At 70.9% G+C, this 114,768-nt stretch carries 96 protein-coding genes and 3 pseudogenes; 37 read left to right on the top strand and 62 right to left on the bottom strand.

Annotated features, from left to right (window positions below; genetic code table 11):
• Positions 1-86: 86 nt before the first annotated feature.
• From ACFWM2_RS16405 to ACFWM2_RS16390, 4 genes are all read right to left on the bottom strand, one after another.
• Entirely contained in the window at positions 87-410 is a 324-nt protein-coding gene (locus tag ACFWM2_RS16405; RefSeq protein ID WP_383279246.1) for a hypothetical protein, read from the bottom strand.
• Positions 407-775: a WhiB family transcriptional regulator gene (locus tag ACFWM2_RS16400; RefSeq protein WP_383279243.1), complete on the bottom strand. Its 369-nt coding sequence runs from the start codon at positions 773-775 to the stop codon at positions 407-409. Before ACFWM2_RS16400 ends, ACFWM2_RS16405 begins: the two co-directional genes overlap by 4 nt.
• A 173-nt stretch (positions 776-948) precedes the next feature.
• Positions 949-1,269, bottom strand: a complete 321-nt coding sequence (locus ACFWM2_RS16395; RefSeq protein WP_383279240.1) for a hypothetical protein — start codon at positions 1,267-1,269, stop codon at positions 949-951.
• A 163-nt stretch (positions 1,270-1,432) separates the two neighbouring features.
• The gene (locus ACFWM2_RS16390) at positions 1,433-3,736 is read right to left on the bottom strand and encodes an ATP-dependent DNA helicase UvrD2 (RefSeq protein ID WP_383279237.1); all 2,304 of its coding nucleotides are present in this window, start codon (positions 3,734-3,736) and stop codon (positions 1,433-1,435) included.
• 126 nt (positions 3,737-3,862) lie between these two features.
• Here ACFWM2_RS16390 and ACFWM2_RS16385 point away from each other — a divergent pair, with 126 nt between their 5' ends.
• Together ACFWM2_RS16385 and ACFWM2_RS16380 are read left to right on the top strand one after the other, a co-directional pair.
• The gene (locus ACFWM2_RS16385; protein WP_383279234.1) at positions 3,863-4,120 is read left to right on the top strand and encodes a mycoredoxin; all 258 of its coding nucleotides are present in this window, start codon (positions 3,863-3,865) and stop codon (positions 4,118-4,120) included.
• A 40-nt stretch (positions 4,121-4,160) separates the two neighbouring features.
• Positions 4,161-5,030, top strand: coding sequence for a phosphotransferase (locus tag ACFWM2_RS16380; RefSeq protein WP_383279790.1), 870 nt, complete (start codon positions 4,161-4,163; stop codon positions 5,028-5,030).
• Between the two features lie 158 nt (positions 5,031-5,188).
• On the opposite strand, the gene nudC is transcribed toward ACFWM2_RS16380, so the two are convergent.
• The 5 genes from nudC to ACFWM2_RS16355 all read right to left on the bottom strand — a co-directional run bounded on the left by nudC (position 5,189) and on the right by ACFWM2_RS16355 (position 15,577).
• Positions 5,189-6,139, bottom strand: a complete 951-nt coding sequence (gene nudC / locus ACFWM2_RS16375; protein WP_383279231.1) for an NAD(+) diphosphatase — start codon at positions 6,137-6,139, stop codon at positions 5,189-5,191.
• 107 nt (positions 6,140-6,246) lie between these two features.
• Entirely contained in the window at positions 6,247-7,659 is a 1,413-nt protein-coding gene (locus ACFWM2_RS16370; RefSeq protein ID WP_383279228.1) for a dipeptidase, read from the bottom strand.
• Positions 7,660-7,669: 10 nt separating this feature from the next.
• On the bottom strand, positions 7,670-11,191 hold the full coding sequence (locus ACFWM2_RS16365) for a UvrD-helicase domain-containing protein (protein ID WP_383279225.1): 3,522 nt from the start codon (positions 11,189-11,191) through the stop codon (positions 7,670-7,672).
• 124 nt (positions 11,192-11,315) lie between these two features.
• Entirely contained in the window at positions 11,316-14,882 is a 3,567-nt protein-coding gene (locus ACFWM2_RS16360) for an ATP-dependent helicase (protein WP_383279222.1), read from the bottom strand.
• Between the two features lie 329 nt (positions 14,883-15,211).
• Positions 15,212-15,577, bottom strand: coding sequence for an MGMT family protein (locus tag ACFWM2_RS16355; RefSeq protein ID WP_383279219.1), 366 nt, complete (start codon positions 15,575-15,577; stop codon positions 15,212-15,214).
• A 186-nt stretch (positions 15,578-15,763) separates the two neighbouring features.
• On the opposite strand from ACFWM2_RS16355, the gene ACFWM2_RS16350 reads away from it, so the two are divergent.
• From ACFWM2_RS16350 to ACFWM2_RS16340, 3 genes are all read left to right on the top strand, one after another.
• Positions 15,764-18,520 carry a lysylphosphatidylglycerol synthase domain-containing protein gene (locus ACFWM2_RS16350; protein ID WP_383279217.1) on the top strand — a complete coding sequence of 919 codons (2,757 nt, stop codon included), beginning with the start codon at positions 15,764-15,766 and terminating at the stop codon, positions 18,518-18,520.
• 98 nt (positions 18,521-18,618) lie between these two features.
• Positions 18,619-20,163: an alpha/beta hydrolase gene (locus tag ACFWM2_RS16345; RefSeq protein WP_383279214.1), complete on the top strand. Its 1,545-nt coding sequence runs from the start codon at positions 18,619-18,621 to the stop codon at positions 20,161-20,163.
• 114 nt (positions 20,164-20,277) lie between these two features.
• Positions 20,278-21,834, top strand: coding sequence for an alpha/beta hydrolase (locus tag ACFWM2_RS16340; RefSeq protein ID WP_383279211.1), 1,557 nt, complete (start codon positions 20,278-20,280; stop codon positions 21,832-21,834).
• A 191-nt stretch (positions 21,835-22,025) separates the two neighbouring features.
• Here the strand turns inward: ACFWM2_RS16340 and moeZ are convergent, their stop codons facing one another.
• The 12 genes from moeZ to ACFWM2_RS16280 all read right to left on the bottom strand — a co-directional run bounded on the left by moeZ (position 22,026) and on the right by ACFWM2_RS16280 (position 37,278).
• Positions 22,026-23,204 carry an adenylyltransferase/sulfurtransferase MoeZ gene (moeZ, locus tag ACFWM2_RS16335; RefSeq protein ID WP_383279208.1) on the bottom strand — a complete coding sequence of 393 codons (1,179 nt, stop codon included), beginning with the start codon at positions 23,202-23,204 and terminating at the stop codon, positions 22,026-22,028.
• 63 nt (positions 23,205-23,267) lie between these two features.
• Complete coding sequence (locus ACFWM2_RS16330; RefSeq protein ID WP_383279205.1) at positions 23,268-24,017, bottom strand: spherulation-specific family 4 protein; 750 nt, start codon at positions 24,015-24,017, stop codon at positions 23,268-23,270.
• A complete protein-coding gene (locus ACFWM2_RS16325) occupies positions 24,005-24,967 on the bottom strand; it encodes an NAD-dependent epimerase/dehydratase family protein (protein ID WP_383279203.1) in 963 nt (320 codons plus the stop codon). Before ACFWM2_RS16325 ends, ACFWM2_RS16330 begins: the two co-directional genes overlap by 13 nt.
• A gap of 322 nt (positions 24,968-25,289) precedes the next feature.
• A complete protein-coding gene (locus ACFWM2_RS16320; RefSeq protein WP_383279200.1) occupies positions 25,290-26,708 on the bottom strand; it encodes a hypothetical protein in 1,419 nt (472 codons plus the stop codon).
• The gene (locus ACFWM2_RS16315) at positions 26,708-28,519 is read right to left on the bottom strand and encodes a DUF3492 domain-containing protein (RefSeq protein ID WP_383279197.1); all 1,812 of its coding nucleotides are present in this window, start codon (positions 28,517-28,519) and stop codon (positions 26,708-26,710) included. Before ACFWM2_RS16315 ends, ACFWM2_RS16320 begins: the two co-directional genes overlap by 1 nt.
• A 233-nt stretch (positions 28,520-28,752) precedes the next feature.
• On the bottom strand, positions 28,753-30,552 hold the full coding sequence (locus ACFWM2_RS16310; protein ID WP_383279194.1) for a dipeptide ABC transporter ATP-binding protein: 1,800 nt from the start codon (positions 30,550-30,552) through the stop codon (positions 28,753-28,755).
• Positions 30,549-31,547, bottom strand: coding sequence for an ABC transporter permease (locus ACFWM2_RS16305; RefSeq protein ID WP_383279192.1), 999 nt, complete (start codon positions 31,545-31,547; stop codon positions 30,549-30,551). Before ACFWM2_RS16305 ends, ACFWM2_RS16310 begins: the two co-directional genes overlap by 4 nt.
• A complete protein-coding gene (locus ACFWM2_RS16300; protein ID WP_383279189.1) occupies positions 31,544-32,797 on the bottom strand; it encodes an ABC transporter permease in 1,254 nt (417 codons plus the stop codon). Before ACFWM2_RS16300 ends, ACFWM2_RS16305 begins: the two co-directional genes overlap by 4 nt.
• A gap of 4 nt (positions 32,798-32,801) precedes the next feature.
• Positions 32,802-34,523 carry an ABC transporter substrate-binding protein gene (locus ACFWM2_RS16295; RefSeq protein WP_383279186.1) on the bottom strand — a complete coding sequence of 574 codons (1,722 nt, stop codon included), beginning with the start codon at positions 34,521-34,523 and terminating at the stop codon, positions 32,802-32,804.
• 171 nt (positions 34,524-34,694) lie between these two features.
• Positions 34,695-34,787, bottom strand: a complete 93-nt coding sequence (locus ACFWM2_RS16290) for an Ms4533A family Cys-rich leader peptide (protein ID WP_383279183.1) — start codon at positions 34,785-34,787, stop codon at positions 34,695-34,697.
• A gap of 56 nt (positions 34,788-34,843) precedes the next feature.
• Positions 34,844-36,130 carry a DUF3152 domain-containing protein gene (locus ACFWM2_RS16285; RefSeq protein WP_383279180.1) on the bottom strand — a complete coding sequence of 429 codons (1,287 nt, stop codon included), beginning with the start codon at positions 36,128-36,130 and terminating at the stop codon, positions 34,844-34,846.
• 113 nt (positions 36,131-36,243) lie between these two features.
• The gene (locus ACFWM2_RS16280; RefSeq protein ID WP_383279177.1) at positions 36,244-37,278 is read right to left on the bottom strand and encodes an alpha/beta fold hydrolase; all 1,035 of its coding nucleotides are present in this window, start codon (positions 37,276-37,278) and stop codon (positions 36,244-36,246) included.
• A 184-nt stretch (positions 37,279-37,462) separates the two neighbouring features.
• Between ACFWM2_RS16280 and ACFWM2_RS16275 the strand changes: the two genes are divergently transcribed.
• The 4 genes from ACFWM2_RS16275 to ACFWM2_RS16260 all read left to right on the top strand — a co-directional run bounded on the left by ACFWM2_RS16275 (position 37,463) and on the right by ACFWM2_RS16260 (position 39,385).
• On the top strand, positions 37,463-37,678 hold the full coding sequence (locus ACFWM2_RS16275; protein ID WP_383279174.1) for a hypothetical protein: 216 nt from the start codon (positions 37,463-37,465) through the stop codon (positions 37,676-37,678).
• A 210-nt stretch (positions 37,679-37,888) separates the two neighbouring features.
• On the top strand, positions 37,889-38,530 hold the full coding sequence (locus tag ACFWM2_RS16270) for a TetR/AcrR family transcriptional regulator (protein WP_383279171.1): 642 nt from the start codon (positions 37,889-37,891) through the stop codon (positions 38,528-38,530).
• Positions 38,531-38,720: 190 nt separating this feature from the next.
• A complete protein-coding gene (locus ACFWM2_RS16265) occupies positions 38,721-38,948 on the top strand; it encodes a DUF3107 domain-containing protein (protein ID WP_121405835.1) in 228 nt (75 codons plus the stop codon).
• Positions 38,949-39,115: 167 nt separating this feature from the next.
• On the top strand, positions 39,116-39,385 hold the full coding sequence (locus ACFWM2_RS16260; RefSeq protein ID WP_383279168.1) for a hypothetical protein: 270 nt from the start codon (positions 39,116-39,118) through the stop codon (positions 39,383-39,385).
• Positions 39,386-39,436: 51 nt separating this feature from the next.
• Here the strand turns inward: ACFWM2_RS16260 and ACFWM2_RS16255 are convergent, their stop codons facing one another.
• Entirely contained in the window at positions 39,437-40,186 is a 750-nt protein-coding gene (locus ACFWM2_RS16255) for a ferritin-like fold-containing protein (RefSeq protein ID WP_383279165.1), read from the bottom strand.
• 468 nt (positions 40,187-40,654) lie between these two features.
• Between ACFWM2_RS16255 and ACFWM2_RS16250 the strand changes: the two genes are divergently transcribed.
• Together ACFWM2_RS16250 and ACFWM2_RS16245 are read left to right on the top strand one after the other, a co-directional pair.
• Positions 40,655-42,883, top strand: coding sequence for a DEAD/DEAH box helicase (locus ACFWM2_RS16250; RefSeq protein WP_383279162.1), 2,229 nt, complete (start codon positions 40,655-40,657; stop codon positions 42,881-42,883).
• An 847-nt stretch (positions 42,884-43,730) separates the two neighbouring features.
• A complete protein-coding gene (locus ACFWM2_RS16245; protein ID WP_383279159.1) occupies positions 43,731-44,636 on the top strand; it encodes an alpha/beta fold hydrolase in 906 nt (301 codons plus the stop codon).
• Positions 44,637-44,721: 85 nt separating this feature from the next.
• Here ACFWM2_RS16245 and ACFWM2_RS16240 read toward each other — a convergent pair whose 3' ends face one another.
• Positions 44,722-45,618: an NYN domain-containing protein gene (locus ACFWM2_RS16240; RefSeq protein WP_383279156.1), complete on the bottom strand. Its 897-nt coding sequence runs from the start codon at positions 45,616-45,618 to the stop codon at positions 44,722-44,724.
• 224 nt (positions 45,619-45,842) lie between these two features.
• On the opposite strand from ACFWM2_RS16240, the gene ACFWM2_RS16235 reads away from it, so the two are divergent.
• On the top strand, positions 45,843-45,995 hold the full coding sequence (locus ACFWM2_RS16235) for a hypothetical protein (protein WP_121405831.1): 153 nt from the start codon (positions 45,843-45,845) through the stop codon (positions 45,993-45,995).
• 84 nt (positions 45,996-46,079) lie between these two features.
• Here the strand turns inward: ACFWM2_RS16235 and ACFWM2_RS16230 are convergent, their stop codons facing one another.
• The 4 genes from ACFWM2_RS16230 to ACFWM2_RS16215 form a co-directional block, all read right to left on the bottom strand.
• Positions 46,080-46,685 (bottom strand): MarC family protein, encoded by a 606-nt coding sequence (locus ACFWM2_RS16230; RefSeq protein ID WP_383279152.1) that lies wholly within the window; start codon positions 46,683-46,685, stop codon positions 46,080-46,082.
• A 256-nt stretch (positions 46,686-46,941) separates the two neighbouring features.
• The gene (locus tag ACFWM2_RS16225; protein ID WP_383279150.1) at positions 46,942-47,808 is read right to left on the bottom strand and encodes a PHP domain-containing protein; all 867 of its coding nucleotides are present in this window, start codon (positions 47,806-47,808) and stop codon (positions 46,942-46,944) included.
• A gap of 378 nt (positions 47,809-48,186) precedes the next feature.
• Complete coding sequence (locus ACFWM2_RS16220) at positions 48,187-48,828, bottom strand: DUF6758 family protein (protein ID WP_383279147.1); 642 nt, start codon at positions 48,826-48,828, stop codon at positions 48,187-48,189.
• Positions 48,829-49,313: 485 nt separating this feature from the next.
• Positions 49,314-49,898, bottom strand: a complete 585-nt coding sequence (locus ACFWM2_RS16215) for a suppressor of fused domain protein (RefSeq protein ID WP_383279144.1) — start codon at positions 49,896-49,898, stop codon at positions 49,314-49,316.
• A gap of 528 nt (positions 49,899-50,426) precedes the next feature.
• On the opposite strand from ACFWM2_RS16215, the gene ACFWM2_RS16210 reads away from it, so the two are divergent.
• Positions 50,427-51,539: a magnesium and cobalt transport protein CorA gene (locus ACFWM2_RS16210; protein ID WP_383279141.1), complete on the top strand. Its 1,113-nt coding sequence runs from the start codon at positions 50,427-50,429 to the stop codon at positions 51,537-51,539.
• Between the two features lie 44 nt (positions 51,540-51,583).
• Positions 51,584-52,129: a hypothetical protein gene (locus tag ACFWM2_RS16205; protein WP_383279138.1), complete on the top strand. Its 546-nt coding sequence runs from the start codon at positions 51,584-51,586 to the stop codon at positions 52,127-52,129.
• A 24-nt stretch (positions 52,130-52,153) separates the two neighbouring features.
• Here the strand turns inward: ACFWM2_RS16205 and ACFWM2_RS16200 are convergent, their stop codons facing one another.
• Entirely contained in the window at positions 52,154-52,861 is a 708-nt protein-coding gene (locus ACFWM2_RS16200) for a hypothetical protein (RefSeq protein WP_383279787.1), read from the bottom strand.
• Positions 52,862-53,124: 263 nt separating this feature from the next.
• Between ACFWM2_RS16200 and ACFWM2_RS16195 the strand changes: the two genes are divergently transcribed.
• From ACFWM2_RS16195 to ACFWM2_RS16185, 3 genes and pseudogenes are all read left to right on the top strand, one after another.
• Positions 53,125-54,438 carry a magnesium transporter MgtE N-terminal domain-containing protein gene (locus tag ACFWM2_RS16195; protein ID WP_383279135.1) on the top strand — a complete coding sequence of 438 codons (1,314 nt, stop codon included), beginning with the start codon at positions 53,125-53,127 and terminating at the stop codon, positions 54,436-54,438.
• A pseudogene (locus tag ACFWM2_RS16190) lies at positions 54,428-55,023 on the top strand (DUF1003 domain-containing protein). The gene ACFWM2_RS16195 and the pseudogene ACFWM2_RS16190 overlap by 11 nt, the downstream one beginning before the upstream one ends.
• Positions 55,024-55,067: 44 nt before the next feature.
• Positions 55,068-56,201 (top strand): Mrp/NBP35 family ATP-binding protein, encoded by a 1,134-nt coding sequence (locus tag ACFWM2_RS16185; RefSeq protein ID WP_383279132.1) that lies wholly within the window; start codon positions 55,068-55,070, stop codon positions 56,199-56,201.
• A gap of 64 nt (positions 56,202-56,265) precedes the next feature.
• Here the strand turns inward: ACFWM2_RS16185 and ACFWM2_RS16180 are convergent, their stop codons facing one another.
• The 5 genes from ACFWM2_RS16180 to sigE all read right to left on the bottom strand — a co-directional run bounded on the left by ACFWM2_RS16180 (position 56,266) and on the right by sigE (position 62,021).
• Positions 56,266-56,922 carry a hypothetical protein gene (locus ACFWM2_RS16180; RefSeq protein WP_383279129.1) on the bottom strand — a complete coding sequence of 219 codons (657 nt, stop codon included), beginning with the start codon at positions 56,920-56,922 and terminating at the stop codon, positions 56,266-56,268.
• A 291-nt stretch (positions 56,923-57,213) separates the two neighbouring features.
• Positions 57,214-57,654: a sec-independent translocase gene (locus ACFWM2_RS16175; protein WP_383279126.1), complete on the bottom strand. Its 441-nt coding sequence runs from the start codon at positions 57,652-57,654 to the stop codon at positions 57,214-57,216.
• A 166-nt stretch (positions 57,655-57,820) separates the two neighbouring features.
• The gene (locus ACFWM2_RS16170) at positions 57,821-59,434 is read right to left on the bottom strand and encodes a trypsin-like peptidase domain-containing protein (RefSeq protein WP_383279123.1); all 1,614 of its coding nucleotides are present in this window, start codon (positions 59,432-59,434) and stop codon (positions 57,821-57,823) included.
• 899 nt (positions 59,435-60,333) lie between these two features.
• Positions 60,334-61,323 (bottom strand): zf-HC2 domain-containing protein, encoded by a 990-nt coding sequence (locus tag ACFWM2_RS16165; RefSeq protein WP_383279120.1) that lies wholly within the window; start codon positions 61,321-61,323, stop codon positions 60,334-60,336.
• Positions 61,320-62,021 carry an RNA polymerase sigma factor SigE gene (gene sigE / locus ACFWM2_RS16160; protein ID WP_383279784.1) on the bottom strand — a complete coding sequence of 234 codons (702 nt, stop codon included), beginning with the start codon at positions 62,019-62,021 and terminating at the stop codon, positions 61,320-61,322. The genes ACFWM2_RS16165 and sigE overlap by 4 nt, the downstream gene beginning before the upstream one ends.
• A 214-nt stretch (positions 62,022-62,235) precedes the next feature.
• Between sigE and ACFWM2_RS16155 the strand changes: the two genes are divergently transcribed.
• A complete protein-coding gene (locus tag ACFWM2_RS16155; protein WP_383279782.1) occupies positions 62,236-62,934 on the top strand; it encodes an O-methyltransferase in 699 nt (232 codons plus the stop codon).
• Positions 62,935-63,079: 145 nt separating this feature from the next.
• Here ACFWM2_RS16155 and ACFWM2_RS16150 read toward each other — a convergent pair whose 3' ends face one another.
• Complete coding sequence (locus ACFWM2_RS16150) at positions 63,080-63,247, bottom strand: DUF3117 domain-containing protein (protein ID WP_069086806.1); 168 nt, start codon at positions 63,245-63,247, stop codon at positions 63,080-63,082.
• Between the two features lie 361 nt (positions 63,248-63,608).
• Between ACFWM2_RS16150 and ACFWM2_RS16145 the strand changes: the two genes are divergently transcribed.
• Positions 63,609-64,415, top strand: a complete 807-nt coding sequence (locus ACFWM2_RS16145; RefSeq protein ID WP_383279117.1) for an enoyl-CoA hydratase/isomerase family protein — start codon at positions 63,609-63,611, stop codon at positions 64,413-64,415.
• A gap of 21 nt (positions 64,416-64,436) precedes the next feature.
• Here ACFWM2_RS16145 and ACFWM2_RS16140 read toward each other — a convergent pair whose 3' ends face one another.
• Both ACFWM2_RS16140 and ACFWM2_RS16135 read right to left on the bottom strand, forming a co-directional pair.
• Positions 64,437-65,015: a DNA-3-methyladenine glycosylase I gene (locus tag ACFWM2_RS16140; RefSeq protein ID WP_383279114.1), complete on the bottom strand. Its 579-nt coding sequence runs from the start codon at positions 65,013-65,015 to the stop codon at positions 64,437-64,439.
• On the bottom strand, positions 65,012-65,362 hold the full coding sequence (locus tag ACFWM2_RS16135; protein WP_383279111.1) for a DivIVA domain-containing protein: 351 nt from the start codon (positions 65,360-65,362) through the stop codon (positions 65,012-65,014). Before ACFWM2_RS16135 ends, ACFWM2_RS16140 begins: the two co-directional genes overlap by 4 nt.
• A gap of 148 nt (positions 65,363-65,510) precedes the next feature.
• Here ACFWM2_RS16135 and folP point away from each other — a divergent pair, with 148 nt between their 5' ends.
• On the top strand, positions 65,511-66,371 hold the full coding sequence (gene folP, locus ACFWM2_RS16130) for a dihydropteroate synthase (protein WP_383279108.1): 861 nt from the start codon (positions 65,511-65,513) through the stop codon (positions 66,369-66,371).
• Between the two features lie 147 nt (positions 66,372-66,518).
• On the opposite strand, the gene ACFWM2_RS16125 is transcribed toward folP, so the two are convergent.
• Together ACFWM2_RS16125 and dapE are read right to left on the bottom strand one after the other, a co-directional pair.
• Complete coding sequence (locus tag ACFWM2_RS16125; protein WP_383279105.1) at positions 66,519-67,277, bottom strand: TIGR00730 family Rossman fold protein; 759 nt, start codon at positions 67,275-67,277, stop codon at positions 66,519-66,521.
• A 110-nt stretch (positions 67,278-67,387) separates the two neighbouring features.
• Positions 67,388-68,467 (bottom strand): succinyl-diaminopimelate desuccinylase, encoded by a 1,080-nt coding sequence (dapE, locus tag ACFWM2_RS16120; protein ID WP_383279102.1) that lies wholly within the window; start codon positions 68,465-68,467, stop codon positions 67,388-67,390.
• A gap of 85 nt (positions 68,468-68,552) precedes the next feature.
• Between dapE and ACFWM2_RS16115 the strand changes: the two genes are divergently transcribed.
• Positions 68,553-69,524 (top strand): heavy metal transporter, encoded by a 972-nt coding sequence (locus tag ACFWM2_RS16115; RefSeq protein WP_383279099.1) that lies wholly within the window; start codon positions 68,553-68,555, stop codon positions 69,522-69,524.
• Positions 69,525-69,910: 386 nt separating this feature from the next.
• Positions 69,911-70,369, top strand: coding sequence for an ATP-binding protein (locus ACFWM2_RS16110; protein WP_383279096.1), 459 nt, complete (start codon positions 69,911-69,913; stop codon positions 70,367-70,369).
• Between the two features lie 90 nt (positions 70,370-70,459).
• Here ACFWM2_RS16110 and ACFWM2_RS16105 read toward each other — a convergent pair whose 3' ends face one another.
• Positions 70,460-71,554 (bottom strand): bifunctional succinyldiaminopimelate transaminase/glutamate-prephenate aminotransferase, encoded by a 1,095-nt coding sequence (locus ACFWM2_RS16105; RefSeq protein ID WP_383279094.1) that lies wholly within the window; start codon positions 71,552-71,554, stop codon positions 70,460-70,462.
• Positions 71,555-71,755: 201 nt separating this feature from the next.
• On the bottom strand, positions 71,756-72,076 hold the full coding sequence (fdxA, locus tag ACFWM2_RS16100; RefSeq protein ID WP_018089397.1) for a ferredoxin: 321 nt from the start codon (positions 72,074-72,076) through the stop codon (positions 71,756-71,758).
• 140 nt (positions 72,077-72,216) lie between these two features.
• On the opposite strand from fdxA, the pseudogene ACFWM2_RS16095 reads away from it, so the two are divergent.
• A pseudogene (locus ACFWM2_RS16095) lies at positions 72,217-73,218 on the top strand (GNAT family N-acetyltransferase); the annotation flags it as partial.
• Positions 73,219-73,658: 440 nt separating this feature from the next.
• Positions 73,659-74,510 (top strand): tetratricopeptide repeat protein, encoded by an 852-nt coding sequence (locus ACFWM2_RS16090; RefSeq protein WP_383279090.1) that lies wholly within the window; start codon positions 73,659-73,661, stop codon positions 74,508-74,510.
• 82 nt (positions 74,511-74,592) lie between these two features.
• Here the strand turns inward: ACFWM2_RS16090 and ACFWM2_RS16085 are convergent, their stop codons facing one another.
• From ACFWM2_RS16085 to ACFWM2_RS16040, 10 genes are all read right to left on the bottom strand, one after another.
• Complete coding sequence (locus ACFWM2_RS16085; protein WP_383279087.1) at positions 74,593-75,207, bottom strand: response regulator; 615 nt, start codon at positions 75,205-75,207, stop codon at positions 74,593-74,595.
• Positions 75,204-76,433 (bottom strand): sensor histidine kinase, encoded by a 1,230-nt coding sequence (locus ACFWM2_RS16080; protein ID WP_383279084.1) that lies wholly within the window; start codon positions 76,431-76,433, stop codon positions 75,204-75,206. The genes ACFWM2_RS16085 and ACFWM2_RS16080 overlap by 4 nt, the downstream gene beginning before the upstream one ends.
• 5 nt (positions 76,434-76,438) lie before the next feature.
• Positions 76,439-77,179 (bottom strand): ABC transporter permease, encoded by a 741-nt coding sequence (locus ACFWM2_RS16075; RefSeq protein ID WP_383279081.1) that lies wholly within the window; start codon positions 77,177-77,179, stop codon positions 76,439-76,441.
• Entirely contained in the window at positions 77,176-78,141 is a 966-nt protein-coding gene (locus ACFWM2_RS16070) for an ABC transporter ATP-binding protein (RefSeq protein WP_383279078.1), read from the bottom strand. Before ACFWM2_RS16070 ends, ACFWM2_RS16075 begins: the two co-directional genes overlap by 4 nt.
• Positions 78,142-78,490: 349 nt before the next feature.
• Positions 78,491-79,111 carry a DUF2867 domain-containing protein gene (locus ACFWM2_RS16065; protein WP_383279075.1) on the bottom strand — a complete coding sequence of 207 codons (621 nt, stop codon included), beginning with the start codon at positions 79,109-79,111 and terminating at the stop codon, positions 78,491-78,493.
• A 454-nt stretch (positions 79,112-79,565) separates the two neighbouring features.
• Positions 79,566-81,800, bottom strand: a complete 2,235-nt coding sequence (locus tag ACFWM2_RS16060) for a hypothetical protein (protein WP_383279072.1) — start codon at positions 81,798-81,800, stop codon at positions 79,566-79,568.
• A gap of 160 nt (positions 81,801-81,960) precedes the next feature.
• On the bottom strand, positions 81,961-82,380 hold the full coding sequence (locus tag ACFWM2_RS16055) for a DUF6113 family protein (protein WP_383279069.1): 420 nt from the start codon (positions 82,378-82,380) through the stop codon (positions 81,961-81,963).
• Positions 82,377-83,315, bottom strand: coding sequence for an N-acetyl-1-D-myo-inositol-2-amino-2-deoxy-alpha-D-glucopyranoside deacetylase (mshB, locus tag ACFWM2_RS16050; RefSeq protein ID WP_383279066.1), 939 nt, complete (start codon positions 83,313-83,315; stop codon positions 82,377-82,379). The genes ACFWM2_RS16055 and mshB overlap by 4 nt, the downstream gene beginning before the upstream one ends.
• Positions 83,316-83,566: 251 nt before the next feature.
• On the bottom strand, positions 83,567-84,178 hold the full coding sequence (locus ACFWM2_RS16045) for a Uma2 family endonuclease (protein ID WP_383279063.1): 612 nt from the start codon (positions 84,176-84,178) through the stop codon (positions 83,567-83,569).
• 52 nt (positions 84,179-84,230) lie between these two features.
• Positions 84,231-85,148, bottom strand: coding sequence for a helix-turn-helix domain-containing protein (locus tag ACFWM2_RS16040; protein ID WP_383279060.1), 918 nt, complete (start codon positions 85,146-85,148; stop codon positions 84,231-84,233).
• A gap of 432 nt (positions 85,149-85,580) precedes the next feature.
• Here ACFWM2_RS16040 and ACFWM2_RS16035 point away from each other — a divergent pair, with 432 nt between their 5' ends.
• Entirely contained in the window at positions 85,581-86,315 is a 735-nt protein-coding gene (locus ACFWM2_RS16035) for a DUF5753 domain-containing protein (RefSeq protein WP_383279779.1), read from the top strand.
• Positions 86,312-86,521: a DUF397 domain-containing protein gene (locus tag ACFWM2_RS16030; RefSeq protein WP_383279057.1), complete on the top strand. Its 210-nt coding sequence runs from the start codon at positions 86,312-86,314 to the stop codon at positions 86,519-86,521. The genes ACFWM2_RS16035 and ACFWM2_RS16030 overlap by 4 nt, the downstream gene beginning before the upstream one ends.
• 97 nt (positions 86,522-86,618) lie before the next feature.
• On the opposite strand, the gene ACFWM2_RS16025 is transcribed toward ACFWM2_RS16030, so the two are convergent.
• Positions 86,619-86,813 carry a hypothetical protein gene (locus tag ACFWM2_RS16025; RefSeq protein ID WP_383279055.1) on the bottom strand — a complete coding sequence of 65 codons (195 nt, stop codon included), beginning with the start codon at positions 86,811-86,813 and terminating at the stop codon, positions 86,619-86,621.
• 176 nt (positions 86,814-86,989) lie between these two features.
• Here ACFWM2_RS16025 and ACFWM2_RS16020 point away from each other — a divergent pair, with 176 nt between their 5' ends.
• Positions 86,990-89,125, top strand: a complete 2,136-nt coding sequence (locus tag ACFWM2_RS16020) for a prolyl oligopeptidase family serine peptidase (RefSeq protein ID WP_383279052.1) — start codon at positions 86,990-86,992, stop codon at positions 89,123-89,125.
• A 149-nt stretch (positions 89,126-89,274) separates the two neighbouring features.
• Here ACFWM2_RS16020 and ACFWM2_RS16015 read toward each other — a convergent pair whose 3' ends face one another.
• From ACFWM2_RS16015 to ACFWM2_RS15995, 5 genes are read right to left on the bottom strand one after another with little or no spacing between them, the layout of a single operon-like run.
• Positions 89,275-90,501, bottom strand: a complete 1,227-nt coding sequence (locus ACFWM2_RS16015; protein ID WP_383279049.1) for an ABC transporter ATP-binding protein — start codon at positions 90,499-90,501, stop codon at positions 89,275-89,277.
• Positions 90,494-91,468 carry an ABC transporter ATP-binding protein gene (locus ACFWM2_RS16010; protein WP_383279046.1) on the bottom strand — a complete coding sequence of 325 codons (975 nt, stop codon included), beginning with the start codon at positions 91,466-91,468 and terminating at the stop codon, positions 90,494-90,496. Before ACFWM2_RS16010 ends, ACFWM2_RS16015 begins: the two co-directional genes overlap by 8 nt.
• Before the next feature lie 5 nt (positions 91,469-91,473).
• The gene (locus ACFWM2_RS16005) at positions 91,474-92,454 is read right to left on the bottom strand and encodes an ABC transporter permease (RefSeq protein ID WP_383279043.1); all 981 of its coding nucleotides are present in this window, start codon (positions 92,452-92,454) and stop codon (positions 91,474-91,476) included.
• Positions 92,447-93,370, bottom strand: coding sequence for an ABC transporter permease (locus tag ACFWM2_RS16000; protein ID WP_383279040.1), 924 nt, complete (start codon positions 93,368-93,370; stop codon positions 92,447-92,449). Before ACFWM2_RS16000 ends, ACFWM2_RS16005 begins: the two co-directional genes overlap by 8 nt.
• 53 nt (positions 93,371-93,423) lie before the next feature.
• Positions 93,424-95,055 (bottom strand): ABC transporter substrate-binding protein, encoded by a 1,632-nt coding sequence (locus ACFWM2_RS15995; protein ID WP_383279038.1) that lies wholly within the window; start codon positions 95,053-95,055, stop codon positions 93,424-93,426.
• A gap of 500 nt (positions 95,056-95,555) precedes the next feature.
• Here ACFWM2_RS15995 and ACFWM2_RS15990 point away from each other — a divergent pair, with 500 nt between their 5' ends.
• From ACFWM2_RS15990 to ACFWM2_RS15970, 5 genes are all read left to right on the top strand, one after another.
• A complete protein-coding gene (locus ACFWM2_RS15990; RefSeq protein ID WP_383279035.1) occupies positions 95,556-96,584 on the top strand; it encodes an ABC transporter permease in 1,029 nt (342 codons plus the stop codon).
• Positions 96,585-96,667: 83 nt separating this feature from the next.
• Positions 96,668-98,452 (top strand): ABC transporter substrate-binding protein, encoded by a 1,785-nt coding sequence (locus ACFWM2_RS15985; RefSeq protein ID WP_383279032.1) that lies wholly within the window; start codon positions 96,668-96,670, stop codon positions 98,450-98,452.
• Between the two features lie 151 nt (positions 98,453-98,603).
• Complete coding sequence (locus tag ACFWM2_RS15980) at positions 98,604-99,584, top strand: ABC transporter permease (protein ID WP_383279029.1); 981 nt, start codon at positions 98,604-98,606, stop codon at positions 99,582-99,584.
• A gap of 10 nt (positions 99,585-99,594) precedes the next feature.
• Positions 99,595-100,620 (top strand): ABC transporter ATP-binding protein, encoded by a 1,026-nt coding sequence (locus ACFWM2_RS15975; protein ID WP_383279026.1) that lies wholly within the window; start codon positions 99,595-99,597, stop codon positions 100,618-100,620.
• 26 nt (positions 100,621-100,646) lie between these two features.
• Entirely contained in the window at positions 100,647-101,693 is a 1,047-nt protein-coding gene (locus ACFWM2_RS15970) for an ABC transporter ATP-binding protein (protein ID WP_383279024.1), read from the top strand.
• A 144-nt stretch (positions 101,694-101,837) separates the two neighbouring features.
• Here ACFWM2_RS15970 and ACFWM2_RS15965 read toward each other — a convergent pair whose 3' ends face one another.
• Positions 101,838-102,230 carry a VOC family protein gene (locus tag ACFWM2_RS15965; protein ID WP_383279022.1) on the bottom strand — a complete coding sequence of 131 codons (393 nt, stop codon included), beginning with the start codon at positions 102,228-102,230 and terminating at the stop codon, positions 101,838-101,840.
• Entirely contained in the window at positions 102,223-102,726 is a 504-nt protein-coding gene (locus ACFWM2_RS15960) for a DinB family protein (protein WP_383279019.1), read from the bottom strand. Before ACFWM2_RS15960 ends, ACFWM2_RS15965 begins: the two co-directional genes overlap by 8 nt.
• A 104-nt stretch (positions 102,727-102,830) precedes the next feature.
• On the opposite strand from ACFWM2_RS15960, the gene ACFWM2_RS15955 reads away from it, so the two are divergent.
• Positions 102,831-103,871 (top strand): amidohydrolase family protein, encoded by a 1,041-nt coding sequence (locus ACFWM2_RS15955; RefSeq protein ID WP_383279016.1) that lies wholly within the window; start codon positions 102,831-102,833, stop codon positions 103,869-103,871.
• 91 nt (positions 103,872-103,962) lie between these two features.
• Here the strand turns inward: ACFWM2_RS15955 and ACFWM2_RS15950 are convergent, their stop codons facing one another.
• The 4 genes and pseudogenes from ACFWM2_RS15950 to ACFWM2_RS15935 form a co-directional block, all read right to left on the bottom strand.
• Positions 103,963-105,015 (bottom strand): ABC transporter ATP-binding protein, encoded by a 1,053-nt coding sequence (locus ACFWM2_RS15950; RefSeq protein ID WP_383279776.1) that lies wholly within the window; start codon positions 105,013-105,015, stop codon positions 103,963-103,965.
• Positions 105,016-105,107: 92 nt separating this feature from the next.
• Positions 105,108-105,487 (bottom strand): annotated as a pseudogene (locus tag ACFWM2_RS15945) (oligopeptide/dipeptide ABC transporter ATP-binding protein); the annotation flags it as partial.
• A gap of 579 nt (positions 105,488-106,066) precedes the next feature.
• Positions 106,067-107,974, bottom strand: a complete 1,908-nt coding sequence (gene typA / locus ACFWM2_RS15940) for a translational GTPase TypA (protein ID WP_383279013.1) — start codon at positions 107,972-107,974, stop codon at positions 106,067-106,069.
• 160 nt (positions 107,975-108,134) lie between these two features.
• Positions 108,135-110,375 carry an ABC transporter family substrate-binding protein gene (locus ACFWM2_RS15935; protein WP_383279010.1) on the bottom strand — a complete coding sequence of 747 codons (2,241 nt, stop codon included), beginning with the start codon at positions 110,373-110,375 and terminating at the stop codon, positions 108,135-108,137.
• A 436-nt stretch (positions 110,376-110,811) separates the two neighbouring features.
• Here ACFWM2_RS15935 and ACFWM2_RS15930 point away from each other — a divergent pair, with 436 nt between their 5' ends.
• Genes ACFWM2_RS15930 through ACFWM2_RS15915 form a run of 4 tightly spaced genes read left to right on the top strand, consistent with a single transcriptional unit; the run spans position 110,812 to position 114,670 of the window.
• A complete protein-coding gene (locus ACFWM2_RS15930; protein ID WP_383279007.1) occupies positions 110,812-111,099 on the top strand; it encodes a hypothetical protein in 288 nt (95 codons plus the stop codon).
• Positions 111,100-111,117: 18 nt separating this feature from the next.
• The gene (locus ACFWM2_RS15925; RefSeq protein ID WP_383279004.1) at positions 111,118-111,939 is read left to right on the top strand and encodes a hypothetical protein; all 822 of its coding nucleotides are present in this window, start codon (positions 111,118-111,120) and stop codon (positions 111,937-111,939) included.
• Between the two features lie 20 nt (positions 111,940-111,959).
• Positions 111,960-113,903 carry a fumarate reductase/succinate dehydrogenase flavoprotein subunit gene (locus ACFWM2_RS15920; RefSeq protein ID WP_383279001.1) on the top strand — a complete coding sequence of 648 codons (1,944 nt, stop codon included), beginning with the start codon at positions 111,960-111,962 and terminating at the stop codon, positions 113,901-113,903.
• Positions 113,900-114,670: a succinate dehydrogenase/fumarate reductase iron-sulfur subunit gene (locus ACFWM2_RS15915; protein WP_383278998.1), complete on the top strand. Its 771-nt coding sequence runs from the start codon at positions 113,900-113,902 to the stop codon at positions 114,668-114,670. The genes ACFWM2_RS15920 and ACFWM2_RS15915 overlap by 4 nt, the downstream gene beginning before the upstream one ends.
• Positions 114,671-114,768 lie beyond the last annotated feature (98 nt).

Genomic DNA, 114,768 nt, shown 5'->3' with positions numbered 1-114,768 from the left:
GGCGGGCACAACGCACCGCGGGGGCCGGTCCGTTCGGACCGGCCCCCGCTCTGAAGGTGTCGCCTACTGCTTCCGAATGCCTCGGATCACTGCATGACAGCCATGGCCAGCGCCCGGCGAGCACGCATCGAGGCGCGCTCGGCACGGCGCTGCATCCGCCGGGCGGTCACCAGGCGCAAGGCCCGGCGTTCCCGCTCGGCCTCGTGCAGCCGGTCGTGCATATGCGCACGAGCCAGGGCTTCTGGGATGAGTTGCATCTCTCGGGTCCTGTTCTGACGCGAGTCGATCGCGCCGGTGGTGGTGAAGTCTGGGATTGCGGAGCCTGCGGGCTCGTTGATGGACGGCTTCATCGGGGCCTGCTTCTTGGGGTCGTTCGTCAGGGGGCGGTCGATCGTTCCTGCTGTGTTCATGCCGTGACCGGGTTCTTGCGCGGGCGGCCACGCGGCCGCTTGCGAGCCACGACGACACCCTGGACGAACAGCTCGCCACCCCAGACGCCCCAGGGCTCACGCCGCTCCTTGGCGCCGGCGAGGCAGGCCTCCATCAGCGGGCAGGTACGGCAGAGCGACTTGGCGTACTCGACGTCGGCCGGCGACTCGGCGAAGAAGACCTCCGGGTCGTACGAGCGGCAGGGGACGGGTACGCCGAGGCTCTCGATGGCGTCGTCGAGCGCGGTGAGCGCAGTGAGCGGGATCAAGGTGGAGTCCTTCGTGGGGCTGGGCGGGGGGATCGTCTCGGAAGGCGGTACGGACGGGGCGTGCGCTTCGAGTTGCACGGGGTGTTTTCCTCGTCTGGTCGTGCCGGCCGGTTGGCCGGTTGGCGGCTGGTACCGGGTTCTTTTCTTGTCCCGAGGCCCCTTCGCTCTGCTGTCCCCGGTCGGGGACAAACAGAAGGGCCGCGGATCCCGGGTGGGGTTCCGCGGCCCTGAAGGCGCCGGCCTGATCGAAATCAGGCTGGATCACTCCAGGGTTCAGGCCCACGGAAGGCCCACATCGTGTGGTGCTGCGTCGACTGCTTCAGGGCTCCGGCACTGGCTGCCGCAAAGGCATAGGTCCGTGCCTGTGCCGTTACTGCTTCCAGTGCCTGGATCGGTCGCTCATTGCGCTCACGGATGGGAAGACCCGCGAGAGACACGGGGGACGCCGGACGGACGGCGGAGATGCCGGACAGACCGGTGCCCAGGTTCGAGACGCTGAGCGCGCACGTGGAGACGACCGAGCGATCGGTCATTTTCACGATGCTGTTGAAGCTGGTGGTGATGCTGATCACTGGAATCGCCTCCTCTCGGCGTCTATGGGGACCGGGGTGAACCGGTCCGACGGTTGTTAAGTACAGCACGGAACCAGGGCCTCGGAGAAGGCCGCTGCTTCCGTGTTAAGAACCTATGGGGATTGCTGGGGCATGCGCAAACTATTTTTTCGACGAGTTTGAATCAGTCACCTTCGTCGTCTCCTCCAAGCTCCCGGCCTGCGCAGATGGCCAGAACATCGGCCCCGAAGCGGTTGAGTTTGCGTACTCCGACGCCCGGGATCCGCGCCAGCTCGCGCTCGTCGTCCGGCACGGTCTCCGCGATCGCCATCAGCGTCTTGTCGGTGAAGACGCAGAAGGCCGGCTGCCCGCTGCGCTCCGCCTGGACCGCTCGCCACTCCCGCAACCGCTCATAGAGACCCTCGTCCATGTCGGAAGGACAGGCCTCGCAGCGCATCAGTTTCATCTCACCGGCCTCGGTGAGCGTGCGGCCGCAGACCCGGCAGCGGGCCGGTGTCCGGCTGACGCGCCGCACCGCACTGCCACCCCGGCTTCCGACGCCACGCTCGATCCCTCCGGCACCGCCGGCCCCTCCCGCGGCGCCGCGGCCCGCGGTGGCGACCGAGCCGGGGCGCAGGCCGTCGAGGAAACGGCTGGGACGGCGGTTGGCACGGCCACCGGGCGAACGGGACAGCGCCCAGGAGACGGAAAGGTGCTCTCTGGCCCGGGTGACACCGACGTAGAGGAGGCGGCGCTCCTCCTCGATCTGCTCGTCGGTCTTTGCGTAGGTGATCGGCATCATTCCCTCGGCGACACCCACCAGGAAGACGACGTCCCACTCGAGACCCTTGGCCGAGTGCAGGGACGCGAGGGTGACGCCCTGGACCGTCGGGGCGTGCTGCGAGCCGGCACGCTCGTCGAGCTCCGCCACCAGATCGCTCAGGGTGGCACCGGGCTTCGCCGCGGCGAAGTCCTGCGCGAGGTTGACCAGCGCGGCCAGCGACTCCCAGCGCTCTCTGACGGCCCCGGAACCGGCGGGGGGTTGGTTGGTCCAGCCCTCTCCCGACAGCACCGCGCGGACCTGGGAGGGCAGGTCGATGACGTCGTCCAGCAGGGAGTCATTGCCTCCGAAGCGGGCCGCGCCGCGCAGGGCGACCCCGGCCTTGCGCACCTCCGGGCGGTCGAAGAACCGCTCGGCGCCGCGCAGCTGGTAGGGCACTCCGGCGTCGGCCAGGGCCTGTTCGTAGATCTCGGACTGGGAATTCGTCCGAAAGAGGATGGCGATCTCGGCCGCCGGAACTCCTGAGGCGATGAGGTCACGGATACGGCGGGCCGCGCCCTCGGCCTCGACGGGCTCGTCCGTGTATTCGGTGTAGACGGGCTCTGGGCCGGGGTCGCGCTGGGAGATCAGCTCCAGGCGGTGGTCGGCGGCACGGCCCCGGGCCTGGGCGAGCAGGCCGTTCGCGAGATGGACCACCTGCGGCGAGGAGCGGTAGTCGCGGACGAGCTTGACGACCGTGGCCCCGGGGTGGCGGGTGCGGAAGTCGAGCAGGTGGTCGGGGGTTGCACCGGTGAACGAGTAGATCGTCTGGCTGGCGTCGCCGACGACGCAGAGGCTGTCGCGCTCACCGAGCCACAGCTCCAGGAGGCGCTGCTGGAGCGGGCTGACGTCCTGGTACTCGTCGACCACGAAGTGCTGGTACTGGGAGCGGACCTGCTCGGCGATGTCGTGCCGGTCCTGGAGGATGGCGACGGTCAGCAGCAGGACGTCCTCGAAGTCGATGACCGCGCGGTCGCGCTTGAGGTCCTCGTACGTCGAGTAGAGCTGGGCGATCTCGGCCGGATCGCGGGGGACCTCGCGGCCGGCCTTGGCGGCCGCGGCCGCGTAGTCGCCGGGGACGGTCTGGGTGACCTTGGACCACTCGATCTCGGCGGTCACGTCCCGCAGCTCGCCGCGGTCGAGGCGGATGCGGCAGGCGGCCGCCGCGTCCGCAACGAGCTGGATCTTGCGGTCGACCAGCCGGGGCAGGCTCCCGCCGACCGCTTTCGGCCAGAAGTACTGGAGCTGGCGCAGCGCGGCCGAGTGGAAGGTGCGGGCCTGGACGCCTGCGGTACCCAGCTGGCGGAGGCGGCCGCGCATCTCCCCCGCCGCGCGGTTGGTGAAGGTGACGGCCAGCACGGTGGAGGGCTGGAGAATCCCGGAACGCACCCCGTAGGCGATGCGGTGAGTGATCGCTCGCGTCTTGCCCGTGCCGGCCCCGGCCAGCACGCACACCGGGCCGTGCAGGGCGGTCGCCACCTCGCGCTGCTCGGGGTCGAGCCCTTCGAGCACCGCGTCGGCCGAGTCCGGTACCTGCGGGAAGAGGGTGGAGTGCGTTGCTGCTGTCACACCGCCATGCTGCCAGGTCGGCGGAGACGGGTGAGCCGGTTGTCCACAGGGAGCCCCCTGCAGTCGTACTAATGCGGCAGGCGCGCCGTCGGAGCCCACCGGGAAACGGCGGGCGCCGGGAGCTCGCACCGAGCTCAGGGCGGCCGCGTACGGGAATGGCCGCCCGCTCGCGTACGTTCCCCTCACAGCGAGAACGCACCCCAGCGGCGAAGGAGCACAAAAGACATGCCGGGCACCGTGACGATGTACAGCACCACGTGGTGTGGCTACTGCCGTCGGCTGAAGGGCCAGATGGACCGCGAGGGCATCACCTACAACGAGATCAACATCGAGCACGACCCGGAGTCCGCGGCGTTCGTCGAGAAGGCGAATGGCGGAAACCAGACGGTTCCGACCGTTCAGGTGGTTTCCTCCGACGGTGGTGCTGAGGTCGTGATGACGAACCCGAGCCTTGCCCAGGTGAAGCAGGCGCTCGGCGTCTGACTCACATGACGCACACGACCCCCGACCGGCTTGGCGCCGGATCGGGGGTTTTGTATGCCCAGGCTGTACGAGGCGGCCTGGCGGTAGCGTGATCGACATGACGACCGAGGACGAGGCGGACCGTGAGGCGCTGGTCGGAGGCATGGCGAACGTGGGCGCGGTCTTCCGCCGGGGTGCGTTGGTGGAACGCCCGGCACCGCACAACGCACACGCCCTCCATGCCCACCTCCTCGCGCTGAAGGAGCACGGCTTCGACGCGGCTCCGACTCCTGTGAGTCTGACTGCTGACGGTCGTGAGCAACTGACCTTCATTCCTGGCGACGTGGCTCTGCCACCGTTCCCGCCCTGGGTGCTGACGACAACCGCTCTCGAATCGGTGGGGATCCTGCTGCGCCGCCTGCATGAGGCCGGCGCGACCATCGCGGTCGACACAGACGTCGAGTGGCCCCAGGACCTCGCCGATCCGGAGGGAGGAACGATGTTGTGCCACAACGACGTGTGCCCGGAAAACGTCGTCTTCCGCGACGGTCGTGCCGCCGCCTTGATTGATTTCGACCTGGCGGCTCCGGGACGTCCTCTCTGGGACGTGGCCATGGCCGCCCGCTACTGGGTTCCCATGCTTGATCCGGTATCCGCAGCTGCCCCGTATCCCACCGGATTGGATGCGCCTGCACGGCTGCGGATCCTCGCCGACGGCTACGGCCTCTCGGCGGGAGAGCGCGCCGAATTGCCCGGCGTGATCGAACAGGCCACGGAGATCTGCCGGGCTTTCGTCACCCGCCGCGTGGCTGACGGTGATCCTGTCTACCTCCAAGCGCTGGCCGAGCGTGGCGGATGGGAACGCTGGGACCGCATGCAGGCCTGGCTGACCGACCACCGTGAGACGTTCACGGTCGCGCTGCTGGACTGACGTGCTCGGGCGCTGACCCCCCTCACACCTGCTGAGGACTACCGCGACCACACTGACGCCGGACGCCAAATGTGCGACCTTCCCGTGCTGGAAAGTCCGGCATCTTGACCTTGAAGTGGGGCTGACCTCGGTAGTCCGAGGCCAGCCCCACTTCAGCGTCACAGGGCCGCGCCTCCCGGCCTCGGCAGGGGCTTGCCGTACCAGAGCTCGATCAGGCGGGCCGCGATCGAGATGCCGAACGGGGGCAGCACCTCTCCGGACTCGAAGGCGGTTCGCAGGTCCTCGCGGGAGAACCAGCGTGCTTCCTGGATCTCCTCGCCGTCGACGTTGATCTCCGACGAGGTGGCGCGGGCCATGAAGCCGAGCATCAGGCTGGAGGGGAAGGGCCAGGGCTGGCTGGCGACGTACTCCACCTCTCCGACCGTGACACCCGCCTCCTCGAAGACCTCCCGGCGCACCGACTGCTCGATGGACTCGCCCGGCTCGACGAAGCCGGCGAGCGTGGAGAAGCGGCCTTCGGGCCAGTGCACCTGGCGGCCGAGCAGGATGCGGTCGTGGTCGTCCGTGACCGCCATGATCACTGCCGGGTCGGTGCGCGGGTAGTGCTCGGCTCCGCAGGCCGGGCAGCGGCGGATGTGGCCGGCGGCCGCGATGACCGTGCGCTCCCCGCAGCGCGAGCAGAAGCGGTGCAGTCGCTGCCAGTTCTCCAGGGCGACCGCGTGCACCATCAGGCCCGCGTCGCGCGGCGACAGGAGCAGGCCCGCCTCGCGCAGCCCGGCCGCGCGCGCGGACTGGTCGATACGGCCGGGCAGCGCGTCCTTCTGGAGCGCGAAGTAGCTGACGCCGTCGTCGTCGGTGCCCAGGAAATAGCGGTGGGCTTCGGTGAGGGGGGCCTCGAAGGACGGGGTCATGAGCAGTTCGGTGGTGCCGTCCGCCGTCTCGTCGATGAGGACCTGGCCGCCGGAGACCACGAAGACACGGGTCGAGGGGTGACTCCACGCCGCCGCGAGCCAGGCCTCGTCGAGCCGGTGGTGAGCGGCCCGGTCGATGCCACTCGGGGCGGTGAGCGAGATGGGACGGTCGGCGGTGTGGTCGGTCCAGGTGGTCACGGGTGCTTCCAACTCCCCCGGTGGAACGGTTATTTCGACTGACGGTTCAGCGGGATGTACGGCGGGACGGGTGCGGAGGTCGTTCTTCAGTGCGTGACCGGCCTTCTTCAGTGTGCCTCGCCCCAGGTATCGGCCAGGTCGCCCCACAGGTAGGCGGTAGTCTCGACGCCTTTCAGGAGGAGATCGAGTTCGACCTTCTCGTTCGGGGCGTGCCAGCCGTCCGAGGGGACGGAGATGCCCAGGAACAGCACGGGTGCGCCGAGCACTTCCTGAAGGTCCGCGGCGGGTCCTGAGCCGCCCTCGCGCGTGAAGCGGATCGGCTGCTCGAAGGCACGGCCCATGGCCCGTACGACGGACTGCAGGGCCGGGTGGTCCAGCGGGGTCAGACACGGGCGCGTGGCCGCGCCGAAGGTGATCTCGCAACGGATTCCGGCGGGCAACTGGTCCGCCGCCCAGGCGCGCACCGCCTTCTCGATGTGATCCGGGTCCTGGCCCGCGACCAGCCGGAAGGAGAGCTTGACCAGGGCCGAGGACGGGATGATCGTCTTGCTGCCCGGGCCTTGATAGCCGCCGCCGATGCCGTTGACCTCCGCGGTCGGGCGGGCCCAGATGCGCTCCAGGGTGGTGTGCCCGGCCTCCCCGAACGCCGCGGACGACTTGGCCGTGCGCAGCCACTGCTCCTCGTCGAAGGGCAGCTCCGCGAAGAGCTCGCGCTCACGGTCGGTGAGCTCGGTGATGCCTTCGTAGAAGCCGGGCACCGCCACGCGCGCGTGCTCGTCGTGCAGCGCGGCGACCAGGCGGGCGGCCGCGGTGGCGGGGTTCGGCACCGCGCCGCCGAAGGAGCCCGAGTGGATGTCCTGGGCGGGTCCGCGCAGCTCGATCTCGCACTCGGCGAGACCCCGCATGCCCGTGCACACCGTCGGGGTGTCCTCGGACCACATGCCCGTGTCGGAGACGATCACCGCGTCCGCGGCGAGCCGGTCCGCGTGCTCCTCGACGAGGGCGCGAAAGTGCGGCGAGCCGGACTCCTCCTCACCCTCGATGAGCAGCTTCAGGTTGACCGCCGGGGCGGTGCGCCCGGTGGCGGCGAGGTGGGCGCGCACGCCGAGTGTGTGAAAGAACACCTGGCCCTTGTCGTCTGCCGCCCCGCGCGCGTGGAGGCGGTTCCCCTGAATCACGGGCTCGAAGGGCTCGGAGTCCCAGCCGTCCTCGAGCGCGGCCGGCTGCACGTCGTGATGGCCGTAGACCAGGACGGTGGGTGCCTGCGGGTCGCCCGAGGGCCACTCGGCGAAGACAGCGGGGGCTCCCGGGGTCGCCCAGACCTCGCTGGTCGGGAAGCCGGTCTCCTTGAGCTTGGCGGCCAGCCAGTCGGCGCTGCGCCGTACGTCCGCGGCATGCACGGGCTGGGCCGACACCGAGGGGATTCTCAGCCATTCCACGAGGTCGTCGAGGAAGGCGGCGCGGTGCGTGCCGATGTACGTGCGGACGGTGCTGACAGCGCTGTCAACGGGCTTGCTCATGGTCACGAGCCTAACGGCCCGCACCGACATGCTCGTCCGGCGGTTCCTCCGCGGACTCCTCCGGCGGCTCTTCCAGAAGCAGTCGCTCCAGCGCGGCCCGGTCGGGAAGGCCGGCGGGACGGACGACCTCGCCGCTGCGCACGTACAGGAACGCGGCCTTGACGGACTCCAGGGGCACGCCCTGCTGCTCGGCCCAGGCGAGCCGGTAGACCGCGAGCTGAAGGGGGTCCGCGGTGCGCGTGCGACTCGTCTTCCAGTCGACGATCTCGTACGTCGTGCCGTCGCCGTCGGCCTCCCGGTAGACGGCGTCGATACGGCCGCGTACGACGCGGCCCGCGATGGCGAGCTGGAAGGGGGTCTCCACGCGGTACGGCGTCCGCTGCGCGTACGGGGACCGCTCGAAGGCGTCCTTGAGGGCCTCCAGGTCGCGCTCGTCGGCGATCTCCGCGTCGCTGCCCGGCAGCTCCTCCGGTTCCAGCATGGGCAGCCGCAGCTCCTCGAAGCGGGATTCGACCCAGGCGTGGAAACGGGTGCCGCGGCGGGCCGCCGGCTGGGGCGGGCGGGGCATGGGGCGGGCCAGCTCCTGCGCGAAGCCGTCCGGGTCGGCGGCCAGGCGCATCAGCTGCGACGCGGTGAGCGACGGCGGCAGAGGTACGTCCGTGACGCTCGCGCGGGCACGCAGGAGCTCGCCGGTGAGGGCGTCCAGGTCGCGGTCCCAGGAGGCGATGGTGCGGGCCTCCTCCGGGGTGAGGGGGGCGCGTCCGGTGTCGTGCTCGTCGGGGTGCGGGCGGGCGTCCGGGCCCGGTGCCTGGTGCGGGACCTTCGGGCGTTCCGCCGTCCAGGCTTCCCAGTCCGAGGAGTCCTCTTCGGGGGGCTCGGCGAAGTCGGCGGGCTCGGCGAGGTCGGGGGGCTCGGCCAAGTCACCTTCCCCGTAAGAGGCTTCGTCGTCCTCGGGCGGAGGCGGCCAGTCCGGATCCTCGTGCGAGGACGGGTCGTGCAGCGCCCCGGGGTGGGCGTCCTCGTGGGACGCGACCCGCTCCAGGTAGGTCAGCACGGTCTCCGCGGCCGCGCGGCGCCTGGCCAGGGCCGTGTCGTCCAGCGGCAGCGGCCACGCGTGGTCGGCCGACGCCTCGTGCAGGGCCGGGTTCTCCTCGTCCTCCGCGGGTTCGTCGGCCCAGACCTCGATCTCGCCGTGCCCGGACGCGGAGTGCTCGTACAGGGCGTGCAGGAAGTCGGAGGGCCCTCGCGGTCGCTTCTGGGACGGGCCCCACCAGTGACCTGAGCCGAGCAGCAGGGAGCGGGGCCGGGTGAAGGTGACATAGCCGAGGCGGAGTTCCTCGGTGTGCTGGTGGTCCTTCATGGCCTCGTGGAAGGCCTTCATGCTCCTGGCGTCCCAGGCGGCGATGTCGGGCAGGGTGTCGGCGTCACCGCGCAGCTCGTGCGGCAGGACCTTGCCCTGTGCGGTCCACTTCTCACGGCCCTGAGTGCTGGGGAAGGTCCCGGTGACCAGTCCGGGAACCGCGACGACATCCCACTCCAGGCCCTTGGACTTGTGTGCGGTCAGCACCTTCACGGTGTTCTCGCCGCCCGGCAGCGCGTTGTCGAGGCCCTTCTCGTACTGTGCCGCCGTCCGCAGGAAGCCGAGGAAGGCGAGCAGCGTCGCCTCGCCGTCGCCCGCCGCGAAGGACGCGGCGACGTCAAGGAAGTTGGACAGCGTTTCGCGGCGGCGGGCGGCGAGCGCATGCGGGGACGCCGAGAGCTCGACCTCCAGACCGGTGACGGCGAGCACGCGGTGCAGGACGTCCATCAGGGGGTCGGCCAGCGAGCGGCGCAGGTCGCGCAGTTCGGCGGCGAGCCGCGCGAAGCGCACCCGAGCGTCGGGTGAGAACGGCAGGCCGTCGTCCGCCGCCTCGGCGCCGAGCGGCGTCTCCAGGAACGTGTCGAGAGCGTCCGCGAGCGATATCACCTCGGCCGGGTCGACCCCCTCGACGGCCGCGGCGAGCCGGCGGTCCGGGTCGTCGTCGGCCCCCACGCGCGCGTGGGACACGAGAAGGCGCGCCCGCCTGCCCAGGAGCGCCAGGTCGCGGGGGCCGATCCGCCAGCGCGGACCGGTGAGCAGACGGACGAGGGAGGCATTGGCCCCGGGGTCCTGGAGCACCTCGCAGACGGCGACCAGATCGGCCACTTCGGGGAGGTGCAGCAGTCCGGACAGGCCGACCACCTCGACCGGGATGTCACGGGCGACGAGCGCGCCCTGGATCTCCGCGAAATCGGTCGCCGTGCGGCAGAGCACAGCGATCTCGCCGGGTGCCTTTCCGGTGCGCACGAGGTGGGCGATCGAGTCGGCGAGCCAGTCCATCTCCTCGGCGTGGGTGCGCAGCAGCGCGCAGCGGACCATGCCGTCCCGCTCGGCTCCGGGAGCCGGCCGCAGCGCCTCCACGCCCGCGTGAAGGGCGCGCAGGGGCTCCGCCAGACCGTTGGCGAGGTCGAGGAGGCGGCCGCCGCTACGGCGGTTCTCGCTGAGCGACTGGCGCGTCGCGAGGCGGCCGTCGGCATGCCCGAAGTGCTCGGGGAAGTCGTCGAGGTTGGCGACGGACGCGCCGCGCCATCCGTAGATCGCCTGGCAGGGGTCACCGACGGCGGTCACCGGATGTCCTGTGCCGGCGCCGAACAGCCCGGCGAGCAGGACCCGTTGCGCCACCGAGGTGTCCTGGTACTCGTCGAGCAGGACCACCCGGAACTCGTCCCGCAGGATGGCACCGACCTCCGGGCGCGTGCGGGCCAGGGTCGCCGAGAGGGCGATCTGGTCGCCGAAGTCGAGCAGGTCGCGCTCGCGCTTGGCCGCGCGGTAGCGGCCCACCAGTTCGGCGAGCTCGCGCCGTGCGGCGGCCGCGTCGGGGACCTTGCGGAGGTCGGCGTTGGTGAGCTTGGCGCCCTCCAGGGACCGCAGCAGCTCGCCGTCGTACGCCTGGAGCTCCTCGGGCCGGACCAGGTGCTCGGCGAGCTCGGAGTCGAGCGTGAGGAGGTCGCTGACCAGGTCCGGGAAGGAGCGGGTCAGTGCGGGGTACGGGCCCGGCGCCTCCCGCAGCACGCGCGCGGCGAGCTGGTAGCGGGTGGCGTCGGCGAGCAGACGCGCCGTGGGTTCGAGCCCTATGCGCAGGCCGTGGTCGGTGAGCAGGCGGCCGGCGAAGGCGTGGTAGGTGGAGATCACCGGCTCGCCCGGCGGGTTGTCCGGGTCGATCACGTCGGGGTCGGTGACGCCCGCCTTGATCAGCGCCCTGCGGACCCGCTCGGCGAGTTCTCCGGCGGCCTTGTTGGTGAACGTCAGGCCCAGCACCTGCTCGGGGGCGACCTGTCCGGTGCCGACGAGCCACACCACACGTGCGGCCATCACCGTCGTCTTACCCGATCCGGCTCCGGCCACGATCACCTGCGGCGCGGGCGGTGCGGTGATGCAGGCCGTCTGCTCCGGGGTGAACGGAATGCCGAGGAGCTCCTTGAGCTGCTCGGGGTCGGTGATACGGGCGGGCACGTCAGAGAGGCTAGCGGCGCCCACTGACAGCGGTGACCGCTTCGGCTGTCGCGAGGGAAGAAGCGCTGGTCAGCACACGTGGTGCGGTACGTCACTCAGGCAGCGTCACCCTGGGGCCCGCCGGTCAGTCGATGACCTGCCTGCCCTCGGGCCGCGCGCTGCACGACGCCCGGAACGCGCAGTGCGTGCAGTGCTGTCCCGTCGTCGGCGTGAACCGTTCGTCGAGGACCTTGCCCGCGGCGGTGGCGAGGAGGTCGCCGACCCACTCCCCGGAGAGGGGCTCCTGGGCCTGCACCTTGGGCAGGGTCTCTCCGCCGTTCTTCTGGGCGGCGCCCTGGCGCAGCTGGACGAGCTCCGCGCCGCCGGGTTCGGGGCGTACGCCGTCGAAGGCATCGTCGACGGCACCCTCGGCGACGGCCAGCTGGTAGACGGCGAGCTGGGGGTGACGGGCCACGTCGGCGGCGCTCGGTGCCTGTTTGCCGGTCTTGAAGTCGACCACGTAGGCACGGCCTTCGGCGTCCGTCTCGACGCGGTCCATGGAGCCGCGGATGCGTACTTCGTAGGAGCCCGCTTCGAGGGTCACGTCGAAATCGTGCTCGCTGGCGACCGGGGTGCGGCCGGTGCGGTCCATGACGTGCCACTTGAGGAAGCGTTCGAGCGCCACGCGCGCGTGCTCCTTCTCCTGGGCCGACTTCCAGGGCGCGTCGAAGGCGAGTGCGTTCCACACGGAGTCGAGCCGCTCCATGAGGACGGCGAGGTCGGCGGGGGTGTGCCCGGAGGCGACCTCGTCGGCGAGGACGTGCACGACGTTGCCGAAGCCCTGGGCGGCCGTCGCGGGTGCGTCGGCCTTCACCTCGCGGCCCAGGAACCACTGGAGGGCGCAGGTGTTGGCGAGTTGGTCGAGGGCGCTTCCGGAGAGCACGAGCGGCTGGTCGCGGTTGCGCAGCGGGATCTTGCTCTCGGTCGGCTCGTACATGCCCCACCAGCGGTAGGGGTGCGCCGACGGCACCAAGGGGCGGCCGTCCTCGTCGCCGAGCGCGGCGAGCCGGGCGAGGCGACGGGCCGCGGCCTCCCTGAGGGTGTCCGAGACGCGCGGGTCGACGGTGGTCGCGCGCAGTTCGGCGACCAGGGCGGCGACGGACAGGGGGCGGCGCGGGCGGCCCGTCACGTCCTTGGGCTCGACACCGAGTTCGGTGAGGAAGCGGGAGGGCTGGTCGCCGTCGTCCGCGGGGGCCTTCACCGCGGTGACGACGAGGCGTTCACGCGCGCGCGTGGCGGCCACGTAGAACAAACGGCGCTCTTCGGAGAGGAGCGCTCCGGGCGTGAGGGGTTCGGCCAGACCGTCGCCTCCGATGCGGTCGGCCTCCAGCAGGGAGCCGCGCCGGCGCAGGTCCGGCCACAGTCCCTCCTGGACGCCCGCGACGACCACGAGCCGCCACTCCAGGCCCTTGGAGCGGTGCGCGGTCATCAGGCGTACCGCGTCCGGCCGTACGGCCCGGCCGGTGAGCGTGTCGGCGGCGATGTCCTGGGCGTCGACCTCCTCCAGGAAGTTGAGGGCGCCGCGACCGCCGGTGCGCTCCTCGGCGCGGGCCGCGGTCGCGAACAGCGCGCACACGGCGTCGAGGTCCCGGTCGGCGTTGCGTCCGGCCGCGCCACCGCGCCGGGCGGCCCGCTCCAGACGCCGCGGCCACGGCGTGCCCTCCCACAGGTCCCAGAGCGCCTCCTCGGCCGTCCCGCCGCCCGCGAGGCGCTCCCGCGCCTTGCGCAGCAGCGCACCGAGACGCTGGGCGCCGCGGGCGTACGCCGGGTCGTGCGCGACCAGCCGCTCCGGTTCGGCCAGCGCCCGCGCCAGGAGTTCGTCCGAGGGCGGCGGTACGAGGTTGCCGGCGGCGCGCTCCTCCTCGCGCAGGGCGCGGCCGAGCCTGCGCAGGTCGGCGGCGTCCATGCCGGCGAGGGGGGACGCGAGCAGGGTGAGCGCGGTCTCCGTGTCGAGCCAGCAGGCATCCCGCGCGGGGGGCGCGTCCGTGGCCGTGTCCGCCGCGGGGGCCTCGCCGTCCGGCGCGAAGTCGGACGCCTCGGGGTCTGCGCCGGGCTCCGCCCCTTCGGACGCCTGTACGTCGGACTCCGCCCCGGACACGTCCGCACGAGACACGTCCGCATCAGGCACGCCCGCGTTGGACACGGCTGCCTCCGGTGCCGTCCTGGACGCGCCGGCCTCAGCCGAAACCGAGGCCTCCGCCGCCTCGGAAGCGGCCGTTTCCGACGCGGCTCCGGACGCCTCCGGCCCCGCGGACCCCGCCTCCGCCGTCGCCACCGCCCGCAGCGCCGTCAACAGGGGCGTCACCGCCGGTTCGTGCCGCAGCGGCAGATCATCGCCGTCGATGTCCAGGGGGACCCCCGCCGCCGTCAGGGCGCGGCGGACGGACGGGATGGTGCGGGCGCCGGCGCGGACGAGAACGGCCATGTCGCCCCAGGGGACACCGTCCTCCAGATGGGCCCGACGGAGGATGTCCGCGACGTTGTCCAGCTCCGTGCCCGGCGTCGGGTACGTGTAGACCTCGACGCGCCCGCCGTCCCGTACCGGCGCGAGCCCGCGATGGGCGCGGACCTTCTCCGCGGGGAGACGGGTCAGGGGCATGCGCGCGGTGAGCAGGCGCGTGGCGGTCAGCAGGGCGGCCCCCGAGCGGCGTGACGTCCCCAGGACCTCGACCGGCGCCGAACGGCCGTCCACGCGCGGGAAGGCGTACGGGAAGTCCAGGATTCCGTTCACGTCGGCGCCCCGGAAGGCGTAGATCGACTGGTCGGGGTCGCCGAAGGCCACCAGGGTCCGGCCCCCGCCCGCGAGGGCGTGCAGCAGCCGTACCTGCGCGGGATCGGTGTCCTGGTACTCGTCCACGTAGACGGCGTCGTACTGGACGGCGAGCTGTTCGGCGACGCCCGGACGCCGGGCCAGCAGCACCGCGCGGTGGACGAGTTCCGCGTAGTCGAGCACTCCTTGCATGTCGAGAACGTCCAGGTACTCGGCGAGGAAGGCGGCCGCCGCACGCCAGTCCGGGCGGCCGATGCGGGAGGCGAAGGCGTCCAGCGCGTCGGGGCCCAGACCCAGTTCACGGCTGCGGGCCAGCACCGCGCGGACCTCGTCCGCGAAGCCGCGCGTGGTCAGGCAGGCCCGCAGTTCGTCAGGCCAGCGCACATGCGCGAGGCCGAGCCGCTCCAGGTCGGGCTGGCCCCCGAGCAGCTCACGCACCGCCACGTCCTGCTCGGGACCGGACAGCAGCCGCAGCGGCTCCACGAACAGGTTGCTGTCCTGGTGGGCGCGGACCAGGGCGTAGCAGAACGAGTGGAAGGTGGTCGCCTGCGGGGCACGCGCGGCCCCTATGCGCAGTGCCATGCGGTCACGCAGCTCGACGGCCGCCTTACGGCTGAACGTCAGCACCAGGATCCGCCGGGGGTCCCCTCCGCGGGCGATCCGGGCCGCCACGGACTCGACGAGCGTGGTCGTCTTGCCGGTGCCGGGACCTGCGAGAACGAGCAGCGGGCCGCCCTTGTGGTCAACCACCGAGCGCTGCGCAGCGTCCAGACGAGGGGGGTCCGACCGCGCGGGCGGGGTACGCACCAGTCGGTAAGCGCCACGGGTTCCCTGTCGCACGGAGGGGTGCGACAGGTGCCTGATGGAGGAAGAGGAGCTCACGTGGTTCGCCGGTCCTGGTGGTTGTACGGGATGACACTGCCGGCGCGGAGCGCCGTCGCTGAGGGGCGGTGGTCGGGTGACGGGTGGGCGGACCACCGCGTGCGGAGGGTGGTGGCCACGAGGTGAGGGAGACGCGCGTCGTCGACGCCACGCCGCTGGGCACCGTGGGAGACGGTACGCCCGTGCGCATCACGGAAGGAGGGCTTCCCCTTCTTCCCTCGGGCCACATGCGTCCCTCGCAGCTCGAACGTACGGCATGCCACGGGTGTGCCCGGTTTCCCCCGTACGGGCCACCGGTTCCCCTTTCACCCGCCCGATGCCGGAAGCTGTCAGGTGTGACCCTCCGTGCGCTCGCCCCCGTCCCATCGCGCCCGTCTCATGTCGACGCGCGGCAGATGGCCTTCGGAGGCCCTGCTCGCCTCCTTGAGGGGCGTGCCCTCCGCGCGATAGTGGTTCATGGCCCGCAGTTCGTGACCGGGGAGCAGGACGCCGTCCGCGCGTACGACACGCCACCACGGAACCGCTCCTCCGTAGAGGGCCATCACGCGGCCCACCTGCCGGGGCCCGCCCTCCTCCAGCCACTCGGCGACGTCCCCGTACGTCATGACGCGCCCCGGCGGGATCAGCTCGGCGACCTCAAGGACCCGCTCCGCGTACTCCGGCAGGGCGTCCGCCGGAAGGCTCTCCTCGCTCATCCGACCCATCCTGCCCCACCCCACCGACACTGTGACGCGGCGGCGACGGTGCGTATCCCACGCCCGGCACCAGCCCTTCGCAGAGGCTGTCCGGCCCCCGTATTGCACCCTCATGCCCCCGTGTGTCGGTCGGGCATGCCACCATCGTGCGGGCGGTGACTGGTGATACGAGATCAAGAAGAGACGATGAAACAGCAGGGTGTGCACCCCGAAGACGCGGAGGGCACCTCTGAGGCGTCGTCGCGCCCGGACACCGCCGACGCGGACGACAACGCGGACAAGGGCTCTCCGAACAGCACGGATCAGCGCATGAGCGGACAGGACGGGGACTGCGCCGAGGAGGCGCACAACGACGAGGTCGAGGGCGACGAACCGCTGCTCCCCGCGCGCGTGCACCGTCCCTCGGACCTGATGCGGCTACTGGTCGGCGTCCTCGCGATCGCGGTGCTGCTCGCCATCGCCGCGTTCGCGCACGGCACCACGTCGGGACTCGAACAGGACATCAACAAGGGCACCGGCCAGGCCCCCGATCTGCTGATCAAGATCGCGGGTCTGGCGTCGAGCATCGCGATCCTCCTGGTGCCGGTCGCCTTCGCCATCGAGCGGCTGATCAAGCGGGACGGTCTGCGCATCGCCGACGGCGTGCTCGCCGCGGTCCTCGCGCACGGTGTGACACTCGCCACCGACCTGTGGGTCGCCAAGGCCGCCCCGAGCTCCATCCAGGAAGCGCTCACCCAGCCCTCACCCGGCGACATCCACGCCCTCACCGACCCGGTGCACGGCTATCTCGCGCCCGTCATCGCGTACATGACCGCGGTCGGCATGTCGCGTCGCCCGCGATGGCGCGCGGTGCTGTGGGTGGTGCTGCTCCTCGACGCCTTCTCGATGCTGGTCACCGGCTACACGACACCGTTCTCGATCATCCTGACCGTGCTGATCGGCTGGACGGTCGCCTACGGGACGCTGTACGCCGTCGGCTCCCCCAATGTGCGCCCGACCGGGCGGACGCTGATGGCGGGTCTGCGGCACGTCGGCTTCCGCCCGGTGACCGCGGCCCGCGACGAGGCACCTGACACCACGGAGAACGGCGACCGAGGCCGGCGCTACTTCGTCACCCTGGAGGACGGCCCGCCTCTCGACGTCACCGTCGTCGACCGGGAACAGCAGGCACAGGGGTTCTTCTACCGGGTCTGGCGCCGGCTGACCCTGCGCGGCATCACCACCCGCCGCAGCCTCCAGTCGCTGCGCCAAGCCCTGGAGCAGGAGGCGCTGCTCGCCTACGCGGCCATCGCCGCCGGCGCCAACGCGCCGAAGCTGATCGCGACCTCCGAGCTCGGCCCCGACGCCGTCATGCTCGTCTACGAGCACACAGGCGGCCACACCCTCGACTCACTGCCCGACGACCTGATCACCGACGATCTCCTCAGGGACACCTGGCACCAGGTGCAGGCGCTCCAGTCGCGGCGCATCGCGCATCGCAGGCTCGCCGGCGACGCGATCCTGGTGGATCGTTCCGGCATGGTGATCCTCACTGATCTGCGCGGTGGTGAGATCGCGGCCGGTGACCTGGTGCTGCGTATGGACATCGCCCAGCTGGTCACCAGCCTCGGACTGCGGGTCGGCGCCGAACGAGCGGTCGCCTCGGCCGTCGGCGTGCTGGGCCCCGACGCGGTGGCCGACTGTCTGCCGTTGCTGCAGCCCATCGCGCTGACGCGCTCCACGCGCGCGACGCTGCGGCGACTGGCCCGGGAGCGCGCCCAGCGCGAACGGGACGCGGTCCTGGAGGCCTCCCGGCAGGACAAGCTCGCCCGCGCCGAGGAAGCCCACGCGGACGCCGAGCCCGTACCGGAGAAGTCCGCCAAGAAGGCCGTACGCGCTGAACAGCGGGCCGAGAAGCGTGCCATCGACGATGCCGTGGAGGAAGCCCGGGAGGAGGATCTGCTCACCCAGATCCGTCACCAGGTGCTGCTCATCAGACCCCAGGCGCCGGTCGAGCCGGCCCGGCTGGAGCGGGTCCGGCCGCGCACGCTGATCAGTTTCATCGCCGGCGCCATCGGCGCGTACTTCCTGCTGACGCAGCTCACCCACATCGAGTTCGCGACTGTCTTCGACAGCGCCGAGTGGGGCTGGGTCGCCGCGGCCGTGCTGTTCTCGGCCCTGAGCTACTTCGCGGCGGCGATGAGCCTGCTCGGCTTCGTGCCCGAGCGGGTGCCGTTCCTCAGGGCCGTGGCCGCACAGGTGGCAGGGTCGTTCGTGAAGATCGTGGCGCCCGCCGCCGTCGGCGGTGTCGCCCTCAACACCCGCTTCCTGCAGCGCGCGGGGGTCCGTCCTGGGCTGGCCGTGGCCAGTGTCGGCGCCTCGCAGCTGTTCGGACTCGGCTGCCACATCCTGATGCTGCTGTCGTTCGGCTACTTGACCGGCACCGAGAAAACGCCGTCCCTGTCGCCGTCCCGCACGGTCATCGCGGGTCTGCTGACGGTCGCGGTGCTGGTCCTCGTGGTGACGTCCGTGCCCTTCCTGCGCAAATTCGTCGTCACGCGCGTGAGGTCACTGTTCGCGGGTGTCGTGCCGCGCATGCTCGACGTGCTGCAGCGGCCGCAGAAGCTGATCACCGGCATCGGCGGCATGCTGCTCCTCACCGCCTGCTTCGTGATGTGCCTGGACGCGTCGATCCGGGCCTTCGGCCACGAGGAGACGACCACCCTCAGCCTCGCCAGCGTCGCCGTCGTCTTCCTCGCCGGCAACGCGCTCGGCTCGGCGGCGCCGACCCCCGGCGGTGTGGGCGCCGTCGAGGCCACGCTCACGGTCGGCCTGATCGCCGTCGGCCTCCCCAAGGAGGTCGCGGCACCCGCGGTGCTGCTGTACCGCCTTCTGACGCTGTGGCTGCCGGTGCTTCCGGGGTGGCTGTTCTTCAACCACCTGACGCGCAAGGGCGCGCTCTAGAGGCCGCGAGAGGCCCGCCGGGCAGCAACCGGCAGGCGCCCTCACCCGCACGGCCCGTGCCCCGAGCGTCCCGTCCGGTGCGACCCCAGGATGGGATCATGCCGAACCAGCCCCGACTCCGCGTCACTGTCCTCACCGCCGCCGTACTGCTGTCCTCGTTGATGACCGGCTGCAGCGACGACTCGAAGGGCGACGAGGATCTGACGGCCCAGAAGCTGAGCTGGAAGGACTGTCCTGCACCGTCCGAGGCCGAGGGCGGCGGCAATGCACCCTCACCGCTGCCGGGTGGCGCCGAGTGGCAGTGCGCGACCATGAAGGCCCCGCTCGACTGGGCGAAGCCCAAGGGCGACACGATCGGCATCGCGCTGGTCCGGGCGAAGACCAGCGGCGACCAGAGCCGGCGCATCGGCTCCCTCGTCTTCAACTTCGGCGGTCCCGGAGGCTCCGGCGTCACCACACTTCCGGCCTTCGGTGACGACTACGCGAAGCTGCGTACGCGCTACGACCTGGTGAGCTTCGACCCGCGCGGAGTCGGCCGCAGCGCCGGCGTGAAGTGCGAGGACGACCAGCAGCTCGACGAGTACTTCCAGCAGGACGCGACGCCCGACAACGCGACCGAGCGGAGCGCGCTCCTCGACAACACCAAGCAGTTCAACACGGCCTGCGAGAAGAACTCGGGGAAGACCCTTCCGCATGTACGGACCACCGACGCGGCCCGCGACATGGATCTGATGCGGCAGGTGCTGGGCGACACCAAGCTGCACTACTTCGGCATCTCGTACGGCACCGAACTGGGCGGTGTGTACGCGCACTTGTACCCCAAGAACGTGGGCCGGGCCGTCTTCGACGGCGTCGTCGACCCGACACAGACGTCGGAACAGGGCTCCCTCGGGCAGGCGAAGGGCTTCCAGCTCGCGCTCGACAACTTCGCCGAGGACTGCACCTCGAAGGTGGACGACTGCCCGGTCGGCGACACCGCACAGGACGTCAAGGACCGTATCGCCAAGCTGCTCGCCGACCTCGACAGCAAGCCGATCCCCGGCGTCTTCCCACGTCAGTTGACCCAGACCGCCGCGACCAGCGGCATCGCGCAAGCCTTGTATTCCAAGGACTTCTGGCAGTACCTCACCCAGGGCCTCGAGCAGGCGTACGACGGTGACGGCAAGGTGCTGATGCTGCTGTCCGACTCGATGAACGGACGCAATGAGGACGGCCAGTACAGCAACATCACCGCGGCGAACGTCGCCATCAACTGCGCCGACGACAAACCCCGGTACACCGCGGACTACGTCGAGGGGAAGCTGCCCCAGTTCCGGGCCGCCTCACCGCTGTTCGGCGACTACTTGGCCTGGGGCATGGCCAGTTGCACCGACTGGGCGGTGGCCGGCGCCGCCGACCACCCCGATGTGAGCGCGCCGGGGTCGGCCCCGGTCCTGGTCGTCGGCAACACGGGCGACCCGGCCACACCGTACGAGGGCGCGAAGAAGATGGTCGACGCGCTGGGCAGCGGAGTCGGCGTCGAGCTGACGTACAAGGGCCAGGGGCACGGTGCCTACGACAGCGGGAACAAGTGCGTGCACAGCGCGGTGGACGGCTATCTGTTGGACGGAAAGGTGCCGCCCGCCGGGACCGTCTGCTCCTAGAAACTGCAGGTCAAAGCGTTATCCACAGGCCATCACGGTCGCGGCCGAGGGCGCCTACTATGGCGTGCAAGTGATCCGCGACTTCGGGCGGAGCACGGGCGAGGGGGGAAGCTCATGACACGTTTCGCACGATGGACGGCGGTGGCCGCCGCCGCGTTGCTGGTGGCCGGCTGCAGCGACAGCTCGTCAGGGGACGCCAAGGACAAGAAGAAGGACAGCGCCGCCCCGCCGTCCGCGACGTCTTCCTCGGACGCGCCGTCGGGGCTGCCCGCCTCGCTGACCTCCCAGAAACTCGACTGGAGCGGGTGCAAGGCCACCGCGGACTCCCCCGCGCCGGGCAGCGCCTGGCAGTGCGCGACTTTCAAGGTGCCGCTGGACTACGCGAAGCCGAAGGGCGAGACGATCGGCCTCGCGTTGATCCGGGCCAAGGCCACCGGCGGCCAGAGCAAGCGGATCGGCTCCCTCCTGTTCAACTTCGGCGGCCCCGGCGCCTCGGGCGTCTCCACGATGCCGTCGTATGCCGGCACGGCCGCCAAGCTCCACCAGCGCTACGACCTGGTGAGCTGGGATCCGCGCGGTGTCGGCGCCAGCGAAGGCGTGCGCTGTCGCGGCGACAAGGAGATGCAGGCCGCCGAGTCGGTGGACGCCACTCCGGACGACGCGAGTGAGGAGCAGGCGTACCTCAAGGACGCGACGGACTTCGGCAAGGGCTGCGAGAAGAACGCCGGCAAGCTGCTGTCGCACGTCTCGACGACCGACACCGCCCGCGACATGGATCTGATGCGCCAGGTCCTCGGCGACCAGAAGATGCACTACTTCGGCATCTCGTACGGCACGGAGTTGGGCGGTGTATACGCGCACCTGTTCCCGAAGAACGTGGGACGCGTGGTGCTGGACGCGGTCGTCGACCCCAGCGCCGACACCGTGGGTCACGCCAAGAACCAGACGAAGGGCTTCCAGCGCGCGCTGGACGACTACCTGAAGTCCACCGGCCAGGACCCGAAGCAGGGCTCTCAGAAGATCGTGGACCTGCTGAAGCGGATCGACGCGAAGCCGCTGCCCACGTCGACCGGCCGCAAGCTCACGCAGACGCTGGCCCTGACCGGCATCGTGCTGCCGCTCTACAGCGAGCAGGGCTGGCCCACCCTGACCAGCGCCCTGAAGACCGCGGAGAACGGGGACGGTTCGGAGCTGCTGACGCTCGCCGACGGCTACAACGAACGCGACGCCTCGGGGCACTACGGCACGACGACGCACGCACAACGGGTCATATCGTGCCTGGACGACAAGCAGCGGCTGACGCTCGAGGAGTCGAAAAAGCTGTTGCCGGAGTTCGAGAAGATCTCACCCGTCTTCGGCGACTTCATGGGCTGGGACACGGCGGGCTGGTGCCACGACTGGCCGGTGCCCGGTCAGCACGACACCCCGGAGGTCAGTGCGCCCGGATCGCAGCCCATCCTGCTGGTCGGCAATACCGGCGACCCGGCGACGCCGTACGAGGGTGCCCGCAAGATGGCCGACGAACTGGGCAAGGGTGTCGGTGTGGAGCTCACCTGGAAGGGCGAGGGCCACGGGGCTTACGGCAGTGGCAGCGCCTGCGTCGACTCCACGGTGAACAGCTACCTGTTGGACGCGAGGGTGCCGAAGGACGGGAAGGTCTGCGCCTCCTAACCACCGCCGCCTGCACCTGGGCGAGTGCGCCCGCGGGTGCACCTGCGGGCACGACTGCGGCTGCGGCTGCGGGCACGACTGCGAGTACGGCTCAGGCTGCGGGCGACCGCGGGCTCACGCCCGGACTGGCCAGGGCAACGGAAAGGGGCCCGGCACCCACGGTGCCAAGCCCCTCCGGAGAAAGCGGTCGCCTAGTAGACCGGCTTGTCCGGCTCGATCTGGTTGACCCAGCCGATCACGCCGCCGCCGACGTGCACGGCGTCGGAGAAGCCCGCCGACTTCAGCACGGCGAGGACTTCCGCACTGCGGACACCCGTCTTGCAGTGCAGGACGATCTTCTTGTCCTGCGGAAGGGTCTCCAGGGCGGTGCCCATCAGGAACTCGTTCTTCGGGATCAGCTTGGCGCCGGGGATCGAGACGATCTCGTACTCGTTGATCTCGCGGACGTCGATGATCTCGATGTTCTCGCCGTCGTCGATCCACTCCTTGAGCTGCTTGGGAGTGATCGTCGAGCCGGCCGCCGCCTCCTGGGCCTCCTCGGACACGACGCCGCAGAAGGCCTCGTAGTCGATGAGCTCGGTGACGGTGGGGTTCTCGCCGCAGACGGCGCAGTCCGGGTCCTTGCGGACCTTGACCTGGCGGTACTGCATCTCCAGGGCGTCGTAGATCATCAGGCGGCCGACGAGCGGCTCGCCGACGCCGGTGAGGACCTTGATCGCCTCGGTGACCTGAATGGAGCCGATGGACGCGCACAGCACGCCCAGCACACCGCCCTCGGCGCAGGAGGGGACCATGCCGGGGGGCGGGGGCTCCGGGTAGAGGCAGCGGTAGCAGGGGCCGTGCTCGGACCAGAAGACCGAGGCCTGGCCGTCGAAGCGGTAGATCGAACCCCACACGTACGGCTTGTTGAGCAGTACGCACGCGTCGTTGACCAGGTAGCGGGTCGCGAAGTTGTCCGTGCCGTCGACGATCAGGTCGTACTGGCTGAAGATGTCCAGCACGTTCTCGGCTTCGAGCCGCTCTTCGTGGAGGATCACGTTCACGTACGGGTTGATGCCCAGCACCGAGTCACGCGCCGACGCGGCCTTGGAACGGCCGATGTCCGCCTGGCTGTGGATGATCTGGCGCTGCAGGTTCGACTCGTCGACCTCGTCGAACTCCACGATGCCGAGCGTGCCCACGCCCGCGGCGGCCAGGTACATCAACGCCGGCGATCCGAGACCGCCGGCGCCCACACAGAGCACCTTGGCGTTCTTCAGCCGCTTCTGCCCGTCCATGCCCACGTCGGGGATGATCAGGTGGCGGGAGTACCTGCGGACCTCGTCTACGGTGAGCTCAGAAGCGGGCTCGACCAGGGGTGGCAGCGACACGGGGACTCCGTTGGTCGGTCAATCACTACAATTGTTCTCGCTGTAACAGTGCCACGCCCTTCTTCATTCCGAGACACCCGTTCCGATCCGCGAGACGATCTCGTCCCAGTAGCCGGGCATGGTCTCCCAGGGGTCGGCCCGTCCACCGTGGTCCGTGCGGTCGGTGAAGTAGATCGTCGAGGCCCCCTGCCAGCGCGCGATGCGCAGCGCTTCTTCGAGATGGCCGCGGGGCACCCCGTGGACGAAGTGGCAGAACCGCTCGGGCGGGTAGTCGGCGGTCCACTCGGCCACCTGGGACCAGCGGTAGTCGCTCCAGGGGCCGGAGTAGGTCACCAACTGGTCGGCGTTCTCGGCATATCCCGGATACGGGTGGGCGCCGTGGCCGAGCACGATGTGGGCGTCGTCGCGCAGCGCGCGCAGAGTGGTGACCGTGCGGCGGACCTCGCCGAGCGCGGCGCGTTCGGTCGGGCAGCGGTCCAGGAAGAAGCCGTCCACCCGATACCAGTCGAGATACCGGTGCGCGTCGGACACCAGCTCGCCGAAGGTGCGGGTGCCATGGGCGACGTCCAGGTTCCCGAGCACGCGGACTCCCGCGTTGCGCAGCCGTCCGGCCGCCTCCAGACAGTGCGGGTCGGGTCGCATGCCGGGCCCATGGGCCACATTCAGGACGACCCAGTGCAACGGGGTGCCGGGTCGGGTGAGTTCGCCCCACTCCAGCGGGGCCACAAGGGGGTGTGCGTATCCGGGGATGCCGAAGCCGAGCCCTAAGTCCGTGCTAGCGGTGCCCGATGCGGTGCTGGTCAGATACGACATGCTGCCTCCATCCAGATGTCGGCGAGGGATTCCTCCAGGTTGATCCGCGGTCGCCAGCCGAGCCGGTCGCGTGCGGTGCGCACGTCGGCCTGCTGCCAGCTGCCGCAGCCGTCCGGGTAGGGGTACGCGGCAGCGGGGCCCGCGGGGTCAGGCTCGCTGCGGGGGTGGCCGATGGTCGCCCTGAGCGGGCCGGGCGGTCCGTCGAGCTCGTGCAGCGCGCCGCCGTAGCCGGCCACGCGGGCGAGGACGGCGGCGGCGTCACGGAGGCGGACGGCGCGGCCGGATCCGATGTTGATGACGCCCTGGGCCGCGGAGAGCGAGGCGGCGTGGACGGCGCGGGCGACGTCGCGGACGTCGATGAAGTCGCGCTGGACGCCGAGGCCGCCGAGCTTGAGTTCGCCGTCGCCGGACTGCATGGCGCGGCGCATGGCCTCGGCGAGGCGGCCGAGCGGGGATCCGGCGGGGGTGCCGGGTCCGGCGGGGGAGAACACCCGGAGCACGACGGCGTCGAGGCCGGAGCCGAGGACGAGTTCGGTGGCGGCGAGTTTGCTGACGCCGTAGGGGCCGCCGGGGCGCGGTACGGCGTCCTCGGCCGTGGAGGAGCCGGGCTGGCTCGGTCCGTACTCGGCTCCGCAGCCGATCTGCACGAGCCGCGCTCCGCAGCCGCTGCGGCGAAGGGCTTCGCAGACGGTGGCGACGGCGACGGTGTTGTGCCGGGTCAGTTCGCGGGCTCCGCCGCGGGTGGCGCCCGCGCAGTTGATGACGACCCCGGGGTGCACCGCGTCGAGGAAGCGGGTGAGCGCGCCGGGGCTGCCCGAGGCGAGGTCGAACCGCACGTCGGCGTCGTCGCCGCGGCCGAGCGCGGTGAGCTGCACGGCCGGGTCGGCGAGAAGCCTGTCGGCGACGAAGCGGCCGAGATATCCGTTGGCTCCGATCAGCAGGACCCTCATCGGGCGGCTCCCGGGGCGGCTTCTCCGGTTCGGGAGGTGATCATCTGGCGTTCTCCTTCAGGGGTGGTGCCGTGGATCGGGAGGAAGGCCCGCGGTGTCGGCCCCGCGGGAGAAGAGGGGGCTGCTCGGGACGGTTGCTGTGTCCCGGGCGGCCGGCACGGCTCACGACGGTCAAGGACGTCGAGGGCCGGGGTTCGGGCCGTGGCTCACGGCGGTGGGGAAGCCGGGGGCCGGTCGGTCGCGGCTCACGGCGGCGGGGGACGCCGGGGGCCGAGGTTCGGTCGCGGCTCACGGCGGCGGGGGCCGGAGTCCGGGTCGCGGTTCACGGCGTCGCTCCGGAGGGCGTCGCGTGGGCCGAGGCTCGGGTCAGAGTGCGGGTGGAGTGGATCAGGAGGACGAGAGCGGCCGGACCGCACACCACGGCCGGGACGGCCCCGGGGCCCCACGCGGCGACGAGGCTCTCGACGGGCGTGGTCAGGAACGAGCAGCCGGGAAGGCGGCCCGCGAAGACCGCGGCCAGGGCGCCGGCCTCGGCCACGCCCGCGGCGCCGAGGACGACGGCCGGAGCGTGGCCGAAGCCGTGCACGGTGAGCAGCCGGGCGAGCAGGAGCAGTGCGCCGAGGGACCCGGCGCCGGCGTACGCGGCCGGCTCGCCCAGCGCCGCGCCGCACAGGGCGAGCAGCGCGGCCATGGCACACAGGAACAGCCCGAACACCCCGAAGACCAGAGGCTGTACGGAGGCGGCGAACTCTTCGAGGCCGCGGCTCGCGGTCAGCCTGCGGCGGGCCCGTACGGCGAAGAGCCGGGCGCACCAGGCGGCCGGGGCGCAGGCCAGGGCGAGGGCCAGGACGGGCGCGGTGGCCGGCGGCCAGAAGCCGTCGGGTCCGCCGTCCAGACCGGCGCGCAGCAGTCCGTCGCCGAGGAGGGCGTAGGTGAGGAGCCAGCAGGTCCATGCGCGGGTGGAGGTCGTCGTGCGGTTCGGGGCGCTGAGGGGACCGCGTCGGAGCGCTGCCCGGAGACCGAGTGCCACGGCGAGGGCACCGGCCGCGGCCACCGCGAGGCGCGGCTGTCCGTCGGTCAGGCGCAGCCCGATCACGGCGACCGCGCACAGGGCACCCGGCAGCAGTGCGAGCACGGCCCAGCGGGCGGACGTTTGAGGCACACCGGCCTCCGGGGGCGGCGGCGTCGGATCGCCGTCGCGTGCCACCCGTGCGTACATCTCCTCGGCCAGGGAGAAGACGTCCCGGTGCCGGAAGCGCGCGGCGGTCCGGTCGGTGACGCCGTGCGCCTCCAGACCCGCGGCGATCTCCAGCGGGTCCACGGCTCGTTGGCACAGTTCGCGGTGCCGGTGCATCAGGGCTTTCACCGGGTCCGCGGCGCCGCGCCGGCCCGGGGACCTGCGTACGCCACCGGCGCGACTCGCCTCCGGACCGACCTGCCCGACCTCGCCGACCCGTCGGTTTCCACCGGCCCCGGCGGCTCCGCCGACCCCGCGCGCTCCGCTCACCGCGTCGCGAGCCACATCCGTACCGCCGATGCCCTCGCGGGCCACGCCCGCCGTGTCGTCGGCGCTCACCAAGCTCACGCCCTCCACGCCGGCACTCCCCGAGCCATCCCGTGACGCGTCCGTGCGTGCGTCCATCTCGCCCACCCCCGCCGCATGCCACTCCTCCGACCGTGTGTCCCAAGCGCCGGCGCTGTTCGGTCTGCCCGGCCGGTCCAGTTCCCCCAGCTCGCTCATCACGCGCCCTCTCCCGCCGGGATGCGCACCGTGGCGCGTACCGGCGCGCCCGCCGCCCAGCGCGGGCGGCCCGCGGCCATGAGGCGGGGCTCGGTCCAGCGACCGGGCACGTGGGCCTCGGCCGGCACACCGAAGGGCAAGGGCTCCCCTGCCTCGTCGACGACCACGCGCCGCACCGGGGAGTGCGAGACGATCTCCAAGTAAATGCCGCGAAATGCCGTGATGTTCTGCTCGACGGTGAAGAGTTCCAGGGCTCGCGCGCGGGCGGCGGCGCCGAGGCGCGCACGGCGCTCGGGGTCGCGCAGCAGGGCCACGCACGCCTCGGCGAGCGCCCGCGGATTGCGCGGCGGCACCACCAGCCCCGTACCGCCGATGACTTCGACGACCGCGCCGACATCCGTGGAGACGGTCGCGCGGCCGCAGAACATGGCCTCGACCAGGCTGATCGGAAAGCCCTCGACCACGCTGGACAGCACGACCACGGCACCCGCCGCATACGCCTCGGGCAGGCTCGGGACCTCCGGGCCGCCGATCTCCTCGAAGGACACCGGGTTGTCGCCGACCGCGTGCACACCCTCCGCCTCGTCGGGGAAGAGCTGTGCGGCAAGGGCCTTGCAGTGGCCGAGGTAGGCCGTGCCCTCGGCGCCCGCCGCCGCTCCGACGATCCGCAGGCGCGTCTTCGGCTCCTCCTTGCGGATCTCCGCGAAGGCGTGCAGGAGGGACATCAGATCCTTGGCCGGCTCGATCCTGCCGACCCAGACGAGCGTGTCCGGGTCCGCGCTTCCGGCGCCCTCCGCGCTCTCGCCCACCTCGGCGAAGCGGGCGGCCTCCATGCCCGGGTAGACCGTGCGCAGCTTGGCGCGGTCGGCACCGCAGCGCTCCTGCCAGCGGCGGGCGTGCGTGTTTCCGGGCGTGACGAGGACGGCCCGGCGGTAGACCTCCGCGGCCAGATTGCCGTGGAAGGCGGCGAGCAGCGCCCGGACCGCGGGGGGCGCCTCACCGGATGCCAGGTAGTGCGCCCGCAGTTGTACGCCGTACTCCGTGACCAGCAGCGGGGTGCCGGAGAAGTGCCGCGCGAGCAGGCCGGGCAGTGCCGCGGAGCCGCCGGCCGCCGCGTGGCACAGATCGACCGAGCCGAGCCCGTCGTCCTCGTACCAGTCGAGGGAGAGGGGGCGCAGGGCCCGTTCGAAGTGGGCGGCGACCGCGAGCAGGTCGGGCACGCGGGCGGCGCGGGCGGAGCGGAGTGCGCCGGGAGCGCGACAGGCACTCTCCAGGGCGCGCACGGCGGCCTCGGAGCGCAGGGCCCCGACCAGTCCGCCCTCGTCGCGGGCGAGTTCGGCGAGTGCGTACAGGGCGTTGCCGAAACGGTCCGCCTCAAGGCCGTCAGGGACTTCCGAAACCCCGCGAGCCCCCTGGGCACCCGCGGTCCCGAGTGAGGCGCCCGTACTCCCCGGTGCGGTGTCCGTGGTCCCGGGCGAGCCGTCCGCGCTCCCCCGCGAGGCGTCCGCTCCCGGCGCCCCCGTCCCGCACACCGCCGCCGCCAGTTCGCCGTACGCCTCCGCGAAGCGCCGGCGCGCCCGCCGCCCGTGCACCACCCCGTCGTCCTCGGCCGTCCACAGCGGTGCCGTACGCACCCGGTTGACCTGAGGCGGCAGTTCGATCCAGCCCTCGTCCTCCTGCCGCTCGCTGCGGCTGAGCGCGTAGATGTCGAACTCATGCTGCCCGAGCCCGCGTACGAGCCGGTCGCACCAGAGCCTGGCATCACCGCTCACATACGGATAGCCACCCTCCGTAAGCAGTCCGATGCGCACGAGTGCACCCCCGATCTCCCGTATGGGGAGCCGCCGTTGACCCGGCGGCTCGCAGCGGGACGAACGTATGCGGACATGACGGTGGTGCGACGGACGGTTGTCCATCGCACCACCAAAAGGGGTGAACGGTCGTAACTTTCCCGCCCGGATCGCGTTCCGTCGCGCTAGGGGATCAAGCAGTTACATTTCGTGAGGTCACGGCGTCTCCGGCGAGCGCCGCCGCGAACCCCCGGCTACACCACCGCCAACTCCCGTCGAGCGGTGCGCCGTTCCGCGGCGACCTGCGGATCGAGCGCCGGTACGGCGGCGAGGAGCTGCCGCGTGTACGGGTCCCGCGGGGACTCGTACACCTCGTCGGCGGGTCCGTGCTCGACGATGCGTCCGCGCCGCATGACCGCGACCCGGTCGCTGACCTGGCGGACGACCGCGAGATCGTGTGCCACGAACACCAGAGCGAGCCCCAGTTCGCGCTGCAGCTCGGCGAGCAGGGCGACCACCTGCGCCTGGGTGGTGACATCGAGCGCGGAGACGGGCTCGTCGCACACGATGGCGCGCGGCTCGGCGGCGAGCGCCCGCGCGATGCCCACGCGCTGGCGCTGTCCGCCGCTGAACTCGTGCGGATAGCGGTCGTAGTGCGCCGCTTCGAGCCCCACACGCTCCAGCAGATCCCGTACGCGCCCCCGAATGCGCTCCTCACTCAGTGCGCCCCGCGCGCGCAGCGGATCGGCGATCGACTCGCCCACGCTGCGCCGGGGGTTGAGGGAGGAGACGGGGTCCTGGAAGACCATCTGCACGGCCGGGTTCACCCCTGAGCGTTCACGCCCCTCGTACCGGACCGACCCGGCCGTCGGCTCCTGCAGCCCCACCAGCATCCGGCCCAGTGTCGTCTTGCCGCTGCCGCTCTCGCCCACGACGCCCAGGGTCTCGCCCCGGTGAATCACGAGCGACACGTCGTCCACCGCCGCGAACCGTCCCTTGCCGCGGCCGAATTCACGCCGCAGACCGACCGCTTCGAGCACCGGCACCACCTCGTCCGAGGCATCCGCGGCTACGGTCCGCGACGCGGCGACGGCCGCGGCGGCCTCGGCCCGCGACACACCGACGACCGCGGCTTCGCTCCGCGACACGTCGACGACAGGGCCTTCGACCCGCGACACGTCAGCGACCGCCGCTGCAGTCCGCGACACCTCGCCGACCGCCGTTGCGACCCGCGGCGCGTCGACGCGGGGCACCGCGCCCAGCAGCTCCCGGGTGTACGCCTCCCGCGGTGCGCCGAGTACCGCGCCGACCGGGCCGTGTTCGACCGCACGCCCGTGGCGCATGACGAGCACGTCGTCGACGCTCTCGGCGGCGACCCCGACGTCGTGCGTCACCAGCAGCAGCGCCAGTCCGGTCTCCTCCCGCAGAGTGTGCAGAAGGTCGAGGATCTGGGCCTGGACGGTCACGTCGAGCGCGGTGGTCGGCTCGTCCGCGATCAGCAGTTCCGGTTCGCAGGCCAGGGCCATGGCGATCAGGGCCCGCTGGCGCATCCCGCCGCTGAACTCGTGGGGACGGGCCCGGGACTTCCGTGCCGCTCCGGCGATCCCCACCCGGTCGAGCACCTCGACGGCACGCGTGCGTGCGGCCCGCCGGGACACCCGGGTGTGCACCCGGTACACCTCGGCGATCTGGTCGCCGACGGCGTAGTACGGGTCGAGGGACGACAGCGGGTCCTGGAAGACCATGGCGGCCTTCGCGCCGCGCAGCCGCCGCAGTTCGTCGTCGGAGGCAGCCCCCACGTCCACACCGGCCACCCGCACCGAGCCGTCGACGTGCGCTCCCGTGCCCCGGTGCAGGCCCAGCAGGGCGGACGCGACCGTCGACTTGCCGGATCCGGACTCGCCGACCAGTGCAAGCGCGGTGCCCTTCTCCAGCCGGAAGGAGAGCCCGTCGACGGCGCGCAGGTCCCCGAAGGCGACCGAGAGATCACCGACTTCCACCAGGGCGTCGCCGGGACGGTCGCCGCGACTCCCGCCGACTTTCACCGAGCTCATGCGAGTACCACCCGTCGATCGGCCACCGCGTACAGCACGTCCGCGACGGCGTTGGCGAGAACCACGAAGAAGCCGACGACCAGGACCATGCCGACGACCACCGGCAGGTCGACGACGTTCACGGCGTGCACCAGTTCCTGGCCGATGCCGGGCAGTCCGAAGAGCGTCTCGGTGAGCACCGCGCCGCCGACCGCCGAGCCGACGTTGTTGGCGTTCAGCGCGATGACCGGCGCGAACGCCCCGCGCAGCGCGTGCCGCCCGATGATCGACCGCTCGCCGACGCCGTACGCGCGGAAGGTCCGGATGTGGTCCTCGGCGAGCGTCTCCAGCATCGACGCCCGGGTCAGCCGGGCGAACGCGGCGGCCTCGATGAGGGCGAGCGAGAACCAGGGCAACAGCAGGTTCCACGCCCACTGCTCGGGGTCGTCGTTGAAGTTGACGTATTGCGGGAAGGGCAGCAGCTGCAGCTGGCCGCAGACGACGATCATCAGCACGAGGCCGATCACGAACACGGGAGTGGCCACGCCCACGAGCGTGATGCCGGTCAGCAGGCGCTCGGTGAGCCGGCCGCGCCGCCACGCGGAGAGCACGCCGGTGCCGACGCCGAGGACCAGCCACAGCACCATCGAGCCGAACACCAGCGACAGGCTGACCGGCAGTTTCGTCAGGATCAGCTGCGTGACCTGCTGGTCGGTCCGGTACGACAGGCCGAGGCAGGGCGCCGAGCAGTGCTGCACCGACGTACCCGTGGAGTAGTCCTGGCCGACGAAGATGCCCTGGAGGAAGTGCCAGTAGCGCACGTACAGCGGGTCGCCGAGGTGCAGTTGCTGGGCAACCTGGTGGACCTGCACCGGCGAGCAGCGCGGGCCGCAGGTGATCTGGGCGACGTTGCCGGGGGTGGCGTAGAAGACCAGGTAGATGATCACCGAGATGGCGAGCAGGGTGACCACGGTGCCGATGGCGCGGCGCAGCACGAAGCCGCCGAAGCCGTTCACGTCCTGACCTCCGTCGTCGCGCTCTCATCCGCCGACGCGGAGCCCGCACCGGCCGACCCAGCACCCGCATCCGCCGACGCGGGGCCCGCACCAGCCTCCGCATCCGCCGACGCGGAGCCCGCACCGGCCGTCCCAGCACCCGCATCCGCCGACGCGGAGCCCGCACCAGCCTCCGCATCCGCCGACGCGGCGCCCACCCCCGCACCCACCCCTGCGTCCGCCTTCGCGTCCACCTTCGCGTCCACCTTCGCGTCCGCCTTCGCCTCGCGCTTGCGCCCCGTGCCGACGCGCAGCCGCGAGGCCGCGCGCGGGTCGAGTGCGGTCCGTACGCCGTCACCCAGCACGGTCAGTGCGAGCACGGTGATCAACAGGGCGCCGGCCGGCAGCAGCAGGTACTGCGGTGCCGCCTGGTACCAGACGTCGGCGGCGGTGAGCATCTGTCCCCACGAAGGCGTCGGCGGCTTCACGCCGACCCCGAGGAACGACAGGGCGGCCTCGACGGTGATGTTCTGCGGCACGAGAAGGGCGGAGTAGGTGATGACGGGCGCGCCAAGGCCGGGCAGCAGTTCGCGGCGGGCGATACGCCAGGCGCCCCAGCCGCTGAGCCGGGCGGCGGAGACGTAGTCGAGCCCCTTGAGGGTGAGCGTCTGGGCGCGCACGATCTTCGCGATGCTGCCCCAGGCGATCAGGCCGATGACGAGCGCGACCAGCACGGGCCGCGGGAAACTGCTGGGCACGATGGCCAGCAGCGCCAGCGACATGATCATCAGCGGCATCGCGACGATGATGTCGGTGGCCCGGCTCAACAGTTGATCAACCCATCGGTTCCCGAGCGCCGCCGCGACGCCCACCACGACACCGATGAAGACCTGCACCAGCGTGGCCGCCAGCGCGACACCCAGGGAGACCCGGGCGCCGTACACCAGCCGTGCGAACAGATCGCGTCCGGTCTGCGGTTCGACGCCGAGCCAGTGGTCGCCGCTGATGCCACCGAGAGATCCGACGGGGACGCCGCCGCGCGCCGAGTCGATCAGCAAGGGGTGGTACGTGGTCGGGTCCTGCCCCTCGATCGCGGTGAGCAGCGGCGCGGCGAGCGCGACCAGGACGAGCAGCGTGACGACGACTGCCGCGACGAGGGCGGCGCGCTGCGCACGCAGCCGCCGCCAGAACTGACGGGCCCCCGAGGCGGGGGCGAGCACCACGTCGGTGCCCGCCCCGGCGGCCTCCGAGGCCACAAAGGCCTCACTCATCGGGCTACTTCACCGCGACCTGGGAGATGTCCAGGACGCCGGTCCAGTCGCTGATCACGATGTCCTTGACGTCCTTGCCGTACAGCCGCTTGTAGACCGGGTGGAACAGCGGCACGGTCAGCGCCTGCTCGCCGATCTTCTTGTCCAGTGCACCCCAGCGCTTGGCGGCCTCGTCAAGATCGGTCAACTTGTTGATCGCGTCAATCTCGTCATTGACCGACTTGTCATTGAGGAAGCCGGTGTTGAAGTTGGCGCCGTCCTTGACGATCTGGCGGCCGTCGAAGATCGGGGCGAGGAAGGGACCGCCGGACGGCCAGTCGGCACCCCAGTGCGCGAGGAAGAGCCCGGGCTCGGTCTTGACGCTGTGGATCTTGTCCTTGTAGTCGTTCTCCTCCAGACCCTGGAGCTTGACGGTGATCCCGGCCTTCTTCAGGGCGTCCTGGACGGCCGTCGCGATCTCCGGGCTGGTCTCGAAGTCCTTCGAGTTGGAGTGGGTCAGCGTGATGGTCAGGCCGTTCTTGTAGCCGGCCTCCTTCAGCAGCTCCTTGGCCTTGGCCGGGTTGCCGGACTTGCCCGCCGGGAACAGGTCGTAGGGCGTGTAGCCGAAGGACTTCTGGTTCGGCAGATACGTCGTCGCGGCCTCGGCGAGCGAGGAACCGCCGGCCGCGTTGATCACCGACGAGCGGTCGACGGCGTACGAGACGGCCTGCCGCACCTTCGGGTTGTCGAACGGCTTCACCTTCGGGTTGAAGGCCAGGTAGTTGGTGTAGCCGAAGTGCCCGGTGCCGACGCGCGAGGCGAGTTCCTTGTCGCCGGTGACCTTGGCGAGCTCGGCCGGGCCGAGGTTGGTGTCCGTGGTGACGGCGGTGGCGTCCGCCCCCTGGGACGCCGACAGCCGCTGGTTGATCACGGAGGAGTCGAGGCCGGACCGTACGTCGATCTTGTCGGGGTAGGCCTTGCGCTCCTCGTCGGTGGCGGACGACCAGTAGGTGTTGCGCTCCAGGGTCAGCCGCTCGCCGTCGTTCTCGTTCTTGACGACCTTGTACGGGCCCGAGGAGACCGGGTGCTCCTCGTACTTGGTGCCGTTGTCCTTGGCCTTCGGGACGGGCGTGAACTGCGTCTGCGTGGCCAGGTAGGGGAACTCGCCCTCGGGCTTGTTCAGGTGGAAGACGATGGTGCGCTCGTCCGGGGTCTCGATCGAGTCGAGTCCCTTGCCCTTGTCCTTGTACGGGCCCTGGTAGTCGGCGCCGCCGATCAGCCAGTCCCTCAAGTAGGGCGCGCCGCCCGAGAGTTCGGCGGCGAAGGAGCGCTCGATGCCGTACTTGATGTCGGCCGTGGTGATCGCGGTGCCGTCCTCGTACTTGAGGCCCTTCTTCAGGGTGTACGTCCACACGGTCGCGTCCTTGCTCGGCCGGCCGGTGTCCGTGGCCAGGTCCGGGACGACCTTGGCACCCTCGGCGCCGTCCTCGCGGTTGCGCGTGGTGAGCGTGCGGAAGACGAGCGAGGGGACGTTGCCGCCGCCGGAGGTGTAGAGCCGCGCCGGGTCGAAGTCCTCCTGGGGGTTGGAGTTCAGGACCGTCAGCGTGCCCCCCTTCTGCGGCTTGGAGTCGCCACCGGCGCCCTTGGCATCGTTGTCCTTCGGCCCGCAGGCGGCGGCACCCGCTGCCACGACCAGGCTGACGGATGCCGCGGCCACGCGGCGCGCTATGACGGACGGTTGACGCATCGGAAGACGACCTCTCGGAAGGATGTCTCGCATGGCGAGACGAGACGACACAGGGTGAGACGAAGCTGAGCAGAGCTCGCCCCGGGCGTCGGAGAGCACGTCGGGAGACCGGCCGTGAAGAACATGCGGAACCCAGAGAGGGAACGCGACGCACACGCCAGGGGCGAGGCGTCAGCGACAGTGAATGTCGGCCACGCAGAGTGCGGTCACGCCGATGAGCGCCAGCTCAAGGGCGGCGCATACGGAGGCGTGACGAGGCGACATGCGCAGAAATATGAACGAATTTTCGCCTGGTGTCAACGCGGCTCCGGAGGCGCCCGTCAACTCCCCGGGTATGCCCAGGGATTGGCCTTGCAGTGGATCCCGTCGTGGTCGAGGAACTTTGTCTGCTGCTGCATGACGGGTGCGAGGTCACCGTCCTTGCCGCACGTGACATGGCCGAATCCGAGCCGATGGCCCACCTCATGGTTGATCAACATCTGCCGGTACGCGTGAATTCGGTCACCGTAGGTCTCGGAGCCCTGCGCCCAGCGGTACGCGTTGATCATGACGCGGTCGGTGGCGGCGGAGTCGCACGACACGTTGTCCTCGGTGGTGTCGAGTCCGGACTTGGCGCACCAGGTGGCGGTCGTACCGGGACTCGCGAGCGTGATCACGAAGTCGGGCTTCCCGGAGGAGATCCGCTCGAACGTACGGCCGCCGTTGTGGGCCCAACTCCGGTCGTCGTTCAGCGTCTTCTGCACGGCCTGCGCGAAGAGCGCGCCGTCCAGCCCCAGCCCCTGCTCCACGTCGACGCGGTAGGTGTACTTGCGCCCCTTGCCGGGCGCCTTGTCGAAGCCCGGGACGGCCTCGAACTTCCCCGACCCCTTGAGCTGCGCGCCCAGCGCGTACGTCTTGCTCATCTTCTGGTCGTACGTCAGCACCGTCGCGCTCGGCTTGCCGGTCGGCGTCGGCCGCTGGTCACCGCGCGAGGCGGAGTCCCGGACGCCCCGGTCACCGCCCCCGGCGGCCTGCGGGCGCACGGTGCCGTCCGCAGGCCCGTCGGCGACCTGACCGGCGACCACGACGGCCAGTACGGTCGTCACCGCGGCGGCCGCGATCCCGGCGAACGCCCGCCCCTTGCCACCGCCCTTGGCCGTGCCCGGCCGGCCGGTCTCCGGCGGCTCGGCGTCGTCCGCATGCGGGGCCTGCGCCGGGACCGCGACATACGGCCCGGAGCGGAGGGTTCCGCGCGACGCGAAGACGTCGTCGTCCGCGCCGAAGAGGTCGTCACCCTCGTCGAAGGCGTCGAGATAGGCCTGCCGGGGTCCGCGCCGGCCCGGCTCCTGCCGCTGCTGCGGAATGCGGGGTCCCACGGGCCCGCCTGCCGGCCCACCGCCGGGCGCACCCTGCCCGGCATACGGCGCGCGGCGCGCCGCCTGCTCCGGCTGCGGGACGCCGTATCCGGCGCCCGTCACCTGCGGGCCGCCCCTCAACTCGCCCCAGCCGCCCCCGCCCTCGCGCTGCTCGGGGTGTCCGCCGCGCACCTGGGGCACGCCGTGGGCAGGGGTGCCGTAAGGAAAGCGCGGGACGCCGTGCGCCGGCGTCCCGTCCGGAAAGCGCGGCATCGTGCCGGCCGGCGCCCCGGCAGGGGGCACCGTCGCTCTCGGAGCGGCCTGCTTGTCGCCGGCGTCGTTCTTGTCTGCCCGCCCCCGACGGCTGTGACGTCCCACCCCCGGCCTCAGCTCTCCGTGTTCGTCTGGTCGGCATGGTCGGCCGCGTCCCTCGCGGCCGACGCGCCCCCGGCCGCCGGTCCACTCAACTCACCGGTGTCCGCGAGGAGTTCACGGAAGGCGGTGGCGACCGTCTCGGGGTATTCCATCATTGCGACATGTCCCGCGTCCGGCAGGGTCAGCAGCCGCGCGTCGCGGAAGGCGCGGGCGGCGCGCTGCGCCATGCGGTAGCCGACGAGCTGGTCGCGGCCGCCGTAGATGAGCAGGGTCGGCGCGAGGACCCGTTCGGCCTGGCGCCACAGCGAATGCTGCCCACCCAGGGTGTACGCGTTGACGATGCCGCGGGCCGAACGCGCCATGGCGTCCCAGAAGTAGGGGAGGGCGAGCCGCCGCTCCATCTCCTCGACCGCGTTCCGGAACGCTTCCGGCGACACCATGGCGGGGTCCCCGTAGCAGAGCGCCGTGACCCCGCGGACCCGCTGCTCGGCGCTCCAGTCCCTGGTGAGCCGGGTGAACAGACGCGCCACCCCGGGCAGTGCGAGCAGCGCGGTCGGCCACGCCGTGCGCTGCGCCCGGATCTCCGGCAGCGCGGGCGAGACCAGCGTGAGCGTACGGACGAGGTCGGGGCGTACGGCCGCGACGCGCGTCGTGACCGCTCCCCCCAGCGAGTTCCCGAAGAGGTGCACGGGGCCGCGCCCGGAGGCGTCGAGGTAACGGATGACCGCGCGCGCGTGCCCGGTGACCGAGTAGTCCCCGTCGTCCGGTGGCGGGGAGTCCCCGAAGCCCGGCAGATCGAGCGCCTCGCTGTCGACGAGGCCGTCCAGCCGCGGCATCAGCGCCGACCAGTTCTGCGAGGAGCCGCCAAGGCCGTGCACGTACAGCGCCGAGGGCAGGCCGTCGCGCGCAGGCGGTCTCGACCGCACCGTCAGCGTGATCCCCGGCAGGCCGACGGAGCGCAGCCGCTCGCCCTCCGCGACCTTGACCGTGCCCACCTTGGGTGTGACGGAGGTGGCCAGCACGGACGGCAGCTCGGTCGAAGACATGCGGCAATGTTACGAGACGATCACGCAGTGGTTCATGTGTTCGCCATCACACATCGCGACCATTCCGCAGCGGGATCGCATAGCGCCCCTCCGACGTGTCTCCTAGGCTCGAAACAGGGCACCCATACGTGGCCCGTGCTTCTTTTTCCGGAAGCTCAGGGAAGTTCTAGGAAGGGAGCCCACCATGGCCATCGATCCCACCGACCCCGAGACATTCGAGGACGAGGAGACCGTCGACCTCGCCGAGGAGACCCCGGAGGCCGACGCCGCCGAGCAGCACACCGACGTGGCTCCGGACCGTGACGACTCGCTGACCAGCGCGGACCCGGCCACCGCCAACGAGGCCGACCTCGCCGAACAAGCCCGCGTCGTCCCCCTCGACGAGGACGACTACCGCTGACGGCCATGATCACCCCGGCCGGCCGCCGGGGACCCCGGGACCGGCGGGAAGGCGCCCCGCGACCGCCCCGCCCCTGCTTGACGCGCTCTGTGGGGCTATCGCCGTTGTCCGGTCCGTGAAATTCTGCGCTCGCAGCGCGCACATCACGGTTACCGAAAAGTACGATGGCGGCGCGGCGCACACCGCATGTGGACGAAATTGGGAGGCGGCGTGACAGCCATCGAGCAGACAGAGGCGGCGCGCCCGCGGGGCACACGCCTGCCGCGCCGTGCCCGACGCAACCAGCTCCTCGGCGCAGCCCAGGAGGTCTTCGTTGCCCAGGGGTACCACTCGGCCGCGATGGACGACATCGCCGAACGCGCGGGCGTCAGCAAGCCGGTGCTCTACCAGCACTTCCCGGGCAAGCTCGACCTCTACCTCGCCCTCCTGGACCAGCACTGCGAGTCCCTGCTGGAATCCCTGCGCAAGGCGCTGGCCTCCACCACGGACAACAAGCTGCGCGTTCGGGCCACGATGGACGCGTACTTCGCGTACGTCGAGGACGACGGCGGCGCCTTCCGGCTGGTCTTCGAGTCCGACCTGACGAACGAGCCCGCCGTGCGCGAGCGCGTCGACCGGGTCACCGTCCAGTGCGCGGAGGCCATCTGCGAGGTGATCGCCGAGGACACCGGCCTGTCGCGGGCCGAGTCGATGCTGCTCGCGTCCGGCCTGGGCGGACTCGCCCAGGTGGTGGCGCGTTCCTGGCTGCACAGCGACCGCAGCGTCCCGCGCGACCAGGCGGTGCAGCTGCTGACCTCGCTGGCCTGGCGGGGCATCGCCGGCTTCCCCCTGCACGGCAGCGAGAACCACTGACGTACGGCGCGGACGGCGCCCGTCACCGGCATACGGCCCGGCGGCGCGGCACGGTCCGCGTCTTTGTTCCCGTCGCGTGTTCGCTGTTGGCGTTCTTGGACGGAACGTGCGGGTCCCCTCACCGGGCTAATGTGTGCTGCGTACGGCGCGGAGGAACGCGCACATCACTGACCGTCGGAGGGACATAGCCGTGGAGGTCAAGATCGGCGTGCAGCACGCGCCTCGCGAGATCGTTCTGGAGAGCGGTCAGACCGCCGAGGAAGTCGAGCACGCGGTGTCCGAGGCGCTGGCCGGCAAGTCGGCCCTGCTGAGCCTCGTGGACGACCACGGCCGCAAGGTCCTGGTCCCGGCCGACCGTCTCGCGTACGTGGAGCTCGGCGAGCCCACCACGCGCAAGGTGGGCTTCAGCGCGCTGTAGCAGACAGCGGAGAAGGGGCCTGGCGGCATCCGGCGCCGGGCCCCTTTTTCACGACCTGAACTGCACAGACGGAACACATCTCCCCCACAGAGGAGGATTGCGTTCCGCAGCTCAGGGGTAGACCGGGTACGACCGATTTGCCCCAGCCGTGCGGGAGGGACCACACCATGTTCTTGGAAGCGCTCGGCTCTGCGATCCTCGGTTTCGCGTTGGCCTGGGCGGCGGTGCACCGCCTCTCCCACCGCCTGCCCGCGCGCACTCTGGTGCTTCCGACGGGCATCGCCGGCGCCCTCTTCGGCGCCTTCCTCACCCACAGCGCGCTGGGGCCCGGCCACTTCGCCCTCACCCTCGTCGGCGCGGTCGCCGTCGCCGCCGCCTCGCTGTCCCTCCTGCTCCGTCCGGCGGAGCGATTTCGCCGCCGCTCGGCGCCGGCGTAGGGACCGCCGCAAGGACACCGGCGACCCGGCGCACCACTAGTCCGGCGCGGCCTAGGCGGCCAGGCCCAGCGCGGCCATCCGCTTCGTGTGGGCCTCGGTGATCCGGGAGAACATCCGGCCGACCTCCGCGAGGTCGAAGCCGTCCGCGACTCCGCCGACGAGCATGGTCGACAGGGCGTCACGGTCGGCGACCACCCGCTGCGACTGGGAGAGGGCCTCGCCCATCAGACGCCGGGCCCACAGCGCGAGCCGCCCGCCCACCCGCGGATCCGCGTCGATCGCCGCGCGCACCTTCTCGATGGCGAAGCTCGCGTGCCCGGTGTCGTCCAGCACGGCCAGCACCAGGCTGCGGCTGTCGGTGTCGAGGCGGGCCGCGACCTCCCGGTAGAAGTCACTCGCGATCGAGTCGCCGACGTAGGCCTTGACGAGCCCCTCCAGCCAGTCCGAGGGGGCGGTCTGCCGGTGGAAGCCGTCGAGGGCGGCGACGAACGGCTGCATGGCGTCGGTCGGCTCCGCGCCGATCGCGGCCAGCCGGTCCCGCAGCTGCTCGAAGTGGTGGAACTCGGCCGACGCCATCTTCGCCAGCTCCGCCTTGTCGAGGAGCGTCGGCGCCAGCTTGGCGTCCTCGGCCAGCCGCTCGAACGCCGCCAGCTCCCCGTACGCGAGCGCTCCGAGGAGATCCACGACCGCGGCGCGGTACTGGGGGTCCGCAGAGGCCGTGTCCCAGTCCTGGGCGGCGACTGCGGTGGCCGCGGGAGCGGTCTCGGCGGGGGTGTCAGCGGCGTTGTCCGGCGTCGTCATGAAGCGCACAATAGCCCGCTCGTCGCGACACGGAAGTCCCTGGTCAATCAGTGTGACGACGACCATGTGACCAAACCGGCCAACGCATGTGCACGATTCCGGGGTATGGTGGTAATGCGCCCGGCGAGTATGTGACGGGCCGCACGAATGAGGATGCCCGGTCGGAGGCCCGATCGGCTCCGAACCGACAGCCCTCCACGTGGGTACGGCACATTGCGTACGACATCCGGAGGGACCCTCAGCGGTACGAGCGCTCGAGCGTCGGCTGTGGTCCCATGCCACTCGGCCCGCCCGACAAGCGGCCGACGTCCCCGGCACGGTCCCGACACGACCCCCGCGCTCGCCTCGCACCGCGTACACAGAAGAGGCAGCACCCTGACTACGACTTTCCGAGACCTCGGAATCCTTCCCGAGACGGCCGAAGCACTTGAGGCCGTCGGCATCGTCACCCCCTTCCCGATCCAGGAGATGACGCTCCCCGTTGCCCTCACGGGCACTGACGTCATCGGCCAGGCGAAGACCGGCACCGGCAAGACGCTGGGATTCGGCCTCCCCCTCCTGGAGCGCGTCACCGTTCCCGCGGACGTCGAGGCGGGCCGGGCACAGCCCGAGCAGCTCACCGACGCCCCGCAGGCGCTCGTCGTCGTGCCGACGCGCGAGCTGTGCACGCAGGTCACCAATGACCTGCTCACCGCGGGCAAGGTCCGCAACGTGCGCGTTCTCGCCATCTACGGCGGCCGGGCGTACGAGCCCCAGGTCGAGGCCCTCAAGAAGGGCGTCGACGTCATCGTCGGCACCCCGGGCCGCCTCCTGGACCTCGCGGGCCAGAAGAAGCTGAACCTGAAGCACATCAAGTCGCTCGTCCTCGACGAGGCCGACGAGATGCTCGACCTGGGCTTCCTGCCCGACGTCGAGAAGATCATCAACATGCTGCCGGCCCGCCGTCAGACCATGCTGTTCTCGGCCACGATGCCGGGCGCCGTGATCGGTCTGGCCCGCCGCTACATGTCGCAGCCCACGCACATCCGCGCCACGGCGCCGGACGACGAGGGCGCGACGGTCCGCAACACCGCGCAGCACATCTACCGCGCGCACAACATGGACAAGCCGGAGATCGTCTCGCGGATACTGCAGGCCGACGGCCGCGGTCTCGCGATGGTCTTCTGCCGCACCAAGCGGACGGCGGCGGACCTCGCCGACCAGCTCCAGCAGCGCGGTTTCGCGTCCGGCGCGGTCCACGGCGACCTCGGCCAGGGTGCCCGTGAGCAGGCGCTGCGCGCCTTCCGCAACGGCAAGGTCGACGTCCTCGTCTGCACCGACGTCGCCGCCCGCGGCATCGACGTCGAAGGCGTCACGCACGTCATCAACTACCAGTCCCCCGAGGACGAGAAGACGTACCTGCACCGCATCGGCCGTACGGGCCGCGCGGGTGCCAAGGGCATCGCCGTCACGCTCGTCGACTGGGACGACATCCCGCGCTGGCAGCTCATCAACAAGGCGCTGGACCTCGGTTTCCCGAACCCGCCGGAGACGTACTCCACGTCCCCGCACCTGTTCGAGGAGATGAACATCCCGGCCGGCACCAAGGGTGTCCTGCCGCGCGCCGAGCGCACACGCGCCGGTCTCGCGGCCGAGCAGGTCGAGGACCTCGGTGAGACCGGTGGCCGTGGTGGTCCGCGTGGCCGCGGTGGCCGCTCGGCCGGTCCGGCCCCCGAGCGCGAGCGTGAGCGCCCGGCGCGTGCGCCGCGCAGCCGTCGCCGTACACGCAATGGCACGCCGCTCGACGAGTCGTCCGCGGCTCCGGCACCGGAGGCGACGACCGAGTCGGTCGACGCCGTCGAGGCCACCGAGCCGCGTACCCCGCGCACCCCGCGTCGTCGTCGCCGCACCCGCGGCGGAGCGGCCGGGGAGGCGCCCGCTGTGACCGAGGCCGTCGCCGAGCCGTCTGCCGAGGCCGCCGTGGCCACGGCCGAGGGCGTCACCGACGAGCCGGCGAAGTCGCGCCGTCGCCGTACCCGCAAGACCGCGGAGGCGGTGGAGACGGCGGTCGTCGAGACCCCCGTCGCCGAGGTCTCCGAGGCCGAGACCACGCCGCGTCGCCGCACCCGCAAGGCCGCGGAGACCGTGGTCGACACGGTGGAAGGCGTGAGCGAGGCCCCGGCCGCGCCGAAGCGCACCCGCAAGGCCGCGGCTCCGGCCGCTGCCGAGGCCGCTGTCGACACCGCCGAGGGCGAGGTCGCCGAGACCAAGCCCCGTCGCCGTACCCGCAAGGCCGCGGTCCCGACCGTCGACGCCGACATCCCGGCACAGACGGCCGACGAGCCCGTCGCCGCCGCGCCGCGGCGCCGGACCCGCAAGGCCGCGGAGACCGTGGTCGACACGGTCGAGGGCGTGAGCGAGGCCCCGGCCGCGCCGAAGCGCACCCGCAAGGCCGCGGCTCCGGCCGCTGCCGAGGCCACGGAGGTGTCCGAGGCCAAGCCGCGGCGCACCCGCGCCAAGGCCGCGACGCCTGTCGCCGTCGTCGAAACCGCCGAGGGCGAGGCCGTCGAGACCAAGCCCCGCCGTCGCACCCGCAAGGCCGCGGTCCCGACCGTCGACGCCGACATCCCGGCACAGACGGCCGACGAGCCCGAGGCCGCCAAGCCGCGGCGCCGGACCCGCAAGGTTGTCGCCGCCGCGGAGTCTGCGGAGAGCTGATCCCAGCCCGATGGCCCGGTCCCACATCCCGTGGAACCGGGCCATCGGCATCTCCGCCCCCGGGCCCAGCGCCACCGCCGCCCGAGCCCATCGGCAGCCCCTCAGGGGCGCCGCCCGCGGTGAGCCAAGCCCCCTCTCCTGCCTGGGGCATCCGGCGTCGAGGCCGCGTCTGGGTGGGCTCAGTCCCCTCGCTGCTCGGGCCCCGGCGCCGGCACCTGGGCAGACCGAGGAGCCCGGCACTGCGGCGTGCCCACCCGGGCGGGCAAACTCCCCTCTCCATTGGCACCGTGCGCCGGTGCTGCCGTGGGGGTGGGACGGCGAGCGCGGCGCTACGCCGGTGCCGCTGCGGCCGCCCTCCCCGCCCTTGGCTTCACTTGAGCGGGAGGACCCCCGTCGCCCCTAGCGGCACGCATGCCCGCAGCTGAGACCGGTGGCCCCCAGCGGGCGCCCGCTGGGGGCAGCCCACAGCGATGGCGGTTGACCGCCCCGCCCCGCCTCGGCGTGCCCGCAGCCCGCAGTGAAGATGGTTGCCGCTGCCCGCAGCGAAAACGGTTGCCGCCGCCCGCAGCGCAAGGCGGCGACGGCGTCCCGCCCACGCCCGCAACCCCCACGCACCCGCAGTCGCGCACGCACCGAAGGGGCCGTGCCGGTACATCAAATGCCCGTCGCCATGCGTCAGGACAGGCAACCGAGCACCCCCAGAAGACAGCACAGCCGGTAGGGCGACGGGCGGATGTACCGGCACGGCCCCGACCCACCCACCGGCGAAAGGCGAACCACCCACCGCCGGACGGCGAACCACCCACCACCAGACAGCGCACCCCCCGCCGCCCGATAGCCTCCCCTCATGAGCAGGCCTCCCAGCTTTGTCCCGCCCGTCGGCGTGCGTGCGTACCGGCTGACGACCGCGCGCGGTGAGTTCGCCGTGCTCGACGCGGCACCCGGAGCGCGGAAAGAGACGAGAGGGACGGTTCTGCTGCTGCCGGGGTTCACCGGGAGCAAGGAGGACTTCATCGCGCTGCACGGGCCGCTCGCCGAGGCGGGCTACCGTACGGTCGCCGTGGACGGCCGCGGCCAGTACGAGACACCGGGCCCGAGGGACGACGAAGCGCCGTACGCGCAGGGCGAGTTGGCGCAGGACGTGCTCGCGCAGGCGACAGCCGTGGGCACCAGGGTGCACCTCGTGGGCCACTCCCTGGGCGGCCTGATCGCCCGCGCGGCGGTCCTGCGGGACGCGACCCCGTTCGCGTCGCTCACCCTCATGTCCTCCGGCCCGGCACAGATCTCCGTCTCCCAGCAGCAACGCGTCAAGCTGCTGAGGGACGCGCTCGCCGTGATGAGCATGGCGGACGTGTGGGACGCGATCCAGGCCATGGAGTCCCCCGAGGAGACCGACACCGGCGAGCCGGGACACGACGGTACGGGCGAGCTGGACGCCGGCCTGGACGCCGGTCTGGACGACCGCGCCGACCTGCGCCGCCGCTGGCTGGCCACCAGCCCCGCGCAGCTCATCGCGACGGGCCGTCAGCTGTGCACGGAGCCGGACCGCGTGGCCGAGCTGGCCGCCGTACCGCTGGCGATGCACGTGGTGTCGGGCGTACGCGACGACACCTGGCCGGTGCCGCTGCTGGACGACATGGCCGCGCGGCTCAAGGCCCACCGCACCGTCGTACGGGATGCCGAGCACTCCCCGAACACGGACCAGCCACTGGCGACGGCCCGCGCCCTGGCGGCCTTCTGGGACCAGACGTAGCACCACCAGACGTAGCGCCACCAGACGCAGCGCCACCAGACGCAGCACCACTACACGTAGGACCCGGGGGGGGCGGCCGGAACCGTTAGTACTGCGCCCGCACGTGCTCCCAGAACCCGTCCCGCAGCGCGCGCCGCAGATCCGGCTGGCCGCGCAGCGAGTACTGCAGCAGTCCCTCGGCCTCGACGAGCAGATCCTGGTCGACGGAGCCGGGCAGATACGGATGGCCGGGCAGCAGCTCCGCCAGCGCTTCGCGGCCCCGCGCCGCCAGCCACTTCGCGGCGATCTGCGCGCCCACGAACCGCACGTCGTCCCGGGCCGGCCGGGGCGCCGCCGCCAAGTCGTAGGTGGCGGCGGTCCGCCGGGACACGTACGGCTTGAAGAACTCGAGGTCGAAGGTCCGCTGGCTGTCGACCTCCCAGAGCAGCGGGTCGGCCTGGTTGCGTCCCTCGGGCGCCTCGATCCCCCAGAGGTGGACCCGCGCCCCGTACCCCTGCGCGGCCTCGACCGCGGAGACCAGGTCCTCGTCACCGCCGAGCAGCGCGGCGTCGCTGATGGCGCGGTGCCGGGCGAGGGACTCCAGATCGGACCTGATGATGGAGTCGACGCCCTTCTGCTGGTTGTTGGCGTTGAGGTTGCCGAGCCGCACCTTGACGTCGGGAAGCTCGGCGATGGACTGCTGCTCGGCGGTGTGGATACGGCGCCGCGCGCCGTCGTACCAGTAGACGCGCAGCAGCCGGCTGTCGGCGAAGATGGTGCGGGCGCGGTCGATGAGCGCCTCGATGAGGCCCTCCGCGTCGAGGTCGAAGGCCCGGCGGTCCTCGGTGCCGGCGACGAGCCGTCCCGCGGCGGCGTACAGATAGCCGGCGTCGACGAAGATCGCATGCGTGGAGGGTGTCTTCGCCACTTCGGCGAGCATCCGCTGAAGCAGCTCGTTCGTACGGTCGATGCGGCCGCCGAGCGCCGCGAGGTCGTCGTTCATCGCCTCTATTGTCCCGGCGGTCACGCTGTGAACACAACCGGTCCCGGTCGGTCGACCCCATCCCTTACTCGTCAGTAATTAGGTTCTCGAAAATTTTCCTTAGCGTAGGGAATGTTTGTAACACGCATCCCGTTGAATCCGTAGAGAGCAAGGGGCACTGACGCCTCCTGCGCCACTCATCAGTAGTTCTCCTCAGGAGGATGACCAGACGAAGGGAGAAGCCCATGCGCTTCGAAATCATGCGACTCGACGACGTCGACGGAACCCCCGTTGACACCACCGTCGTGGACGCCGCCTCCGTCAACCGGATCGTTCAGCAGGCCGCGGCCATAGGCCAGCGACTCTGGATCCGCCCGGCCGACTCGACTGCCTCGTAACCCGCGGACGCTTTACACGTAACCCGCAGACGCTTTGCAGACTTCGGAGCCCCGTACGGCACATGCCGTGCGGGGCTCTGTCCGTCAACTCCCCCTGATCACCTGCGTGATGCCGTTGATGATCTGCTGTACGGCGATCGCGGAGAGCATCATGCCCGCGAGCCGGGTCACCAGCACCACACCGCCGTCCTTGATGACGCGGATGATCAGCAGCGAGTAACGCATCACGACCCACAGCACGACATGGATCGCGAGGATCGCGGCCCACACGGACACCTGGGTCGCCACGCTGTCCGCCTTCTGGACGGCCAGGATCACCGACACGATCGCGCCGGGGCCCGCGAGCAGCGGCATGCCCAGCGGGACGAGCGCGACGTTGACGTCCTTGGTCTGCTTGGGCTCGTCCGTCTTGCCGGTCAGCAGATCGAGGGCGATCAGCAGCAGAAGCAGTCCGCCCGCGATCATCAGCGCGGGCACGGAGACATGCAGGTAGTTCAGGATCTGGTGCCCGAGCACACCGAAGACGGCGATGACTCCGCCGGCCACACAGACGGCCTGGAAGGCCATGCGCTTCTGCACCTTGGCGGGACGGCCGGCGGTGAGCGCGAGGAAGATCGGGGTGATCCCGGGGGGATCCATGATCACGAAGAGGGTCAGGAAGAGGGAGCCGAAGACGGCGACGTCGAACACGGTGAATGGCCTTGCGAAGGTGGTGAGCGGAACAGGGGCGCCCGCGCGGCACGACAGCCGGTACGGGCAGGCGTTCTGCACGGCGAACGGCCGGCGGAACGGACAGCACGGGCGATCGACGCCGCATGCGGTGAAATTCAGGGACGGGCAGGGTGGTCAGGGGCTGCCGGAGCCGAGGGCGACGGCGGACCCGTGCACCCGGGGCGACGGCAGACGTGCCGCACCGCAGGTCCGACGGAGAGGCGCCCGAAGGCGGTCAGACAGCGCGGCCCCCACCCGCGCCCGGCACCGGAAACGCCCCGGTCGCCCGACGCGTGATCTCCCCGTACACCTCGGGGTCGGTCGTGAACTCCCCGAGCACGCAGGTCTTGCGGCTGCCGTGGTAGTCGGAGGACCCCGTGGTGAGCAGCCCGAGTTCGGCCGCCAGTCCGCGCAGTCGCGCCCGCGTCGCCGGCTCGTGGTCCATGTGGTCGACCTCGATGCCGTCGAGTCCGGCGGCGGCGAGCTCCGCTATCGCGGACTCGGGCACGGTGTTGCCCCGCTTGGTCGCGGCCGGATGCGCGAAGACGGCGACCCCGCCCGCGCCCTTGATCAGCCGGATCGCCTCGAAGGGGTCGGTCTCGTGCTTCGGCATGTACACCCGGCCGCCGTCGGCCAGCCAGTCCTCGGTGAAGGCGTCGTTCACGGTCGGCACGACCCCGAGTTCGACCAGGGCGGACGCGACATGGGGGCGGCCGACGGATCCGTCGCCCGCGATGCGCGCGACCTGTTCCCAGGTGATGGGCACGCCCATCCCCTGGAGCCTGGCGACCATGCCCCGGGCGCGCGGCACCCGGTCGTCCCGGACCAGCTCGCGCTCGGCGAGCAGCTGGGGCTCCTCGGGGTCGAAGAGATAGGCCAGCATGTGCAGGCTGATGCCGTCGAGGCGGCAGGACAGCTCGGCGCCGGTGACCAGCGTCAGCCCCGCGGGGAGGGCGACGAGCGCCTCCGCGTACCCGCGGGTGGTGTCGTGGTCGGTCAGCGCGACGACGTCCAGACCGGCGGCGGCCGCGTTGCGGACCAGCTCGGCCGGGGTGTCCGTGCCGTCGGACGCGGTGGAGTGGGTGTGCAGATCGATGCGCACGACGCGGACTCCAGGCGGTGACGGTACGGAAGGGGACGCTCAAGGATAACGGGAGTCCCACCCCTCCCTGTCACACCCGCCCCCGGGATGCGCCCCCTACGTCGACGCCGCGGATCTCGCCCTTCCGGCCCGCACCGCCACGACGACGACCCCATCCCCGCCCCGCCACTGCGAAGACCCGGTCCCCGCACCGCCACGGCGAAGACCCGGTCCTCGCACCGCCACGGCGAAGACCCCGCGCCCGCACCGCCACGGCGAAGACCCCGTGCCCGCACCGCCACGGCGAAGACCCCGCCGCCCGTCGCCCGCCGGTGAACACGCCGGTGAACACCTCCGCCAGGACCTCACCCTCGTCCCGCTGCGGAGGCCCGCGCCGCCCTACGGCTCGAGAATCCTCGGCGACAGCGCCCCGCACGGCAGCAGATCCACTTCCGCGCCGGCGTCCCGCAGATCCGTCAGCACCAGCTCGTCGTACATCAGCAGCCCGGACTGCTCCGGCCAGACGACCGCCCACAGCCACAGCCCGAGCGCCTCGCCCGCGAAGACGGCACGGTCGTCCGGGGCGCCGGAGACGAGCCAGAGCGGGGTCGGCCGGCCGGCCGCCAGCACCTTCGCCTGGGGCGGCTTCTCGACGTTCATGTACGGGCCGGGGTCGGGTCCGTCGATGCCCGCGTACCGCGCGCCGAGGCCGACGCCGAGTTCCTCGGCGACGAGGATCAGCTCTCCTATGCCGCCGAGCGGTCCGGGTCCTGAGCAGGCCACGGCGGTCGCCCGGCCGCCGCTGCGGTCGTCGCCGGCGCAGGCCACGCCCGTGAACAGCCAGCCGACCGGCAGGGGCCACGGCATCCACACCGGGACCTGGGTGCGGTGCACCACGACACCGAGGGCCTCGACGCTGGGCGGGATCACGGGCTGCAGTGGATGCACGGTCCCGTGCACATCGCACTGCCAGGAGTCGGAGAAGAGTCCGGGAGCCCTGACCCGGCCACCACACTTCGGGCAACTGGGTTCGCCCCTCATAGGGCCCAACGGTCCTCCCCGTCCTTCGCCGCGTCAAGGACGATCACCCGTCCGGCGCGTGCCCACCTCCCACGACCACTAGATGGCCGCTTACATTAATTAGCCCCGCTAACTTATTACGAGCGCGGCGGTCACGGCCGCACTCGGTGCCGTGGTGGCCGTCGCACGGCGCCAACCCGCGCGGCCGAGAAGCTGGAGCCGCGGCGCGCAGCCGAGGACGGGGCCACGGCCTTCACCCGAGGACGGGGTCACGTCTTCGCCCGAGGGCGGGGGCACACCTTCGCCCGAGGACGGGGGCACGCCTTCACCCGAGGACGGGGGCACGCCTTCACCCGAGGACGGGGGCACGCCTTCACCCGAGGACGGGGTCACGCCTTCACCCGAGGACGGGGTCACGTCTTCGCCCGAGGACGGGGTCACGGTCTTCGCCAACTGACCCGCTCCAGACCGAGCCTGACGGTGACTCAGTCAGGCGGTGTCCGGGATCAGTCGAGGGACACGGACTTGCGCAGCGGATCGCGCAGGTCCGTCCCGCCGCTCAGCCAGCGCTCCTGGAGGGCGCCCGCGCCGTGCACCCGCTTCCACGCGGCCTCGTTCGGAGTCATCGGCAGCAGCGGCAGGAAACGTACGGGATCGGCGGGCTCGTCCAGGTCGAGATCCTCGACCAGGCCTCCCGACTCGGCGACCAGCACGGAGGTGAACGGGGCGCCGGGCCACAGGGGTTCACCCACGTCCAGGGATGCGCCGGGGGCCACCACCAGCCCCTCGACCTGCGGCGAGGCGGCCAGTACGGCGAGCGGGCGGAGCACCTTGTCGGTGTCGGTGCCGCTCGCGCGTACCGACAGCACCAGCTCGGCGCGCGGGCCCTTGACCGGGTCGGCGAGGGCCGCGGTGGGGTCCGTCATCGGCTGCGCCGACATGCCGAGGGTCGCGTAGCGGACGACGTCGCCCGCTGTGAAGCGCAGCACTTCGATGCGGTCCGTGCCCAGGAAGGTGACCGCGGCGCGCGCGTCGGGTTCGCCCAGCGCGGCGCGCAACCGGGCTTCGACCAGCGGAAGAACGTCTGCCATACGCCGAGCATAGGCCGCGCTTTTTCCAGCCGGGACCGCCGCACCCGCGGTCAACAACCGGCAAAGCGGCGCGTTGACGCTTCGGTGCGCTGATAGTCTTGGCCGCTGGTCGGGGCAGCACGCAGAAGCGTCGCTCTCAAGCCTCGACGCGTGAGACTCCCCTGCGGGGGCTCCCTGCGGGGAATGGATCGTCCCTCACGGGGGACCGGCCGGAGGAGGTGGGGCTGCAATGGACCGAAGTCGACCGTGCAGTACCACCCGCTCTTCCTGCCGTTGACGTAGCTCTGGCTCTGCCGGCTGCCACCTCTCGCACTCGCATCTCGTCTGTCCGGTGCACCGACGGAAGAGCACTTCGTTTCCGCCTGATCCATCTGACTGATCCGTCTGATCTGAATCAGTAGCGAAGCCGCCACCGCGACGGTGCGGTGCTCCCCGCTTTGTGGACGTGCCAAACATCCGCAGTCAGGACGTCCCCATTCCGGGTAGTTCCAACCGTCGCCGGCCGCCTCCGTTGCGAAGGAGCCTGCCATGTCGATGATCCGTGACCTCCGCGCCGCGGTCCGTCCCCGTCCCTCGCTGCGCAAGGACAGTGGCTCGTACGACACGACCCGTGACCCCGGTACGCCGTCGGCCGTGGTGGACTGCGCCGTCTACCGCGACGGCGCCCGCGTGCTGACGCCGGATCAGCTGACGCCCCATGAGGCGATGCGTCAGGTGCGCCGCGACGGCGGCTTCGTCTGGATCGGTCTGCACGAGCCCACCGAAGCCGAATTCGCCGGTATCGCCAGCGAGTTCGGGCTGCACCCGCTGGCCGTGGAGGACGCCGTCCAGGCCCACCAGCGACCCAAGCTGGAGCGGTACGACGACACGCTCTTTACCGTCTTCAAGACCATTCACTACGTCGACCACGCCCAACTGACCGCCACCAGCGAGGTGGTGGAGACCGGCGAGGTGATGTGCTTCACCGGGCGGGACTTCTTCATCACCGTCCGGCACGGCGGGCAGGGCTCGTTGCGGGCGCTGCGGCACCGGCTGCAGGACGACCCCGAGCTGCTCGCCAGGGGACCCTCGGCGGTGCTGCACGCGATCGCCGACCACGTAGTCGACGGCTACATCGCGGTCGCCGACGCCGTGCAGGACGACATCGACGAGGTCGAGACGGAGGTGTTCTCGCCGGGGCGCAAGGGCACGCCGCGCGGCACCGACGCGGGCCGCATCTACCAGCTCAAGCGTGAGGTGCTGGAGTTCAAGCGGGCGGTGTCGCCCCTGCTGCGTCCCATGCAGCTGCTCAGCGAGCGGCCGATGCGGCTGATCGACCCCGACATCCAGAAGTACTTCCGGGACGTCGCCGACCACCTCGCCCGGGTGCAGGAGCAGGTGCTCGGCTTCGACGAGCTGCTGAACTCGATCCTCCAGGCCAACCTCGCGCAGGCGTCCGTCGCGCAGAACGAGGACATGCGCAAGATCACGTCCTGGGCGGCGATCATCGCCGTACCGACCATGGTGTGTGGCGTGTACGGCATGAACTTCAGGCACATGCCGGAGCTGCACTGGCGGTACGGCTACCCCGTGATCATGGGGATCACCGTGGTCATCTGCCTCGGCATCCACCGCACCCTGAAGCGCAACGGCTGGCTCTGAGCGGGCCGGTCACCGGGCGTGGGCCGCTGGATAGTCTTGCCCCCATGACGGAACAGCTGCTCGACCAGGCCCTCGTCGAGGAGGCCACCAAGAAGTCCGGGCTGATCTGGGTGACGGGCAGCCGGGTGCCGACGCTCGACGGCCGGCGGGACCAGGAGCCGGCCTCGCGTCCGCTGTGGCACGTGTGGCACGACGGCGCGGTGTGCCTGGTCGGCGACGGCACCGGCGAGCAGCCGCTGCCTGGGCTGGTCGACGGGGCCGACGCCGTGGTCACCGTACGCAGCAAGGACAAGGGCGGGCGGCTGGTCTCCTGGGCCGCGAAGGTGGTGGAGCTGACGCCCCGGTCCCCCGAGTGGGAGGCGGCGGTCGCCGAGCTCAAGGGCAAGCGGCTGAACGCGCCCGACGGAGAGGCGATGCCCGACCGGTGGGCGCGGGAGTGCCGGCTGCTCCGTCTGGAGCCGCAGGGCACGACGTCGGCGCTCCCGGACGGGTCCCTCGCCGCGGCGCCGCTGCCGACCTCGGCCACGACCCGCCAACCGGCGCCCGCAGGGCTCCCCCGGCTCCTCTTCAAGAAGCGCAAGCGCGGCTGACGTCCGCGGAGGCGCCGTCCTCGGTCACGACGCGGGCAGCTGCTGCCCGTAGTCCACCGTTTCCTTCTTGGAGGGCTCGGCCAGGGAGAAGTCCTGGCCCCAGTCCGTGAGGCTGAGGGTGCCGGCGTCCGCGGCGCGCACCAGGCGGAGCGGGTACGGCTTGCCCTCCAGGGAGACGTCGAGGCTGCCGCCGGAGCCCTTGTCGCCGGTGATGCGGATGGTGCGGGTGCCGCCCTGCTCGTGGTGGCCGTCGGTGGCGAGCGCGCCGTGCAGCGTGAGCAGACCGTCGAGCAGGACGTTCTTGTCGGTGAAGCCGCTGAAGCGCTTGTAGGCCGGGTCGCCGGTCGGCACCTTCACGTACATGCCCTCCAGCTTGTCGGCGGCCGCCGCGTCCGATCCCCCGTCGTCGCCCTTGCCGTCCTGATGGCTCCAGAACTCCGCGTCGGCCTTCAGGAAGAGGTGCTCACCGACCCGCAGCAGCCGGAAGGTCGCCCCCTGCGAGGTGACCGACCCCGTGCCGCCGTCGCCCTTGAGGCGCATGTCGAGCGTGTACGTACGTCCGTTGGTCACGACGGTTCCCGACAGCCGTACCATCTTCGCCGACTCCGCGGCCGTACGCGTCCGGCTCTGGATCTTCGCGGCGGACAGCTTGCCGACCCCGTTCGTGCCCGCGTCCGGGTCCTCACTACTGCACCCTGTCAGCCCCGTCCCCGTCACGACCAGGGCGCACATCGCGCTCACCAGTGCGGTCCTGTGGGTACGACCCAGGGGCTTTGCGGTCACAGGCGGGGCTACCTCTCGTGCGGGCGTCCTCAGCGGCGTACGGCAGCGTACCGGGGTCTCCCACGTCCCCCGGAGGCAGTCCGTCCGGACCGCTCACCAGGGCGTATCCGACCGGGACGGGCTAGCCTGAAGCCCACCCGAGCGGACATCGCACCACAAAGCGGCACGACACAGGCGAGCGGTGGCACCAGGACGAGTAAGGAGGCGCGGGCATGGCGGCAGGCGCCCCCAGGATCTTCGTCTCGCACCTCGCCGGCACGGCCGTCTTCGACCCGAGCGGCGACCAGGTGGGCCGGGTGCGTGACCTGGTGGCCATGCTGCGGGTCGGACGGCGGCCGCCCCGGCTGCTCGGCCTGGTCGTCGAGCTGTCGACGCGACGCCGCATCTTCCTGCCCATGACCCGCGTGACCGGCATCGAGACCGGCCAGGTCATCACGACCGGTGTCCTCAACGTGCGCCGTTTCGAGCAGCGGCCCACCGAGCGGCTCGTCTTCGGCGAGATGCTCGACCGGCGGGTCCGCCTCGTCGAGTCGGACGAGGAGGTCACCGTGCTCGACGTGTCGATCCAGCAGCTGCCCGCCCGGCGGGACTGGGAGCTCGACCGGGTGTTCGTCAGAAAGGGGAAGGGGAAGGCGGGCGCGTTCCGGCGCGCCAAGGGCGAGACGCTGACCGTCGAGTGGTCGGCCGTCACCGGCTTCTCGCTGGAGGAGCACGGTCAGGGCGCCGAGAACCTGCTCGCCACCTTCGAGCAGCTGCGCCCGGCCGATCTCGCGAACGTCCTGCACCACCTCTCCCCGAAGCGGCGCGGAGAGGTGGCCGCCGCGCTGGACGACGACCGTCTCGCGGACGTCCTCGAAGAGCTCCCCGAGGACGACCAGATCGAGATCCTCGGCAAGCTCAAGGAGGAGCGCGCGGCGGACGTCCTGGAGGCGATGGACCCCGACGACGCGGCCGACCTGCTCGCCGAGCTGCCCGCGGAGGACGTGGAGCGGCTGCTGACGCTGATGCGGCCCAACGAGGCGGCGGACGTACGGCGGTTGATGGCGTACGCCGAGCGGACCGCGGGCGGCCTGATGACGACCGAGCCGATCGTGCTGCGCCCCGACGCGACGGTCGCCGACGCCCTCGCCCGGGTCCGCAACCCCGACCTCTCCCCCGCACTCGCCGCCCAGGTCTATGTGTGCCGGCCGCCGGACGAGACGCCGACCGGCAAGTACCTGGGCACGGTGCACTTCCAGCGGCTGCTGCGCGACCCGCCGTTCACGCTGGTCGGCTCGCTCGTGGACGACGACCTGATGCCACTGGACCCGGAGGCCGCGCTGCCCGTGGTGGCCGGCTTCTTCGCTACGTACGACATGGTCGCGGCGCCGGTGGTCGACGAGAGCGGCTCGCTGCTCGGCGCGGTGACCGTGGACGACGTACTGGACCACATGCTGCCCGACGACTGGCGCGAGACGGAGTTCCACCTCGACGAGGAACCCGCCGGTGCGGCTCCGGACGGCTCGGGGGACCGCCATGGGTCCTGAGCGCGAGGGCCGGGAGCGGACCCCCATCGGCGCCACCGCGACCACGCGGCCGCGCAACCGGCTGGACCAGCCGATGCCGCCGCGCCGCAGGCTGTTGCCCGAGTGGGACCCGGAGGCCTTCGGCCGGCTCTCCGAGCGGATCGCCCGGTTCCTGGGCACCGGACGGTTCATCGTCTGGATGACCGTCGTCATCATCCTGTGGGTGGTGTGGAACGTCTCCGCGCCGCGCGACCTGCGCTTCGACAACTATCCGTTCATCTTCCTGACGCTGATGCTGTCGCTGCAGGCCTCGTACGCCGCCCCGCTGATCCTGCTCGCGCAGAACCGCCAGGACGACCGGGACCGGGTCAATCTCGAACAGGACCGCAAGCAGAACGAGCGGTCGATCGCGGACACCGAGTACCTGACCCGCGAGATCGCGTCCCTGCGCATCGGCCTCGGCGAGGTGGCCACCCGTGACTGGATCCGCTCCGAACTCCAGGACCTGGTCAAGGACCTGGAGGAGCGGTACGCCGAGGGTGCCGGGGAGGGCGCCTCGTATTCCCGTCCGAGCTCCCGCGGGGACGTGACGTAGGCGACCGGTGACAGGGCTTTCCCAGCCCCCGGCCCGGCGCCGTACCATCGTGCGTATGGCTATGGAAGACGCGGTGCGCGAAGCGCTGGCGACGGTGAACGACCCCGAGATCCAGCGACCCATCACCGAACTGGGGATGGTCAAGTCGGTGGAGATCGGTGCGGACGGCGCGGTCGCGGTCGCCGTGTACCTCACCGTCTCCGGCTGCCCGATGCGCGAGACCATCACGAGGAACGTGACGGAGGCGGTCTCGGCGGTCGAGGGCGTCACCGGCGTCGAGGTCACGCTGGACGTGATGAGTGACGAGCAGCGCCGCGAACTGGCGGGCGCGCTGCGCGGCGGCCAGGCCGAGCGCGAGGTCCCCTTCGCCCAGCCCGGCTCGCTGACCCGGGTGTACGCGGTCGCCTCCGGCAAGGGCGGCGTCGGCAAGTCGTCGGTGACCGTGAACCTGGCGGCGGCGATGGCGGCCGACGGCATGAAGGTCGGTGTCGTCGACGCCGACATCTACGGGCACTCCGTGCCGCGCATGCTCGGTGCCGACGGCAAGCCCACCCAGGTCGAGAACATGATCATGCCGCCGTCCGCGCACGGCGTGAAGGTCATCTCGATCGGCATGTTCACCCCGGGCAACGCCCCGGTGGTCTGGCGCGGCCCGATGCTGCACCGCGCGCTCCAGCAGTTCCTCGCGGACGTGTACTGGGGCGACCTGGACGTCCTGCTCCTCGACCTGCCCCCGGGGACCGGCGACATCGCGATCTCGGTCGCGCAGCTGGTCCCGAACGCGGAGATCCTCGTCGTCACCACCCCGCAGCAGGCAGCGGCCGAGGTCGCCGAGCGGGCCGGCTCCATCGCGGTCCAGACGCACCAGAAGATCGTCGGCGTCGTCGAGAACATGGCCGGCCTTCCCTGCCCGCACTGCGACGAGATGGTCGACGTGTTCGGCACGGGCGGCGGTCAGAGCGTCGCCGACGGCCTGACCCGCACGACCGGCGCGACCGTCCCGGTCCTCGGCTCCATCCCGATCGACGTCCGCCTGCGCGAGGGCGGCGACGAGGGCAAGCCGGTGGTCCTCACCGACCCCGACTCCCCCGCCGGCTCCGCGCTGCGCGCCATCGCCGGCAAGCTGGGCGGCCGTCAGCGCGGCCTCTCGGGCATGTCGCTGGGCATTACCCCGGCCAACAAGTTCTAGGACTCGTACGCGGGAGGGGGCGCCGTCACCGCGACGGCGCCCCCTTCCGCGTCGTACCCGTCGGCTAGGCGTACGACGCGATGTCCTTGATCATCGAGAAGCCCAGCCCGTACGCGCTCATCCCCCGCCCGTACGCGCCCACGTGCACGCCCTCCTGGGTGGAGCCCGCGAGGACCCAGCCGAACTCGGACTCGCGGTAGTGGAAGGCCGTGGGAACCCCGTCCACGGGGAGGGACAGCGTGGACCATTCGGAGCCCGTCAGATCGTCCGCGAGCACCCACGCCGTCTCGGTCTGCTGCTCCAGCCAGTCGTCCCGCAGCGAGTGGTCCATCTGGCCGGGCCAGGTGAGGGACAGCAGCCCCACACCGGCCAGCCAGGCCGCCGAGGAGACCGAGGTGGCCTCGAGCAGCCCGGTGCCGTCGGCGCTGCGCCGTACGGGGCTGGCCGCGACGGTGATCACCACCGCGAACCGTTCCTTGTCCTCGGTGGACTCACTGCGCACCGTGGGTTCTTCGCCGTGTCCGATCGAGCCGTGCTCGACGGCACCGTCCGCCGACGTGCCCACCTGCATCAGCCAGCGCGGACCCGTGAACGCCTCGTCGAGGCCGTACCACGGGAAGGGCGCCAGCAGGTAGCCGTCGACCGTGCGCCGGGCGGAGGGGACCTGTTGTCCGCCCTCCGCAGCCGGCGCCTGCGCGCCTACCCGACTTGTCGTCTCCATCTGCCCGGACGCCTCCTCGCTCTTGTTGGACCCGAGCGGCCCGCCCCCCGCGGGCGTCCTCGCTCACCTGTGGTCCGCACAACAACTGGGCAGCATAGCCACACCGCTCCGAGCAGCCGGGAAACCGCCCGGCGCGTGGGTCGCGTACACGCCCTGTTCAGGCCGTGGAAGAGGGCATCCGCGTATGACTCACATCACGTCCGAGGTATGCCGGTACGGCGTAGCCGTGCGGTCCGGACGGCGTCGCCGCGAGGCCGCGCACGACGACGTCGCACGTCGTGGGCGTACGGCTCAGGTGGCGTCCGCGTCGAACGGCGGGCGCTCCTCCGGGTCGAGCTTCTCGCGCTTCTTCGTCATGTCGACGGAGCCGCCGGTGCTGCCGTTGGAGGAGCCGGCGCCTGGCTCGGACTCGCGGCCGTGGACCGCGTCCGTGACCTCGGCCATCTCCTTCTTCAGGTCGAAGCCGTTGCGGATCTCCTTGAGCCCCAGCTCGTCGTTGTCCAGCTGCTTGCGCAGGAACGCCTTGGGGTTGAGGTCCTCGAACTCGAAGTCCTTGAACTCGGGGCCGAGTTCCTCGCGGATGTCCGCCTTGGCGCTCTCCGAGAACTCACGGATCTTGCGAATGGTGCGCGTGACGTCCTGGATCATCTTCGGGAGCTTTTCCGGGCCGAAGACGAGCACGGCAAGGACAACGAGCGTCACCAGCTCGAGCGCGCCTATGTCATTGAACACCTGAAGCTCCTTGCGATGTCCTCGGCCCTCGGCAGGTCTTCCGTGGTCCGGGCCGTGACCACGGTACCCGGCGTTCCCGTCCGACCGGTACTGTTCCGGGCCCGCCGGATCGATGTACACGGCCGGTTTTCCACGAAGTTTGCCGTCCTCGCCGTCGGCGGAGCCGTCAGTCGCCGTCGGCGGAGCCGAGGACCAGGGTGAGCCGCTTCCCCTTGCCGTCGCGTTCGAGGGTCAGCTCCAGGTGGTCGCCGGGGCGGTGGGCACGGGTCTTGACGATGAGTTCCTCCCCGGAGTGGACCGGCCGGCCGTCGACCCGGGTGATGACGTCGCCGGCCTTGAGCCCGGCCTTGGCGCCGGGGCCGCCGCGGGTGACCGGGGGGCCGCCGTCGTTGCCCTTGGTGCCGACGCGGGCGCCGTCGCCGGTGTACTCCATGTCGAGCGTGACACCGATCACAGGATGCGTGGCCTGGCCCGTGTTGATCAGCTCCTCGGCGACGCGCTTGCCCTGGTTGATGGGGATGGCGAAGCCGAGCCCGATGGAACCGGCCTGGCCGCCCTCCAGGTCGGAGCCGCTGTCGGCGGAACGGATGGCGCTGTTGATGCCGACGACCCGGGCCTCCGCGTCGAGCAGCGGGCCGCCGGAGTTGCCCGGGTTGATGGGCGCATCGGTCTGCAGGGCGTCCACGTACGAGACGTCACTGCCGTCGCCCTTCTCGCCGCCCGCCGTGATGGGCCGCTCCTTGGCGCTGATGATCCCGGAGGTGACGGTGTTGGCGAGGTCGAAGGGTGCGCCGATGGCGACGACGGGGTCGCCGACCTGGACGTTGTCGGAGTTGCCCAGCCGCATGGGCTGGAGGCCGCGCACCCCGTTGACCTTGACGACGGCGAGGTCGTACCCGGTGTCCCGGCCGACGATCTCGGCCTTGACGGTCTCGCCCCCGCTGAAGGCCACGGATATCTCACCGCCGGATCCGGCGGACTCCACGACGTGGTTGTTGGTGAGGATGTGACCCGCGTCGTCCAGCACGAATCCGGTTCCGGTCCCCTGCGCGTCCGAGCCGCTCACATGAAGGGTGACGACGCTGGGCAGCGCGGTGGCCGCGATCCCGGCCACGCTGTCCGGGGCGCGTCCGTTCGGCTCCTTCCCCGCCTGCGGCAGCTCGACGTCCGCGACCCCGCCGTTGCGCTCCAGATACGCGCCTACGACCCCGCCGACGCCCCCGGACACGAGCGCGACCAGCAAGGCACCGCCGACAAGAATCCGCTTCCCGCGCCGACGGCGCTGCGCCCTCGACTCGACGGCGGCACCGGTCTGCTGCAACGGCCCCTGCGCGGCCCACGGGTCGTAGTTCAGCCAGGGAGCACCGGCGCCGGCCTGAGCGGGGAGCGGGGCCTCGGGCGCGGGCGGCTGCGACGGGAGCGGTTCGGGCGCGGTCGGCTGAGGCGCGGGTGCGGGCGCGATCGGCTGAGGCGCGGGCGGCGCGGGCGCCGGGGGTACGGAGGTTTCCGGTGTCCCTGCCGGCGCCGACAGGTGGGTGCCGTGGGCCGGGGTGGTCGCCGGGTGCTGGAACGGCGGAGCGGGCGCCCAGGGGCCGGGCTGACCGTACGGCGGGGTGCCGTAGGGGTCGGGAGCGTGCAGCGGCCCGGGACGCTCGGAGGGAGCCCCTGGGGGGAGACCGGCGTCGACGGGGGCACCGGCTGGGGTGGGTGCCGGCGGGCGCGTGGGAGCCGGATCCGGGCGGCGGAGCTCGAAGTCGCCCTCGGTACCGGCCTGCTCCACGGCGGGCGTCCCGAGCGGACGGCTCGACGGATCACTCGCCGGATCACCCGACGGACGGCTCAGGTTGAAGTCACCGTCGCTGTAGGGGCCGGAACCTGAGCCTGCATCGGAGTCGGAACCGGTGCCTGCATCGGAGTCGGAACCGGAACCTGAAACGGAGTCCGAACCGCAGCTTGAACGGGAATCGGAGCCAGGACGGTAACCAGAACCAGAGTCGGCTACGGAACCGGGACGGGACCCTGAATCGGTCTCGCCGGCACCCTCGCCCACACCTCGAAGGGAACCCCCCGCGGGCCGCTCCAACTCGAAGTCGTCGCCACCGCGGTGAGTCAACTTCCCACCGCGGGGCTCGGGTATCGCCCCGCTGTCCAAGCCCGCGTCCCCCGGCCCCGAGGCCGAAACCGCAGTCGCCGTCGGCGCGGACACCGCATCCGGTGACGCGGGCACCGCATCCGGTGGCTCAGACACCGCACCCCGTGCCTCGGGCACCGCACCCCGTGCCTCGGGCACCGCACCCCGTGGCTCGGGCACCGCACCCCGTGGCTCGGGCACCGCACCCCGTGGCTCGGGCACCGCACCCCGTGGCTCGGGCACCGCATCCCGTGGCTCGGGCACCGCACCCCGTGCCTCGGACGGCACCGTCCCGGCGTACTCCGGAGCAGCCGGCTCGGCAGGGTGCTCCGTGGTCGGGCCGGCCCCCGGATCGTGCGCCCGCGGCCGGCTCCACCATTTCGCCTTCGCCGGCTTCCCCTCGTTCATGCTCTCCCCACACCTGGCCCGCGGCACGACGGCGCCTGCGGTCGCCGCAGATTTGTCGACCCCGCGCCCGGATCCCTCCCACGGGCGCGGCCCACCCAGGATTCAACCAGGTTCACGGGCCGGCGCGCAGAGATCGGCGGTCAGCGGAGGGAGCGGGAGGTGGGGGGAGAGGAAGAGGGGGACGCAGTGGGCAACGGGGCGCTCAGCAGGCCCGGTGTGGCGACGCTCGGGTCGGCCGGCCAGGACGAGGACAGCTCGGCCGGCTGGATCGAGGTGAGCGGACGTATGAGAGGGGACATCGCTGCGGCACCGGCCACGATGGGGGTGGCCAGCGTGTGCATGATCGCCGGCGCCGGTCCGGCCGGAGTGGGGACTCCGGGCAGCAGGGGCGCGGACACGGACGTCGGCACCGCCGGTGTGTCACCCGGCGACCGCTGACCCTGGGCGAGCAGCGGGCCGACGGACCGCCGGCGCTGGGAGTCGGGGGTCGTCGCGCCGCCGGTGCCCTGCGAACGCGTCGGCGTCACATTGCTCCCGGTACCGGCACCGCCCCGGACGTCCAGGGTGTCCGCGGGCACGCCGGTCGAGACACCGCCGAGCGCGACCGCGGCCAGCGACACCGCTCCGGCGGCGGCGAAGGCGAACCGCAGCCCGCGTGAGGCCGACCGCTCGGCCTCATGCCGGCCGACGTCATGGATACGGAAGCCGCGGCCCGCGGAAGGCGACAGCACGTCGTGGTGCCGCGCGGGTACATAGCCGAAGGGGTCACCCTTGATCCCGAAGACGCCCGCGACTCCTGACGTCCTGTCGCCGCCGGGAAGTCTTCCGCCGAACGCTGTGCCGCCCAGCGGTGAGCCGTCGTCGTCCGAGTCGTCCCCGCCGGGGAGTCCCTGGAGACGGGCCAGGAAGCTCTCGGAGGGGGGCGGCGGGGCCATCTCCGCGAATACGTTCTTCAGGCGTCGCTGTGCGTCGGCCTCGGCCTTGCACTTCGCGCAGGTGGCGAGGTGGGCGAGGACGCGCTCACGCGAGTCATGACCGAGCTCTCCGTCCACGAGGGCGGAGAGTCGGTCCCCAAGATGCTGATCCGCAACGCGTCGTCCGGCGGCGGGGTTGGGCCGTGATCCACTCACGCGGTCGCGCCCCCTCCCCCCAGCGCGGGCGCTCCCGTGACCGCGAAGCCGCGTCGCTCTGCACGGGCCTCGGGAGACCGGTGCGCGAGGGCCTTGCGCAGTTGGGAGCGGCCACGGTGGATCCGGCTGCGGACCGTACCGAGCTTGACGCCGAGAGTGGCGGCGATTTCCTCGTACGAGAGTCCCTCGATGTCGCAGAGGACGACCGCGGCGCGGAACTCGGGCGCGAGGGTGTCCAGCGCCTGCTGGACGTCCGCGTCGAAGTGCGCGTCGTTGAAGACCTGCTGAGGGGACGGCTCGCGGCTGGGGAGGCGCTCGGCCGCGTCGTCGCCGAGGGCGTCGAAACGGATGCGCTGCTTGCGGCGCACCATGTCCAGGAAGAGATTCGTGGTGATGCGGTGCAGCCAGCCCTCGAAGGTGCCCGGCGTGTAGGTCGACAGGGAGCGGAAGACGCGCACGAAGACTTCCTGCGTGAGGTCCTCGGCGTCGTGCTGGTTACCGGTCAGGCGGTAGGCGAGACGGTAGACCCGGCCGCTGTGCGTGCTGACGATCTCCTCCCAGGTGGGCGGAGTCCACGCCTGCGAATCCGCGTCGGTGGCGAAAGTCGCGGTCTGCGCGGAGTCAGCGGTGTGGAAACGGTCAGCAGTGTCAATCACGGATTTCGGCTCACCCGCCGACCTGAGAAAGCGCCGCAGCACTCCTCCCCGATCCACAGGCGCAGCCGCACCTCCCCTGTCGGCTCTGGTGGTGTCCAGTGGAGCCCCTACCATAGCCACCTCGCCCGTTAGCTCCGGATAAGCGGTTTTACGAGAAATTGATATGCGCTTCTGCGGCTGCGTCAGCACTTGCTCGGTGCCCTGATCCATCCGTGTCCCCCCGCTGCGTTCCCCACCCCTCTAAACGCCCGGTCCCATCTGCGGGTTCCCGGCGGCAACGGATACAGTCACGGCCAGGCAACTACGGGGACAGGAGAGGGTCATTACCGGCAACCGGCAGACGAGCTGGGCGTTCGCCGACGCCTTTGTCGCCGAGGACGAGGCGCTGCGCTGGGCCCGTGACCGGGCCCGGGACGCAGGGCTGCGCTCGGTGTCGCCCGGCACGGGCGCCGCGCTGCGGTTGCTCGCCGCCACCGTGGACGCGAAGGCGGTGGCGGAGATCGGAACGGGAACCGGAGTCTCCGGAATTCATCTGCTGCACGGCATGCGGCCGGACGGGGTACTGACCACCGTGGATCCGGAGCCGGAGCGCCAGCAGTTCGCCCGCCAGGCCTTCCGCGCGGCCGGTTTCGCCAGCAACCGGGCCCGCTTCATCCCCGGTCGCGCACTCGACGTGCTGCCCCGGCTGGCGGACAGCGGATACGACCTCGTCTTCTGTGACGGCGACCGTCTGGAGTGCCTGGACTACTTCGCTGAATCGTTGCGCCTGCTGCGCCAGGGCGGGCTCGTGGTCTTCGAGGGCGTCTTCGCGGACGGCCGCACGGTGGACTCGGGACCGCAGCCCGCGGAGGTCGGGCGGCTGCGGGAACTGCTGCGCGCGGTGCGCGAAAGCCAGGAACTGGTGCCCTCACTGCTGCCGGTGGGCGACGGGCTGCTCTGCGCCGTCAAGCGCTGAACCGGCGGTCCCGCCGCGCGCCGACCGACCGCGCCCAAGCCTCTGACCTGGCGATACTCCGATGACGTAGCGCTCCGGGCAAAGCAATGCCCCGGCACCGCGAACGGTGCCGGGGCAGCTGAAAAGGGTAAGGTCGCGTTCCGCGTCAGCCGACGACCTTCTTGAGGGCGTCGCCAAGGGCGCCGGCCTCATCAGGGGTCAGCTCGACGACGAGCCGACCGCCGCCTTCGAGCGGAACGCGCATGACGATGCCCCGCCCCTCCTTGGTCACCTCGAGCGGGCCATCGCCCGTCCGCGGCTTCATGGCCGCCATGCTCGTTCCCCTTCCTGAAACCAGCTCATCGTCGCCGACGGCCCTTGGAGGGCACGCACGTCCCCTCATAGGACACACGTCACCGGCATCGAACACATTGCTTCCAGGTCATTATCCCGCATCTCAGGACCCGATGACCAACATCAGTCGGCATCGCTTGCGCAACGCGCTTGAGCAAAACCACTCAATTCGGCGATGTGACTGCGATACTGCGCCGCCGCATGGACTTCCACGGCACGGAATTCTTTGACGCAGGTCACATGTCCGACCCGCGCCACCGTCGGTCATCTCCGCCATGCTGTCCTCGGAAGCAGCCGTACCGAGCGGTACGACCGAGCCGCTACACCGGAGGGGACCCATCATGGCCGACACCGTGCTCTACGAGGTGAGCGACGGACTCGCAACGATCACGCTGAACCGCCCCGAGGCGATGAACGCGATGAACAACGAGACCAAAGCCGCCTTCCGGGACGCGGCACAGGCGGCCGCGGCCGACGACTCCGTACGGGCCGTGCTGCTCACCGCCGCGGGCGACCGGGCGTTCTGCGTGGGCCAGGACCTCAAGGAACACGTCGGCGGTCTGCTCGCGGCGCGCGAGTCGGGCGCGGCCGAGGGCGTCATGAGCACGGTGCACGAGCACTACAACCCGATCGTGCGCGCCCTGGCCGGCGCGGCGAAGCCGGTCGTCGCGGCGGTCAACGGCGTCGCGGCCGGGGCGGGCTTCGGTTTCGCGCTCGCCGCGGACTACCGGATCGTCGCGGACACGGCAGCCTTCAACACGTCCTTCGCGGGGGTCGCGCTGACCGCCGACTCGGGCGTCTCCTGGACCCTCCCGCGGGTCGTCGGCCCCGGCCGCGCGGCCGACCTGCTGCTCTTCCCGCGCAGCATCACCGCCCAGGAGGCGTACGACCTGGGCATCGCCAACCGGATCGTGCCCGCCGCGGACCTGGCCGCCGAGGCCCGGAAGGTGGCCCGCGCCCTGGCCGACGGCCCGACGCTCGCGTACGCCGCCCTCAAGGAATCCCTCGCCTACGGTCTCTCCCACTCGCTGGACGAGACTCTGGAGAAGGAGGACGAACTGCAGAGCCGGGCGGGCGAGTCGGAGGACCACACGATCGCGGTGCAGGCCTTCGTCAACAAGGAGAAGCCGAAGTACCTGGGACGGTAGACCGGAACGGGTGGCCCGGGGTCAGCGGCCCCGGGCCGCGCAGTCCACCAGGTGATCGTCGACGAGGCCGCAGGCCTGCATCAGGGCGTACGCCGTCGTCGGGCCGACGAAGCGGATGCCGCGCTTCTTGAGCGCCTTGGAAAGGGCCGTCGACTCGTCGGTGACGGCGGGCACGTCGGCGAGGGTCCGCGGGGCCGGGCGGCCGGCCGGGTCCGGGGCGTACGACCAGATCAGCTCGTCCAGCTCGCCCGGGGACCAGTCGGCCAACACGCGCGCGTTGGCGAGCGTGGCTGCGATCTTGAGGCGGTTGCGGATGATGCCCGGGTCGGCGAGCAGCCGCTCGGCGTCGGCCTCCGTGAAGGTCGCCACCTTGGCGATGTCGAAGCCGGCGAAGGCGGCCCGGAAACCGGGGCGCCGGCGCAGGATCGTGATCCAGGACAGGCCGGACTGGAAGGCCTCCAGGCACAGCCGCTCGAACAGGGCGTCGTCGCCGTGGACCGGGCGACCCCACTCCTCGTCGTGATACGCCACGTAGTCCTCGGTGGACAGGGCCCAGGGACAGCGCAGCACGCCGTCGGGGCCCGCGAGGGCGGCGCTCACCGGTGGTCCTCCTCGGCCGGCTTGCTCAGCGAGGTGACGGCGGTCGCGCGGGCGCCGGCGAGATCGTCCTCCAGGTCGGCGATCCGGGCGTCCCGCTCGGCGATCTCGGCACCGAGCCGGCCCAGGGCGTCGTCGACGTCCGCCATGCGGTAGCCGCGGACGGCGACCGGGAAGCGGAGCAGGTCCACATCGTCGCGCCGCACCGGGCGGTCCAGCGGCAGGGGGTCCGCCAGCCGCTCGGGCGCGGCCTCGGGCAGAGGGGCGCTCTCGCCGCCGCCCACCACGGCCAGGGTCACCGCGGCGACCACGACGGCGAGCGCGACGACCAGGAACAAGAACATGAACATCGCTGAGGTCCCCACGCTCTGGTGCCGACGCGGGGCGCGTCGGCGTGGAAAGTTTTGGAAGTGTCAGGGTCCGATCGTGCCATGCGAGTCTGACAGTTAGGGTCGCAGGCGGCCGATCAGCGAAACGTACTAGGAGAGGTCACAGGCGATGCTCAGGCTGGGCAGGCGTGAATTCGACACGCACGAGCCGGTGATCATGGCGATCGTGAACCGGACCCCGGACTCCTTCTACGACCAGGGCGCGACCTTCCGCGACGAGCCGGCGCTCGCCCGCGTCGAGCAGGCGGTGTCCGAGGGCGCCGCCATCATCGACATCGGCGGGGTCAAGGCCGGCCCCGGCGAGGAAGTGACGGCGGACGAGGAGGCCCGGCGGACGGTCGGTTTCGTCGCCGAGGTGCGGCGCCGGTTCCCCGACGTGATCATCAGCGTCGACACCTGGCGGCACGAGGTCGGGGAGGCGGTCTGCGAGGCGGGCGCGGATGTGCTGAACGACGCGTGGGGCGGGGTCGACCCACGGCTGGCGGAGGTCGCCGCGCGGTACCGGGTGGGGCTGGTCTGCACGCACGCGGGGCGCGCGGAGCCGCGTACGCGTCCGCACCGGATCGCCTACGACGACGTCATGGCCGACATCCTCCAGGTGACCCTCGGACTCGCCGAGCGGGCGGTGGCGCTGGGTGTCCCGCGCGAGTCGGTGATGATCGATCCCGGGCACGACTTCGGGAAGAACACGCGGCACAGTCTTGAGGCGACGCGGCGGCTGGGCGAGATGGTCGACACGGGGTGGCCCGTACTGGTCTCCCTCTCCAACAAGGACTTCGTGGGCGAGACGCTCGACAAGCCGGTGAAGGAGCGGGTGGTGGGGACGTTGGCGACGACCGCGGTGTCCGCGTGGCTGGGGGCGCAGGTGTATCGCGTCCATGAGGTCGCGGAGACCCGGCAGGTTCTCGACATGGTCGCGTCCATCGCCGGGCACCGGCCTCCGGCCGTGGGGCGCCGGGGGCTGGCGTAGCCCTCTGCGGGTGGCGGGCAGGGGTCCCGGTGACGGGCGGTGTTTCGCCCCCTCCGCCCCTCCCCGTCCCCTACCTGAGGGCTTCGCCCCCAGACCCGCCAGTCGCGCTGCGCGCTCGTCCTCAAACGCCGGACGGGCTGAAGGCCCCTACCGTCCCGCCTCCTTGGAGACCAGGGACACCGCCTCGTCCACGTCGTCCGTGAGGTGGAACAGGAGGAGGTCCTTCTCGGAGGCCTTCCCCTGGGCGATCAGGGTGTTCCTGAGCCAGTCGACGAGGCCGCCCCAGTACTCCGTGCCGAAGAGCACGATGGGGAAGCGGGTGACCTTCTGGGTCTGGACGAGGGTGAGGGCCTCGAAGAGTTCGTCGAGGGTGCCGAGCCCGCCGGGCAGCACCACGAAGCCCTGCGCGTACTTGACGAACATCATCTTGCGGACGAAGAAGTACCGGAAGTTGAGGCCGATGTCGACGTACTTGTTGAGGCCCTGCTCGAAGGGCAGCTCGATGCCGAGGCCGACGGAGATGCCCTTCGCCTCGCAGGCACCCTTGTTGGCGGCTTCCATGGCGCCCGGGCCGCCACCCGTGATGACGGCGAAGCCGGCCTCGACCAGCCCGCGGCCGAGTTCGACCCCGGCCGCGTACTCGGGAGAGTCCGCCTTCGTACGGGCCGAGCCGAACACACTGATCGCGGGCGGGAGTTCGGCAAGGGTGCCGAATCCCTCGATGAACTCCGACTGGATGCGCAGGACCCGCCAGGGGTCGGTGTGCACCCAGTCGGAAGGTCCGCCCGCGTCCAGGAGGCGCTGGTCGGTGGTGCTCGCCTGAACCTGGTCCCGCCTGCGCAGCACCGGTCCCAGCCGCTGCTCCTCCGGTGGCCGGTTCTTGCCCTCGGGGTTGCCGGTAGCCATGTCCGCTCCCTCCGCTTGCCGTACTTCCACCCCAGCGTAGATCTACGCGGGTTACGGAGGGGGGACCTGCGCATGTCCGCCATGAACCGCCCTGGTCCCGCCCGGGTATGTCAGGAGGTCAGCCAGGCGCGCAGACGCTCCTCGGCCGCCGGGATCAGCGAGGCCTTGACCCGCTCGTCCGTCTTGTGGGCCAGCAGCTGGGCGCCTGGGCCGTAGTTCACGGCGGGGACGCCGAGGGCGCTGAAACGCGCGACGTCCGTCCAGCCGAACTTGGGCCGGGCCTCGCCACCGACGGCTGCCATGAAGGCCGCGGCCGCCGGGTGGGTCAGACCGGGACGCGCCCCGCCCGTGTGGTCGTCGACAACGAACTCGTCGACACCGCAGTCCGCGAAGTAGTCGCGCACGAAGGCCTCCGCCTCCGCCTCACTGCGATCGGGCGCGTAGCGGAAGTTGACGACGACCGTGCAGGCGTCGGGGATGACGTTGTTGGCGACGCCCCCCTCGATGCGGACGGCGTTGAGGCCCTCGTGGAACTGCAGGCCGTCCACGACGGGCTTGCGCGGCACGTACGCGGCGAGCCTGGTGAGGACCGGGGCGGCCGCGTGGATCGCGTTCGAGCCCATCCACGCGCGCGCGGAGTGCGCCCGCTCGCCCTTGAACTTCAGGAAGACCCGGAGCGTGCCCTGGCAGCCGCCCTCCACCTGGCCGTCCGTCGGCTCCAGGAGCAGGGCGAAGTCGCCCTCCAACCACTCGGGATGGGCCTCGGCCACATGCTTCAGACCGTTCAAGTGTGCGGCGACCTCTTCGTTGTCGTAGAAGACGAAGGTGAGGTCGCGATTGGGGGCGGGGACCGTGGCGGCGATGCGGAGCTGGACCGCCACGCCCGACTTCATGTCGCAGGTGCCGCAGCCCCACAGGACGCCGTCCTCGTCGAGACGGGAGGGGACGTTGTCCGCGATGGGGACCGTGTCGATGTGGCCGGCGAGGATCACCCGCTCGGCGCGGCCCAGGTTCGTCCGGGCCACCACGTTGTTTCCGTACCGGTCGACCGTCAGGTGCGGCAGGGCGCGCAGCGCGGTCTCGACGGCGTCCGCGAGCGGCTTCTCGTTGCCGCTCTCCGACGGGAAGTCGACGAGCCGGGCGGTCAGCTCGGCGGCGTCCAGCGTGAGGTCAAGCGGGGTATCGGCCATGCCGCCGACCCTAACGCTCCGCGCGCGGCCCGACCGTCCACAGCCCCGCGCACCACCGGTGGTGGCCTCCAGTACCTTGTACGACGTGCCAGAGCCGTCCCCCACCTCCTCCCGGCGCGGCCGTCTCCTCCGTTTCGGAGCGGCGGTCGCCGTGCTGCTCGCGCTCGCGGGCTATCTCGCCGTGCAGTACGTCACCGGCGGCACAGGCGCACCCCGCTGCAAGGTCGTCTCCGGCAAGGACGACGGCGCGTCCTACGAGTTCGCTCCCGAGCAGGCGGCGAACGCGGCGACGATCTCGGCGATCGGCACCTCCCGCGGCATGCCCGAGCGAGCCGTCACGATCGCCCTCGCGACCGCGCTCCAGGAATCCGGGCTGCGCAACATCGACCACGGCGACCGGGACTCGCTCGGCCTGTTCCAGCAGCGGCCCTCGCAGGGCTGGGGCACGCAGCAGGAGATCCTGGACCCGACGTACGCGTCGGGTGTCTTCTACGAGCATCTGGCCAAGGTGCCGGGCTACTCGCGGCTGCCGCTCACCGTCGCCGCGCAGCGCGTGCAGCGCAGCGGCTATCCGCAGGCGTACGCGAAGCACGAGCCGGACGCCACGCTGCTGGCCGCGGCCCTGACCGGCCGGGCGGCCGCCACGCTGACCTGTGAGGGGCGCCCCGACCCGACCCCCACCGGCGGCCCGAGCGCGGTACGGGCCGCGCTGGTACGGGACTTCGGGCGCACGGTGCTCCAGGAGGCCGGTGCGGAGGTGGGCGCCGTCGAGAAGTCCCCGGCGCCGAAGGCCGCCACCGGCGCGGGCGACTCCCGTGCCGTGACCGTCCCCGTGCGCGAGCAGACCACCGCCGAGGGCACGGCCCTCCAGCGCGGCTGGGAGCTGGCGCACTGGGCCGTCGCCAACTCGTCCGCATTGCACATCGAACAGGTCTCCTACGCCGGGCGCGAATGGTCGGCCGGGCGCCCCCGGAGCACGTGGAATACGAACGCGGGTCCGGGAGCGCAGAAGTCCGCGAAGGCCACGACCGAGGTCCGAATCGTCACCGGGCAGTAGTACGGGCCTTCACCCTTTGGGGGCACTCCCTCCGGGTCGGATCCACGGGGTGCGCAGGTTTTCGCGCAGTCACCCGTAAAACCGCCAAATCCCTTGAGAACAAAGGGCCGTAAGGATTCAGCAGACTTTCGGACCGGGTGTTCTTTGCCCGTTTTTATCCGCAGCCGATAATGCGACGCATTGCCAACTCTTTACGTCGGGCCACCGCAACCTTCCCGGACTTCGAGCGGTAGTCACTGCGTCCGAGCCCGGAACGATCAACCGCCGGACGGTCGACCGCCGGTCATCCGACACCCAGTCGGACCCCGGTCACCGGACGGCAGCACGACGGTCAACTGCCGGGCGCGGTCGGACACTTCAACGTTCTCTCCCGTCTAAGGAGCATCATGTCCCTCCCCCTGACCCGCCGGATCGCCCGCGCCGCGCTGCTCATCGCAGCGGGAGCGGCGCCCGTGGTCGGTGCGGCCGGCTCCGCCAGCGCGGCAGCCGAACTGCCCGCCACCCCCAGCCTGAGCGGGCTCACCGCCCTGGACGGCGCGCAGGTCGGCAACACCGTCGACGGTGCCGCCGAGCACACCACCGACCTCGCGGGCACCGCGGGCAGCAAGGCGGTCAAGAAGGCCGTGCCCGCCGCGGGCAAGACCGGCGGCAAGGTCGCCAAGACCGCGACGCCCGCCGCGCAGAAGGCGGCCGGGGACGCGGCGGGCTCGGCCGGCGGCCTGCTCGGCGACACCGCGAAGACGACGGGCGGCGGCCTGCCGACGGACTCCCTGACGAAGGGCGGCCTGCCCACGCAGGGCCTGCCGACGGAGCAGCTGCCGGTGCAGAGCCTGCCGCTCGGCTAGCCGGCCCGGCTGTACGGCGACGGGGGCCCGGGGAAGTCTCTTCCCCGGGCCCCCGTTCTGCTTGCGTCCGGCGGCTGCGACAGCCCCCGGCTAGGCCAGGCGCTGCACCGCGGCGGCCACGCGTTCGTCCGTGGCCGTCAGGGCGACGCGTACGAACGTGTCGCCCGCGGGGCCGTAGAAGTCGCCCGGGGCCACCAGGATGCCCAGGTCGGCGAGGTGGGCGACCGTGTCCCAGCAGGACTCCTCGCGGGTGGCCCACAGATACAGGCTCGCCTCGCTGTGCTCGATGCGGAAGCCGTGCCGGCGCAGGGCGTCCCGCAGGGCCGTACGCCGGGCCGCGTACCGCTCGCGCTGTTCGCGGACGTGCGTGTCGTCGCCGAGGGCGGCCACCACGGCGGCCTGCGTCGGCGCGGACGTCATCATGCCGCCGTGCTTGCGGATCTGGAGCAGCGGGCCGAGCACCGCCGGGTCACCGGCCAGGAACGCCGCCCGGTAGCCGGCCAGGTTCGAGCGCTTCGAGAGCGAGTGGACCGCCACGATTCCCTCGTACGAGCCACCGCAGACGTCCGGGTGCAGGACCGAGACCGGGTCGGCCTCCCAGCCCAGCTCGAGGTAGCACTCGTCGGAGAAGACCAGGATGCCGTGCTCCCGGGCCCACGCGACGATGCGGGTGAGCTCCTGCTTCGACAGGACGCGGCCCGTGGGGTTCGAGGGCGAGTTCAGCCAGAGGAGCTTCAGACCGGTCGGGTCCAGCTCGGTCGGATCGTCGTAGGCCACGTGGTCCGCGCGGGCCAGCCGGGCACCGACCTCGTACGTGGGGTACGCGAGACGCGGGTAGGCCACCTTGTCGCCGGGGCCGAGACCCAGCTGGGTCGGCAGCCAGGCCACCAGCTCCTTCGAGCCGACGATCGGCAGCACGTGGTGGTGGGTGACGCCGCGCGCGCCCAGGCGCCGCTCCACCCATCCCGTGAGCGCGTCCCGCAGCTCGGGCGTGCCCCAGACCGTGGGATAGCCGGGCGAGTCGGCCGCCGCGACCAGAGCCTTCTGGATCAGCTCGGGCACCGGGTCGACCGGGGTACCGACGGACAGGTCGACGATGCCGCCCGGGTGAGCGGCGGCCGTCGCCTTGTAGGGCTCCAGCTTGTCCCACGGGAAGGCGGGCAGCCGGTCGGAGACTGCGGACACGGGATCGGGCTCACTTTCTCGTACGGACGACCCGGGAGTCCGGCTCGCCCCTACGGCATACGTCCGGCTCGGGCGGCAAACGCCTCGGCCCCGTACGGCACCGGTGACGCCGGGGCAGTGCGGGCCACGCGGGGAGCGTGGCCGGACTTCCCCGGAGCCCCTTGGGCCGTACGGGACCGAGACGGCGCGAATCCGGGCCGCTTACTGGTTCTGCGGCGGCAGCGCTGCGATGAAGGGGTGGTCCCGCTCGATCAGTCCCAGCTTGCTGGCGCCACCGGGCGAGCCGAGTTCATCGAAGAACTCGACGTTCGCCTTGTAGTAGTCCTTCCACTCTTCCGGAGTGTCGTCCTCGTAGAAGATCGCCTCGACCGGGCACACCGGCTCACAGGCTCCGCAGTCGACGCATTCGTCCGGGTGGATGTACAAGGACCGGGAGCCCTCGTAGATGCAGTCGACCGGGCACTCCTCGATGCACGCCTTGTCCTTGACGTCGACACAAGGCTGCGCGATGACGTAGGTCACGCTGTCGTTCCTCCTCGATAGGGCGCTGGCGGGCCTCCTCAGGCTCCGCCGCCTGGCGCGCGGGAGCGCGGCGTCGTCGATGCCCGCACCTAGTATCTCCGTTCCGGGGCATGATCCGAACAGGAGGGGTGAACTGACCTGTGGAAATCTCTGCGGCCGGCCGCCTTGAGGTCCGTATCACCGCCGCTGACGTGGGAAAACGCGTCTCTGTACGGCGATTGACCGACGCGGGAGACTCGGTGGAGAAGTTCACCGACACGGTCGGTGTTCTCACATCATGGGACGACGGTGTGCTGCTGATCACACGACGCACCGGCGAAAGCGTCCAGATCGCCGAGTCCGCGCTGGTCGCGGGCAAGGTCGTGCCGGCCGCGCCGGCGCGGCGACGCGGTCCCGCGGCCTCCTACGGAGAGCTGGCGCGGGTCGCCGCCCGGGCCTGGCAGCCCATCGAGCGCGAGCGGCTCGGGGAGTGGGAGCTGCGGGCCGCCTCCGGGTTCACCCGGCGCGCCAACTCCGTGCTGCCGCTCGGCGATCCCGGCCTCCCCCTGGACGAGGCCCTCGATGCCGTACGCGACTGGTACGCCACCCGTGGGCTGCCCGCCTACCTCCAGACCGCCACCGGTGCCGAGGGCACGCAGGAACTGCTGTGCGCGGAGCTGGAGAGGCGCGGCTGGACCCGCGAGGTGACGGCCGGGCTGTGGATCGGCGCGCTGGCGCCGCTCGCGGATCCGCCGGCGCCGGACGTGGTGCTGTCCCGGCATGCGGACGAGGCGTGGCTCGGCCGCTACCAGCGCAAGGGGCTGAGCGAGGTCGCGCTGAAGGTGCTCGGCAGCGGGCCTTCCGTGTGGTTCGCGACGGTGCCCGGCGCGGAGGGTGACGACCCGGCCGCGATCGGGCGCTGCGTGGTGGACGGCCGGTGGGCCGGGTTCGCGGCCGTCGAGGTCGACCCCGCGCAGCGTCGCCGCGGCCTCGCGACCACCGTCATGGCCGCGCTGGCCCGGCAGGCCCTGGACGAGGGTGCCTCGGCGGCCTGGCTCCAGGTGGAGGCGGACAACGAAGCGGCACGGGCCCTGTACGCGGGCCTGGGTTTCACGCCACATCACGCGTACCACCACTACCGCGCACCGCAGGAGCCACTTCCGCCGCATGGGCTCCGGTCGGGTGCGGAGGCGGGGGCGGGTGCGGGTGCCTCCCAGCACGGGCGCCGTCACTCGCGTACGGCAGAGGAAGCGGGGCCGGAGGCGGGGGCCGGGGCGGAAGTGTCCCCGCCCGGGCGTCCGCCGTCTCGTCCAGCCGAGGAAGCGGAAAGGGGAGCCAAGCGGAAAGCGTCCCTGTACGGGCCGCAGTCGTCGCGCCCAGCCGAGGAAACGGAGGCGGGGGCCGAAGCGCCCCAGCCCGGGCGTCGGTCGTCGCGTCCAGCCGAAGAAGCGGAGGCGGGGGGCGAGGTGGAGGCGTCCCCGCTCGGGCGTCGGCCGTCGCGTACGACGGAGCGAGCGGGCGGAGGAGCGGCGGCCGGGGCGGATGTGCCTCGGCCGGGCCGCGGCAACCGCTCTCCGTCGGCGTGAAGGGGCGCGAGGCTGCCATGCGTCTCCCTCATCCTCCGGAACCGGAGCGGGCCGCCGAGGTGCGGCGGCGGTTCACCGACGAGGCGCGGTCGGAGCGGCCCGATCTCGCGACGCTGTGTCTGCTGGTGGGGGCCGCCGGGGACGGAGCGCTGGACGACGCGGGGATCGACGCGGCGCAGATCGAGCTGGACCGGCTGGCCGGGCAGTTGCCCTTCCGGCCCGGCGGACCGCGCTCCTGGGCCACCGCGCTCGCCGAACTCCTCGGCGGGCGGTTCGAGTTCCACGGCTCGCCGGGCGCCTATCAGCGGCTGGAGTCCTCCCTGCTGCACGAGGTGCTGCGGCGACGCCGCGGTCTGCCGATCCTGCTGTCCGTGGTGTGGATGGAGGTCGCACGGCGGGCCGGGGCACCGGTGTACGGCGTCGCGCTGCCGGGACACTTCGTGGTCGGCTTCGGCCCTCCCGAGCAGCAGGTGCTGGCCGATCCGTTCGACGGGGGCCGGGTGCTGACCGGTTCGGACGCCGAGTTGCTGGTGGCCGGGGCGACCGGGGCGCCGCTCGATCCGTCGATGCTCACGCCGGCCGACCCGCTCGACGTCGTCCTGCGCATTCTCAACAACATCCGCGCCTGGGCCGCCAGCCGGCCCGAGCGGTCCGACGTCGCCCTGTGGGCCGTCGAGCTGTCGCTGCTGCTGCCCTCGCACCCCGCCCGGCTGCGCTACGAGCGGGCCCAACTCCTCGTCCAACGGGGCGACTTCGTGGCCGGCGCGACGGAACTCGACGCTTACGCGGAGGTGGTGGCCGCCGTGGACGAATCGGCCGCCGACCGCGTACGAGGACAGGCCCGGGCGGCCCGGGCAATGCTCAACTGACCGCGGACTGCGCGATGCCCACGCTCATGCGGAGCCCGGTCCTGATCCTGCCCCTCCCCCTGCCGTGACCGTAGCTCGGCGGCTACAGCCAGCCCTTCTCCCGTGCCGTGCGGACCGCCTCCGCGCGGTTGCGCACCGCGAGCTTCTGGATGGCGGTGGAGAGGTAGTTGCGGACCGTGCCCTGGGACAGGTGCAGGGCCTTGGCGAGTTCGGCGTTCGTGGAGCCGTCCGCCGCCGCGCGCAGCACCTCGCGCTCGCGGTCGGTCAGCGGGTTGGCGCCCCCGGCGAGCGCCGCGGCCGCCAGCGTGGGGTCGATGACGCGCTCCCCGGCCAGCACCTTGCGTACCGCTGCCGCGAGTTGGGACGCCGGGGCGTCCTTCACCAGGAAGGCGTCGGCGCCGGACTCCATGGCACTGCGCAGATACCCGGGCCGGCCGAAGGTGGTGAGGATGACCAGCTTGAGGGCCGGCAGCTCCTTGTGCAGCTGGGCCGCCGCCTCGATACCGGTGGCGCCCGGCATCTCGATGTCGAGGAGAGCCACGTCCACGTCGTGCGCCCGGGCCGCCGCCAACACCTCGTCCCCGCGGGCCACCTGGGCGACGACCTCGATGTCCGGTTCGAGGCCGAGCAGGGCGGCCAGTGCCTCGCGGACCATCGACTGGTCCTCGGCGAGCAGGACCTTGATCGTACGGCTCATGCCCCGGATCCTACGGTGTCGCCGGTCGCCCCTCCAGGGCGGCCGGTGGCCCCCTTCGCCCCGCCCAGCGGCACTCGGGCGACCAGCCGGAAACCGCGCCGCGTCCGCCCCGCGTCGAGCGCCCCGCCCACCTTCTCCAGCCGCTCCGTCAGTCCGGAGAGGCCGTTGCCCGGGCCGTTGCCCGAACCTCCCGATCCGTCGTCCTCGACGGACAGTTCGAGGTGGGGACCGTCCAGCGTCTGGCGGCGGATCAGCTCGACCGAGCAGCGGCGGGCCCCGCTGTGCCGTACGACGTTGGTGATCGCCTCGCGCAGGGCCCAGGCCAGCGCGGACTCGCTCTCCTCGGCGACTCCGTCGAGGTCCGGCTCGGTGGGCAGGTCCGCGATGACGTCGGCGGCCGTCAACGCGACCTGTGCGCCCGCCAGTTCACCCGACAGCCGGGGCCGCCGGTAGCCGGTGACCGCCTCGCGCACGTCGACGAGGGCCTGGCGGCTGACGTTCTCGATGTCGGTGACCTGCTGGGCCGCCTTGTCGGGGTGGTCGGGCAGCATCCGGCCCGCCAGCTCGCTCTTCAGCGTGATCAGCGAGAGCGAGTGACCCAGCAGGTCGTGCAGGTCCCGGGCCAGCCGCAGCCGCTCCTCGTTCGCGGCGAGCTGGGCGACGGTGGCCCGCGCCTTGCGCAACTCCACCGTCGTCCGCACCAGTTGCCGTACGCCGGTCATCGCGAAGCCGATGAGGAGGACGAGGAGGACGAGGTTGAGCGCCTCCCGCTCGCCCCCGTGCAGACCGACGAGCAGCATCACGGCGGTGGTCAGCGGGATCGTCCAGTACGCGACGCGCAGCGGGAACGCCGTCCCGCACGCGACGGAGAGGTACACGAACAGGCCGAGCCAGGCCGAGCCGAGGGTAAGGCACAGCAACACGGCGAGGACGCACAGGACGATGACGAGGACGGCGACGACCGGACCCGTGAACCCCTTGCCCATGTTCCGGAAGACCAGCGTCAGATAGATCGCGACGAAGGCCGCCAGGCCGAGCGCCCCGCCCGTCGTGGCGCCCGCGGTGTGGTGGCCGGCGGCCAGGTCGTGGATCGGCGAGCTGAGGAACACCAGCCAGATGACGATCCACAGCACCTTGCGCAGGGCCTCGCGCACGTTGCGAGGTGGTTCCCCTATGGGCATCACCCGCTCAGCCCTGGACTCGTCGGACAGCGTGTCTTCCGTCATGGCACTCACGCCTTCAGCGTGTCCTTCCGGTACAGCCAGGCCGCGCCGCCCGCGAAGAGGACGAAGGAGACGGCGAGGATGGCGAGGTCCTTCATGTGCGGGGCGTCGCCGAGTTCGACGGCCTGCCCGAGGGCAGCGTACGCGTGCGTGGGCAGCCACTTGGCGATGGCCTGCAGCCAGTCCGGGAAGGTCGTCGTCGGCATCCACAGACCGCCGAGCATCGACAGGCCGAAGTAGACGATCATCGTGATCGGCCGGACCGCGTCACCGCTCGCCAGATAGCCGATGGCCACGCCGAGCGCGGCGAAGACGAGGCTGCCGACCCAGATGACGCCGGTCAGCGCGAGCCACTGCCAGGCATCCAGCCGGACGTCCTTGACGGCCGCCGCGACCACGAAGACGATCACGATCGACGGCAGGCTGATCACGGCCGCGCTCGCCGTCTTCGCCAGGACATAGCCGCGGCCCGGGAGCGTGGTCAGCCGCAACTGCCGTACCCAGCCGCTCTCCCGCTCCTTGGCGATGCGCTCGCTGTTGCCCATCAGGACGGCCGTCAGGGCGCCGAAGGAGGCCATGGACACCATGAAGAAGGTCGGCAGGGTGAGCCCGGTGCCGTCCACCTCCGTCGTGCTGTCGGCGCTGCCCGCGATCAGCAGGAACAGGGCCGAGGGGTAGATCACCGAGAAGAAGAGGAACTTGCGGTTGCGCAGGGCGCGGGTGATCTCCAGTTTGATGAGGCTGTTCACTTGGACCTCGCCTCCTCGGCGGTCGGACCGGCCTGTGCGGCGGTGGTGTTGGCCTCTTCGGCCTCGGTGATGGCGACGAAGGCCTGCTCCAGGCCGAGCCCGGCCACTTCCAGATTGCGGGGGTAGACCCCGAGCCCGTACAGCGCGTGGACGGTCGCGTCCGCGTCGGTGGACTGCATGCGGACCGTGTGGCCGGAGACGTCGAGCGTGGTCAGGAAGGGCAGCGCGCGCAGCGGGACCTCGTCGATCGGGGCCTCCAGGTCGAAGGCGATCCGGCGGGCGCCGGCCTTCGCCTTGATCTCGGCGGCGGTGCCGTCGGCCAGCAGCCGGCCCCGGTGCAGGACGAGCACGCGGTCCGCGATCGCGTCGGCCTCCTCCAGGTAGTGCGTGGCGAACAGGACCGTGCGGCCCTGGTCGGCCTGCTCGCGCATGGTGGCCCAGAAGGCCTGGCGGGCGGAGACGTCCATGCCGGTGGTCGGCTCGTCCAGCACGATCAGGTCGTTGGCCCCGGCGGTGGCCAGGGCGAAGCGGACGCGCTGCTCCTGGCCGCCCGAGAGCTTGTTGACCTTGCGGTCGGCTATCTGGGAGACGCCCGCCCGGGCGAGCACGTCGGTGACGCGGAAGGGCTTGGGGTGCAGATCGCAGGCGAGCTTCACCAGTTCGCCGACCGTCACCTCGTCCATCAGCCCGCCGCTCTGCAGCATGGCACCGACGCGGCCGGCGACGATGGCCTCGCGCGGGCTGGTGCCGAACACCCGGACCGAGCCGCTGTCGGCGTGCTTGAGCCCGAGGAGCAGGTCGAGCGTCGTCGACTTTCCCGCGCCGTTCGGACCCAGCAGGGCCACTGTCTCGCCCGGGTGCAGGTCGAGCGTCAGGCCGTCGACGGCCCGCACTCCCCCGTAGCTCTTGCTCACCTGATCGAACCCGACCACCGAGGTGGTGGTCGCCGCAGTCGTTGTCATGTGATCCATCGTGGCCCGGGAAGGGGTGGCCCCGGCAGTGCGAGGTGTCCTCAGTCCCGGATGACAGATGTCATGTCGAGGACCGGCCCCGAGGGACGCGAGGGCGCCCGACACCCCGGCCGCCGGCGAACCCAAAAGCGCGCCCCCGGCCGCCGGCCCGCCCAAAGGCGCGTCCTCCCGTCCGCGGCCCACCCAAGGGCGCGCCCCGCCTCGACCGCCCGCCCGCCCACGCAAAGGGGGTCTCAGTAGTTCTCGAAGCCCTACCTCACCCCGGCATGGTCCCGGTCGGGGTGCCGGCGGCCGGGACCCTCCGTTGCGCGGCCACGAGTGGTGCCGACGCTCGCAGCGACTACGGTCGAGGACCGACGTTCGCGGTGGGCGGAAGCTCACGGTCCCGCCAGGCACGCTCCCACTGCCGGGTGATCGCGGGGTAGACGATCAGGTAGCGGAACGGTGCGATGAGAGCCATGTACACCCGTCCGAACCGGCCGTTGGGCTTGACCAGGATCGCCATCCGCAGTCCGTATTCGCCGTCGCCGCCACCGGTCGGCACCCACCCCAGGTGCATGACGGCGTGGCAGGTCTTGTTCGCCAGTTCGCGGACGGACTCGTTGTGGAGCAGGTACACGGGGGTGAACGGGGCGTCGCTGGTGTCGGAGACGTCGACGGTCTCACGGAGATCGCCTGGCAGGCGGTCATGCAGTGGTTGAACCCGCTTTCCGAGGCTCGTCCTGGGCTTGTCCCAACCGAGGAGGGCACCGAGCTGCGAGCGCACCGCGAACAGGAACCGGACCGCGCGGGGCGGATTGGCGAATCCGCCGGCTGTCTGCATCGCGGCGAGTAGGACGGGAAAGTCGTCCGGTCCGGCGCCGGGGGTGCGGAAGGACCACACGTCCTCGGTCCGAAAGTCGCCGGTGAACTCGTGGATCCGCCACGGCTGGTCGGAATGGGCCGTGCGGGGAATTTTCATGGCCGCTGCCAACCTCTCCTGGGCCGGACGTCGTCCGCCGCTCCCGTTACACGCGTGCGTATACGACGAAGCTAGCCCACTGTGCGGATACGTATATCGGGGTACGGGTGAGATGGGACACCCCGTGGGCGCTGCCCGCACACCGCGCGACGAAGTGGGTGGAGAAGGCCTGCGGGCGTCGGCCGACGGCGGCCGGGATGCCGTCAGAATCGAGGTCTGAAGCGCCTCGCGTATCCCGCCCTCGCGCGGCGTGATGCCCGCGGCCTCTTGTACCGCCCGCTCACAGTCCCGCCAGGAGCTGCTGGCTCTGCTCGTCGTTCAGGTCGTTCGGATCACCCTGCCGCACGGCTCAGCGTTGCTTTTCGGCGGGAACCACTGAGACACCCAAAAGCGCCCGGCCACAGAACTCATGGCCGGGCGCCTTGCGCGAGGGGCGTCCGGTCGCCCCTGCTGACTAGCTCGGGTTGGTGTCGATCACGACGACCCGGTCCGCCGGGTTCTTGGAGAACAGCGCCGGACGCAGCGCGCCGATCACGTCCTCCACCGTGACCGCCGTCTTCTTGCCGGTGCCCCGGGCGATGAGGACGCCGTCGAAGGTGTTGCCGTAGAGCTGCGTCAGAGCGGCCTTGTCGTAGACGTCGACGAGCTTGCCGTTCTGGGCCTTCACCCCGAGGAACTTCCACAGGGAGTTCTGCGGGCTGAACGACACCGCGTGGGTGGCGTCCGTCTTGACCGTGACGATCCCGGACATGGCCGGCTCCGCGAACTTCTTCATCATCCGGTCGACCTCGGCCTTCGAGACCGTCGGCTCCTTGGTGGTCGTCGGCACCTTCACGGGCGCGGACGAGTTGGTCTCCACCTGGGTGCGGTACGCGTCCTCGACGGCCTGGGTGGAGGCCGCGACGTCGATGCCCTTGCCCGTCTTGCCGTACACGGGGACGGCCTTGCCGGACTGGAACTTGATCGTGCCTTCGCTCGCCGAGCCGGAACCGCCCGCGGCGCGCTCCAGCGCGGCCTGGAGCTTCTCCTCGTCGGGGGGCATCACGGGTTCGACGACGCGCTGCTGCCCGAACAGGGAACCGATCACCGACATCGGGTTGTAGTCGCTCTTGGCGGCGGCGCTGGCGGTGGCCTTGCTGTCGAACAGGAGGCCCGCCTGGTCCGGCTTGAGCGCCACCGTCTCGCCGTCGACCGACAACGTCAGCGCCTTGTTCGTACGGTCGCCGAAGGCGTCGTCGAGCTTCTTGACGGCCTCGTCCCGGGTGCCGCCGCCGATGTCGACGCCGAGCACCGTGGTGCCCTTGGGCACGTCCGAGTGGTTCATGAGCAGCCCGGCGCCGTACGCGCCACCGCCGACCACCACGACGGCGACCGTCAGGAGCACCAGCTTGCTGCGCCCCTTCTTCTTGGCGGGCCTGGCGGAGGCGGCCGGCTTCGGGGCCGGCTCCGGCAGCTTCGGCGGTGTGTGCGGCAGCGGCCCGTCGGTGTGCGCACCCGGCCCGAAGGGCGAGCCCGGCGCGCCCGGTACGACGGGGATGCCGCTGGTGACGGTGTGCCCGGAGACGTTGTCGCCGGGGCCGCCGTACCCCTGGGCCCCCGGCTCGGGGTAGCCCGGCTCGGGCGCGTGCCGCTGCGGGGTGAGGATCGCGGTGTCGTCGCTGAGGCCGCCGCCGGGGACGCCGGGGCCCGCGCCGGGACGGCCGGGGCCCATGCCCGGGGCGCCCGGAGTCAGACCGGGACCGCCGGGACCGACGCCCGGGCCACGGGGGCCCGCGCCGGGCGGCAGAAGGTGCCCGTCACCGGTGACCGGACCGCCGGTCGGGCCGGAGGGACCGCGCTGACCGCCCCCGCCGCCCTGGCCGTTGTCGGAGAAGTACGGCAGATCGTCGCGTCGCGCGTCGCCGCCGTCGGCCGCGGCGGACGGGAACGACCCGGTGCCGCCGCCACCCGGCAGCGCGCCGGAGACGTCGAAGGAGCCGGTGCCGCCGCCGTGGCCGGGTGCCACGGGACCGGCGCCGGCGGCGCCCCCGAGACCCGCGCCGTTGGTACCGCCGGGACGCATGCCGCCCTGACCGCCGAGCGGCCCGGCACCGTTCGCGCCACCGGATCCGCCCGGTCCACCGGGCCGCGCGCCACCCGGCGCACCCTGTCCCGCGGACATACCGGCGGACATGCCGGCCGACGCGGCGGGCCCGGCAGGGCCACCGGCGCCGGCGGCCGAACCGCCGGGCAGACCCGCCCCGTTGGTCGACCCGCCGCCCGGACCGCCCTTGGGCGCACCGGACTTGCGCGGGGCGAACCAGTCGCTCGCCTTCTCGCCCGGCCCGGCGGGCTCGTCGGAGCCCTCCCCGGAGGGCAGGGACGGCACGGACGCGACCGCGGGCAGGCGCATGGATCCCGTCGTCTCGGGGTCGGAGCCCGCGCCGTTGGTGTCGGCGGGCGGGTCGACGTCCCCCATCGGTGTGCGCACGACGACCGGCGGGATGGGCCGCGATCCGGGGATGTTGATCCGGATCCGCGTCGTCAGCGTGGTCTCGGTCTTGCGTTCCTCCGGCTGCGCGGCCGCGCGGGCCGCGTCGGCGCCGTCTTCGGAAGCCGCGGGCGTGCCGTACGGCGGCGTCCCCGACGGGTACGCGGCTCCACCGCGCCCGTTGGGCCCGGAGGACGAACTGTCAGTTTCACGACTCAAGGCAGGTTCTCCCGGTTGGCTCCGCCGCCCGTTTACTCGACCTCATCTCGGGCAGCTCGGCGGCGCGCACCACCATACTGGCCGTCTCCCGGCCGCAAACCGCGACCGCGAAGGAAACCCCCACGGGACCCCCACCTGTCCGGTACGGCGAATAGGTACGTCATTTGCCAAGTCGGACCGTGGAACCGCCCGGTTGCCGCCCCTGCCCAAGGGTGGCGCACATCACAGCCACAGCCATGCCTCCGAGCAGGAAGAGGTAGGAGCCGAGCCCCGCGCCGAAGAGGAAGTCGCCCTCGGGACGGCTCGCGGTGAGCAGGACCACAGTGACCATCCAGCCGACGGCGGGGGCGACGGCCCCGGCCCTGGTGTCCATCGCGCGTGCGCCGCCGAGGAAGAGCCCGGCCGCGCCGGCCAGCGCGAGCAGCAACCCGCCCGGGAACCAGCCGGATTGCACGAGCGCGCCGGCGGCGCCGACCACCGCGCCCAGTACGAAGAGCACCAGACCGGCGGCGATCCGGCCGCCCGACGGCCGTTGCAACGGCTGCGCGAGCGCGCTTCCCTGTCGGCCCGTCCCGCTCATCGGGAGCCCGCCTCTCGCTGACCGGTCGTCGTCGCGTCCGCGATGCCGGGCAGATCCCCGATTCCCGCGAACAGGTCCGTCTCACGCGTCCCGGCGCCCCCAGCGCGCTCCCCGTGCACCAACTCGTAGTACTCGGTGGTGAAGAGGGGCTGCGCGAGCTCGTTCGAGAGGACGAACCAGGGCTCGGCCACCTCGATCTGGGTGGCGTGCGCCCGCATCGCCGCGGCCTTGGCGGCAGCGAACGCGGTCCCGTCGATCTCGGTGGTGACGGCCGCGTCGTCGACCACGCCGGGGACGTCGTCGACGTCCGCCGTCTTGGAGAAGGGCAGGTCGGGCAGGGCCGCGCGGAGCCGCGCGAACGCCTCTTCGGCGACCGGGCGCGGTACGCGGTTCCAGTAGACCTTGGCGATCCGCCAGGGCTCGCCGAGGTCCGGCCGGAAGCCGGTCTCGGCGGCCAGTTCGGCGGCGCGCGTCGCGACGCGGTGGGTCTGGATGTGGTCCGGGTGTCCGTAGCCGCCGTCGGGGTCGTAGGTGACGAGGACCTGGGGACGTACCTCGCGGATCACCTCGACGAGGTGCCCGGCGGCCTCGTCGACGTCCGCGCGCCAGAAGCAGCGCGGGTTGTCGTTCTCGGGGCCGCCCATCATCCCGGAGTCCTGGTAGCGGGTGTCGCCGCCGAGCCGGCGGAAGTCCTGGACGCCGAGTGCGCGCATCGCCGTACCGAGCTCCGCCAGGCGGTGCTCGCCGAGGGCGCCGTCCGTCAGATGCGCGAGCCCGGGCGGGATGACCTCGCCCCGCTCACCGAGGGTGCAGGTCACCAGCGTCACCTGGGCGCCCGCTGCCGCGTACGCGGCCATGGTCGCGCCGTTGTTGATCGACTCGTCGTCCGGGTGCGCGTGCACCAGGAGCAGACGCCGGTCGGGCAGTTCCGTCATGGAGTCCACCCTACGAGGCGCCCGCCCGCCCCCGACCTCCTCCCCGACCGCTTGTCAGTCCTCGTCGTCGAGCACATGAGCGATGGCGAGCGCGATTCGCTCGATCCAGTCGCTGGCGTCGTTCACCGAGGCCTCGTCGATCGGGCGGCGCTGCTTGAGATCGCCATCGGTCGGATCGGCGCCTGTTCCGGCCCTCCGGTTTCCGGATCAGGACTCTCCGGACGCAGGAGAAACCGTCGAGCCCAGTGAGCTCAAGGCCTGGGCTCCTTGCTGTCCCCGTAGCGCGGCAGATTGTCCGTCGGAATCGTCCAGTCGGCGATGGTGACGTCCTCGCCGTAGACGAAGTCCTTGCGGGTCGCGTAGCGGGGGCCCTCGGGGGTGGCGTGGATGTCGGTGAAGACGGCGCCGGTGCCAGTGCGGGGGTCGAAGACGGCATAGACGGGGATCCCGATCAGGGGATAGTCGCGCATCTTGCTGACCCAGTCGTTCTCCGGGTTGGAGCGGGAGACCACTTCGACGGCGGCGACAAGAGTGCGTGGATCGATGGAGGCTTCTGTGTCCAGGTCAGTCCAGGCGATCACCATCACGTCGGGGTGGCGCATGATCCCCTCAGGCTCGTCCTCCACGTCGGGGGTGCCGTTGTGGGCCAGCAGCTCGTCCGGCATGACCCTCTCCAGCCGGCGGCTGATGTGTGCTGCCGTGACCTCGTGCGGCCCTCCCGGCGACATCATGTCGTGGACGATCCCTTCCTTGGTGATCTCGAATTTTCCGCGGAGGGTGTCGTCCATGGACTGAACGACGTCCCGCATGGCCCGGTACTGGTGGGAGGCGCCCTGCTGCGCGTTGTCCGGGGCGATGGTCATGGCGCTCGCTCCTCGTGGTCTGTGCCCAGGGGCAAGGATCGTCCCGTTCATGCTAGGCGGCCTCCACGAGATCGCACTGGCAGTCGCGGCACCGGCCGGGTTCGGGTGCGCGGAAGGCGCGGTCGCAGCCGTCACAGGTCTGGAGCGGGTGCCGGACGGCCGGTGGAGCGGCGGGGGCTCGGAACGGGGGTGGCGGCGGCAGCTGGGCAGCGAGGCGGTGGGCCAGGAGGGCGGCGGGCCGTCGTAGTCCCTCGGGTGGCAGGTCAATGGTGAGCGCCTGTCGTACGGCGGCGGGGCTGACGTCTCGCTCCAGCCAGGCGGCGACGCCGGGGGCGAGGTGAGTCGTGTCGCAGGCGGAGAGAAGCAGAACGGGATCGTGGCGACGGAGGTCCGCGAGGAGGTCGACGGCGGCCTGGAGGAGGGCGGGGGCAGGGTACGCGGGGCGCGGTACGGCGGGGAGGGGCTTGCGGGGTGCTCGCTGCTTCGGCCGCGTCGGCTGCGTTGGCTGCTTCGGGGTTACGGGGCCGTGGTCGTCGGCTGCCTGGCGTTGGTGGCCGGGCTGGTTGCAGGAGATCGTGCGGGTGACGATGCGGCCGCCCGGGATGCGTCGCCGTTCGCGGCGCAGATAGCCGTGGGCTTCCAGTTCGCGCAGAGCCGCGGCGATACGGGTCGCGCCCTCGGGGAAGCGGGCCGCGAGGGTCTTGATGTCGACGCGGGCGCCCGCGGGAAGCGACTGGATGTAGACGCCCAGCCCGATCGCGAGACCCGACAGCTCCGGGTGCTGGGCGAGGTGGTTGCCGATCACCGTGAAGCGGGTGGCGTGGCGGGCGTTGTCGTGGGTGAGGCCGCCTTGGCCGGAGTCTCGGGAACCTCCGGAGACTCCCGGGCGGGAGTACCGCCGGTTCGGGTGTTTGTCGGCGGCATGACGGGACTGGGCGCGCGGGGGCGCGCTAGGGTTCTGCGTATCCATCGGGAAGGTGCTTCTTCCTTGGTGGTCAGGCCCTCGCACTGGGATTGCAGTCCCGGCGAGGGCCGTCGTATGTCTGCGGTTGTGTTGCGCTGAGCGTAGGGCAGGCAACCGGCCAGGAATCCAGCCGAGTTGGTGATGTTCACTCGCGCGAGTGAGGCCATGCCGACGCGTGCGGGAGGGTGGGGTGGGGCTTGGTGGGGTCCTTTCACCCTCGTGGTTCTTTGGGAAGAGCGCCCCTGGCACCGGAGCACGGGCGGCCGGGGTCCGGTGGGCCGTACGAGACCCAGTCGGTCGCGTGGCAGCCCGCCCCTACCGTGAACCACGACAACTCCGTTGCGTACGGCGATTGTCCGGACGTTGTCCGGTCGTGTCCGGGCTGTCGGGACCAGCCCCGTGGGGCGGCAGCTGAAGCTGCGGCGGGAGGCGGTGGGGATGCGGGCCGCCGAGTTCGGGATGGCCGTCGGGTATGGCGAGGACATGGTCTACAAGATCGAGGGCGGGAAGCGGACCCCTCAGCCCGAGTATCTGGACAAGGCCGACGAAGTGTTGGGGGCGGGTGGGTTGCTCTCGGCGATGAAGGAGGACGTGGCGAAGGTCCGGTACCCGAAGAAGGTGCGGGAGTTGGCCAAGCTGGAGTCGCAGGCGGTCGAGATCGGGGTGTACGAGAGCCACAGTGTCAACGGCCTGCTGCAGACGGCAGACCACGCGAGGGCACTCTTCAGGGCAGGGCAGCCCCCGTACTCACCGGACGAGGTGGAACGCATGGTCGCCGCGCGCACGGCAAGGCAGTCGGTCTTCGAGCGGTCCCCGGCTCCGGCGCTCAGCTTCGTACAGGAAGAGGCCTCACTGCGACGCCCCATCGGAGGCACAATGCTGTGGCGGCAGCAGCTTGAACGCCTTCTGGAGGTGGGGCTGCTGCATAACGTAGTGCTTCAGGTGATGCCGTTGAACTGCGAGGTCCACTCCGGCTTGGACGGAAGGATCGAGGTGCTGAAGTTTCCGGACGGCACCGCGGTGGGGCGCTCCGACGGCGCGTTCAACGGTCGTCCGACCTCAGATCCGAAACAACTCCGCATCCTTGAACTGCGGTATGGCACCATCCGGGCGCAGGCTCTCTCCCCACGGGAGTCAACGGGCCTCATCGAGCGACTGCTGGGAGAAACATGATCCGCAAGACCGCTGCCGGGGACGCCTTCGAACTGGCCTGGTTCAAGAGCAGCTACAGCAGCGGCAACGACGGCAACTCATGCATCGAGATCGCCACCACCCCCGCCACCATCCACGTCCGCGACTCCAAGGACGTCGACGGCCCTCGTCTGGCCTTCTCCCCGACCGCCTGGGCCGACTTCGTGCCCTACGCGTCCGAAGACTGACCGGACCGTCCACTCGGCCCCGGCCCGGTCCGGACCAACAGGTCAGCCGGAGTCGGGCTCCGGGCAGTCGTCTCCCGGAGCCGACGTTCGGCGCAGATCAGAACTTGATGCTGCCGATCATCCCCGCGATGTTCGTCGTCAGCTCGTTGATCGTGGGAGCGACCGTCGAGGAAGCGAGATAGAAGCCGAGCAGGACACACACGATCGCGTGTACGGCCTTCAGTCCTGACTTCTTCACCAGGATGAAGACGATGATCGCCAGCAGCACCACCGCCGAAATCGAGAGTGCCACGGCGGCTCACCTCCAAAGATCCCAGGGACACGGGGGGTCGGACATGGGGGTCGGTAAATCCATACAGCAGCCAGCAGGTTCATACCCACGCAGCGCTAGTGATCATAACTATCCGTACGCGCGCATCGATCGGCGCACGGCCGCACAAGGGGGCGCATGGCCAATATGGTCGGGGCATGACGACCGAGGCCCTCTCCTTCCCGCGCCTGCAGGCGCGCACCCAGCGGTTCACACTCGGCGCGCCGCGCGCGTTCACCGTGTCCCCCGATGGTTCCCGTGTGGTGTTTCTGCGGTCGCGCTCCGGTACGGACCGGGCGAATCTGCTGTGGGTTCTCGATGTCGCCGACGGCGAGGAACGCGTCGCCGCCGATCCACAGGCGTTGCTCGGGGGCAGCAGGGAGCGGCTGTCGGCGCAGGAGCGGGCGCGCCGGGAGCGCAGCAGGGAGGGCGGTGCCGGGATCGTCTCCTACGCCACCGACGCGGCGGGCGAGTTGGCCTCTTTCGCCTTGTCAGGGCGGCTTTTCACGGCGGAGCTGCGGGCCGGCACGGCACGCGAACTCCGCGTCCCCGGACCGGTGATCGACCCTCGCCCCTCCCCCGACGGGCGGTGGATCGCGTATGTCGCCCAGGGCGCTCTGCGCGTGGTCGGCGCCGAGGGCGGCGACGACCGGGTGGTCGCGGAGCCGGAGGCCGGGGCCGATCCGGCGACCGTTTCCTTCGGCCTTGCCGAGTTCATCGCGGCCGAGGAGATGGGGCGTTCACGCGGCTTCTGGTGGTCGCCGGAGGGGGACCGGCTGCTGGTCGCCCGGGTCGACGACGCACCGGTGCAGCGCTGGTGGATCTCCGACCCGGCACAGCCGGAGCACGCTCCGCAGCAGGTCGCCTATCCGGCGGCGGGCACCGACAACGCGAACGTACGGCTCTTCGTGATCGGTCTCGACGGGGTGCGCACGGAGGTCGTGTGGGACCGGGCCCGCTATCCGTATCTGGCGCATGTGCACTGGTCAGCGGCGGGGGCGCCGCTGGTGCTCGTGCAGGCCAGGGACCAGCGCAGCCAGCTGTTCCTGGCCGTCGACCCGGACACCGGGTCGACCCGGATGGTGCATGCCGACGAAGATCCACAATGGCTTGATCTTTTCCCCGGCGTGCCGTGCTGGAGCCCCGGCGGACAGCTCGTGCGGATCGCCGACGAAGGCGGTGCGCGCGTGCTCGCCTTCGGTGAACGTCCGCTCACAGGACCGCAGTTGCATGTCCGCGCAGTGCTGGACGTCTCGGCCGACGACGTACTGATCTCGGCGTCGGCCGGCAAGAAGGCGGCCTCCCCGGAGATCGGCGAGGTCCATGTGTACCGGGTCAACGAGCTCGGGGTGGAGCGCCTCTCGCAGGAGCCCGGCGTGCACTCGGCGGTGCGCGCCGGACGGGTGACGGTGCTCGTCTCCGCGGTGCCCGACCGTCCGGGCGCCCAGGTGCAGGTGCTGCGCGAGGGAAAGCGCGCGGCGACCGTGACGTCGTACGCGGAACGTCCCGGTCTGTCCCCGCGCGTGACCCTCACCGAGGGGGGCGCACGGAAAATCCCATGCGCCGTGCTGATGCCTACCGGCTACTCCGGTGACACCCCTCTCCCTGTCCTCATGGACCCCTACGGCGGTCCGCACGGCCAGCGCGTGCTCGCCGCGCACAACCCGTATCTGACCTCGCAGTGGTTCGCCGACCAGGGCTTCGCGGTGATCGTCGCCGACGGCCGCGGCATGCCCGGGCGCTCCCCCGCCTGGGAGAAGTCCATCAAGAACGACATGGCCGCGGTCGTGCTCCAGGACCAGGTCGACGCCCTTCAGGGGCTCGCCGACAGCTTCCCGCTCGACCTCGGCCGGGTCGCCATCCGCGGCTGGTCCTTCGGCGGTTACCTCGCCGGACTCGCGGTGCTGCGCCGCCCCGACGTGTTCCACGCGGGCATCGTGGGGGCGCCGGTCACCGACCAGCGGCTCTACGACACCCACTACACGGAACGCTATCTGGGTGATCCGAACACCCAGCCGGAGGTGTACACCGCGAACTCGCTGATCGACGACAACGGCCTGGTGGCCGCGGCGGAGCCCGCGCGCCCGATGATGATCGTGCACGGTCTCGCCGACGACAACGTGGTGGTGGCCCACAGCCTGCGGCTGTCCTCCGCGCTGCTGGCGGCGGGGCGCCCGCACGAGGTACTGCCCCTCTCGGGCGTCACGCACATGACCCCGCAGGAACAGGTCGCCGAGAATCTGCTGCTGCTCCAGGTGGACTTCCTGAGGCGCTCGCTCGGCGTCACCGGCTGAGCATGCGACAGGCCGGGGCGACATGGCGCGCCCCGGCCCGTCTACGGCACCCGCACGGCCGTACGGTGTTCACCTTGGCGCGTCCGTATATCGGTACCGCTTCCGCCAAGTTGCCTGTGTGTAAACCAAGTTCGTGGGCATTTGCGCGGTTATGCCGACGGCTCGGGCGGCTCCTCGGGCGGCTCTTCGGGCCGCTCTTCGGACGGCGTCAGGGGCTTGTCCGCCGGCGGCTTCACCCGCTTCTCCAGGGGCACCACCGGGTCCCGCTCCGGGACCACCGCGGTGCCCGGCTCCGGCGGCAGCACCCGGTTGTCCTCCGGCGGGACCACACGCTTCTCCTCCGCGAAGTGGCAGGCGGAGTCGTGCGCGGCGGGCCCCACGGTGAGCCGGAACTCGGCCGGCACCGCGAGCAGCGGCACCTCCAGGGCGCAGCGCTCCTGCGCCTTCCAGCAGCGGGTGCGGAAGCGGCACCCGGAGGGGATGTTCGCCGGCGAGGGCACGTCACCGGTGAGGATGATCCGCTCCCGGTGCTCGCGGGCCTCCGGATCGGGCACGGGCACGGCGGAGAGCAGCGCCTGGGTGTAGGGATGCGTCGGATGGTCGTAGATCTCGGCGTCCCTGCCCGTCTCCACGATCCGCCCGAGGTACATCACCCCGACCCGGTCGGAGATGTGCCGCACGATCGACAGGTCGTGCGCGATGAACACGTACGACAGGTTGAAGTCGTCCTGGAGCCTGTCGAGCAGGTTGATGACCTGGGCCTGCACGGAGACGTCGAGCGCGGAGACCGGCTCGTCGGCGACGATGATCTCGGGCCGCAGGGCCAACCCCCGGGCGATGCCGATGCGTTGGCGCTGGCCGCCGGAGAACTGGTGCGGATAGCGGTTGATGTACTCGGGGTTGAGCCCGACCACGTCCAGCAGGTCCTGCACCCGCTTCCGGCGGTCGCCCTTCGGCGCGACCTCGGGATGGATCTCGTACGGCTCCCCGATGATGTCGCCAACGGTCATCCGGGGGTTGAGCGAGGTGTACGGGTCCTGGAAGACCATCTGGATGTTGCGCCGTACGGCCTTGAGGGCCCGGCCGGACAGGGTGGTGATGTCCTCGCCCTTGTACCGGATCGTCCCGGCCGTCGGCTTCTCCAGGTTGACCAGCATCTTGGCCACCGTCGACTTGCCGCACCCGGACTCGCCGACGATGCCGAGGGTCTCGCCGTGGCCGAGCCGGAAGTCGACGCCGTCGACCGCCTTGACCGCGCCGACCTGCTTCCTGAAGAGGATGCCCTGGGTGAGGGGGTAGTGCTTGACCAGGCCGCTGACCTCCAGCAGGGGCTCGGCCGCCGGCTCCGCCGCGCTCTGTGCCGTCGTCTCAGCCATGCAGACACTCCCTCCAGAAGTGGCAGGCGCTCCCGCGGTCCTCGGACACCTCGTAGAGCGGCGGCACATCGGTCCGGCACACGTCCTGGGCCATCGGGCAGCGCGGGTTGAAGGCGCAGCCCGGCGGGATGTGCATCAGGTTCGGCGGCAGGCCCTTGATCGCGTAGAGCTCCTGGCCCTTCTGGTCCAGGCGCGGGATCGATTCGAGCAGGCCCTTGGTGTACGGGTGCGCGGGCGCCTTGTAGATGTCGTGGACCGGCGCCGACTCGACGATCCGGCCCGCGTACATCACGGCGATCCTGTCCGCGACGTCCGCGACCACGCCGAGGTCGTGGGTGATGAGGATGAGCCCCATGTTGAGCTCGCGCTGCAACTCGGCCAGCAGATCCATGACCTGGGCCTGGACGGTGACGTCGAGCGCGGTGGTCGGCTCGTCGGCGATGATCAGCGCCGGTTCGAGGGCCAGCGCCATGGCGATCATGATGCGCTGGCGCATACCGCCGGAGAACTGGTGGGGATAGTCGCGCACCCGCTGGGCGGCGCCCGGGATCCGCACCCGCTCCATCAGCTCGACGGCCTTCGCCCGGGCGTCCCTCCGGGACATCCCGCGGTGCACGGTGAACATCTCGCCCAGCTGCTCGCCGACGCTGAGCACCGGGTTCAGGGAGGACAGCGCGTCCTGAAAGATCATCGCCATCTCGGCGCCGCGGACCTTGCGCCGTTCCTCCTCCTTGAACTTCAGCAGGTCCTTGCCCCGGAAGAGGATCTCGCCGCCGGTGATCTTCCCGGGCGGCATGTCGAGGATGCCCATGACCGCCTGTGCCGTCACCGACTTGCCGGATCCCGACTCGCCGAGGACGGCGAGCGTCTCGCCCTCGTCCACGCTGTAGTTGACCCCGTTGACGGCCTTGGCGACGCCGTCCCGGGTCCGGAACTCCACGTGCAGGTCGCGCACTTCGAGCAGCACGTCGGTCACCTCAGCTTCGGATCGAGGGCGTCGCGCACCGCGTCGCCGAGCATGATGAACGCGAGCACCGTGATCGCGAGGGCGCCGGCGGGCCACAGCAGCATGTGCGGGGCCTGGCGGATGTAGGCGGAGGCCGCGGAGATGTCGATGCCCCAGCTCACCGTCGGCGGCTTCAGCCCGACTCCGAGGTACGAGAGCGTCGCCTCCAGCGCGATGTACGTACCGAGCGCGATGGTCGCGACGACGATCACCGGGGCGACCGCGTTGGGCGTGATGTGGCGCAGCAGCAGCCGTGAGTTGGAGGCGCCGAGGGCGCGGGCCGCCTGGACGTAGTCGTTCTGCTTGGTGGTGATGACCGAGCCGCGGGCGATCCGGGAGATCTGCGGCCAGCCGAGCAGCACCATGAACCCGATGACCGGCCAGACCGTGTTGCTGGTCACCACGGAGAGGAGGACCAGACCGCCGAGCACCACGGGGATCGCGAAGAAGATGTCCGTGATCCGGGACAGGATCGCGTCCCACACCCCGCCGAAGAAGCCGGCGAGGCCGCCGAGGACCGAGCCGAGGATCGCGACGCCGAGCGTGGCGCAGACGCCGACGGTGATGGAGACCCGGGTCCCGTAGACGGTCCGCGTGTAGACGTCGCAGCCCTGGCCGTCGAAGCCGAAGGGGTGGCCCGGCTGGGAGCCCTCCTGGGCCTTGGAGAGGTCGCAGTTGAGGGGGTTCCGGGAGGCGATCAGCGAGGGCCAGAGCGAGATGACGACCAGGAAGAGGATGACGAGCCCGGAGATGATGAAGACGGGGTTGCGCCGCAGGTCCCGCCAGGCGTCGGACCAGAGCGAGCGCGGCTTCTCCTGCGGTCCGGTGCCCTCGGGGCCGCCCGGGGTCTTCTCCAGGGTGGACGCCTCGCTCGTGGCGAGGTCCATCGCGCCGCCCATGCCGGTCGAGGCGATGGCGCCCTCTGGCTCGTACGGCTGCTCAGGCATAGCGGATCCTCGGGTCGAGTACGGCGTAGAGGAGGTCGACGAGCAGGTTGGCGACCAGGAAGACGAGGACCAGGACGGTCACGAAGCCGACGACGGTCTGGGTGTTCTGCCGCAGGATGCCCTGGTAGAGCTGGAAGCCGACGCCGTGGATGTTGAAGATCCGCTCGGTGACGATCGCGCCGCCCATGAGCGCGCCGATGTCGGTGCCGATGAAGGTGACCACCGGGATCAGCGAGTTGCGCAGCAGATGCCGGACGATCACCCGGCGCCGGGGCAGTCCCTTGGCGACGGCCGTACGGACGTAGTCGGACCGCTTGTTCTCCGCGATGGAGGTCCGGGTCAGCCGGGTCACGTAGGCGAGGGACACCGAGGCCAGGACCAGCCCGGGAACGATCAGCTCGCCGAACTCGGCGTCCGAGGACACCGACGGTTTGATCCAGGCCCATTCGACGCCGAGCAGCAGTTGCAGGACCAGACCGGTGACGAAGGTCGGCACCGAGATGACGACGAGGGTCAGCAGCAGCACGCCGGTGTCGACGGGGCGTCCGCGGCGCAGGCCGGTGACGACGCCCAGCAGGATCCCGATGACGACCTCGAAGACGATCGCGACGACGGTGAGCCGGATGGTGACGGGGAAGGCGGTCGACATCAGCTCGGTGACCTTCTGCCCGTTGAAGGCGGTGCCGAAGTCGCCGGTGAAGACATTGCCCATGTAGGTCAGGTATTGCTGCCACACCGGCTTGTCGAGGCCGAACTCCTTCTTGAGCTGGGCGGCCGTCGAGGGGTCGCACTGTCTGTCGCCGCACAGGCCCGCGATGGGATCTCCCATCACGTTCACCATCAGGAAGATCAACAGTGTGGCGCCGATGAAGACCGGGATCATCTGCAGCAGACGCCGGATTACGTACCGTCCCATGAGGGCTCCGGAGGTAGTGGGGGCGGCCCCGGCCGCGGGCCGCCCGGCGCGGCTCAGCTGACCTTGATCTCGCTGTAGACGGGGACGCTGAACTGGTTGAGCGCCACGTTGGAGACCTTGTCCGAGTAGCCGGCGCTGCCGTTCTGGTACCAGAGCGGGATGGCGGCCATGTTGTCCCGTACGACGCCCTCGGCCTGCTGGAAGAGCTTGATCGCCTTGGCGCTGTCGGTCTCGGCGTTCGCCTCGTTGACGAGCTTGTCGAAGTCCTTGTTGGACCACTGGCCGTCGTTGGAGGAGGCGTTGGTGTAGTAGAGCGGCTGCAGGAAGTTCTGGATCAGCGGGTAGTCCATCTGCCAGCCGGCCCGGAACGGACCGGGCATCTTGTGCCGGCCGATCTGGTTGCGGAAGTCCGCGAAGGTGCCGACCGGGTTGCCGACGCAGGCCTTGTCGTTGCCGAGGGCGTTGTTGATGCTGTTGCACACGGCGTCCACCCACTCCTTGTGGGAGCCGGTGTCGGCGTTGTACGAGATCTTGACCTGCCCGCCCGGCAGGCCGCCGCCGTCCTGGACCAGCTTCTTGGCCTCACCGGCGTTGTAGTCGCAGGCGTCCCCGCACAGCCCTGACTTGTAGCCGCCCTCCGCCCCGAGGACCGGCGAGGTCCAGTCGGTGGCCGGGGTGCGGGTGTTCTGGAAGATCGTCTGGGTGATCTGCTTGCGGTTGATCGCCATGGACAGGCCCTTGCGGACCTTCTCCATCCCGCTCTTGTTCCAGTTCTTGTCATAGAACGGGAAAGCCAGCGTCTGGATGATGCCGGCGGGTGTATTGATGTAGCGATCCCCGAGGTCGCTCTTCACGTTCTTGAGCTGGGAGGCGGGCACGTCATCGACGAGGTCGAGGTTGCCGGCCATGAGGTCGGTGTAGGCGGTGTTGTTGTCGGTGTAGACCTTCAGGTCCACCCCGCCGTTCACCGCCTTGTCCGTGCCCGGGTAGGCGTCCCACTTCCGCAGGGACATCTGGGAGCCCTTGGTGTACGAGTCCACGGTGTACGGGCCGTTGCCGACGGGCTTCTTCAGCCAGGCCGCGTGGTTGTCGAAGAACGCCTTCGGCAGCGGCGAGTAGGCCGCGTAGCCGAGGGTGTCGGGGAAGGTCGAGAACTTCTGGTTGAGCTTGACGGTGAAGCTCTTGGCGTCCTTGACCGCGAGCCCCGACAGCTTTTCCGCGCTCTGGCTGCCGGAGTCGGGGTGGACCTTGTCGTATCCGTCGATGTACCCGAAGAAGTAGGCGTTCTTCTGGTTGTTCTTGAGGCTGGCTCCGTAGTTCCAGGCGTCCACGTACGACTGCGCGGTGACGGCCTCGCCGTTGCTGAACTTCCAGCCGTCCTTGATCGTGACCGTGAAGTTCTGCGAGTCCGAGGAGTCGATCTTGTCCGCCATCATGTCCTCGGCCTTGCCGGTCTTCGCGTTGTAGCGCTTCAGACCGCGGAAGAGCATGTCGAGGACCTTGCCGCCCTGCACCTCGTTGGTGTTGGCCGGCTCCAGCGGGTTCTGCGGGTCGCCCCAGGAGGAACTGAGGATCCCGGAGCCGTCGCCGCCGCCGCTGTCACTTCCCCCGCCCCCGCAGGCGGTCGCCGCGAGGGCTACCGCCGCCGCGCATGCGGCCCATTTGGCGTGCGTGGCTCCACGCATGGAGTGCCTCCTCAGAGTGCGCCGTGCCTCCAGCGCCGGAGCGCTGTGCCTTCCCGCCAATATCAGGCCCTAAGGGGTGTATCGCACATTCACCCCACCCGTTCGGGGGGGCGCACCATCCGGATGCACGCACCCCGGGCGCGCGGGACGACCGGACTCCACGGGTCGCCTCCGGAGCGTCTCCGCGTACTACGCAATGGATCTTCACGGTTCGATGCGGAACCGTTGGATTCCACCCGCCCGATGTACGCATTCCGAGACACTAACGTCCGGATATCGAACTCATTGCCCCATAAGCCCGGTTGGGCCGTTTCCGGACACGGATCGGCCACAGTGCGCTACACGCGTAGTTACGCCGAAGTCAAGTCCAGGTCAAGAAGGTAAAGAGAAACCCAAGGGGGCCGAGAATTTATTGACCTTGAATGAATTGCGTTGAAAAAGTCCGGCGTAGCCCGTAGGGAGCGCCCTGCGGAGCCCTTGACCCTCGGGCCTGGAGCACCATGACCCCCCCAACTCCTTCCCCGGCCGCCCCGCTTGAGGTGACCGACGAAGCCACCGCGATACCGGCGAAGTCTCCCGCCCCCAAGGGCAGTGAGAGCCGCTCGCCGGGACGGCTCGCATGGAGCCGGTTCAAACGCGACCGATCGGGTGTCATCTCCGCCTATGTGGTGATCTTTTTCTTTGTCGTGGCGATCGGTGCGCCGCTGATCTCCAAGCTGTACGGGAAGGACCCGTACACGACGTACGGCATGAACCAGCCCGGCCTGCTCAACGAGTTCAGCTTCCCGATCAAGCCCAACGGCGGCATCAGCAGCGACTTCTGGCTCGGCGTCGAACCGATACTCGGTCGCGACGTCATGACCTTCCTGCTCTACGGCATGCGCAACTCGCTGCTGATCGCCGGTGTGGCCACCCTGCTGACCACCCTGCTCGGTGTCGTCGTGGGCATCACCGCCGGCTATCTCGGCGGGAAGACCGACTACCTCGTGGGCCGGATCATCGACATCCTGCTGGCCTTCCCCCAGACGCTGTTCTTCATCGCCTTCTGGCCGGTGGTTCTGGCGATCTTCGTCTCCCCGGAGGAGAACACGCCGGACTGGCTGACGGTCACCAGCCTCATCCTCGTGATGACCGCGTTCGGCTGGGCCTCCATCGCCCGCCTGCTGCGCGGTGAGGTACTCGCCCTGCGCGAGCGCGAGTTCGTGGAGGCCGCCAAGGTCACCGGCGCCTCCCCCGCGCGGATCATCTTCAAGGAACTGCTTCCCAACCTGTGGACGCCGATCCTCATCCAGTCGACGCTCCTGCTGCCGGCCTACGTCACGGCCGAAGCCGGCCTCGCATTCCTCGGCGTCGGCCTCACCGACCCCACTCCGGACTGGGGCGTGATGCTCCAGTTCGGCGCCAAGTACTACCAGGACGACATCACCTTCATGCTCGTCCCGGGCATCTCCATGGTGATCTTCGTCGTCGCCTTCAACCTGCTCGGTGACTCGGTCCGCGACGCACTGGACCCGAAGACCAAGCGCTGAACCACTCCACTCCGGCCGGGGCGACGGGGCTCCGGCCGGGGCGCACAGCACGTCTCCCATCCACAAGAACGGGCCAGGCCACCATGTCTCTTTCCCGCAGAAACTTCGTCATAGCCACGTCTGTCGCGGCAGCGGGCACGACGGTCCTCTCCGCGTGCAGCAGCGGCAACGGCGGGGGCGGCGGCAGCTCTCCCAGCGGCGGCGCCACCGAGTACACCGGCGCCAAGGTCACCGTCGGCACCAAGGCCGACTCGACCGGCCCCGCCCCGGAGATCAGCGGTGCGAAGAAGGGCGGCACGATCTACGGTCTGGCCCCGGACGACTTCTCGCACCTGGACCCGCAGCGCATCTACTACGCGTACAACTCCACGGTCGCGCTGCTCCTCCACCGCTGCCTCACCGGCTACAAGATCGACTCGTCGGGCAAGCAGAAGCTCGTCGGTGACCTGGCCACCGACACCGGCAAGGCCTCCAACGGCAACAAGACCTGGACCTTCACACTGAAGGACGGTCTGAAGTGGGAGGACGGCAGCGAGCTGACCGTCGAGGACGTCCGCCACGCCTTCGAGCGCTCCTTCGCCAAGTTCATCACCGAGGGTGCCAACTACGCGCAGATGGCGCTGACCGGCGCGGGCGGCAAGTGGCGTGACGAGTACGACGGCCCCTACGGCGGCAAGCACCTCGACGCGATCGTCATCGACAAGGCGAAGAAGACGATCACCTTCAACCTGAAGGAGGCGAAGCCGGACTTCAACTTCACGCTGGCGATGCACTCCTACGCCGCGGTGCCGGTGAAGCTGGACACCAAGGAGAAGTACGACAAGAACCCGGTCGCGTGTGGCCCGTACAAGATCAAGAACCACACCACCGACAAGTCGATGACCCTGACGCGGAACAAGAACTGGGACGCGGCGACGGACTCGATCCGCAACGCCTACCCGGACGGCTTCGAGTTCACCTTCGGCGTCGAGACGCTGGACGGCACCGACCGGTTCATCGCCGACCAGGGCAACGACCAGTTCGCGGTCTCGATCTACAAGGGCGTGCCCGCCGAGCGCATCCAGAAGGTCCTCACCGACCCGGAGCTGAAGAAGCGCACCTTCAACGGTCTGCTCACCGGCACCTACTACTACGCGATCAACACCAAGCGCGTCACCGACCTCAAGGTCCGCCAGGCGATCATCCACGCCTGGCCGCTGGAGCAGATCCGCAAGATCTACGGCGGTCCGTCCTCCGGTGACTTCGCGTCGACGATCCTCAGCCCCGACATCATCGGCCGCGAGAAGTTCGACGTCTACGGCAAGCTGAAGAAGCCCGCGGGTGACCCGGCGGCCGCCAAGAAGCTGCTGAAGGAAGCCGGCAAGGAAGGCCAGAAGATCGTCTACGCCTTCCCGCAGGACCCGACGTACAACAAGACCAAGGTCGTCATCGAGAACGCGCTCAAGGCGGCCGGCTTCACCCCGGTCATCAAGCCCGTCGACTCGACGTCGTACTACGACCAGATCCAGCAGATCGACAACAACTACGACGTGATGTGGTTCGGCTGGTCCCCGGACTGGCCGACGGCGTACACGATGATCCAGCCGCTGTTCGACGGCGACGCCATCGGCAACGGCATGAACAACGTCTCGCAGACCGACGTCAGCTGGATCAACGAGGGCATCAAGAAGAACGCCGTCATCGCCGACCAGCAGACGGCCGGCAAGGCCTGGGCGGCCCTCGACAAGCGGATCATGACCGAGGTCGCGCCGATCATCCCCGAGATGTACCAGCGCCGTTACTACGTCCACGGTTCGAAGGTCGGCGGCGCCCAGTTCGACCCGAACTTCTCCGCCACCCTGCTCTACAAGACGTTCGTGAAGGCCTGACGACCGGCCTAGGGTCTGTCCGGCGGATCCTGCGGTGCCGTCCCTGCGGCGACCCACCGCACGATCCGCCGGACAGGCCCTAAGGGCGGGGCGGCTCTGAGCCGCCCCGCCTCCTCATCCCCAACGGCATCCGTCAGGAAAACCCACTGCCATGTTCCGCTTCCTTGTCCGCCGAACCCTCGGCGCCGCGGTGATCCTGCTGATCATCAGCGCCTTGGTGTTCGTCCTGTTCTACGCCGCCCCGCGCGACCCCGCCCGCATCGCGTGCGGCAAGGTCTGCACCCCGGAGACCCTGGCCCTGGTGCGGAAGAACCTGGGGATCGCCGACCCGCTTCCGGTGCAGTACTTCGAGTGGCTCAAGGGCCTGTTCGTCGGACGCGAATACACGTCCTTCGGCAACTGCCCGGCGCCGTGCCTCGGGTACTCGTTCCAGAGCCGTGAGCCGGTCCTCGGCACCATCATGGACCGCTTCCCGACCACGCTCTCGTTGTCGCTCGGCAGCTCGGTGGTCTACCTGACGTTCGGCATCGGCGCGGGCATGCTGGCCGCCGTCAAGCAGGGCAAGGCCGTGGACAAGATCGCCAGCTCGGCCTCGCTGATCGCGTCCTCGATGCAGATCTACGTCGTGGGCGTCCTCGCCACCTACCTCCTGGTCGACCAGTGGCATCTGCTGGACCGCGCCCACTACACGCCCTTCACGGAGAACCCGGCCCTGTGGGCCCAGGGTCTGCTCGTCCCGTGGATCGTGCTCTCCCTGATCTGGACCGCCAACTACACCCGTATGACGCGCTCCCAGATGGTCGAGGCGCTCAGCGAGGACTATGTGCGCACCGCCAAGGCCAAGGGCCTGTCGCGCCGCACGGTCTTCTTCCGGTTCGCCTGGCGCGGTGCCATGGGACCGATCGTCACCATCTTCGGCCTCGACCTCGGTGTGCTGCTCGGCGGCGCCATCATCACCGAGTCGACCTTCAGCCTGCAGGGCCTCGGCATGCTCTCGGTCAAGGCGGTCAGCACCAACGACCTGCCGATGCTGCTCGGTGTGGTGCTGGTCGCGGCGGGCGCGATCGTCGTCTTCAACATCGTCGTCGACGCCCTGTACGCCCTCATCGACCCCCGCGTGCGCCTCGCTTAAGGAGAGACTCATGAGCACCCCCTTCCTCTCCGTACGCGATCTGCGTGTGCACTTCTCCACCGAAGACGGTGTCGTCAAGGCCGTCGACGGGCTCTCCTTCGACCTGGAGAAGGGCAAGACCCTCGGCATCGTCGGCGAGTCGGGCTCCGGCAAGTCCGTGACGAACATGGCGGTCCTGGGTCTGCACGACCCGCGCAACACCGCGCTCGACGGCGAGATCCTGCTCGACGACAAGGAGCTCATCACCGCCACCGAGCGGGAGCTCGAGCAGCTGCGCGGCAACAAGATGTCCATGATCTTCCAGGACGCGCTGGCCTCCCTGTCGCCGTACCACACGATCGGTGCGCAGATCGGCGAGACGTACCGCAAGCACACCGGTGCCTCCAAGAAGGTGGCCCGGGCGCGGTCGATCGAGATGCTCAAGCGCGTCGGGATCCCGCAGCCGGACGTCCGTGTGGACGACTACCCGCACCAGTTCTCCGGCGGTATGCGCCAGCGCGCGATGATCGCCATGGCGCTGGTATGCGACCCCGAGCTGCTGATCGCCGACGAGCCGACCACCGCGCTCGACGTGACGGTCCAGGCCCAGATCATGGACCTGCTCAAGGACCTCCAGCAGGAGTTCGGCACGGCGATCATCTTCATCACCCACGACCTGGGCGTGATCGCCGACATCGCGGACGACGTCCTGGTCATGTACGGCGGCCGCTGTGTGGAGCGGGGCACCAAGAACGAGGTGCTCCGGTCACCGCAGCACCCGTACACGCTCGGGCTGCTCGGCTCGATGCCGAGCCTGGACGGGCCGGTCGACGTGCCGCTGTCCCCGATCCCGGGCACGCCGCCCTCGCTGCTGAACCCGCCCACCGGCTGCCGCTTCCACCCTCGGTGCGCCTTCGTGGAGAAGGTCAAGGGTGGGCTGTGCGCCTCGCAGCAGCCGGCCCTGGAGGTCGTGGACGGGCGCGGAGCCGCCTGCCACCTCACCCCGGAGCAGAAGGGCGAACTGTTCGCCGACTTCGCCGGTTCCCGGGCCCACTGACGTACAAGAGACGGGACTTCCCCACCATGAGCACCACCGATCCCCTCCTGGACGTCTCCGGTCTGACGAAGCACTTCCCGATCAAGGGAGGCTTCCCGATCCGGCGGACGATCGGCGCGGTCCAGGCCGTCGACGGACTCGACTTCCAGGTGGCCGAGGGCGAGAGCCTGGGCCTGGTCGGCGAGTCCGGCTGCGGCAAGTCGACCACCGGGCGCCTGATCACGCGCCTGCTGGAGCCGACGGCCGGCAAGATCTCGTACCGCGGGCAGGACATCACGCACGCGGGGCGCAGGCAGCTGGCGCCGGTCCGCTCCGAGATCCAGATGATCTTCCAGGACCCGTACGCGTCGCTCAACCCGCGGCAGACGGTCGGCAAGATCATCGCCGGTCCGATGGAGATCAACGGCATCGACCCGGCGGGCGGCCGCGAGAAGCGCGTGCGCGAACTGCTGGAGACCGTGGGTCTCAACCCGGAGCACTACAACCGCTTCCCGCACGAGTTCTCCGGCGGTCAGCGCCAGCGCATCGGTGTCGCCCGCGCGCTGGCCCTGGAGCCGAAGCTGATCGTGGCCGACGAGCCGGTCTCCGCGCTGGACGTGTCGATCCAGGCGCAGGTGGTGAACCTGCTCCAGGAGCTGCAGAAGAACCTGGGCATCGCCTTCCTCTTCATCGCCCACGACCTGGCCGTCGTACGGCACTTCTCGCAGCGGGTGGCGGTGATGTACCTCGGCAGGATCGTGGAGATCGCCGACCGCGCGGACCTGTACGAGAACCCGCGCCACCCGTACACGCGCGCGCTGCTGTCCGCCGTGCCGGAGGCGACCGCGGACGACGTGCCGGCCCGGGAGCGCATCCTGCTCACCGGTGACGTGCCCTCGCCGATCAACCCGCCGTCCGGCTGCCGCTTCCGCACCCGGTGCTGGAAGGCGACGGACAAGTGCGCGTCTCAGACACCGCCGCTGGTGCGGATCGAGGGCGACAACGCCAGTCACCTGACGGCCTGCCACTACCCGGAGACCCAGGCGTCCGTCCCGGCGCCCCGTCTCTCCAAGGGCCCCGAAGTCTCGGCCTGACACACCCCTTTACCGTCAGCCCGTGACCCGCGGGACCGGCCTTCGCCGGCCCATTGACCCGAGCCCGAACGCCGGTTCCCGGGGACGAAGGCCCGTGCCCTCCGACGGAGCGCACGGGCTTTCTGCTGGGCGGCCGAGCCGGCCTCAGCCCAACTCCCCGCGCTCCACACAGAACTCGTTGCCCTCGGGGTCGGCCAGGAGGACCCAGCCGCCGCCGTCCGGCCGGGTGCGGTCCGCGATCAGCCGGGCGCCCAGACCGATCGCCCGCTCGACCTCCTCGGCCCGCGTGCGGCCGTGCGGCTCAAGGTCGAAATGGATCCGGTTCTTGGCGGTCTTGCCCTCCGGGACACGGACGAAGAGCAGGGTCGGCCCCCCGGCCGGATCCTTGATCAGCGCCTCCGGGTCCCCGGGTTTGTCGTCGTCGGCCAGCGGTCGCCCGAGCAACTCGCTCCAGAAGAGCCCGAGTTCGTACGGGTCGGCCGTGCAGTCGAAGGTGAGCGAGCGGATCGTGGGGTTCGGCCGAGGCGCGTTAGTCACCGGTCTGCCCGTCGGCCAGTTCCCGCAGGATGTCCAGGTGACCGTTGTGGCGGGCGGTCTCCTCGGTCAGGTGCAGCAGGATCCAGCGGAGGTCGACCTGCAGGCCGTCCCGGATGGGGCGCTTCGCCGTGGCGTCGAGATCATGGGCGGCCACCAACTCCCGGTAGCGGGCGGCCTGTTCCTCGTACTGTTGCAGCAGCTCGGTCAGCGGGATGTCGACGGCGATCCGCATCTCCCGGTCGGGATCCTCGTCCGTCCAGGGCCCTTCGTCCTCCTCGCCGAGGAACACCACCTGGAACCAGTAGTACTCGACCCACCGGAGATGGCTGATCAGCCCGCACAGGGTCATGAGCGGGGAGCCGGGGAGCGGAGCCTTGCGGGCGTCCTCAGGCGAGACACCCTCGCACTTGGCGCGAGCGGTGTCCCGTACGTAGGCGAGGAAGGTGGTCAGTTGGGTGCGCTCGTCCCAGGCGGGAGGCGTGTCGGTTCGAGTCATCGGGCTGAAGCATCCTCGCCCACCCGTTCGATGTCGAGCGATTAAAGAGCGGCCCTCTGTACAGGCTTGTCGCGGCCCGAGGACTGCGGTCAGAATGCGTGTTCATGGCTCTTCACCTGCGCGGAACCCTCCTGCCCGGTGGTACCCCACGCGATCTGTGGCTGCTCGGCGACCGGATCACCTTCGACCGGCCGTCCGGCGCGGCCGACACGGTCGCCGACGGCGGATTCCTGCTGCCCGGGCTCGTGGACGTGCACACCCACCCGGGCGCGACGGAGGGGGACGACCCGGTCTTCGACACCGAGGTCTTCGCCGAGCAGATCGCCGCCCATCGTGACGCGGGGACCACGGCACTGCGTTTCCCCGGGCTCCTGGGCGAGGTGCCCGCCTCGCTGCGCGACGCACCGGACGCACCGCGCATGATCACGGCGGGCCGCTGGCTGGCCTGGGCGGGTCTGTCGCAGAGCGCCGGGTTCCACACCGTCACCGACGATCTGGTCGCTGCGGCGGTTGCGGAGGCGAAGGCGCACGACGGCTGGTGCAAGATCATGGGTGACTGGGACTTCGAGGCGGAGCCCGTGCCGTACGAGATGGTGCGGACGGTCGTCGAGGCCGTGCACGCGGCGGGAGCGCGGGTCGCGGCGCACTGTCAGTCCGCCGCGGGCGTACTGGGCGCCGCCCGGGCCGGCGTCGACTCCATCGAGCACGGGATGGGCATGCCCGAGCAGTGCATCGGGCTGATGGCGGAACACGGCACCTCGTACGTGCCGACGCTCACCGCGTTCGCCGATTTCGCGGCGAACGTCAAGTCCACTCCCCGGGGCACCCTCATCCGGGACGGCTACCGCACGATGATCCGGCGAGTCCGCGAGGCCCACGATGCCGGCGTCACCGTGCTGGCGGGCACGGACTCCGCGCCGTACGGCAACGTCGCCACCGAGGTGGAGCACCTCATCGCCGCCGGGCTGCCGCCCGAGGCCGCGGTGGGCGCCGCGAGCTGGACCGCACGCGAGTTCCTGGGCCTGGGCGGCCTGGTCGAGGGCGGGTTCGCCGACGTCACGGTCTACGACGCCGACCCCCGCCTGGAACCCGGCGTACTGCGCCACCCTCGGCGCATTGTGCTGCGCGGCCGCGTCATCCGCTGACGGCCGGCTTCCCGCCTCCTGACGCGTCCGGGGGACGTCCTCGGCGCGCGGGCGGGAAACGGACTGCCGCACCCGCCACCGGCCCCGTGGCTCACTGCCCGTCCTTGGAGATCTCCTCCAGTGCCGCCAGCGCCGGGTCGAGGACGATGTCCTCGGCGCGGGCCTCGATGGTCGGCTCCTCCGGGAAGTGACATGCCGTCAGGTGTCCCTCGGTGTTCCCCGACAGCCGGATCAGCGGGGGCTCCTCCTGGGCGCACTTGTCCTGCGCCTTCCAGCAGCGGGTGCGGAACCGGCAGCCGGACGGCGGGGAGATGGGGGACGGCACATCGCCCTGGAGCCGGATGCGTTCCTTCTTCTCCGCGTCGATGTCCGCCTCGGGCACGGCCGACAGCAGGGCGTGGGTGTACGGGTGGCGCGGCCGTGCGTACAACGACGTACGGTCGGCGACCTCCACGATCTTGCCGAGGTACATCACGGCCACCCGGTGCGAGAAGTGCCGTACGACGGCCAGGTCGTGGGCGATGAACACGAACGCGATGCCCATCTCCCGCTGGACCTCCTGGAGCAGGTTCACCACCTGCGCCTGGATCGACACGTCCAGGGCCGACACCGGCTCGTCCGCGACGATCAGCTTCGGGGAGAGCGCCAGCGCCCGGGCGACGCCGATGCGCTGGCGCTGGCCGCCGGAGAACTCGTGCGGGAAGCGGTTGTAGTGCTCGGGGTTGAGGCCGACGATCTCCAGCAGCTCGCGCACCCGCGCCTCCCGGCCACCGGGCGGCCGGACGTCGTTGATCTCCATCGGCGAGGAGATGATCGTGCCGACCGTCTGGCGGGGGTTCAGGGAGGCGTACGGGTCCTGGAAGATCATCTGGATCTCGGAGCGGATCGGCGCCAGTTGCCGGCGTCCGGCCCGGCTGATGTCCTGCCCGCGGTACGTGATCGTGCCCGCCGTCGGCTCGACGAGCCGCGTCAGCAGCCGGCCCGTCGTGGACTTGCCGCAGCCCGACTCGCCCACCAGGCCGAGGCTTTCGCCGGGATGGACGTCGAAGGAGACGCCGTCCACCGCCTGGACGGCGCCCACGGTGCGGCGGATCGGGAAGCCTCCCTTGACCGGGAAGTGCTTTTTCAGGTCGCGGACCTGCATCAGCGGTTCGCCCCCCGGCGCGTCCCGCTGTTCGGGAATCGCGTCGGCCGTCACCGCGGTACCGGTGTTCTGCTCGCTCACAGTCGGCCCCCTCAGCCCAGCCGGGGCTGAATCGTCTCGGTGAAGATCCGGTTCTTGCGGTCCGGGGTCAGATGGCAGGCGGAACCCCGGCCCACCGGCAACTCGGGCCGTACGTCCACACAGCGGTCGGAGCCCTCGACCTGTTCCATGAAGGCACAGCGGGGATGGAAGGGACACCCCGACGGAGGATTCAGCAGCGAGGGCGGCGCCCCGGGAATCGGCGTCAGCGGCTCGTCGACATCGGCCGACAGCCGCGGCATCGAGCCCACAGCCCCCAGGTGTAGGGATGCTGGGGCGACTTGAGCACCTCGCGGACCGTGCCCCGCTCGACCGCGCGGCCCGCGCACATCACGAGCAGGTCGTCGGCCATGTTCGCGACCACGCCCAGATCGTCGGCGGCCGCCACCGGGTGTGGACGGCCACTGGTCGGACCCTGCGGATCAGGAGAGACGGATGCCTATCGAGCGCGGCGCGTGAGCGCGCGAAGTGCGACAACTCGTAGATGAACACGCGTAGTTGGCATTGGATGCCTCCTCATGACTCAACCGGGTGCACGGACAGGAGGGGTCCATGACTGTCCTCCGAAACCCCTGACGGAGGGTCAAAAACCCCACAGTGCTCGTGAGTCGGCGCTGCCCCGCAGCGCATGACCCATTGACCCGAGCGTTACGCGGCTGACTATCTGGCATGAGCCAGCTACCGACCACGGTCTTTAGGTCTCGGTTCAATCACAGCCGACCGGTACATCTTCCAAAATATGGGCAATCGGATCCGCCGGAGAAGCCCGCGAAACGGACGTGTTACATGCGTATCGGGTGAGGGTGTCCGGACTCCGGACACCGGACACCGGACACCGGACACCGGTGGCGGGAAACCCGGTTGCGCGGAACGGCCGGAACGGCTGAATCCAACGCGCAGCAAAAACCCGGGTGCCCCCAAGAAGGGGACACCCGGGCCGGGTCGGGCAGGATCAGCCGTGCTTGGCGCGGCTCGCGGAGCGACCGCGCTCCTTCTGGTCGAGGACGACCTTGCGGATGCGAACGGCCTCCGGGGTCACCTCGACGCACTCGTCGTCGCGGCAGAACTCCAGGGACTGCTCCAGCGAGAGCTTGCGCGGCGGGACGATCGCCTCGAACGAGTCGGCCGCCGCCGACCGCATGTTGGTGAGCTTCTTCTCCTTGGTGATGTTCACGTCCATGTCGTCGGCGCGCGAGTTCTCGCCGACGATCATGCCCTCGTACACCTCGGTGCCGGGGTCGGTGAACAGCACGCCGCGCTCCTGGAGGTTCGTCATCGCAAAGGCGGTGACGGCGCCCGCGCGGTCGGCGACCAGCGAACCGTTGTTACGGGTCGTCAGCACGCCGAACCACGGCTCGTGGCCCTCGTGGATGGAGTGGGCGATGCCCGTGCCGCGCGTACCGGTCAGGAACTCGGTACGGAAGCCGATGAGACCGCGGGAGGGGACGACGAACTCCAGCCGGACCCAGCCCGAGCCGTGGTTCGACATGTTGTCCATGCGGCCCTTGCGGACGCCCATGAGCTGCGTGACCGCGCCCATGTGCTCCTCGGGCACGTCGATCGTCATGCGCTCGACCGGCTCGTGCACCTTGCCGTCGATGACCTGGGTGACGACCTGCGGCTTGCCGATGGTCAGCTCGAAGCCCTCGCGGCGCATCTGCTCGACCAGGATGGCGAGCGCGAGCTCGCCACGGCCCTGGACCTCCCACGCGTCGGGACGCTCGGTGTCGAGCACGCGCAGCGAGACGTTACCGATCAGCTCGCGGTCGAGGCGGTCCTTGACCTGGCGGGCGGTGACCTTGCGGTCCTTGACGGCAGCCTTGGCGGAGGCGCCCTTGCCGGTGCCGCCACGGCCGACCAGCGGCGAGGTGTTCGTACCGATGGTCATCGAGATCGCCGGCTCGTCGACCGTGATCAGCGGCAGCGCGATCGGGTTCTCGGGGTCGGCCAGCGTCTCGCCGATCATGATGTCCGGGATACCGGCCACGGCGCAGATGTCACCGGGGCCCGCCATCTCGGCGGGCTTGCGGGTGAGCGCCTCGGTCATCAGCAGCTCGGTGATGCGCACGTTGGCCATCGTGCCGTCGCGCTTGATCCACGTGACGGTCTGGCCCTTGCGCAGCTCGCCCTGCTCGACCCGGAGGAGGGCGATACGGCCGAGGAAGTTGTCGGCGTCCAGGTTGGTGACGTGCGCCTGGAGCGGGGCGGCCTCGTCGAACTCGGGGGCCGGGACGTGCGACAGGATCGTGGAGAAGAAGGGCTCCAGGCTGTCGCTGTCCTGCGGGACGGTGCCGTCCTCGGGCTTGGTCAGCGAGGCCACGCCGTCACGCGCACACGCGTAGACGATGGGGAACTCGATCTGCTCCTCGTCCGCGTCCAGGTCCAGGAAGAGGTCGTAGGTCTCGTTGACGACCTCGTCGATCCGGGAGTCGGGACGGTCGGTCTTGTTGATGCACAGGATGACCGGCAGGCGCTGCTGGAGCGCCTTGCGCAGCACGAAGCGGGTCTGCGGCAGCGGACCCTCGGAGGCGTCGACCAGCAGCACGACGGCGTCGACCATCGACAGGCCGCGCTCGACCTCACCGCCGAAGTCGGCGTGGCCGGGGGTGTCGATGATGTTGATGGTGATGACGTCGCCGCCATCCTTCGGGTGGTACTTGACCGCCGTGTTCTTGGCCAGGATCGTGATGCCCTTCTCACGCTCCAGGTCGTTCGAGTCCATCATGCGGTCGTCAAGCGACTCGGCGGCGTGCGCGGCGAAGGCACCGGCCTGCTTGAGCATGGCGTCGACCAGGGTGGTCTTGCCATGGTCGACGTGGGCGACGATGGCGACGTTGCGGATGTCGTGGCGCGTGGCCATATTGAGGCGCTTCTCCCGGAGTGAGTGGACGGCCTCCGCAGCGCGGGGCCTGCCGGGCTGAACACGCCACGGCCTTACCCCATGGTACGTGGCCCTGACGGAGGAGGCCTCCGCAGGGCCACGCGGGCCGGTCCAGGAGGGCGCTTCCGGCGCCCCGAGCTCACTTCTGCGACGGGGCCGCCGAGGGCTTCGCGCCCTTCTTCAGGAAGCCCATGTCCTCGTAGACGGGGCTCTGGAAGCCGAAGGCGCCGGCGTTGGCGAGGTTCGGCCGGGCCGCCGTCAGCTGGGGGCGCTGGTAGAGGGGAATCGATCCTGCTGCGGCCCAGATCCGGGCGTCGGCCTTGCGCACCAGGGACCGCGACTCGCCCTCGTCGAGCTCGGCGATCGCCTGGTCGAAGAGCTGGTCGACCTGGTCGGTGCCGACCCGGGTGTAGTTCTGCTCGACGTTCAGGGAGCCGTCGGCCGCGGGGACCGGCTTGGCGTAGATGGGCCGGGCGTCGGTGGCCGGGAAGGCGGAGGCGGGCCACGAGTACAGGGCCAGGTCGTACTGGCCGGACGCGATGTGGTCCTTGAAGTAGCTGTCGTCCGAGACCTTCGAGATCTCCGTACGGATCCCGACGCGGTCCAGCATCTTGGCGATCCGGTCGCCGACGGTCCGCAGCGACTCCGAGCCGGGGCCCGAGGGGAGCACGAAGCGCAGGGTCAGCGGCTTGCCGTCCTTGGCGAGCGCACCGGCCGCGGCGCCCGCCGGCGCGGCCGTGCCCTTCGGGGCGTACGCGCCCGGCGCGGCACCCTGCTCCACGGGCCGGTGCAGGTACTGCTTGCCGGCCTGCTCGTCCGCGCGCTGCGGCTTCTCCTTCGCGTGCTCCTTGTGGCTCTTCGAGTGGTCCTTGGGGTCCTTCTTCTTCTCCCGATCGGCCTCGGAGAGCCGGTGCGCGGGCTTGTTGTCCTCGCCGACGATGTACGTACCGTCGTCGCCCGAGTCCGTGCCGTCGTCGGGCTTCTTCCCCTCGGACCCGGCCGCCTTCCCGCCCTTCTTCTCCTCCTTGACCGGGCCGCCGGGCACCCAGCCGGCGTCGGCGAGCAGCGATTGCGCCTCAGCGGTGTCCTGTCCGCCGAGGGCACCGCTGTTGTCGGCGTACGCCCGCTGGCCCGAGAGCGCGAGGTGACTGCCGACCGGTACGGCGGGCAGGCCCAGCGGCTGGAGCACCAGCCGGGCCAGCTCCTTCCGGTCGATCGCGCGGGCGACGGCACGGCGGACGCGCTCGTCGGCGAGCGGACCCTCGGAGCCGTTCAGCGCGAGCTGGGTGAAGGCCGGTTCGAGGGACTTGCGGACCACGAAGTCACGCAGGGACGACTGCCGGGCCGCGTACTTCGCGGCCGCCTTCCGCTCCTTCTTGCGGGCGCGGTACTCCTTGGCGGCGGCCTTCTCGTCGGAGCCGTTCGCCACGGCCCAGGAGTGCAGCGCCTTGGCGGGGGTGCTGCCGGCGCTGGGGCTCCGCTGCGCGGTACTGCCCTTGGCGCCGCCGGCGACGGTGATCCGCCGGGCCTCCTCCGGGTCGATCTCGGCCAGGTCGACCTTGTCGGCGGCGAGGGCGGCGGCCCGCTGGTCCCGGGGTACGGCGCGCAGCACCAGCTCGGACAGCTTGGCGGGGCGGCCCCACCAGCGCGGGTTGCGGGTGAGGGTGACATCGCCGTCCTGGCGGTCGACCTTGTCCAGCGAGAAGGGGCCCGCGGTGACCTTCAGCTTGCGGCGGGCGCCGTCGTTGAAGGCGTCCGGGGTTCCGGTGACGTCCTTCGGGTACAGCGGTGAGAACAGCGACTTCCAGTCGGCGTACTGGCGGCTGAAGGTGACTCTGACCTCCAGGTTGTTGGCGCCGCGCTCGATCTTCTCGATGCGGTCGTAACCGGCGTTGCGGGCCGTCCAGTACGAGGTGTCCTTGCCGGACAGGGCGCGCCACTGGGCGACGAAGTCGGCGGCACCGATCTCCCGGCCGTTGCTCCAGACCGCCTGCTGGTTGAGCTTGTAGAGCACGACCTGCTTGTGGTCGCTGTCGACGACCTTGGCCGACTCCAGGAAGTCGGCGTTGCGCACCGGGCGGCCCATGGCGTCGAGCCGGTACATGGAGGGCAGGACAGCGCCGGCGATCCGGGAGGTCGCGGGGTCGGCGTCCGCCTGGAAGGCGTTCAGCGTCTCCGGTACGGCGTCCACGGCCCAGCGCAGTGTGCCGCCGTCGGCGATCAGGTCACGGCCGGCGGGCGCGATGTCCTGCCCGGCGACGGGCTTGCCCGCCTCGTCCTCCGCGCTGCACGCGGCGAGGGCGGGCACCGCGAGTGCGCCCGCGGTGAGAAACGCGACCGAGCGCATTACCGCGCGCAGTCCGACGCCGTCGTGGGACATCACTGCAACCTCCGGGTCACCGCTCCGCTATGGGGGCAGGGTCGGCTCTGATCACGTTTGGCGGTATATGGAGCTGATCAGATCTATGCAGCCACTGAAGGGGAGGGGCGCGCCCGGGCGCCGCCGACACGGCGGTGACACTCCCCAAGCCCACCCGTGCGGCGCAATGGGCTCCGCCCTCGGGGCCCCCTTGTCGCGCCGACGCGCTCGTCCTCGATCGCCGGAGAGGCTGGTTTTCCGCCCGTCCGGCGATCGCGGAGCGGGGGTCCGGGGGTCGGCCCCCGCGCACGCGGAGCGTGGGGGAGGCGCGTTCTGGGGGGTGCGAGCCGGGAATCCGTGCAGATCTCTTCACAGGGGCTCGTGTGACGCGCGACACTCGCAGGCGCATGAACGTTGCCGCCTTGGGCCGCTGGGTCCGTGGAAGTGAGGGCAAGTCATGTCCGTGCACGACGACTTGACGTCCGTACAGCGATGCCTCGACGACCTCCAGAGGTCGGTGGGGCGCCTGGAACAGCAGATGGACGGCGGACTGGAAATGCGGCGGGTCCGCACCGACGCCGACCACCTGCGCGAAAGCGTCGCGCTGCTGCGCGAGGCCGCCCCGGGCCTGACCGCACCCCGCCGCCCCGACCTGGTGTCGATCCCCGACACCCCGTACGACAGCTCTCTGTGGACCGACTCGGACGACGAGGGACTCGGCGCCCGCGACCGGCATGCCCCCTGACCCCGACCGGAGCGACAGTTGACCACTGGCACGGAACCCCATCGGAACAGCGGCGGCGTACGGACCGGCACGCGCGCCGCCATCACCGCCCCGCATCTGCGGACCGACCGCTGGTGGCTGGCGCCCGCCGCCACCGCGGCCGGGCTGCTGGCCTTCATCGTCTACTCGACGTGGCGGGCCTTCGCGGACACGAACTACTACGCGGCCCCGTACGTGTCGCCGTTCTACTCGCCCTGTCTGGCCGACCGGTGTCAGACGATGCACTCCGGGCCCAACGCGGACCTCTTCGGGAGCTGGTGGGGCATCTCCCCCGCCGTCATCATCCTGATCTTCCCGCTCGGCTTCCGGCTGACCTGCTACTACTACCGCAAGGCCTACTACCGCGGCTTCTGGGCGAGCCCGCCGGCCTGCGCGGTCGCCGAGCCGCACAAGAAGTACACCGGCGAGACCCGCTTCCCGCTGGTGCTCCAGAACATCCACCGGTACTTCTTCTACGCGGCCATCGTCGTCGCCGGGATCCTGACGTACGACACCGTGCTCTCCTTCCGCGACGAGCACTACCAGTGGGGACACATGGGGCTCGGCACCCTGGTCTTCCTGCTCAACATCACGCTGATCTGGGCGTACACCCTCTCGTGCCACTCCTGCCGGCACATCGTCGGCGGGAAGCTGAAGCACTTCTCCAAGCATCCCGTGCGCTACCGGATGTGGCAGTGGGTCGGGAAGCTGAATGCCCGTCACATGCTGCTCGCCTGGGCGTCGTTGGTGAGCGTGGCGCTCGCCGACTTCTACGTGTACCTGGTCGCGTCCGGCGCCTTTGACGATCCGACCATCTTCTAGCAAATCAAGAGAGGCTTCTGATGTCCGTGGTCGATCGGCAGGAGTGGGACGTCGTCGTGGTCGGTGCCGGGGGCGCCGGGCTGCGCGCCGCCATCGAGGCACGCGAGCGTGGCGCCCGTACGGCCGTGATCTGCAAGTCGCTGTTCGGCAAGGCACACACGGTGATGGCCGAGGGCGGCATCGCGGCCGCCATGGGCAACGTCAACTCCGGCGACAACTGGCAGGTGCACTTCCGCGACACCATGCGCGGCGGGAAGTTCCTGAACCAGTGGCGCATGGCCGAGCTGCACGCGCAGGAAGCCCCGGACCGGGTATGGGAGTTGGAGACCTGGGGCGCCCTCTTCGACCGCACCGGGGACGGCCGGATCTCGCAGCGCAACTTCGGCGGGCACGAGTACCCGCGGCTGGCGCATGTCGGCGACCGGACGGGGCTCGAGCTCATCCGGACCCTCCAGCAGAAGATCGTGGCACTTCAGCAGGAGGACATGAAGGAGACGGGGGACTACGAGAGTCGCCTGAAGGTCTATCAGGAGTGCACGGTCACCCGGATCCTGAAGGACGGCAGCCGGGTCGCCGGCGCGTTCTGCTACGAACGCGAGTCGGGCCGCTTCTTCGTCCTCGAAGCGCCTTCCGTCGTGATCGCCACCGGCGGCATCGGCAAGTCCTTCAAGGTGACGTCGAACTCGTGGGAGTACACGGGCGACGGGCACGCACTCGCGCTGCTCGCCGGAGCGCCCCTGCTGAACATGGAGTTCGTGCAGTTCCACCCGACCGGCATGGTCTGGCCGCCGTCCGTGAAAGGCATCCTCGTCACCGAGTCGGTGCGCGGCGACGGCGGGGTGCTCAGGAACTCCGACGGAAAACGCTTCATGTTCGACTACATCCCGGACGTCTTCAAGGAGAAGTACGCGCAGTCCGAGGAGGAGGGCGACCGCTGGTACGAGGACCCGGACCGCAACCGGCGTCCCCCCGAGCTGCTCCCCCGCGACGAGGTCGCGCGCGCCATCAACTCCGAGGTGAAGGCGGGCCGCGGCTCCCCGCACGGCGGTGTCTTCCTGGACGTGTCCACCCGCATGCCCGCCGAGGTCATCCGCCGCCGACTCCCTTCCATGTACCACCAGTTCAAGGAGCTGGCGGACGTCGACATCACCGCCGAGGCGATGGAGGTCGGCCCGACCTGTCATTACGTGATGGGCGGCATCGCGGTCGAGTCGGACACGGCGGCGGCCCGCGGAGTGCCGGGACTGTACGCGGCCGGGGAGGTCGCCGGCGGTATGCACGGCTCCAACCGGCTCGGCGGCAACTCGCTCTCCGACCTGCTGGTCTTCGGGCGCCGGGCGGGCCTGCACGCGGCCGAGCACGCCACCGGGCTCACCGGGGCACGTCCCGCCGTGGACGAGGTGCAGATCGACACGGCGGCCGCGGAGGCGCTGCGGCCCTTCTCCGCGGAAGGTCCCGAGCCGGGCAAGGAGAACGGGCGTCCGCCGGAGAACCCGTACACGCTCCATCAGGAGCTCCAGCAGACGATGAACGACCTGGTCGGCATCATCCGGCGCGAGGGCGAGATGGAACAGGCCCTGGAGAAGCTGGCGGATCTGCGGGTGCGCGCCCGCCGGGCGGGGGTGGAAGGGCACCGGCAGTTCAACCCCGGCTGGCACCTCTCCCTGGACCTGCGCAACATGCTCCTCGTCAGCGAGTGCGTCGCGCGGGCCGCGCTGGAGCGCACCGAGTCCCGTGGCGGCCACACCCGCGAGGACCACCCGGCGATGGACCGCACCTGGCGCCGGCTCAACCTACTGTGCCAACTCACCGATCCGACGGGCGGGCTGGCCGCCACGGATCCGGTACGCGGTCAGATCGACCTCGTCCGTGAGACCACCGAGCCCATCCGTCCCGACCTGCTGGCCCTCTTCGAGAAAGAGGAGCTGGTCAAGTACCTCGCCGAAGAGGAGCTCTACGAGTGAGCAGCTACGAGGCCCGCTTCAAAGTGTGGCGCGGGGATGTCGAGGGCGGTGACCTGGAGGACTTCAAGGTCGAGGTCAACGACGGCGAAGTGGTGCTGGACATCATCCACCGCCTCCAGGCGACCCAGACGCCCGACCTGGCCGTGCGCTGGAACTGCAAGGCCGGCAAGTGCGGTTCGTGCTCGGCGGAGATCAACGGGCAGCCGCGGCTGCTGTGCATGACGCGGATGTCGGTGTTCACCCGGGAGGAGACGATCACCGTCACTCCGCTGCGCGCCTTTCCGGTCATCCGCGACCTGGTCACGAACGTCGGCTTCAACTACGCCAAGGCACGGGAGGTGCCGGCCTTCGTGCCGCCGGCCGGCGTGGGCCCGGGCGAGTACCGGATGCAGCAGGAGGACGTGGACCGTTCCCAGGAGTTCCGCAAGTGCATCGAGTGCTTCCTGTGCCAGGACACCTGCCATGTCGTCCGTGACCACGAGGAGAACAAGCCGGCGTTCGCCGGGCCCCGCTTCCTGATGCGCGTCGCCGAACTGGACATGCATCCCCTGGACGCGGCCGCCGAATCCGGCCTGGACCGCAAGCGCTCCGCCCAGGACGAACACGGTCTCGGCTACTGCAACATCACCAAGTGCTGCACGGAGGTCTGCCCCGAGGGCATCAAGATCACCGACAACGCCCTGATCCCGCTGAAGGAACGCGCGGTCGACCGCAAGTACGACCCGCTGGTGTGGCTGGGTTCGAAGATCAGGCGGCGGCCGGTCTAGGGCCTCTCCGGCGGCCGTGGGGGGGGGGGGGGGGAGAGAGGGGGGGGAGGGAGGGAGGGGGGGCGAATGGACACGCACCGCCCAACACTCGCTCCTCC

The sequence above is a fragment of the Streptomyces sp. NPDC058371 genome (assembly GCF_042723265.1).
Classification (GTDB): domain Bacteria; phylum Actinomycetota; class Actinomycetes; order Streptomycetales; family Streptomycetaceae; genus Streptomyces.
The sequence above is the reverse complement of the archived record's forward strand: the minus strand, read 5'-3'. Positions and strand labels throughout refer to the sequence as shown.

Bases quoted from the DNA above. Each gene is read 5' to 3' on its own strand.
- ACFWM2_RS16310 (WP_383279194.1), bottom strand. From the start codon at position 30,552: ATGAGCTCGGTGAAAGTCGGCGGGAGTCGCGGCGACCGTCCCGGCGAC.
- ACFWM2_RS16195 (WP_383279135.1), top strand. From the start codon at position 53,125: ATGGCGGCAGGCGCCCCCAGGATCTTCGTCTCGCACCTCGCCGGCACG.
- ACFWM2_RS16385 (WP_383279234.1), top strand. From the start codon at position 3,863: ATGCCGGGCACCGTGACGATGTACAGCACCACGTGGTGTGGCTACTGC.
- ACFWM2_RS16055 (WP_383279069.1), bottom strand. From the start codon at position 82,380: ATGAGCGGGACGGGCCGACAGGGAAGCGCGCTCGCGCAGCCGTTGCAA.
- ACFWM2_RS16005 (WP_383279043.1), bottom strand. From the start codon at position 92,454: ATGCCTGAGCAGCCGTACGAGCCAGAGGGCGCCATCGCCTCGACCGGC.
- ACFWM2_RS16065 (WP_383279075.1), bottom strand. From the start codon at position 79,111: ATGAAAATTCCCCGCACGGCCCATTCCGACCAGCCGTGGCGGATCCAC.
- ACFWM2_RS16290 (WP_383279183.1), bottom strand. From the start codon at position 34,787: ATGTCGCCTCGTCACGCCTCCGTATGCGCCGCCCTTGAGCTGGCGCTC.
- ACFWM2_RS16145 (WP_383279117.1), top strand. From the start codon at position 63,609: ATGGCCGACACCGTGCTCTACGAGGTGAGCGACGGACTCGCAACGATC.
- ACFWM2_RS16320 (WP_383279200.1), bottom strand. From the start codon at position 26,708: ATGAGCGAGCTGGGGGAACTGGACCGGCCGGGCAGACCGAACAGCGCC.
- mshB (WP_383279066.1), bottom strand. From the start codon at position 83,315: ATGACGGAACTGCCCGACCGGCGTCTGCTCCTGGTGCACGCGCACCCG.
- ACFWM2_RS16080 (WP_383279084.1), bottom strand. From the start codon at position 76,433: ATGACGGAAGACACGCTGTCCGACGAGTCCAGGGCTGAGCGGGTGATG.
- ACFWM2_RS15985 (WP_383279032.1), top strand. From the start codon at position 96,668: ATGTCTCTTTCCCGCAGAAACTTCGTCATAGCCACGTCTGTCGCGGCA.
- ACFWM2_RS16250 (WP_383279162.1), top strand. From the start codon at position 40,655: ATGACGCTCCCCGTTGCCCTCACGGGCACTGACGTCATCGGCCAGGCG.
- ACFWM2_RS16340 (WP_383279211.1), top strand. From the start codon at position 20,278: ATGACACGTTTCGCACGATGGACGGCGGTGGCCGCCGCCGCGTTGCTG.
- ACFWM2_RS16370 (WP_383279228.1), bottom strand. From the start codon at position 7,659: ATGAGCAAGCCCGTTGACAGCGCTGTCAGCACCGTCCGCACGTACATC.
- ACFWM2_RS15975 (WP_383279026.1), top strand. From the start codon at position 99,595: ATGAGCACCCCCTTCCTCTCCGTACGCGATCTGCGTGTGCACTTCTCC.
- ACFWM2_RS15960 (WP_383279019.1), bottom strand. From the start codon at position 102,726: ATGACTCGAACCGACACGCCTCCCGCCTGGGACGAGCGCACCCAACTG.
- ACFWM2_RS16260 (WP_383279168.1), top strand. From the start codon at position 39,116: ATGTTCTTGGAAGCGCTCGGCTCTGCGATCCTCGGTTTCGCGTTGGCC.
- ACFWM2_RS15935 (WP_383279010.1), bottom strand. From the start codon at position 110,375: ATGTCCCACGACGGCGTCGGACTGCGCGCGGTAATGCGCTCGGTCGCG.
- ACFWM2_RS16085 (WP_383279087.1), bottom strand. From the start codon at position 75,207: ATGAGCCGTACGATCAAGGTCCTGCTCGCCGAGGACCAGTCGATGGTC.
- ACFWM2_RS15920 (WP_383279001.1), top strand. From the start codon at position 111,960: ATGTCCGTGGTCGATCGGCAGGAGTGGGACGTCGTCGTGGTCGGTGCC.
- ACFWM2_RS16300 (WP_383279189.1), bottom strand. From the start codon at position 32,797: ATGAGTGAGGCCTTTGTGGCCTCGGAGGCCGCCGGGGCGGGCACCGAC.
- ACFWM2_RS16135 (WP_383279111.1), bottom strand. From the start codon at position 65,362: ATGTTCATGTTCTTGTTCCTGGTCGTCGCGCTCGCCGTCGTGGTCGCC.
- ACFWM2_RS16350 (WP_383279217.1), top strand. From the start codon at position 15,764: ATGAAACAGCAGGGTGTGCACCCCGAAGACGCGGAGGGCACCTCTGAG.
- ACFWM2_RS16345 (WP_383279214.1), top strand. From the start codon at position 18,619: ATGCCGAACCAGCCCCGACTCCGCGTCACTGTCCTCACCGCCGCCGTA.
- ACFWM2_RS16220 (WP_383279147.1), bottom strand. From the start codon at position 48,828: ATGAGGGGCGAACCCAGTTGCCCGAAGTGTGGTGGCCGGGTCAGGGCT.
- ACFWM2_RS16215 (WP_383279144.1), bottom strand. From the start codon at position 49,898: ATGGCAGACGTTCTTCCGCTGGTCGAAGCCCGGTTGCGCGCCGCGCTG.
- ACFWM2_RS16150 (WP_069086806.1), bottom strand. From the start codon at position 63,247: ATGGCGGCCATGAAGCCGCGGACGGGCGATGGCCCGCTCGAGGTGACC.
- ACFWM2_RS16330 (WP_383279205.1), bottom strand. From the start codon at position 24,017: ATGTCGTATCTGACCAGCACCGCATCGGGCACCGCTAGCACGGACTTA.
- ACFWM2_RS16090 (WP_383279090.1), top strand. From the start codon at position 73,659: ATGCGTCTCCCTCATCCTCCGGAACCGGAGCGGGCCGCCGAGGTGCGG.
- ACFWM2_RS16405 (WP_383279246.1), bottom strand. From the start codon at position 410: ATGAACACAGCAGGAACGATCGACCGCCCCCTGACGAACGACCCCAAG.
- ACFWM2_RS16210 (WP_383279141.1), top strand. From the start codon at position 50,427: ATGTCGATGATCCGTGACCTCCGCGCCGCGGTCCGTCCCCGTCCCTCG.
- ACFWM2_RS16205 (WP_383279138.1), top strand. From the start codon at position 51,584: ATGACGGAACAGCTGCTCGACCAGGCCCTCGTCGAGGAGGCCACCAAG.
- ACFWM2_RS16015 (WP_383279049.1), bottom strand. From the start codon at position 90,501: ATGGCTGAGACGACGGCACAGAGCGCGGCGGAGCCGGCGGCCGAGCCC.
- ACFWM2_RS16275 (WP_383279174.1), top strand. From the start codon at position 37,463: ATGGCCATCGATCCCACCGACCCCGAGACATTCGAGGACGAGGAGACC.
- ACFWM2_RS16280 (WP_383279177.1), bottom strand. From the start codon at position 37,278: ATGTCTTCGACCGAGCTGCCGTCCGTGCTGGCCACCTCCGTCACACCC.
- ACFWM2_RS16255 (WP_383279165.1), bottom strand. From the start codon at position 40,186: ATGACGACGCCGGACAACGCCGCTGACACCCCCGCCGAGACCGCTCCC.
- ACFWM2_RS15980 (WP_383279029.1), top strand. From the start codon at position 98,604: ATGTTCCGCTTCCTTGTCCGCCGAACCCTCGGCGCCGCGGTGATCCTG.
- ACFWM2_RS15955 (WP_383279016.1), top strand. From the start codon at position 102,831: ATGGCTCTTCACCTGCGCGGAACCCTCCTGCCCGGTGGTACCCCACGC.
- ACFWM2_RS16020 (WP_383279052.1), top strand. From the start codon at position 86,990: ATGACGACCGAGGCCCTCTCCTTCCCGCGCCTGCAGGCGCGCACCCAG.
- ACFWM2_RS16070 (WP_383279078.1), bottom strand. From the start codon at position 78,141: ATGACAACGACTGCGGCGACCACCACCTCGGTGGTCGGGTTCGATCAG.
- ACFWM2_RS16045 (WP_383279063.1), bottom strand. From the start codon at position 84,178: ATGACCATCGCCCCGGACAACGCGCAGCAGGGCGCCTCCCACCAGTAC.
- typA (WP_383279013.1), bottom strand. From the start codon at position 107,974: ATGGCCACGCGCCACGACATCCGCAACGTCGCCATCGTCGCCCACGTC.
- ACFWM2_RS16200 (WP_383279787.1), bottom strand. From the start codon at position 52,861: ATGTGCGCCCTGGTCGTGACGGGGACGGGGCTGACAGGGTGCAGTAGT.
- ACFWM2_RS16240 (WP_383279156.1), bottom strand. From the start codon at position 45,618: ATGAACGACGACCTCGCGGCGCTCGGCGGCCGCATCGACCGTACGAAC.
- ACFWM2_RS15930 (WP_383279007.1), top strand. From the start codon at position 110,812: ATGTCCGTGCACGACGACTTGACGTCCGTACAGCGATGCCTCGACGAC.
- ACFWM2_RS16355 (WP_383279219.1), bottom strand. From the start codon at position 15,577: ATGAGCGAGGAGAGCCTTCCGGCGGACGCCCTGCCGGAGTACGCGGAG.
- ACFWM2_RS16245 (WP_383279159.1), top strand. From the start codon at position 43,731: ATGAGCAGGCCTCCCAGCTTTGTCCCGCCCGTCGGCGTGCGTGCGTAC.
- folP (WP_383279108.1), top strand. From the start codon at position 65,511: ATGCTCAGGCTGGGCAGGCGTGAATTCGACACGCACGAGCCGGTGATC.
- ACFWM2_RS16030 (WP_383279057.1), top strand. From the start codon at position 86,312: ATGATCCGCAAGACCGCTGCCGGGGACGCCTTCGAACTGGCCTGGTTC.
- ACFWM2_RS16180 (WP_383279129.1), bottom strand. From the start codon at position 56,922: ATGGAGACGACAAGTCGGGTAGGCGCGCAGGCGCCGGCTGCGGAGGGC.
- ACFWM2_RS16035 (WP_383279779.1), top strand. From the start codon at position 85,581: ATGCGGGCCGCCGAGTTCGGGATGGCCGTCGGGTATGGCGAGGACATG.
- ACFWM2_RS15990 (WP_383279035.1), top strand. From the start codon at position 95,556: ATGACCCCCCCAACTCCTTCCCCGGCCGCCCCGCTTGAGGTGACCGAC.
- ACFWM2_RS16110 (WP_383279096.1), top strand. From the start codon at position 69,911: ATGTCCCTCCCCCTGACCCGCCGGATCGCCCGCGCCGCGCTGCTCATC.
- ACFWM2_RS16295 (WP_383279186.1), bottom strand. From the start codon at position 34,523: ATGCGTCAACCGTCCGTCATAGCGCGCCGCGTGGCCGCGGCATCCGTC.
- ACFWM2_RS16125 (WP_383279105.1), bottom strand. From the start codon at position 67,277: ATGGCTACCGGCAACCCCGAGGGCAAGAACCGGCCACCGGAGGAGCAG.
- ACFWM2_RS16235 (WP_121405831.1), top strand. From the start codon at position 45,843: ATGCGCTTCGAAATCATGCGACTCGACGACGTCGACGGAACCCCCGTT.
- ACFWM2_RS16285 (WP_383279180.1), bottom strand. From the start codon at position 36,130: ATGCCGCGCTTTCCGGACGGGACGCCGGCGCACGGCGTCCCGCGCTTT.
- ACFWM2_RS15970 (WP_383279024.1), top strand. From the start codon at position 100,647: ATGAGCACCACCGATCCCCTCCTGGACGTCTCCGGTCTGACGAAGCAC.
- ACFWM2_RS16000 (WP_383279040.1), bottom strand. From the start codon at position 93,370: ATGGGACGGTACGTAATCCGGCGTCTGCTGCAGATGATCCCGGTCTTC.
- ACFWM2_RS15995 (WP_383279038.1), bottom strand. From the start codon at position 95,055: ATGCGTGGAGCCACGCACGCCAAATGGGCCGCATGCGCGGCGGCGGTA.
- ACFWM2_RS16040 (WP_383279060.1), bottom strand. From the start codon at position 85,148: ATGGATACGCAGAACCCTAGCGCGCCCCCGCGCGCCCAGTCCCGTCAT.
- ACFWM2_RS16185 (WP_383279132.1), top strand. From the start codon at position 55,068: ATGGCTATGGAAGACGCGGTGCGCGAAGCGCTGGCGACGGTGAACGAC.
- dapE (WP_383279102.1), bottom strand. From the start codon at position 68,467: ATGGCCGATACCCCGCTTGACCTCACGCTGGACGCCGCCGAGCTGACC.
- ACFWM2_RS16325 (WP_383279203.1), bottom strand. From the start codon at position 24,967: ATGAGGGTCCTGCTGATCGGAGCCAACGGATATCTCGGCCGCTTCGTC.
- ACFWM2_RS15950 (WP_383279776.1), bottom strand. From the start codon at position 105,015: ATGCAGGTCCGCGACCTGAAAAAGCACTTCCCGGTCAAGGGAGGCTTC.